We start from the raw sequence: 81,592 nt of genomic DNA on the forward strand, positions 1-81,592 counted from the left end.
TGGCTTTGCGGGACGCCGGATATGATGTCACCGCCGTTGCCAGTTGTTCCGAAGCCATCTCAGCTCTTTCCGGCATCGAAACCGGTATTTTGATCCTTGATCTGAAGATCGGGGAGGAAATGTCCTTGCCAGTGGCGGATTATGCCGCGCTCATGCGCCCCGATATTCCGGTGGTCTACATCACCGGCAGCCGGCTGTTCACCGGCGGCGAACTGTTTGGGCTGAGCCGCAATATCCGGTGGGTGCTGCACAAGCCGGTTAACCTGCCGGACCTTGTAAGCATGGTCGACTATGTAACCGGCCAGAGTGTTACCGCAGAAGCAAGCTGAGCAGGTTCCGGGACCTAGCTGCAGGCAATTGTAAAGATGGCGCCTTTGCCTTGGTCTGCATCGGCTGTGAACTGCCAGTTGTGGCGGCGGCAAATCTCTGCACAAGTCGACAGTCCGATGCCGCTGCCTTCGATTTCACGGTGTGCGCGATGAAACGGCTGGAGGATCAAGAATTTGTCTTTGGGGTCAAAGCCGGTTCCATTGTCCGAAACTGACAGTTCCCAATTGTCCCGCCCTGCGGAAGATTGACTGATTTTGATTTCCAGAGGGCGCCCAGGGTGCCGGTACTTGATTGCGTTGGTCAACAGGTTGGTGAGGACGAGGTGCAGCAGGGTAGGGTCGGCATGCAGCCGGAAACCGCTGCCTGACACGCTGATTTGGCCACCGCAGGCTTGCAGCTCCTGGGCAAGGCCTGCGCAGGCCTCTGATACTGCGTCCTGAATTGAAATGTCCTGAATGTTGATCCGGGCGGACGTTGAAACCGAATGTTCCAAAAGCTCCGTTGTCAGCCGGTCCATCTGGCTGGTGGCCCGGCTCATGTGCTTCAGGAATTCCTGGGCTGTCTCCGGCAGACCGGCGGCATAGTGCTGCGAGAAGTAGTGCAAGGCGCCATTCAGGGTGCTGATCGGTGTTCGCAGATCATGAGAGGCGGCGTGGGCAAAGGCCTCCATCGACAGCAAGGTTTCTTGCAGTTTCAGGTTGGCTTCCTTGGCGCTGCGCAGCTCATCGTTGAGCTTGCTGCGCAGGTCATTCATTTGCCGGAGCGACTCAGCGGTGACTCGCAGCTGATCATGGGTCAGCATGATCAGCCGCTCACCCTTGGCGTCAGACTTTAACAGCGAAACGCGGAAATCCGTTTCTGGCGCCGTGGACGGGCGGATGTTCGCATTCATGGGCAAAGTCGTTGCGCCATGCGCTGTACCTTGCCTGAGCCTTGCAATCACCCGGTCCGGATCCAGCAGGGTCAGGCTGCTGATGCATGTGCCTTGAAGCGCACCGCTGCCGGGTTCGCAACCCGGTGCGAAACTGCGTTCGGCCCTGCGGTTGCACGCAAGAATGCGGCCATTCCAATCGAGGACAAAGGACGCATAGGGAGACCAGAAAAAGGCGTTTCCCAAGACCTCAGCGTCCAGGTTGTTCCCATCCGGCATCAATGCAGTCACCGCCTTGGGGCCGCTTTGTCCGCGGGTGCAGGCTGCAAAATGCGGGCGGACGCGGGATGAGCCTGGTCCGCCTGCATGACCTTGAAAGGTTTAGTGCAACACAACACGTGCGTTTTACTCCGGTTCACGCCGGTAAAGCTGCAGGCCGCCAAAGACATGGGTTATGCGGTCTGCATCGCCGCTCCGGGCTTGTGCAAACAATTCTGCTGCGGCGTAGCTGCCCTCGCTGGTCTGCAGGCGCAGCGGGTAGTGGAACGGCTGTCCCATCGTCAGTACATCCTGCAGCCCGTCCTTGGCAAAATCCCGGTCCTCAGGGTGGATGCGCTCCAGCATCATTTCCACCGAAGGGACGTGCTTTCCCTGAGCATACCCCAGAAGATCGTACATCGGCGGGTTCCAGGACGGCACATTGTTCACCACATCAAAGGAGAAAATGCCAACGGCAAAATGATTTTGCACCGCCGCGCTGCAGCCCAGCATAAGGTCGCGCTCGTCAAACTTTGCCTTGTCCCAGCACACGCCGATCAACTGGATGTTTTCGCCATGGGAATCCTGGAAAACCATCAGGCTGCCCCCGATGTTCAGGGTGTTTCCGCTGTCATCGAAGAAGCGTGCATCAAATTCGAAGGAGCCGCCGTCCTTGAACAGAGGGTCAAGCTGCAACTGCAAGCTTGCACGGTCTTCGGGGTGGGCGCGCGCCAGAATCGTGTCAAGGCTCAGGCCGGCTGCGGTGTCATCCATCCCAGAATGGCATGCACCTCTGGCGAGACGTAGGTATCGTTGGACAGCAGGTTCTGCGTCCAGAACCCGACCCTGGTTACTTTGCTGATCTGCCGGAGGACATCATTGAAAGGTTCGTTGTCGAACCGGGACACGGTGATAGAGATGCCGATGAGCCTTTGGTGCATGTCCAGAACGGGTGACAGGATCAGAGTGTAGTAGTCGCTGCCTGACAGGACGGGAATGCGGCGCGTTTCCTGCAGCCGCTGCACAGTGTTGGCAATCGGCGCGAGTGCCGGGAAGCCATTGGGCAGGTTGCAATGGCTGAGGTGCAGGCCGGTCGGAGGAAGCTCGCCAATGCCAAAAACCTCCTGCGCGACGCGCGACAGCCGCCGGATGATCAGCGCCTGATCCGCCAGCGCAATGGCATAAGGCGAAGAGACCAGCATCGCTTCCAGCTCGGAGGCCAGCGCCTGGCGCTCTGCCGAGCTGATCTGCAATTCCTCGTTGACGGTCAGCAGCTCTTCATTGGTGGATTGCAGTTCCTCGTTGGAGGTTTCCAGTTCTTCATTTGTGGCCTGGAACTCCTCGTTGGTGGACTGCAGCTCCTCGTTTGAGGATTGCAGCTCCTCGTTGGCGGTCTGAAGTTCCTCGATCGTCTGCTGCAGCGCCTCCTGGGTGGAGCGGATTTCCAGCTCCATCCGCTCGACATAGTCCCGCTGTTCCCGGTCGGAAATTTCGCTGAAGTTCAGCTCCTTTTCCTCCTCGAACTTGGAATTGATCGCCAGCAGGCAATGCAGTTCGCCACCCTTGTGGTTGAAGAAGGGGAAGGCCTGCAGCTGAACGCGGTTGCCATTGGGCAAGGAGGCTTTATGCCAGCGCCCGTCCCGCCGTTCTTCGGTACGGGTGGCCACCGCAATCAGGCTGGCGGCCTCGGTGCGCAGCGGGTCGATCAGCATCCTAACGTTCAGCGACGTCGACATGCCGGCCCGGATTTCGCTGTAGACGCTGATATCCCCGAGGATTTCGATAATGTCGCCGTTACGGGTGCAAATAACGCCATTCGGCGCAACTGCCCGGGCAAGCGAAAGGTCGGCCTGCGCAGCCTGATCGGCCGCCGTTTGCGCCGCTGACCGCCGCATGCTCTGCGACCGCAGATAGGAGCTGCCCGGCGTGCTGGGCAATACGGTCAGTTCCCTGGAAATGCCGCGGCGTTTGCCAAAAATCTTATCGGCCCCCTGGCGGGCTTCGAAGTAGATGCCCATTTCGCCCACTGTTTCCGAAGTGCCCAGAAACAGCAGCCCGCCCGAGGCCAGGGAATAGTGCAGGCGGGTCAGCACACGTTCCTGCAGTGCCAGGTTAAAATAGATCAGGACGTTTCGGATGGTGACCAGGTTGAGATTGATAAAGGGCGGGTCCTGGAACACATTGTGCTGCGAAAACAGTGTCACATTTCGAAGCTCCTGGCGGACCGAGATGTCGTTTTCGCCGACGGTGAAGTATTCCTTCAGATATTGGGGCGGAATGTCCTGCGCTGCTGAAATGGGGTAAATCCCCTTTCGCGCAACTTCGATGGCATTCTGGTCGATATCCGTGGCGAAGATTTGAACATTGGTCTTGGTCAGCGCGTGGAGCCCGCCGAGCAGTTCCGCGATAAGGATCGCGATGGAATAAGCCTCTTCGCCGGTCGCACATCCCGCGACCCACACCCGAACGGGGCCCGGGCCGCTGTTTGCCAGCTGTTTTTCCAGCTGTTCATTCAATTTCCGGAACTGTTCAGGATCGCGGAAGAACCGGGTCACCGAAATTAGCAAATCGCGGTGCAGCGCGTCGACTTCGTCCACGTTTGACCTGCAATAATCGACATAGCCGTCGTAGTCTTCGATACCCAGTGCCGTCATCCGCCGGGCAATGCGGCGGTTCAGTGTGTTTTCCTTATAGTTGGCAAAGTCGACCTGGGTGCGGGCTAGAAGGATGCCGAACAGTTCGCTGAGCTTGCTGGGTTCATCCGTTTCGGGGCGCAGCAATGCCAGATCGCGCGGCCGGGTCAGAATTTTCTCGAAATGGTCGCCGATTTGCCCCGGTGTCAGGGTCAGATCGATACAACCGGTTTCAATCGCCGAGGCTGGCATGCCATCATATTTCGCGGAGCTGGGATCCTGGGCGATGGTGATTCCGCCGCATTCACGGATCGCTTGCACGCCATAGCTGCCGTCGCTTCCAGTGCCCGACAGCACGATACCTACACAGTTTTCTCCGCACTCTTGAGCAATGCTCTTGAACAGCCGGTCAGCGGACGGCTTCGGGGATGCCGGGTGCCCTGCGGGGTTGCGCAAGCGCAGCTTGCCGCCCTCAAGCATAACATCAGTATCCGGAGGGGTAATGTAAATGGTTCCCGGTACAGGGTCGGTTTCCCGGCCCAGCTCTTCTACTGGCAGGGAGGTTTCGCGGGCCAGCAAAGATGTCAGCACGCTTTTATGGGTTGGCGACATATGCTGCGCAATCACGTAGATTGCGTTGGCGGATTGCGGAAGGTGTTGCACCAGTTGTGAAAGCGCTTCCAGCCCGCCCGCCGAAGCGGCCACACCGACCACGTGAAGGCCGCTGTCTTCAGCTGAGGCATCCGCGCTATCATTTTCCGGTGAGGCTGCTGACGTTTCGGTGGACATGCGCTTTTCTAAGTCTTCCATGAATATTCAACCGTAATGCAAAGTAGCGGTGCAAAAAATCTTCCTGCACTCGTTGTGCCTGAAAGGCGGCGCTTGCGGCCTATGCGGCAGCGCAAAATTTGTCGATTAGGTTCAGAATCTGGCCGGGTGTCACTGGCTTTGGTGCAAACCCGTTCATGCCCAAGTCCTTGACGATCGTATCATCGTGATAGGCAGCATCAGCAGTCACGGCGATGATAGGCACGCTGCTGGGAGGATCCATCGGAGCTTCCCGGATTTGCTGTGTCGCCTCAATCCCCGACAGCCGCGGCATGTGCAGATCCATCAGCACCAGGCCATACTCGTTCGGCGCGCTGCTGAGCATGTCGATGCTGGCCTGACCGTCTTCGGCAATCTCAACGTCAACCCCAAGCGCCACAATGATCTCTCGCATCATGTATCGCGTGAATTCGTCATTTTCGACGAGCAGGACTTTCCGCGGGTTGTTCATCAGCTGATTCCGTCTGTGCTGCGGCTGCGATCAGAAACAGGGATCCGGTCACGGCATTGTCTCGAGGGTGACCAAGCCGGCTCCTAATCGGTTCCGCAAAGTCAGGTATTTCAGCGGGGTGGCCGGATTTGGGTCCCTTTGGCATCATGGGACTCTTTCAACCTCCGGTCAACGTGTCCGAGCTGGCTGATAATCTTCTTTTGCGAGTTTTTTAGTTTGAGACACACGTCTTGCGGTGCTGACGTGGTAACACCTTCAATCCGCGGCCTTTATCAAGTCAGCAAGGCAATGACAGCGAAGAGGCTGGTGGCGCCGGCAGCACCCAGAACGGCGGGGACGGCCCAGCTTCTGCTGCTGCGTGGCCGTGCACCGTTCTGTGCAGCCTGCGCGATCAGCGCCTGTTCCACCAGTGCAGGCAGACGGGGGCCAAAGCGGGCCATCACCTTGGCGGTGTCCAGCAGGTCGGTAACGACTGCGCGGGGCCCGATGGATTTCTTGATGTAATCCTCGACCACCGGCCGGGCGGCTTCCCAGATGTTGATACGCGGATCCAGCGAGCGGGCAACGCCCTCAACCACCACCATGGTGCGCTGCAAGAGGATCAGCTCGGTGCGGGTTTCCATGCCGAAGCGTTCAGTCACCTCGAACAGGTAGTTCAGCAGCCGGCCCATTGAAATCTGCGAGGCGTCCATGCCGAAGATCGGCTCACCCACCGCGCGCAGGGCGCGGGCGAATTCATCGACGTCACGGTTGGCAGGCACGTAGCCGGCCTCGAAATGCACCTCGGCCACGCGTTTGTAGTCGCGCTTGATGAAGCCGTAGAGAATTTCGGCATAGACCCGGCGGGTATATTCGTCGATGTGGCCCATGATCCCGAAATCATAGGCGATTATATCGCCGTTGCTAGCCACCTTGAGGTTGCCCTGGTGCATGTCGGCGTGGAAGAAACCGTCGCGCAGCGCATGGCGCAGGAACAGCGACAGCACCCGGTTGGCCAGCAGCTTGCGGTCGTGGCCGGCTGCATCCAGCGCCTCATTGTCGCCCAGTGGAATGCCATCGGCCCAGCCCATGGTCATCACCCGGCGCGCCGAATAGCCCCAGCGAATTTCCGGCAGCTGGAAACCTTCGTCTTTGGCGGTATTGGCGGCGAACTCCGAGGCGGCGGCGCTTTCCAGCCGCAGGTCCAGTTCGCCCTGCACCACACCGTCGAAGTGCTCAATCACATCCATCGGCTTCAGGCGGCGGGCGCCGGGGGCGAAGAGGTCCACGATGCGGGCCGCGAAATAGAACGCATCCACATCCTTGTTGAAGGCGCGCTCAATGCCGGGGCGCAGCACCTTGACCGCCACTTCCTCGCCGGTTTCCGCAAGCGTCGCCCGGTGCACCTGGGCGATGGAGGCGGCGGCGATCGGGTCGCTGAAGTCCGAGAATATCTCGGAGACCGGACGGCCCAGCTCCTTTTCCACCTCAGCCAGCGCCTGGGCGCGGGAAAACGGCGGCAGCTTGTCCTGCAGCACGCGCAGCTGGTTGGCCAGATCCTTGCCAACGACATCGGGACGGGTCGAAAGCACCTGTCCGAACTTGATATAGGCAGGCCCCAGCGCGTTCAGTGCGCGGGTTTCGGGCGGCATTGCCGGATCGCCCTTGTAGCCCAGCCATTTGAACGGCCAGCCTAGGGTGCGGGCGAGTATGCGCAGGGGTTTTGGCGCCTCAAACGCCTCCAGCACGGAATGCATGGCGCCGGTGCGTTCGAATGTGGCGCCTGTCCGGATCAGGCGCAGGATATTATGGGGGCCGCGCATGGGTCAGATCTTCCAGCCGGAATGCAGGCAGGCGATGCCCAGCGACAGGTTGCGGTATTTGGCGTTCTCGAACCCCGCCTGTTTCACCATGCCCAGGAAGGTTTCCTGATCCGGGAAGTTGCGGATCGATTCCACCAGATACTGGTAGCTGTCGTAATCATTGGCGATCAGCTGACCCATCCGCGGGATCACGTTGAAGGAATAGAGGTCGTAAAGCTTCTGCAGCCCGTCGTTCGGCAGTTGCGAGAATTCCAGCACCATAAGCCGCCCGCCGGGGCGCAGCACCCGGTAAGCCTCGTTCAGTGCCTCCTGCGGCCGCGTTACATTCCGGATTCCAAAGGAGATGGTATAGACGTCGAAAGTGTTGTCCTTGAACGGCAGCTTCATCGCGTCGCCGGTGACCCAGTCGAGGCTGTCGGCCATCTGCTCTGCTTCGGCGCGCTTGCGGCCTTCCTCCAGCATCGGGCGAGTGAGGTCCAGCACGGTGGAGTGGCCGGAGCCTGCGCGTTTCAGGAAGCGGAAGGAAATGTCGCCGGTGCCGCCCGCCACATCCAAGAGCCGCTGGCCCGGGCGCGGCGCCAGCCAGTCCATCATCGCGTCCTTCCAGACCCGGTGGATGCCCACGCTCATCACATCGTTCATGATGTCGTATTTCGAGGCGACCGAGTTGAAGACCCCCTGCACGCGGCCTGCCTTCTCCTCCTCGCGGACGGTTTCGAACCCGAAATGGGTGGTGTTGTCGCTCGTGTTGCTCATCAGGCTTGCCGTTTGCTGAGTTTCGCCCTTGTTATAAGGCGCTGTGGGGCAGGCACAATGCGGCCCGTTGGTTCAGGAGGGGTGTAATGCCAGAATTGCCCGAGGTCGAGACGGTGAAACGCGGTTTGGCGCCTGCGATGGAGGGCGCAGTGATCGTGAAGGCGCAGGTGAACCGCCCGGATCTGCGCTGGCCGTTTCCGGAGCGGATGGCCGAGCGGCTGACAGGCGCGCGGGTCAATGCCCTCAGGCGGCGGTCGAAATACATTCTGGCTGATCTCGACACAGGCGAGACGCTGCTCATTCACCTCGGCATGTCCGGGCGGATGACGGTGTCAGGCGACCCCTTGGGGCAGTTCGTGCATGAGCATCCCAAAGCCGAGAAGCACGACCATGTGGTCTTGGACATGGACAATGGCGCGCGCATCACCTTCAACGATCCGCGCCGGTTCGGGGCGATGGATCTGCTGGAGACCGCTACCGCCGACTCCCACAAGTTGCTGGCGGTTCTGGGGCCGGAACCGCTGGGCAATGATTTCCACGAGGACCACCTGGTGGCCGCCTTCAAGGGGCGTAACACGCCGGTGAAATCCGCATTACTGGATCAGGGAATCATTGCTGGTCTCGGTAACATCTACGTCTGCGAAGCGCTGTTCCGTGCGGGAATTTCGCCACGCCGCAGGGCCGGGCAGATTGCCGCGCATCGGGTAGCGGCGTTGGTGCCGATCATCCGGAAGGTGCTGCAGGATGCCATCCAAGCGGGCGGTTCATCGCTCAAGGATTTCAGGCAAGCCTCTGGAGAACTTGGGTATTTTCAGCATAGTTTCGATGCCTACGGCCGCGAGGGCGAGGCCTGCCGCCGAGAGGGCTGCGCCGGGTCAATTGCCAGAATCACCCAGTCGGGGCGTTCCACCTTCTACTGTGTAAAGTGCCAAAGATAGCTTGATCAGAGGGACCCTTTTGGTAAGGACTCAGGACTGAACGGAACAACCGAAAGAGAAATCATGGCCTACGAGACGATCAACGTCGATGTGCAGGACCACGTTTGCCTTATCAAGCTGAACCGCCCTGAGGCGATGAACGCTCTCAACAAGGAGCTCATTGGCGAGCTTTGCGATGCTCTGGAAGAGGCCGATGCCAGCGACAAGGTGCGCTGCATTGTCCTGACCGGCTCGGAGAAGGCCTTTGCCGCCGGTGCCGACATCAAGGAGATGTCGGAGCTGAGTTTCACCGAGGTGTTTTCCACCAATCTGTTTGCCGACGCCAATGACCGCATTTCGGCGATCCGCAAGCCGGTGATCGCCGCGGTGGCCGGCTACGCGCTGGGCGGCGGCTGCGAGCTGGCGATGCTGTGCGATTTCATCATCGCTGCCGAGACCGCCAAGTTCGGCCAGCCGGAAATCAACTTGGGTGTCGTAGCTGGCATCGGCGGCACCCAGCGCCTGACCCGGTTCGTGGGCAAGTCCAAGTCGATGGACATGAACCTGACCGGCCGGTTCATGAACGCCGAAGAGGCTGAGCGCGCAGGCTTGGTGTCGCGCGTGGTGCCAGCGAAGAAGCTGATCGAGGAAGCCACAGCGGCAGCACAGAAGATCGCCGAGAAATCGCAGCTGACTGCAATGGCAGTGAAGGAAGCGGTGAACCGCTCCTATGAGCTGCCGCTGAGCGAAGGCATTCTGTTCGAACGCCGCGTGTTTCATTCGATGTTTGCGACCGAAGACCAGAAAGAGGGCATGGCTGCCTTTCTTGAAAAGCGCGAAGCGCAGTTCCGCGACAAGTAAGCGGCACATCAGACACCAGAAAGGCGGGCCGCCCAGCCCGCCTTTTTGCATTTGGGGCCGGCGCCCTTGCAATTCCATGCAGAGTTGGATAGATGCCGCCCTCATACATGCGCGTGCAGCCCGCTTTGGCTAGAATCACACCGGTGAATGATCCGGGGCTGGCTGGCATTGCGTCCGATAGAAACAGAACCCGAAGATAAGGTCAGACACCATGGCAAATTCGCCCCAGGCCAAGAAGCGCGCACGTCAGAACGAGAAGCGCTTTGCCGTCAACAAAGCCCGTCGTTCGCGCATCCGCACCTTCCTGCGTAAAGTTGAAGAAGCCATCGCTTCCGGCGATAAAGAAGCTGCAACCGCAGCTCTGCGCGCGGCTCAGCCCGAGCTGATGCGCGGCGTCACCAAGGGTGTGTATCACAAAAACACCGCTTCCCGGAAAATCTCGCGCCTGTCCGCACGCGTGAAGGCACTGGCCTGAGATTCGCTCCGCTGAGCAGGCTCACGGGCCGTCAAAAAGTTGTCAGGGCGCTGCAGATTGCAGCGCCTTGTTTTTTGGGAAAACCCTTGCCGGGACTCGCTGGGCGCAGGAGATTCTTTGCTGCCAAAGACTGAGTCAACATCATAGTTTCGTTGCCGCTGCCCCCCTCAAATTGCTACCACTGTTTCAGCGATTCACTCGCTGGGGGGACAGGCTGCTCGAGGCGATCTTGACGGGCATCAAGATTGCCAGGTTGCTCGGCACGACGCGCATCTGATGCGCGCTAGTTGCCGGGATCCACTGCTGTATCGTTAAGGGTCAGCAGCCTTGTCTCAATTGTGTGCGATACTGTTCGTGACGGCAAATCCGCCGCTTTTTGCGGCCGTTTTTGCTGTTCAAGGCGAACGTCAAGCCTTCGGGTAATGCGGCCACTGCTGGCCCGCACACGATAACCCTGTGCGTGGATGCCCCCCGGGTGGTTGGGGGTAAGAATAGAACTGGCCCGGCAAATGGGCCGCTGCTTTTTGGGGATGCGTGAGGCGCAGCATGACAGAAGAAAAATGGGGACAGCTCAGAAACCGGCTGTTGAAAACGGTCGGCCAGAACAATTTCACGACCTGGATCGAGCCGCTTGAATTTGACGCCGTGGACGGTGGGGTTGCCGTCTTCAAGGTGCCGACGAATTTCATGGGCAACTATGTCAGCCAAAACTTTGCAGATCTGATTCTGCATGAGCTGACGATGTCCGGGGAACAGGTCCAGCGGCTGGCTTTCCGGGTTGCTGCTAACAGCCCGGTCCGCCCGGCAGAGCCCGCAGCTGGCGCAGAGGCTTATAGCAGCGCCGATGGTGATGTGGCCGTCATGACTGCGCCCGCGGCTTCTTCCGCTGGCAAGGACACCTTGGAAGCGCTGCAAGCTGCACCGCTTGATCCGCGCTTTACCTTCGACAGCTTTGTTGTCGGCAAGCCGAACGAACTGGCCCACGCTGCCGCACGCCGCGTCGGAGAGGGCGGTCCGGTCACTTTCAACCCGCTGGTTCTGTATGGCGGAGTGGGTCTGGGTAAGACCCACCTGATGCACGCCATCGCTTGGGAGCTGAAGGAAAAGAACCCGTCGCTGAACGTGCTGTACCTGTCGGCGGAACAGTTCATGTACCGCTTTGTGCAAGCTCTGCGTGAGCGTAAGATGATGGACTTCAAGCACCTGTTCCGCTCGGTCGATGTGCTGATGGTGGATGACGTTCAGTTCATCGCCGGCAAGGATTCGACCCAGGAAGAATTCTTCCACACCTTCAACGCGCTGGTGGATCAGAACAAGCAGATCATCATCTCGGCCGACCGCGCCCCGGGTGAGATCAAGGATCTGGAAGACCGGGTGAAGTCACGCCTGCAGTGCGGTCTTGTCGTGGACCTGCACCCGACCGATTATGAACTGCGTCTGGGCATCCTGCAGACCAAGGTGCAGCAGCAGCGTGAGACCTACCCCGACCTGCGCATCGCGGATGGTGTGCTGGAATTCCTGGCACACCGGATCTCGACCAATGTGCGCGTGCTTGAAGGCGCCCTGACCCGTCTGTTCGCATTTGCGTCTCTGGTCGGCCGTGAGATCGACATGGACCTAACCCAGGACTGTTTGGCAGACGTGCTGCGCGCCTCCGAGCGCAAGATCACCGTCGAGGAAATCCAGCGCAAGGTCTCCGAGTATTACAACATCCGCATGTCCGATATCATCGGCCCCAAGCGCCTGCGCTCTTATGCGCGCCCGCGTCAGGTGGCGATGTATCTGTGCAAACAGCTGACCAGCCGCTCCCTGCCAGAGATCGGCCGCCGCTTTGGCGGGCGCGACCACACCACCGTGATGCACGGCGTGAAGCGCATCGAGGAGCTGAAGCTGACCGACGGCCAGATCGCCGAGGACGTCGAAATGCTGCGGCGTTCGCTGGAAGCCTGACGCGCAAAAAAGCTAGAACTGCAAACCCCAAATTGCACTGCGGCCCCGGTTTCCGGGGCCGTTTTTTGTTGGCTCAACGGCGGCCGCCAAGACCCATAACAGCGGTGAATGCCCGGTATCACAGAAAACGAAGTTTCATGACGCGGAAAACCGGTCATAACAGCGCCCTGGATGAGGAGCGCGGCATGACTGATCAGACGCCACAGAACTTGGACACGCCCCGCGGGCTGGCCTTCGCCGTCACCGCCTACTTGCTGTGGGGATTTCTGCCGCTCTACATGAAGGCACTGTCGCATATTCCGGCGGCTGAGGTTGTTACCCACCGGGTGATTTGGTCGGTGCCGGTGGCCGGCGCACTGCTGATAGTCCTGCGCCGCACCAAAGATCTGCGCGCTGCGTTGAAAAATACCCGCATGCTCGGCATGGCTTGCATCACCGCGGCGCTGATTTCCGTCAACTGGGGGATCTATGTCTGGTCCATCGCAGCAGGGCGGGCGCTGGATGCCGCGCTTGGCTATTATATCAACCCGTTGTTCAGCATTGCGCTGGGCGCTCTGCTGCTGCGGGAGCCTCTTGGCAAGGCGCAAATGGCCGCCGTGGCGTTGGCCGCGGCGGCGGTGCTGGTGCTGACATTGGAGGCGGGCAGGGTGCCCTGGGTGGCAGTTGGCCTGACCTTGTCCTGGGGGTTTTATGCCTTCTTCAAGAAGTCTCTGCCGATCGGCCCCAACCAGGGCTTCCTGCTTGAGGTGCTGATCCTGCTGGCGCCGGCACTTGGGTATTTCGCATATCTGGCTGCCACGGGCAGCGGCAGCTTTGGTGCCTCTTTGACGGACACTTGGCTGCTCCTGGGCTGCGGTTTGGTGACCGCCGTGCCGCTGATCGTCTATGCCAATGGCGCCAAGCTGGTCAGGCTCTCAACCATGGGAATCCTGCAGTACATTGCGCCGACGATGATCATGCTGGCGGCGGTGCTGCTGTTCGGCGAGGAATTCGGCAGCGCCCGGATGATCGCCTTTCCGATGATCTGGGCGGCGCTGGTGATCTACTCAGTGCCGATGATTCGTCAGATGCGCAAGCGAACAGGCTGAGGGGTTCAATCGGACGGCTGCGCGTCCTCGATAACACCCACAATCGGGCCCATCATGAAACCGGCATCGCTGCGGCCAAGTTCCGGCGCGTGCAGGCGCGAGATATTTCCATCGAAGTAAAGCGCATTGGGCAGCTTCAGATAGTCGCGGAACAGGCTGCCGAACTGGTGAAACGTCACTGCATTGCGCGAGATCGCAAAGACTGCGCGGCTGCCGTCTGCCGAGGTGCCTACACCGTTGCGGATGTAATAGCTGTCTGAATCCGCCAGGAAGCGCGGATGCAGCTCCCCGTCGATCACCAGCATCGGTCCGGACTGGGTAGCATAGGTGCAGGCGGGCGCTCTGTGTTCGAAATCCAGGGTTTCGAACACATCGGCACGGCGTTCACCGATGCATAGTACCCCGTTTGGCAGCAGGCCAAAGTTGCCTGGACCGGCATTGGTCACCAGCCGCATCGCCTCACCGTTTTCATCTACATACAGGCCGACGGGGGAGCGGTCCGTGTGATACATGCCGGCGTTTGTCGCAAAGGCCAGCGTCTTGCCGTCCTTTGCCAGCGCATCCTCCAGCGAGGAGAAGTGTCCGTAGACCTGGTTTTCGCCATCCTTCAGGAACAGCTGAAGCTGTTCCTGTGCGGCGTCGACTTCGCAGATCGAGTACCGGTTGCCCTCATAGGCCACATCGCTGCACTCGACCGCGCCGGCCGCGGGTGCGGTCCATAGCGCCGTCAGCAGAAATGCGGCCTTGCGGATCACTCTTCCACGTCGCGGCGCACCGCGTCCTGACTCAGCATCCGGCGGGTTTCGTCCATCTGGTCGAAGGTCTCATCCAGCCGGAACCGCAGATCCGGGGTGAACTTCAGGCCCAGCTTCTTGCCGACCATGCGGCGCAGCTCGCTCTTGTTGCGGGCCAGAAGTTTCAATACATCCTCCTGCCCTTTGCCGCCCAAGGGCAGCACAAAGGCAGTGGCGATTTTCAGATCGGGTGAGGTGCGTACCTCGCCCACGGTGATCGACATGCGGTTCAGGTCCGGGTCATGCACATCGCCGCGCGCCAGCACTTCAGAGAGCGAGCGGCGGATCAGTTCGCCGACGCGAAGCTGGCGCTGGGAGGGGCCGGGCCCATCGTGGAATTTGTTCTTTGCCATAGTTCCGATCTATGCCGGATCGCAGGCTTTGCCAAGCGCTGCCCGGCGATGTAGGACAAAACCAGCTTGAACAAGGAAATGGGCCAATGACTCACAAACCAGGGATCGTGATTACCGGCGCATCGGGCCGCATGGGGCAGATGCTGATCAAGACGGCGCTGGAAAGCGACAAGGCCACGCTGGCCGGAGCCGTGGAGCGTGAGGGTCACGATTGGGTTGGCCGTGATGTGGGCGAAGCCATGGGCGGGGCGCCGGTTGGAGTTACCGTGACCTCGGATGCGCTGGAGGCGTTTTCCAAGGCGCAGGCGGTGATCGACTTCACAGCGCCTGAGGCAACGCTGGCGTTTTCCAAGCTCGCGGCGCAGGCCCGCGCGGTGCATGTGATCGGCACAACCGGCATGACGGATGAGCAGATCGCCCAGCTGGAACCGGCATCGCGCCACGCGGTGATCGTGCGCGCGGGCAACATGAGCCTGGGGGTGAACCTGCTGGTGCAGTTGACCAAAAAGGTCGCCGCCGCGCTGGACGAAGATTTCGACATTGAGGTGATCGAGGCCCATCACCACCACAAGGTGGATGCGCCTTCCGGCACCGCGCTGATGCTGGGCGAGGCCGCTGCCGAGGGCCGCGGTGTGAAACTGGCGGATGTACGCGACTCCGGCCGCGACGGGATCACTGGTGCCCGCAAACGGGGCGACATCGGCTTCACCGCCATCCGCGGCGGCGACATCGTGGGTGAGCATGACGTGCTGTTTGCCGCAGCGGGTGAGCGGATCGTGCTGCGCCACCTGGCCACCGACCGTGCGATCTTTGCCCGCGGCGCGCTGAAAGCCGCGCTGTGGGGCCAGGACAAGGGCCCTGGCCAGTACGACATGGTGGATGTGCTGGGGCTTTAAAGTCTGAACGGCGGCCCTGATGGGCCGCTGCCCTTAGGGAGCGTTAGAGCTGGCACCCGCGATTTATCAGAAATCGACAGCGATTCCCTTTTTCTCCCAGTCGCCGTAACGTGCCGGATCAGGGCCATCGCGCCCGCCTAGTTCCTTGGGGCGCGGTTCCTCAGCCTCGGCGGCTTTCCGGCGCTCCTCTGCCTCCGCCAGCGCGCGTTGTGCAGCGGGCGGCAGGTCTTTCTTCACAGGCGCAGTGTCGTCGCTCATCGCGGGTTCCTTTATTCTTTGCGCATGATATACGCCCCTGTCCCGCGTGCACAAGGCGCGCCCTAAGGAGTTGCCCCATGTCCGATGCCAACCACGCCCGCCGCACTGCGGTCTACCTGCTGGATCAGGTGCTGGGAGAGGGGCGGCTGCTGGCGGAGTGTTATGCCGCCGGGGCGCTGGAAAAGCTGGCACCGGAAGACCGAGCCCGTGCACAGCGGCTGGCAGCGGCAACCCTGCGCAGCCTGGAACGTGCCGACCGGGTGCTCAAGAAACACCTGAAGAAATCAACTCCGCTCACTGTCATGAATGCCTTGCGGCTGGGGACGGTGGAGCTGTGCTCGGGCGCCGCCGCGCATGGGGTGGTCAATGCCATGGTGGCGATTGTCTCCAAGCACCGCCGCCATGGGCAGCTCAAGGGGCTGGTCAATGCTGTTTTGCGCAAGGTGGCTGACGAAGGTCCGGCGGAATGGGCCAAACTGCGCACGCCGCGCCTGCCGAACTGGATCCGGAAACCCCTGGTGCAGGCCTGGGGCGCTGAGGTAATGCTGGCCATCGAGGCCGCGCATTTTGCCGGCGCGCCGCTGGATATCACCGGCAAACCCGGTGCTGATCTGGTCGAGCTTGGCGGAGAGGTGCTGCCAACCGGTTCTGTCAGACTCGCCAATGCAGGCCAGGTTTCCGCCCTGCCGGGTTATGAGGCTGGCGATTGGTGGGTCCAGGACGCCGCCGCGTCGCTGCCTGCCCGCATTCTGAACGTCCAGTCTGGTGAACGCGTGCTGGAACTATGCGCGGCGCCAGGTGGTAAGACCATGCAAATGGCAGCTGCCGGAGCACAGGTGACGGCTGTTGATGTTTCGGAGAGCCGGGTTGCCCGGCTCAGGGAAAACCTGGAACGCACCGGACTGCAGGCGGAACTGATCGTGGGGGACGCGCTGGCGCAGACCGGCCAGTATGACGCCGTGCTGCTGGACGCGCCTTGCTCTGCGACTGGCACTATCCGCCGCCACCCGGATCTGCCGCAGGCCAAAGACGGCAGCGAATTCGGAGAGCTGATTGAGCTGCAGGCGCAAATGCTGGCCCATGCCTGGACTTTGGTGAAACCCGGCGGGCGGCTGATGTTCTGCACCTGCTCGCTGCTGCCGGACGAAGGCGAATGCCAGGTGGAAGAGGCGCTGGACATGTATCCGGAAATGGCCGCAGACCGTGAGGCGCTGACAGTGCCTGGCGTCAATGCGGACTGGATCACCGAGGAAGGCGGCCTGCGCCTGCGCCCGGATTACTGGCCGGAGCGTGGCGGCATGGACGGTTTCTACATGGCCCTTTTGCGCAAATCCGCGTGACCCCGGGGCGTCTCCGGCATTCGCCGGTGACTTGGCCCGAAGCCCGCGCTATGCTCCCGCCAAAACGCCCTGGCACAATCCGGCGTGAGGCAACAGAGCATGTCCACTTATGACAGAATGGCAGGCCGCGGTACCCGCCTGCTGAACCGGTATTTCGCTTGGCGCGCGCGCAGCCAGCCAGCGGCAACCGGTTTTGTCTCGCAGCCGGAGCCACGTACCATTGGCAGCTTTGCCCGCGGGCGGCAGCTGGTGGCGGGCAATCTGCTGTTTGCCGGCTACCTGGTCGAATCGCCAGACACCGGCCTGTGGGAGGTTGCCGCGCCGGACACGGCCTTTGACGCGGAACGGCACGGGTTTGCCTGGCTCGACGATCTGGCGGCTGTTGGCGATTTCAAGGCCCGGCAAAAGGCGCAGAAATGGGTCTGGGGCTGGATTGAACAGCATGGGCGCGGCGGAGGGCTGGCCTGGCTGCCGGACCTGACCGGGCGGCGGGTGATCCGCTGGATCAACCACGCGCTGTTCCTGCTAAGCGGCAAGGATAAGGACGAGACCGAAGCCTTCTATGGCTCCCTGGCGCAGCAGACATGGTATCTGGCGCAACGCTGGCAAGGGGCTGCGCCCGGGCTGCCGCGGTTTGAGGCGCTGTGCGGGCTGATCTATGCAGGTCTTTCATTGCAAGGCCGCGAGGAGTTGGCCGATCCGGCGGTCAAGGCGCTGGCGGCGGAATGCGAGGCCCAGATCGACGAGCAGGGCGGCTTGCCGACCCGCAACCCGGAAGAACTGCTGGAGGTGTTCACCCTCCTGACCTGGGCGGCGGCGGCGCTGCATGAGGCCGGCCGGATGGTGCCGCCTGCCCATATCGCCGCCATCGAACGGATCGCGCCGACCCTGCGCACGTTGCGCCACAGTGACGGCGGGCTGGCGCGATTCCATGGTGGCGGCCGCGGGCTGGAGGGGCGACTGGATCATGCGCTGGCAGCCAGCCATGTGGCCGAGCGCCATGCAGACGGGCTGGCAATGGGCTTTACCCGGCTGTCGGCGCGGCGGACCTCTGTAATCGTGGATGCCTCGGCGCCGCCCACGGGCAAGGCCTCCTATAATGGCCATGCCTCGACTCTTGCGTTTGAACTGACCTCTGGCCGGAGGCCGCTCGTTGTTAACTGCGGGTCGGGCGAGTCCTTTGGGGTGGAGTGGCGCCGCGCCGGCCGGGCGACGCCCTCGCACAGCACGTTGTGCATCGAAGGCCACTCCAGCGCCAGGCTGGCCGCGCCGCATAAAACCACCGGCCATGAGGAACTGATCGAGGCGCCTGATGATGTGCCGCTTGACCTTGCTGAACTGACCGATGGCTTGCGTTTCCAGGGCGGCCACAACGGCTATGCCGCGCATTTCGGCCTGACCCATGCCCGCACCCTGGATCTATCCTTTGACGGCCGCGCCCTGGCCGGGGAGGACATGCTGCTGGCGCTGGAAGATTCGGCCAAGGCCCGCTTTGACAAGGCCAGCAGCAGCAACCCGGATGGTGGTGTCAGCTTTGATATCCGCCTGCATCTGCACCCTGAAGTCGATGCAACCCTTGACTTGGGCGGCGCAGCAGTATCCATGGCGCTCAAGAGCGGGGAAATCTGGGTGTTCCGGCATGACGGCGCCTGCCATCTGCGGCTGGAGCCAAGCGTTTTCCTGGAAAAGACCCGCTTGAAGCCGCGTGCGGCAAAGCAGATCGTTTTATCCGGGCGGGCGATGGGATATGCCACCCGCGTCCGGTGGACGCTCAGCAAAGCGCAGGAGACTGCCATTGCCGTGCGAGACCTGAACCGGGACGAACCCGAGACGTTTGACTGAGCCTTTAAAAGGACCTGCCCTGCCATGACCAACCTTCACCCCGTACGCCGTGCGTTGCTTTCCGTATCCGACAAGACCGGCCTGATTGAGCTGGGCCAGGCGCTGGCCGCGCGCGGTGTCGAGCTGCTTTCGACCGGCGGTTCCGCCAAGGCGCTGCGTGACGCAGGGCTCGCCGTGAAGGATGTCTCCGAAGTGACCGGCTTCCCGGAAATGATGGACGGCCGGGTCAAGACCCTGCACCCGATGGTGCATGGCGGCCTGCTGGCGCTGCGCGACAACGACACCCATGTTGCCGCGATGAATGAGCATGGCATCGGCGCCATCGACCTGCTGGTCGTTAACCTCTATCCGTTCGAGGCCACTGTGGCTAAAGGCGCAGACTATGACACCTGCATCGAGAACATCGACATCGGCGGCCCGGCGATGATCCGCGCGGCAGCCAAGAACCATGCCTTTGTGAATGTGGTTGTGGATGTCGAGGACTATGAAAAGCTGCTGGGCGACATGGATCAGCACGACGGCGCGACCTGCCCGCGTTTCCGCCGCAAGCTGGCGCAAAAGGCCTATGCCCGTACTGCAGCCTATGACGCGGCTGTGTCCAACTGGCTGGCGGGTGAACTGGAATTGCAAGCGCCCAAGCGCCGCGCCTTTGCCGGCGAGCTTAAGCAGACCCTGCGCTATGGCGAAAACAGCCATCAGGAAGCTGCCTTCTATACTGATGGCTCGAACCGCCCGGGCGTTGCCACCGCCGTGCAGCTGCAGGGCAAGGAGCTGAGCTACAACAATATCAACGATACGGACGCAGCGTATGAGCTGGTGGCGGAATTCGACCCGTCCGAAAGCCCGGCCGTTGCGATCATCAAACACGCCAACCCCTGCGGCGTTGCCAAGGGCGCAACCCTGGCAGAAGCCTATCAGAAGGCTTTCGACTGCGACCGCACTTCCGCTTTCGGCGGCATCGTGGCGCTGAACCAGCCGCTGGACGCGGAGACCGCCGCCAAGATCACCGAGATCTTCACCGAGGTGGTAATTGCTCCGGGCGCGTCGGACGAAGCCAAGGAAATCTTTGCCGCCAAGAAGAACCTGCGCCTGCTGCTGACTGACGGCCTGCCGGATCCGCGCAAGCCCATCGTAGCCTACAAGCAGGTGGCCGGCGGCATGCTGGTGCAGGACAAGGATGTTGGCTATGTCGGCATGGACGATCTGAAGGTGGTGACCGAAAAGGCACCGTCTGACGCCCAGATGCAGGACCTGCTGTTTGCCTGGAAGGTTGCCAAGCACGTCAAATCCAACGCCATCGTTTATGTCAAAGACAACGCAACCGTCGGCGTCGGCGCGGGCCAAATGAGCCGTCTGGACAGCGCCAATGTGGCTGCCGCCAAGGCAGGCCGCATGGCTGCTGAACTGGGCCTCGAGGAAAGCCTCGCCAGGGGCTGTGCGGTGGCATCGGACGCGTTCTTCCCCTTTGCGGACGGTTTGCTGGAAGCGGCGGCTGCGGGCGGTGCCTGCGTGATCCAGCCGGGCGGCTCGATGCGCGATGACGAGGTGATCAAGGCGGCCAACGAAAAAGGCCTCGCCATGGTCTTCACCGGCATGCGCCACTTCCGCCACTAAGCAGAGCGACTGAGTCATGGCAGCACGTTGGATGATCTGGGGCGCAGTCCTCTCCTTCCTGGCGGATCAGGCCAGCAAATACCTGGTGATCCACTGGATGGGGCTGGATCAGCGCCACCGGATTGACGTGCTGCCGCCGTTTCTCAACTTCCGCTACGGTGAGAACACCGGTATCAACTTCGGCCTGTTCGGCGGCGGCGACGAGACCGCCCGCTGGATCCTGATCGGGCTCTCTGTGGTGATCTGCATTGCTCTGGCCGTGTGGTTATTGCGGGGGCAGAGCAAGTCCAGAGGCATGCAGCTGTCAGCCGGCCTTGTGATCGGCGGTGCCTTGGGCAACGTCGCGGACCGGCTGCTTTACGGCTATGTCCTGGATTTCCTCAACACATCCTGCTGCGGCATTCAGAACCCGTTTGTGTTCAATGTTGCGGACATCTTCATTTTTGCGGGCGCAGCGGGGCTAATCTTCTTTGACGGGCGCCGTAAAAAGCCTGCGTAGACCTCGCCAGGCAATTGCGTTAAAAGCGCTGGGAAACAGGCAGGAGTTTGGGGCAATGCGGATCCCGTTCGGAGTGATCGTTCTTGCAGGCGCGCTGGCAGTGTCCGGCTGCGCGCAAAAAGGGCTGCGTGTCCTGCAGAAACCCGGATCCGGCCCCGATGAGTTTTTGATCCTGCCATCCAAGCCTCTGACCGCACCGGACAGTTATGCGGCCCTTCCCGCACCGACCCCCGGTGGCAGTAATCTGACCGACCCAAATCCGAGCGCTGACGCAGTTGCCGCGCTGGGCGGCAAGCCTGGCGCGCTGGTGCCTGCGGCCGGTGTGCCATCCGGTGATGCCGCATTGGTCACCGCTTCCAGCCGGTACGGAGTAGAGGCAGGCGTGCGGGAGACATTGGCCTCGGAAGATGCAAAATTCCGCCACCGCAACCGTAACCTGGGCCGGATCAAGATTGTCCCGGTGGACCGCTACGAGCAGCTGTACCGCAAGCAGAGCATTGATCCCTTCGCAGTCAGCGAACAATTCCGCAAAGCTGGTGCGGCTACGCCCTCTTCGCCGCCTGAAGAAGAGTCCTGAACGCTCACTTTTCCGCCAGCCAATCTTGCATGACGCCAGCGGCGGCGTAGGTTGACAGCAGTCTTTCTGCTGGCAATGGGCGCCGATTTGTGGCTGCATTGACCAAAATGAGCAAAAGAGCAGTAACCGCACCCTGCCGGGCAAGGGCAAACGTGCAAAAATTGGAGGATGCCAGATGATCCCAAGGATCACATTGGCCGCCGCAGCGCTGAGTGCTGCCTTATCCGCCCCGGCACAGGCTGAGGATGAGGCGGTAACCGCGTTTACCTTGGACAATGGCATGGATGTGGTGGTGATCGAGGATCACCGCGCCCCAGTGGTGCAGCAGATGGTCTGGTACCGGGCCGGTTCCGCGGATGAACCGCCAGGCCAGTCCGGTGTCGCCCATTTCCTGGAACACCTACTGTTCAAAGGCACTGACAAGCTGGCACCGGGCGAGCTGTCTGCAACGGTGCGCGCCAACGGCGGCCAGGACAATGCCTTCACCAGCTATGACTACACCGCCTATTTCCAGCGTGTCGCCGCCGACCGGCTGGAGCTGATGATGCAGATGGAGAGCGACCGGATGACCAACCTCCACCTCAACGAGGAGGATATCGTCACCGAACGAGAGGTCATTCTGGAGGAGCGCAACCAGCGCACCGACAACGACCCGGTTGCGCTGTTCCGCGAACAGCTGCAGGCGGTCCAGTATCTCAATCACCGCTACGGCCAGCCGGTGATCGGCTGGCGGCACGAGATGGAAAGTCTCGACATGGAGGACGCGCTGTCCTTCTACCGGACCTACTATGCGCCCAACAACGCCATCCTTGTCGTGTCCGGGGATGTGCAGCCGGACGCGGTGAAGGCGCTGGCAGAGAAATATTATGGCGTGATTCCGGCCAATCCGGATTTGCCCGAACGCTTCCGCAGCCAGGAACCGCCGCAAACCGCTGCCCGTCGTCTGACCTTCGAGGACCCGCGCGTGGCGCAGCCATATGTGCAGCGTTCGTACCTGGCCCCCGAACGTGATAGCGGCGATCAGCAGAAGGCTGCGGCGCTTTACTTGCTGGCGGAACTTCTGGGCGGCGGTAACACATCCTACCTGGCAAATGCGCTGCAATTCGACCAGCAGGTCGCAGTCTACACCGGTGCTTTCTATTCCGGCAGCACGCTGGATGATACGTCTTTCACCCTGCTGATCGTGCCTGCAGAGGGCACGGGCATGGAGGCAGCTGAGGCGGCTCTGGACGCCACTATTGCGCGGTTCCTGGAGGAAGGCGTGGACGAAGCCCAACTGGAGCGGATCAAGCTGCAGCTGCGCGCCGCTGAAATTTATGACCGGGACAATGTGAACGGCATTGCCAACCGCTATGGTCAGGCGCTGAGCATCGGTCTGACGGTGCAGGACGTGCAGGAGTGGCCGAAAATTCTGCAATCGGTCACCGCAGATGAGATCATCGCTGCCGCAAGTGAAGTCCTGCGGCCGGAAACATCGGTGACAGGCTGGATGACACGCAGCCAGGAGGTGACCCAGTGAACCTGCTGAAGCTTGCCGCCGCTGCGCTGTTCGCCTGGTTCCTGGCGCTGCCCGCCTGGGCTGAAATCAAGATCCAGGAAGTGACGTCGCCCGGTGGCATCACTGCGTGGCTGGTAGAGGATCATACGATTCCCTTCTCAGCGCTCGAACTGCGGTTCCGCGGCGGTACCTCCCTGGACGCGCCGGGCAAGCGCGGCGGGGTCTACCTGATGACTGGATTGCTGGAAGAGGGTTCAGGCGATTTGCGCGCGCAAGACTATGCGCGGGCGCTGGAATCCCTGGCCGCCGAATTCAGCTATGACGCGGACAAGGATTCCGTCTCCATCTCTGCCCGCTTCCTGACTGAAAACCGGGATGATGCGATGGAGCTGTTGCGCCAAACGCTTTTTGAGCCGCGGTTTGACCAGGACGCGCTGGACAGGGTGCGGGCGCAGGTGCTGGCCGGGCTGCGCTCTGATGCCAAGAACCCCAACAATATTGCCGGCCTGGCCTTCGCCAAAATGGCTTATGGCGATCACCCGTATGGCAGCGACGGCAAGGGAACGCTGGACTCGGTTGCCGCGCTCAGCCGGCAGGACATTTTCGATGCCTATGAAGCTGTTTTTGCCCGCGACAGGCTCTATGTCAGTGCAGTCGGTGATATCACTGCCGAAGAGCTTGGGACATTGCTGGACGACCTCTTGGGGACGCTGCCGGATAAGGGTGCGCCGATTCCCGGCCCTGCCGACGTGACGATTGAGGGTGGCGTGACCGTAGTTGATTTCGATACCCCGCAATCGGTGGCGTTGTTCGGTCAAAAGGGTATCGAGCGCGAACATCCGGACTTTTTCACCGCTTATGTGATGAACCAGATCCTGGGCGGCGGCTCTTTTGAAACCCGGCTGATGACCGAAGTCCGGGAAAAACGCGGGCTGACCTACGGGGTTTATTCCTATCTGGTGCCGCGCGATCTTGCGGCCGTCTACATGGGCTCGGTGGCCTCTGCCAACGGCAAGATGGCCGAGGCGGTGGAGGTGATCCGCAATGAATGGCGCCGTATGGCAGAGGAAGGCGTTACGGAGAAGGAGCTGAAGGACGCTCAGACTTACCTGACTGGCGCCTACCCGCTGCGGTTCGACGGCAACAGCCGCATCGCCTCCATTCTAGCGGGAATGCAGATGGATGATCTGCCCATCAGCTATGTGGAAACCCGAAATGACCGCATCAATGCTGTCACTCTTGAAGATGTGAAGCGCTTTGCGGCGGAATTTCTGGATCCGGACGGGCTGCACTTCACCATCGCGGGCCGCCCGGAAGGACTGGAAACCACCAACTGACCCGGACCTGGCGCAAGCAACTGCAGCGCCTGTAGCCTGACACAGCGCGTTGCCGCCCATGGCGGCGGGGTGCTGCCGCTTTCTCTTTCATTTTGCCTGAAACTCCTGTATGGGCGGGCCTGTCTGAGACGATGTGCCAGGGCCCCGGCACGCGAAAGAAAGATAGATGGGGCCGGCGGCAATGGGGCCGCCACGCAAACGGGAGACCCGGAGGGCCGGGAGTGCTCCCAATTAGGATACGCTAGATGTTTAACGTCACCAAAAAATCGATGCAGTGGGGCGAAGAGACGCTCACACTGGAAACCGGCAAGGTTGCCCGCCAGGCTGATGGCTCCGTGATTGCCACCCTGGGCGAAACCTCGGTCATGGCCAACGTGACCTTTGCCCGTCAGCAGAAGCCCGGCCAGGACTTCTTCCCGCTGACCGTGCACTACCAGGAAAAATACTATGCTGCGGGCAAGGTGCCCGGCGGCTTCTTCAAGCGCGAAGCGCGCCCGACCGAAAAAGAAACCCTGACCGCGCGCCTGATCGACCGTCCGATCCGCCCGCTGTTCGTCCCCGGCTTCAAGAACGAAGTGCTGGTGATGTGCACCGTGCTGTCGCACGACCTGGTCAACGACCCCGACATGGTTGCAATGATCGCGGCTTCGGCGGCACTGACCCTGTCGGGCGCGCCGTTCATGGGCCCGATCGCAGGCTGCCGCGTTGGTTTCGAGGATGGCGAGTACGTCCTGAACCCGACCGTCGACGACATGCAGGACCTGCGCCTGAACCCGGAACAGCGTCTGGACCTGGTTGTTGCCGGCACCAAAGACGCCGTGATGATGGTGGAATCGGAAGCTTACGAACTGTCCGAAGCAGAAATGCTGGGTGCCGTGAAATTTGCCCACGAGCAGATCCAGCCGGTGATCGACCTGATCATCTCGCTGGCCGAAGAAGCCGCAAACGAGCCGTTCGACTTCACCCCGCCGGATTACTCCGAGCTGTATGAAGCCGTTAAGGCCGCCGGTGAAACCGAGATGCGCGCCGCATTTGCGATCAGCGACAAACAGGAGCGCACCGCCGCTGTTGCCGCTGCCCGCGAGACCATCAAGGGCGCTCTGACCGAAGAGCAACTGGAAGATGCCAATCTGGGTTCCGCGCTGAAAAAGCTGGAAGCCGGCATCCTGCGCGGCGACGTTGTCAAAACCGGCAAACGGATCGACGGCCGCAAGACCGACGAGATCCGGGACATCGTGTCCGAAACCGGCCTGCTGCCGCGGACCCATGGTTCTGCCCTGTTCACCCGCGGTGAAACCCAGGGTCTGGTCGTGACCACTTTGGGCACCGGCGACGACGAGCAGTTCATCGACGCGCTGCACGGCAACTTCAAATCCAACTTCCTGCTGCATTACAACTTCCCGCCGTACTCTGTTGGCGAAGTGGGCCGTGTCGGTTCCCCGGGCCGCCGCGAAATCGGCCACGGCAAGCTGGCATGGCGTGCGCTGCAGGCGGTTCTGCCCGCGGCAACCGACTTCCCCTACACCATCCGCGTTGTCTCCGAGATCACCGAATCGAACGGTTCGTCCTCGATGGCATCGGTCTGCGGCGGTTCGCTGTCGATGATGGACGCAGGTGTTCCGCTGAAGGCACCGGTTGCCGGCGTTGCGATGGGCCTGATCCTGGAAGACGACGGTTCCTACGCGATCCTGTCCGACATTCTGGGTGACGAAGACCACCTGGGCGACATGGACTTCAAAGTGGCAGGCACCGAAAACGGCATCACCTCGCTGCAGATGGACATCAAGGTTGCCGGCATCACGCCCGAGATCATGGAGAAAGCCCTGGCACAAGCCAAAGACGGCCGTATCCACATCCTGGGCGAGATGGCGAAAGCTCTGACCGAAGCGTCCGAGTTCTCGGTCCACGCACCGCGCATCGAAACCATGCAGATCCCGACCGACAAGATCCGCGAAGTGATCGGTTCCGGCGGCAAGGTGATCCGCGAGATCGTCGAAGTGTCCGGCGCCAAGGTCGACATCAACGACGATGGCGTGATCAAGATCGCCAGCCCGAACGGCGAGGCCATCAAGAAGGCTTACGACATGATCTACTCGATCGTGGCAGAGCCGGAAGAAGGCCAGATCTACACCGGCAAGGTCGTGAAGATCGTCGACTTCGGCGCCTTCGTGAACTTCTTCGGCAAGCGCGACGGCCTGGTGCATGTCTCCCAGATCGAAAACCGCCGCCTGAACCATCCGTCAGACGTTCTGAAGGAAGGCCAGGAAGTGAAGGTTAAGCTGCTGGGCTTCGACGACCGCGGCAAGGTCCGCCTGTCGATGAAGATCGTGGATCAGGAAACCGGCGAAGAAATCGCGCCGGAGAAGAAAGAAAAGGCAGAGCAGGACTAATCCCTCTCTGACCACACATAAACAGCCCGGGGCGCGCATAAGCCGTGCCCCGGGCTATTCAATTTCTGCCGGGACGCTCATGGACCAGCCTTTGAATTCCCGAATTTCCATCATCACGGTCACCTATAACTCCTCGGTGATTGTCGAGAATCTGCTGCGCTCCATCCCGTCCGGGATTCCCGTGGTTCTCGTCGACAACGCTTCACGCGACGCGGAGGCAACCCGGATCCTGGCCACAGACCATGGCGCCCGCTTCATTGCCAACTCTGAAAACGCCGGATTTGGCCGCGCCTGCAACCAGGGTGCGGAGCTGGCAGATACCGAATTTCTGTTCTTTGTGAACCCGGATGCTGAGCTTTTCCCGGACACGCTGGAGCACCTGCTGGCTTCTGCTGATGCCCATCCTGAAGCTTCAGCCTTTAACACCCGGATCGTCAAAGGCGACGGTTCGCTGTTCTTCAAACGCCGCAGCAAGCTGATTGCGAAATCGCTTTGGCTAAGCCGCGATGCCGCGAAACAGGATGGAGAGGTGCCCGTTCTGTCCGGCGGTGCTTTGCTGGTGCGCAAGGCGGCATTTAACAAGGTCGGCGGCTTTGACCCCAAGATTTTTCTGTTTCACGAGGACGATGATCTTAGCCTGCGGCTGAAGGCAGAATGCGGCCCGCTTCGGTATGTCTACGGCGCGCAAGTCCGTCACCTGCTGGGCCATTCCACCGAGCGTTCCGCTAAAACTGCAGCGCTCAAGGCCTGGTACATGGGGCAGTCGCGGGTTTATGCCGCCCGCAAGCATGGCCAGCCTTTCGGCTTTCTGCGTGCTCTGGGAGAGGCTGTACTGCAGCTGATCTCGCCGGTTAACCTCCTGTCGGCCCGCAAACGGGCCAAGGCCTGGTATTACTTCCGCGCTATACTCAGCAGCCCCGGACGGGAAAAGGCTGACCAGCTTCCGCCTTGGGCCTAACAGCCAGTGCGCGAGTACCAGGGTCTTTAATAATTAAAGAGGCCAGAGACGATGAAACTGCCCCCGCTTTGGAAAATTACCCGGGAATTGAAGCGCCCGTTTCAACAGCTGCCCAGTCTGCCTGGTCATGTCGGCTCCTTTTTGTTCGGGGCCAGATTTTATGACATGTTTCTCGCTGGCCGGATCAGGCAGACAGATGGTGGTGTTCCAGCGGGATCGCGTGTTGCGATTTACCTGATCTTCCCGCAAGGCGGGCTGCTCGAAAGCCATAAGCTGGCACTCCGGTACCTCCGCGAAAACAACTATGCGCCTCTGGTTGTTTCAAATCTGCCTGTTACGGGCGAGGATGCGGAGTACCTGAAGGCAAACTGCTGGCGCCTGCTGGAGCGACCGAATGTCGGTTATGACTTTGGCGGCTACCGGGACGGTGTTCTGTCGCTTCAAGGCAGCCTGGAAACTCTGGATCGCTTGGTGCTTCTTAACGATTCCAGCTGGTTTCCGTTGCCGGGGTCCCGCAATTGGTTGCAGGATGCCGAGGATCTGGGTGTGGACTACGCAGCAGCTGCGACCAGTTTTGGAATATCTCGGGTGACGCCGGATCAATATGAACAGATACAGTGGGAATTTGATCCTGGATTGCGTCACTTTCACTACGGATCTTATGCGTTGTCCGTTGGACCCAAACTGCTGCGAAGCAAGCGCTACCAGCAATATTGGCAAAAGTATCCCCTGACCAAGAAAAAGAACAAGGTGGTTCGCCGGGGAGAAATTGGTATGACCCGCTTTGCTTTGAAAAACGGATTCTCGCACGGGGCAACCTATGACATTCGCAGTTTGCCAGAGGTTTTGCAGAGCTGCTCAAATGCCGAAATCAACAAGCTGGCCCGCTCGTTGACCTATCTCGATGACGCGGTCAGCCAGGAGTTTCTTACGCGTTCTGTTCCTGGATTGGACGCGGAAAGATCGAAAGAGGAGCGGGAAAAACTTATAAAGCTCATGCTGACAATCGCGGCGCGTATCGGGGTCAGTTATGTTCTGCCAAGCCTGCTTCACAAGAAGCATGGCTTTGCGTTCCTCAAGAAATCTTTGGTATCAGCAGACCAGGAAAACTCCGACAGGGTTTACGATTTTGCCAAGACGCTTGATGGACCTGAAGGCAGGGTGATCTTGAAGGAAATCGAAGATATCAGGCGGCACAAGGGCTTTTGAGTCTGATTGATGCGGCCGCGCCAGCGTGCTGACAAGGCCGCATCCTGGTAGCTTTATTCCGGCGCTTTCACCTTGCGCAGGTAGGGGAAGATGGTCTCGAAGTCGCCGAACTTCGCCTTGGCATCCTCATTCGAAACCGCAGGCGGGATAATCACGTCCTCGCCGGGCACCCAGTTCGCCGGGGTGGCGACGCCCTTGGCCGTCATCTGCAGCCCGTCCAGTGCCCGCAGGATCTCGGCAAAGTTGCGGCCCACGGTCATTGGGTAAGTCATCGAAAGCTTCAGCTGCTTGTCCGGGCCGATAATGAAAACCGAGCGCACGGTGGCGCTGTCGGCAGGGGTGCGGCCATCGGGCAGATAGGCTTCGGCAGGCAGCATGTCGAACGCCTTGGACACCGCCAGCCCGTCGTCGGCAATGATCGGGAAGCCCGGCGCAGCCTTGCCGTATTCCTCGATGTCCTTTTTCCACTTCTTGTGGTCCTCGACACCATCAACCGAAACGCCGATCACCTTGGTGTTGCGCTTGGCCCATTCGTCGCCCAATTGCGCAACCGCTGAGAATTCGGTGGTGCAGACAGGGGTGAAGTCCTTGGGGTGGGAGAACAGAATCGCCCAGCTGTCGCCGATCCAGTCATGGAATGTAATGCTGCCCTGATCCGTTTCCGCGGTAAAATCCGGGACCGTGTCGTTAATGCGCAAACCCATGGCGGTATCTCCTTGTCAGTTAAATATTGAGTCGTCTTGACTGCTACCTAAGTACTCTAACGCAACGATAAAGTAGCCGTGCAAGGAAACCGCAAAATATCTCTGCTCGCCGGGCCGGCAGCTGCCTGGCACGGGTCTTGACAGGGCTTGCAATAATTTGATCAAATTATGCAGCAAAGACCCTTGCTCCCTTCTGGGTGCAGTGACAGAGTGGCCGCAAAACCGGCAAGCCGGTGCCAGGAATACGTCTGAATTGGGAGTTCCCAGATGATCGAAAAACGTGACTTTTACATCAACGGCCAGTGGGTCGCCCCCGCCGCCGCAAATGATTTCGAGGTGATCAACCCCTCGACCGAAGAACCCTGTGCAGTGATTTCGCTGGGTTCTGAAGCCGACACCAACGCCGCGGTGGCCGCTGCCAAGGCGGCGCTGCCAGGCTGGATGGCGACGCCGGTGGAAGAGCGCATCGCGCTGGTCGAGAAGCTGATCGACGTCTATGAGGCCCGTGCCGAGGACCTTGCCCAGGCAATGTCGCTGGAAATGGGCGCGCCGATCGACATGTCGCGCACCTCGCAGGTTGGCGCCGGCAGCTGGCACCTGCGCAACTTTATCGCCGCGGCCAAGGAGTTTCCCTTTGACGCACCGCTGAATGACCGGAGCCCCAACGACCGCATCATTCACGAGGCTGTGGGCGTCTGCGCCCTGATCACGCCTTGGAACTGGCCGATGAATCAGGTGACACTCAAGGTCGGCGCCGCCGCAGTCGCTGGCTGCACCATGGTGCTGAAACCGTCGGAACAAAGCCCGCTCAACGCAATGATCTTTGCAGAGCTGATGGATGAAGCCGGTTTCCCTGCGGGCGTCTTCAACCTGGTGAATGGCGACGGCCCGGGGGTCGGCTCGCAGCTGACCACCCATCCGGATGTGGACATGATTTCCTTCACCGGCTCTACACGCGCAGGCGTCGCCATTACCCAGGCCGCCGCACCGACCCTCAAGAAGGTGGATCTGGAGCTGGGCGGCAAAGGCGCCAACGTGATCTTTGAAGATGCCGATGAAAAGGCCGTGAAGCGCGGCGTGCTGCACATGATGCAGAACACCGGCCAGAGCTGCAACGCGCCCAGCCGGATGCTGGTTCAGAACAGCATTTATGACCGCGTGGTTGCCGAGGCTGCGGAAGTGGCAGCCAAGGTGGAGGTCGGCCCGGCCGATCAGGAAGGCCGCCACATTGGCCCGGTGGTCAATGAACTGCAGTGGAACAAGATCCAGGACCTGATCCAGGCGGGTATCGACGAAGGCGCCAAACTGGTGGCCGGCGGCACCGGCCGTCCGGACGGGCTGAACAAGGGCTTCTACGTGAAGCCGACGGTTTTTGCCGATGTGAACAACCAGATGACCATCGCGCGGGAGGAGATCTTCGGCCCGGTGCTGTCGATCATTCCTTTCGAGACCGAAGAGGAAGCGATCGAGATCTCCAACGACACGCCTTATGGCCTGACAAACTACGTGCAGACCCAGGATGGCGCCCGCGCCAACCGCATGGCCCGTGCGCTGCGGTCCGGCATGGTGGAGATGAACGGCAAGTCCCGCTCGGCAGGCTCGCCCTTTGGCGGCATGAAACAGTCCGGCAAGGGCCGCGAAGGCGGCAAATGGGGCATTGAGGACTTCCTGGAAGTGAAAGCCGTCGGCGGCTGGGCTGCCGAGTAAGCTTAATACGTTCGAAGCAATGGAGAGCCGCCTTCCGAGGCGGCTTTCTTTTTGCGCCATTGTGCGCGACGGGGCGGTGCTCCCGCGCCTTCAGGCCGCCCGGCTGCGCCGGACCGCATTCAGGCTCGGGCGTGGCTCGTGCTGCGCACGGGCAGGGGGCTGCTGAGCGGTGCTTAACCCTCAATGGGTGTTGAGAGTTCTGGTCAGAAATAGGCTCTAAGCAGGCAGATTACTGCAATTCCGGTGCCCATTGTCAGCGGCAGGCTGCGGGTGATCAGCGCCACCATAAAGGCGGCTGTGCCTGCGGTCCATTCCTGCGGTCCGCCCTGCATCAGCAGATAGGTGACCAGCGACAGGATCAGGCAACCCGGCAGCGCCTGCAGCCCGCGCGCCCAGGGGCCGTGATCCGGCAGCCTCCGGCCCAGCAGATAGCCCGACAGACGCACCGCAAAGGTTGCCGTTGCCAAGCCAAGGATCAGGGTCCACGTCTCAGTCATGGCCAAATGCTCCTGCGATGGCCGCACCGCTGACGCCGCCCAGGATCAGTGTCCAGGTGGGATCCAGCGGAGACAGCAAACCTGCAAGCAACACGATGGCAACGGATCCGGCCCATGGCAGCAGCATGGCGTTGCCGCTCCATAAGGAGCGCAAGATGGCGATAAAGGCGGCAGTGAAGGCAAAGTCCATGCCCAAGGCGCGAGGTTCCGGTACGGCCGCCGCGAACCCCGCACCTGCAACCGTGGCCAGAACCCAGACCGCGACCAGCGCCAATCCGCCGCCCACCAGATACCAGTAGCCCGCTATGCTGCCGCGGGCGCGCGTCGCGTGCATCAGCGCCCAGTTCTCATCCGTGGCCAGATGCACACCAAGCAGCACCTGCCACCAGGGGCGCCCGGCCAGTTCATCCCGCAATGAGGCCGTGATCAGCAATAGCCGAAGGTTCAGCGCAAGCCCCGCCAGCAGGGCAGCACCCGCACCGGCGCCTGCCACCAGCCGCTCTACCGCGATGATCTGCGAGGACCCGGCAAAGACGATGGTGCCCATCACACCTGTCTGCAGCCCGCTCATCTGCGCCTGAGCGGCCAAAAGGCCAAAGGCCACGCCATAGACAGCGACGCCGACTGCCAGCGGCAGGATGTCCCGCAACCCGGCCAGCAGCTGGCCGCGGGCAGGGGGCTGAGCAGTTATGTCCTGAACGGTCATTGCAAGGCTCCTCTGGAAAAAGGCGGGATGTTCATTTAAGCCGAACGTGAGGCTTCTTTACCGAACGAACGAATTGTTCGTCAAGGTGAACGATGGGATGAAATAATGAACACATCAGCGCCCCACAAGATGATAGCCGCGGCCATCCAGCGCGAACGCAGCCGCGCGGGAAAGTCGCTGTCGGCACTCGCGGCCGAGGCGGGAATTGCAAAATCGACCCTGTCTCAGCTGGAGGCAGGCAATGGAAACCCCAGTGTAGAGACGCTTTGGGCGTTGGCGGCAGCGCTGGATATCCCGCTAAGCCTGCTGTTTGAAACCGAGGCGCCGGCCACAAAGCTGATCCGCGCAAACGAAGGAGAGGTGCTGGAGTCAGAACAGTCGGACTTTGCCGCGGTCCTGCTGTCGCGCAGCCCGCCGAATGTGCGCCGGGATGTCTACCGCGTGGTGATGCAGCCGGGAGAGATCCGCCGCGCCCAGCCGCATCCGCGCGGCACGGTGGAGCATATGCTGATTTGTTCCGGGCAGATGCGGGCTGGGCCGGAAGGGCAGGAGGAGCAGCTGTGGCCGGGCGATTACTTTACCTATCCGGGGGATCACCACCATACCTACGAGGCGCAGCAAGCGGACACCGTGTTCCTGATGGTGATGGAAGCGCCGTGATCAGGCTCTAAAACAGGGGTTTTACCCGGAATTTCAGCGACTCGCCGCTGTCAGGATGCTTGATCCGCAGCTCCTCTGAATGCAGCATCAGGCGCGGATGCTCCAACGCGGCGCCAGTGGCATAGAGCGGATCGCCTAGGATCGGGTGCCCAAGTGACAGCATATGCACCCGCAGCTGATGCGAACGCCCGGTTTTGGGGGTCAGCCGCACCCGCGTGGCAGCGTCCTCATATTTCATCACCCGCCAGTCGGTGACGGCAGGCTTGCCGGTCTCGTGGCAGACCATTTGTTTGGGCCGGTTCGGCCAGTCGACGATCAGCGGCAGGTCCACGGTGCCGCTGCGCGGCTCCAGCTTGCCCGCAATCCGTGCTACATAGGCCTTCTTCGCGGTGCGCTTTTCAAACTGCATCGACAGGTGCCGCTGCGCATGGGGGGTCAGGCCGAAGACCATCACGCCGGAGGTATCCCTGTCCAGCCGGTGCACCAGCAGGGCCTCAGGGAAGGCTGCCTGGATCCGGGTGATCAGGCAGTCGGACAGATGCTCGCCGCGCCCCGGCACAGACAACAGGCCTGCAGGCTTGTTCACCGCCAGAATTTCGGCGTCATGGTGCAGGATCTCCAGCGGGTCCTGCGGCGGTGTGTATTCGCTTGATACGGCCATGGGCGTTTGCCTACTGCGGAAGCCGGCCAAGGGCAAGCGGCGCCGCGCCGCTTTCCCGCCTGCAGCACCTTTGTTAAATTGACACTGTCCCGGCGATCCGGTAACCGGCGCGCCTCACTGACACATGGGGACGATGCATGGCACGCAAACGCAAAGGGCGCGATATTTCCGGCTGGCTGGTGGTGGACAAGCCCGCGGGGCTGACCTCGACGGCGGTTGTGAACAAGGTGCGCTGGGCGCTGGAGGCCAAGAAGGCCGGCCATGCGGGCACATTGGACCCGGAAGCAACCGGTGTTCTGGCCGTTGCGCTGGGCGAGGCGACCAAGACCGTTCCCTATATCACCGATGCCTTGAAGGCCTATACCTTCACCGTGCGGCTGGGTCAGGCGACCAACACGGATGATGCCGAGGGCGAGGTGATTGCCGAAAGCGCCGAACGTCCCAGCGACGCGCAGATCAAGGAGGCGCTGTTGCCCTTCCTGGGCGAGATCATGCAGGTGCCACCCAAGTTCTCCGCGGTCAAGATCGACGGCCAGCGCGCCTACAAGCTCGCCCGCGATGGTGAGGATGTGGAGATCGAGGCCCGCCCGCTGTGGGTCGAGGAGCTGATCATGCTGGATCGCCCCGATGCGGACCACGTGGTGCTGGAAATGACCTGCGGCAAGGGCGGCTATGTGCGTTCCATCGCCCGGGACCTGGGCGCGGCGCTGGGTTGCCACGGCCACGTTAAGGAACTGCGCCGGATCTGGTCCGGCCCGTTTGATGCGGCTGAGGACGGGATTTCGCTGGAGGAGATCGACCGCCTGGCGCGGACCACGGAACTGGACCAGTACCTTCGTCCGCTGGAGGAAGGGCTGGCTGATCTGCCGGAAGTCAAATGCACCCCCGAAGGGGCGGTGCGGCTGCGTAACGGCAACCCGGGCATGGTGATGCCCAATGATGAGGTTGAATACGGCGATGAGGCCTGGGCGTCGCTCGACGGCCATGCGGTTGCGGTCGGCGTCTACAAATCCGGCAGCCTGCATCCCTCCCGGGTCTTCAACCAGGACGGCAGCGCTGGTTAACAAAGCGTATCTTTTTGGGTCAGCAGCGTTGACCGGATGTTTCGCGCGCGAAACATTTGGGCAGCAAGGCTGACCTAATATCCTTGGGGTATTCTGCGGTCTTGCCTAGGCTGGCCTGGCTGTTCCGTTGTCTCCGAATACGGAGTAATACTCTTGTGCGGTCAGGATGATACTGGCCTGAGCGCCCTCTTCGGCGCTGATCTGGTTACCCGACGCATCACGCCAACGGTCCTCGCTGGTGGAGTAGTCGTCATGGAAAGCAATGCTGACCCCTGACTGATCCCCGGGCAATGATGCGATGGCAATACCGTCCATGGCGATCTGAGTGCTGTCCTGATCCGCGTCGTAACTGACGCTCAGCCCGTCTATGGCATCTTCGAAGCTGTAGCTGGGAATGGACCCGAAGCCAGCAATAACCGGGAAATCGATCCGCAATTGATCTTCCGCCGGATCGAAATCGGTGATTTCCGCCGCCGGAGTTCCGGCCTCATACACATTTGCAAAGGCGTGGAAGGTGTCCGCCCCTGCGCCGCCGGTGGCCGTTGTCCCGGGACCGATCCACAGGCGGTCATCTCCAGTGCCACCGTCGAGGACGTCATCGTTGTCACCCACACGGGTCAGATCGCCCGGAAAATGGTTGTAGGAGTTGTCGTAGAAGACCGTGCTGCTCCCGCTGAACAGCGAGTCATTGCCGTCACCGCCCTTGAGCGTGTCAGCGCCGTCTTCGCCAAAGATCACATCATCGCCTGCGGTGCCGTCCAGTGTGTCACTGCCCGAAGTGCCGCGGATCGCATCCAGGGCAATGGGGGCGCTGAAGCCAAGGTTTTCAAACTGTTCAGTCCGTTCAATGTCTCCATTCCCACGCAGAAAATCCACTTCAAGAACCTCCCCCTCTGCGAGCGAAACGCCTGGCAGGGTCAGGATCGTTTGGTTGTTGAGAGTGTCGATAAAGCGCAGGCCGTTGCCGTCTTCGGTCTCGATCAGCCTTACGTTACCCGAATGATACGGTGTCAGTGCCAGTTGGTCGGTACCCAGTTCAAAATCCTCGACCACCGTTTCACGGCTGCCCTCATCGTCCAGGATGAAGCGGTCCGCGCCTTCGCCGCCGGTGGCAGTATTGCCTGCACCTAGATGCAGTTCATCATCACCGCTGCCGCCCGTCAGCAGATCCTGATCACCGGCATTGCCCGTCAGCGTGTCGTTTCCATCTCCGCCGTTAAGCGTGTCATCCGTTCCAGCGGTGCCGGGCAAATTGGCGGCCTGGGGCTGCGGGTCAGGTTCAACAGGTGTTTCCGGCTCAACAGGTCTTTCCGGTTCAGTTGGTGTTTCCGGTTCAGCCGTTTCTTCACCGGAGTTTTCGGCCCCGTCGAAGCCAATAGCAATGGCAGAGCCTGCAAGTGCAAGAAAAATCAGAAGTTCCATGTCGCCCGGATCATTAAAATCGAATAAAGCCATCGCGGGAAAAGTACGTCCGCGGTTCTGCCAGAGGCTGCAGGAAACGCCCTTGGAATGCAACCTGTGCCGTTCTAAAAACGCCGCCATGATCACCCGCAGCCACACCAAGGGCGACGCGCCCTCCACCGCCGTCTATTCCGATTGCGAAAACTACCGCTACAGCCTAACCCGGGTCTGGGACCCGGCAGGGCAGCGGGTGATGTTTGTGATGCTGAACCCGTCGACCGCAACCGAGGTGCAGAACGATCCCACCATCGAACGCTGCGAGCGCCGCGCCCGGGCGCTGGGATTCGGCGGGTTCCGGGCCACCAACATCTTTGCCTGCCGGGTGACCGACCCGCGGGAGATGCGCAGGCTGGAGGCGCCGGAGGGGCCGGATAACATGGCCGCCATTCTGGAGGGCTTGGCATGGGCGGATATGGTGATCTGCGCCTGGGGCACCCACGGCGCACATCGCGGCCAGGGTGTGCGGGTGGAGGCTGCGTTGCGGGCATCCGGCAAGCCGCTTCATCATCTTGGTCTCAGCAAGGCCGGCCACCCCAAGCACCCGCTCTACATCGCCTACAGTCAGCAACCGCAGCCATGGCTGGCAGGCGCAATCAGCTGAACTCCGTTAACCGGTGTTCTCCTTTTGTTTTGAATGCGCCGCGGCAATGTGAGAGTGTGGGCGCAATTTGGTTTGCGTGTTGGGGTTGAGTGGTGATGTTGTGGCTGGCGAGCATGTTGGGGCTGATGGCAGTGGGCGGAGCGGTTCTGGCGGACACCTCCGCAGAGGAGGAAGAGGGCAGCGGTGCTTCCTCTGGTCCGGAAGCCGAAGATGACGGTTTGGACGGCGGCTACATCGAGCCTAGCGGCGAAGCGGCGGCAGACAGCGGCGGCGGGGATACAGTGTCCGGCGCCAGTAGCAGCGAAACTGTGACCGGCACGGATGGCGGAGACGTGCTGGCGGGCAGCGGCTTGCCTGACAGCATCAGCGGCGGCAGCGGAGAAGATCAGATCGCAGGCTATGGCGGCGACGACTGGCTGGATGGCGGCACGGGCAATGATGTGCTGCATGGCGACGCCGGAGACGACAGCCTGTATGGCGGCTCCGGGAGCGACCTGCTGCATGGCGAGGACGGCGCCGATGCTCTGGACGGCGGCGAGGGGGCTGACAGCCTGAACGGGCATTTTGGAGCAGACAGCCTGTTTGGCGGCAGCGGCAATGATGTGCTGCACGGCGGTCAGGACGGCGACTGGCTGGAGGGCGGCGAAGGGGCGGATTCGCTGCATGGCAATGATGGTGATGATAGCCTGACGGGCGGTGGCGGCGAAGACGTGCTGTTTGGCGGTGCTGGCGATGACGTGGTATCCGGCGCCAGGGATGGCACTGAGCAGGACTTTGTAAACGGCGGCGGCGGCGACGACACGCTGATTGCCGGGGCTGGCGACGTGCTGACCGGCGGCGCAGGCGCGGACCAGTTTACTGCAGGCAGCTGGACCGGCACGGCAGAGGCCGTTCAACTGATGGATTATGATGCTGCAGAGGATCAGCTGGTTCTGGTCTGGGATATTGAGAGCGGCGCGGAACCCTCGGTCGAGGTGCAGCAAAATCCGGGCGCGGAAGATGAGCAGCTGATACTGGTGGATGGGGAACCGGCCCTGCGGGTGTCTGGCGCCGGGGCGCTGACCGCGGCGGATCTGGTGCTGATTGACACGGATTCAGCGGCGGCTGTGGGGATGCTGCCGCAATAGCCAGATGCCTGCATCCCTGCACCAGGCACATAATCTTTGCCTTTGCAGCGGAAACATCATATACGCCCGCATCTGCCGCGATTCTGCGGCGGATTTCTCCACGGGCCTGTGCTGGACGACATCCCGGCCTGAGCCATCCACTCTAACCTTATGAAGGAGACCCCGATGTCGATCACTGCGGAAGAAAAAGCGCGCCTGATGAAAGAATTCGCAACCAAAGAAGGCGACACCGGTTCCCCGGAAGTCCAGGTTGCAATCCTGACCTCGCGCATCAACACCCTGACTGAGCACTTCAAAACCCACAAGAAGGACAACCACGGCCGCCGTGGCCTCCTGAAAATGGTTGCTCAGCGCCGCAAGCTGCTGGACTACACCAAAGGCAAGGATGAGGCCCGTTACCAGGACCTGATCAAGCGTCTGGGCATCCGCCGCTAATCCGCGCTTATCCGGATTTTCTGCGCCCGTTCCGAAAGGAGCGGGCGTTTTCTTTTCTTCTAGAGGCGTCAAGCCGCGAAGTGCTCCCGCGTCCGCTGGCTCCCCGGCGGCGCCGGGCAGCCTTTGGCCATGGGCGTGGCCCGTGCTGCGCACGGGTGGGTGCGGTCCGCCGCAAGGCAGATACTTGCAGACCAGGGAGGGCATGAAAAGAAACGCCGCCCCGGTTGGAGCGGCGTATTGTTTTGCAGGATGCCGAAGGGGCTTACTCGCCGTAAGGAACCCAGATGTTCTTCACCTCAGTGGCTTCCTGCAGGAACCGCTTCGTCTGGTCCTGTGTCCAGTCGGTTGCAGTGCCGTTGTTGACCCAGGTGCGTTTGAGGTTGCCCGCAGACGCGGCCTCGATCCCAGCAGACAGGTCGGAAGACGAGAAACTCCAGACCGCGTCGACATTCAGATGCGACGCCATCGGTTTCGCCAGCTCCGCATGGCTGCCGGTCAGGATGTTGACCACACCGCCGGGCACGTCCGAGGTGTCCAGAACCTGGTAGAAATCGGTTGCCGCCAGCGGGAACGGCTCGGAGGCCGCCAGCACCACCCGGTTGCCCATGGCAATGGCTGGCGCCATCACCGAGACCAGACCCAGCAGCGGCGCCTCATCCGCGCAGAGCGCGCCGATCACGCCCACCGGCTCTTTCATTGCCAGCGCCACGCCGCGGATCGGCACGCCATGCACCTGGCCGTCGTATTTGTCGGCCCAGGCCGCAGCGGAGAACAGGCGCTGGATCGAGGCTTCGACCTCTGCCGTGCCGCCCTTCTTGCCGGTCATCGCGTCGATGCGGGCCGCGAACTCTTCTGCGCGGGCCGAGAGGTTTTCGCCGATGTAATAGAGGATCTGCGCCCGCAAGTGACCGGTGGTCTTGGACCACTTGCCGGCGCCCGCCGCAGCCTCAACCGCGTTGCGCACGTCCTTGCGGTTGGCAAGGCCAACGTGGCCCAGAAGTGCGCCGGACTTGCCGTGGACGGCCTGGCTGTAGCCGCCATCCGGGCGCGCCTGCTTGCCGCCAACATACAGCTTGGCAGTGCGGTCCAGCGGGTCCACGGGGGCGCCATTGCCAGCAAACGCCTCGACTTTGGCCAATTGCTTGGCCTTGGTCCTCGGGCGAGTGTAGGCGGCAAGCCCCTCCCAGCCGCCTTCGCGTCCGAAGCCGCTTTCGCGCACGCCACCGAAACCGGCAGCGGCGTCGAACATGTTGGTGCCGTTGACCCAGACCACGCCCGCCGCCAGCTTCGGCGCCATGTCGAGCGCCAGATTCACGTTCTCGGTCCAGATGGTTGCTGCGAGGCCATAGCGGGTGTTGTTGGCCAGCTCCACCGCCTCTGCCGGGGTGCGGAATGTGCAGGAGACCAGAACTGGGCCAAAGATCTCCTCCTGCATCAGCGGATCGGCGGGGGACAGCCCTTCGATCAGGGTCGGCGGGTAGAAGCAGCCGCCTGCGGGCATCTCGACCTGCGCCTGGTGCATGCTGCCGGCTGTATTGGCCGCAACCATGCTGCTGATGGTGTCGAGCTGCACCGGGTCCACCACGGCGCCCACGTCGATGCATTTATCCAGCGGATTGCCGACACGCAGCCCGTCCATGCGGGCCTTCAGCTTGTTGTGGAAACGCTCCGCGATGCCTTCCTGGACCAGCAGGCGCGAGCCTGCGCAGCAGACCTGGCCCTGGTTGAACCAGATTGCATCCACCAGACCTTCGATGGCGGAATCGATGTCAGCGTCGTCAAACACGATGTAGGGCGACTTGCCGCCCAGCTCCAGCGTCAGCGCCTTGCCGCTGCCTGCAGTGGCTTCGCGGATCCTGCGGCCAACGGAGGTGGAACCGGTGAAGGCGATTTTGTCCACTTCGGCTGCGGTGATCATCTCGCCCACAGCTCCGTCGCCGGTGATGATGTTCACCACACCCTTGGGCAGGCCTGCCTGGCGGCAGATGTCCGCAAACAGCAGCGCAGTCAGCGATGTATATTCCGCAGGCTTCAGCACCACGGTATTGCCCATGGCAATGGCCGGAGCGATCTTCCACGCCAGCATCAGCAGCGGGAAGTTCCACGGAATGATCTGGCCGCAGACACCGAGGGCCTCGGCATCCGGCAATTCGCTGTCCATTAGCTGGGCCATGCCGGCGTGATAGTAGAAATGCCGCTGCGCCAGCGGGATGTCGATGTCGCGGCTCTCACGGATCGGCTTGCCGTTGTCCAGGGTTTCCAGGACCGCAAACAGGCGGGCGTGCTTTTGCAGCAGGCGCGCGATGGCATAAAGATACTTGGCGCGGCCTGCGCCACCCAGACCGGCCCAGCCGCCCTGCGCCTTGCGTGCGGCCGCAACCGCCGCATCCACATCCGCTTGCGTTGCTTGCGTCAGTGTCGCCAGCACTTCGCCGGTGGCTGGATTCTTACTGTCAAAGCCGTCGCCGGGGGCGGTGAACTCACCGTTGATGAAATGGCCGAACCGGCTGCCCTGATCAACCAGCCAGGCCAGTGCCTCGGCAGCGCTTTCGGGGGCGGGACCGTATTCCATGGTGTCGAAAATCTCTTTGATGGTCATCTGTTCAGCCCTCAGCCCATGGAGTGGCGGTAGCCGGCGGAGTATGCCCCGGTGACATAGTGTTCCAGCTGGCGCTCGATATCGCCCAGCAGCGAGGAGGCGCCAAAGCGGAAAAGGTCGGGCTGCAGCCAGCGGTCGCCCAGCTCATCTTTCATCAGCGCCAGATAGACCAGGGAATCCTTGGCCTTGGAAATACCGCCTGCCGGCTTGTAGCCGACGCGGTAGCCGGTGCGGTCGTAATAGTCGCGGATGGCGCGTATCATCACCAGCGACACGGGCAGGGTGGCGTTTACGCTTTCCTTGCCGGTGGAGGTCTTGATGAAATCGGCGCCCGCCATCATGCAGACCAGCGAGGCACGCGCTACGTTGCGCAAGCTGCCCAGCTCGCCGGTAGCCAGGATCGCTTTCACATGGGCGTCGCCGCAGGCCTGGCGGAAGGCTTTCATCTCGTCGTACAGCGCCTGCCAGTTGCCCTGCAGCACATGACGGCGGGTGATCACGATGTCGATCTCCTCGGCGCCGTCCTTGACGCTTTCCTCGATCTCCGCGACCCGCAGATGGAACGGCGACAGGCCGGCCGGGAAGCCGGTGGAAACCGCGGCAACCGGGATGCCGGTGCCTTCCAGCGCCTTGACCGCGGTCGGGATCATGTCGTGGTAGACGCAGACTGCGCCAGTGGTGAGGCCCTCCATTCCCAGCGTGCGCAAAAGTCCCGCGCTGACCGGTTGGCGCGCTTTGGCGCACAGACGGCGCACCCGGCCCTCGGTGTCATCACCGGACAGGGTGGTGAGGTCGATCAGGCTGATCGCCTTCAAGAGCCAGGCGGCCTGGTGGTCCTTCTTGACACTGCGGCGGCCCGGCAGGGTGGCGCAGCGGCGTTCGATGGCCGACGTGTTGGCCTGCACGGCTGCGACCCAGTCCAGGTCCAGCTCCATGCCCGGATTGCGCGGCTCTGCCAGCTGCGGCAGCTGCGCGCTTCGTTCAGCGGTTTGGCTATCCATTGGAATTCCTCGGAAGAGTTCCGTGCGAAAATCGCACGGGTGCGGCATATTGGCAAGCGAGCGGCCTCGCAGACGGGCATGTTTTTTGACTAAATGGACAAAAAATGCAAGGGGCAGGGCCAGTGGCCGCGCGGAATGCTGCTTGGCCAGTGCCGGGTGGCGGCAGTAATCCTCTTTTGCGCTACTGCTGCGGGGCTGCAGTGCATTCCGGTGGCAGAATCGGTCATACATGCTAAATTTAGGGGTATGAGCAGTGCAAAACCCCATATCGGCGAAAATACCGCCTCAAACGTCCGGCCAATCATCCGTCAGCTGGACGATAGCGCCATCAACCGGATTGCCGCGGGCGAGGTGGTGGAACGCCCCGCCTCCGCCGTGAAAGAACTGGTAGAAAACGCCATTGACGCGGGTGCCACCCGCATCACGGTGGAGATTGCAGATGGCGGCAAGACGCTGATCCGGGTAACGGATGACGGCTGCGGCATGACACCGGAGGACCTGCCGCTGGCGCTGAGCCGCCATGCGACATCCAAGATCGACGGCTCTGACCTGCTGAACATCCACACCTTCGGCTTCCGGGGCGAGGCGCTGCCCTCTCTGGGTGCTGTCGGGCGGCTGACCATCACCAGCCGGGCCGAGGGCCATGAGGCGGCGCAGATCCGGGTGTCGGGCGGCAAGCAGGAGCCGGTGAAGCCGGCAGCCTTGCGGGCGGGCACCATTGTTGAGCTGCGCGACCTGTTCTTTGCGACGCCAGCAAGGCTCAAATTCATGCGCACCGACCGGGCCGAGGCGCAGGCGATCGGGGACACGGTAAAGCGTCTGGCGATGGCAGAGCCTTCGGTGGGCTTCACCTTGCGCGATGTCTCCGGTGGTGGAGAGGGCCGGGTCACCTTCCGCGCCGATCCGTTGTCAGGCGACCTGTTCGATGCGCTGCACGGGCGGCTGGCCTCGGTGCTGGGGCGCGAGTTTGCCGAGAACGCGCTGAAGATCGACGCCACCCGCGAGGGTATCCGGCTTTATGGCTATGCGGCGCTGCCGACCTATTCCCGCGGCGCGGCGGTGGCGCAGTTCCTGTTTGTGAACACTCGGCCGGTGAAGGACAAGATGCTAACCGGGGCGCTCAGGGCAGCCTATTTCGATTTCCTCAGCCGTGACCGGCATCCGGCGGCGGCGCTGTTCATTGATTGCGACCCGCAGCTGGTGGACGTGAACGTGCATCCTGCGAAATCCGAAGTCCGGTTCCGCGACCCCGGCCTTGCGCGTGGGCTGATCGTCTCCTCCCTGCGCCATGCACTGGCAGAAGCCGGTCACCGGGCTTCAACCACTGTGGCAGGCGCCACGCTGGGCGCGATGAAGGCGGAGCAGCCCACGGCGAACGGTGCGCCAAGGATCTATCAGATGGACCGGCCCTCTTACGGTGCGCGGACGGCATCCTATGCGGCGCAGCAGCCGGAGAGCTTTGCGCCCGCACCCGCCTACCAGCCGCCGGCGTCTCCGGGCTTTGCAGAGCTGGCTGGCGCCTACAGCGGCCAAGTGACTGAAACCCCGGAGGTCCCGATGGCCCCGGTTCAGCCTGCGGATGCGCCCGAGGCCACCGCGCCCGGGGCCGAGGCTCTGCCGCTGGGTGCGGCGCGCGGCCAGGTGCACGAGAACTACATCATCGCCCAGACCGCCGACGGCATGGTGATTGTCGACCAGCACGCCGCGCATGAGCGGCTGGTCTATGAGAAGCTGAAACGTCAGATGGCGGAGAATGGCGTCGCCGCACAGGCGCTGCTGATCCCGGAGATCGTTGAGCTGAGCGACAATGATTGCGCCTGTCTGCTGGGGGTCGCGGATGAGCTGGCGAAGTTCGGCCTGGGCATCGAGGCCTTTGGCGGCAATGCCATTGCGGTGCGGGAAACCCCGGCGATCCTCGGCGAAGTGAACGCCGAGGCGATTATCAAGGACATCCTTGACGAGCTGTCGGACCAGGGCGAAAGCCAGCTGGTGCAGGCCAAGGTCGAGGCGATCCTGAGTCGGGTGGCCTGCCATGGCTCGATCCGCTCCGGCCGCCGGATGCGGGGCGAGGAGATGAATGCGCTGCTGCGGGAAATGGAGGCAACGCCCCATTCCGGCCAGTGCAACCATGGCCGCCCGACCTATGTGGAATTGAAACTGGCAGATATCGAGCGCCTGTTCGGGCGCACATGAACAAGAACCCCCGTTTAAGGGAGGACGAGCAGTGACACTGGAACAGGCCCAATGGGCGATCTACGCGCTGGCCGGATTGGCCGCGCTTCTGGCGCTGGCGGGGCTGCGGCTGCGCAGCACGGCGCGGCAGCTGGAGCAGGCGAACGCAGATCAGCGCAGCCATATTGCCGGGCTGAAGGCAGAAGCGACCCGGCTGCCGGAATTGACGGACGAGCTGGCCACCCTGCGCCGCGTGCATGAGAATGAGCGCGCTGGCCGCTATCAGGCCGAGGCGCAGGTGCAGGCGCTGAAGGCAGAGCACGCCGCGCGGCTGGAAGAACTGCAGCACATGAACCAGCAGATGGAGCACAAGTTTGCCTCGCTGGCTTCGGGCGTTTTGAAGCAGAACTCCGAAAGCTTCCTGAGCCTGGTCAGCGAACGGTTTCAGGCCCACAGCAAGACAGCGGATGAGGATCTGGCCAAGCGCCACACCGCGATCGAAAATCTGGTGAAGCCGCTGGACCAGAAGCTGGGCCAGTTCGGTGAACGGATCAAGGAGATCGAACAGGCCCGCAATGAGGCCTATGGCGCGATCCAGACTCAGGTGAAGCATCTGGCCGAAGGCCAGGCTGCGCTGGGTGGCGAGACCCGCAAGCTGGTGCAGGCCTTGCGCGCGCCCAAGACCCGCGGCCGCTGGGGCGAGATGCAGCTGCGGCAGGTGTTCGAGATGGCCGGTATGGCTGAGCATGTGGATTACGAGCTGGAAAAAAGCGTCGGCACCGACGAGGGCCTGCGCCGGCCTGATGCGGTGGTGCGCATTCCCGGCGGCAAGAGCATCGTGGTGGACGCGAAGACCCCACTGGAGGCCTATCTGGATGCGCTGGAGGCGGAGACGCCCGACGCTCAGCAGGCGGCACTTGCCCGCCACGCAAACCATGTGAAGACCCATGTGCGGCAGCTGGCCTCCAAGTCCTATCAAAGCGCACTGGGCGAGACGCCGGATTTCGTGGTGATGTTCATCCCCGGCGAAACCTTTGTCTCGGCAGCCGCGGAAGCGGACCCAGGGCTGATCGAATATGCTTTCGAAAACAAAGTTCTGATCGCCACTCCGACCACACTGATGGCTTTGGTCAAATCGATTGCCTACGGCTGGCAGCAGGAGAAGATGGCGGAAAACGCGGTTGAAGTTCAGAAGACCGCCAAGGAGCTTTATGACCGGTTGGCGACTTTCTCCAAGAACCTGGCCTCGGTCGGGCGCTCGCTGTCGTCCTCGGTCAACAACTACAACAAGGCGGTTGGCTCGCTGGAAGCCCGGGTGCTGCCGTCGGCCCGAAGGTTCGAGGCAATGGGTGTAGTAGCCAACGGGGCTGAGCTGGAGGACCCTGGCCAGGTGGAGGTCGAGCCGCGCCAGGTGGCGCTTCTGGCGGAGGAGTAGATGCAGCTGCTGCCGGCGCTGAAGGCTCTGAAGCCGCAGGAAACAGCCCTGTTGCGCGCAGCGGAAGTTGAAGCGGAACGCATCGTTGCGCTTTTGAGGATAGCCGTGGCGCTGGGCCTGATGCTGGCGATGGTGCTGGCCATTGAGGCCGTTCGGGTGATTGAGGAACCGCATTTGCGGCGTCAGGTCGGGCTGGCAACAGCCACCATGTTATCTTACCTGGCGGTGGGCGTGCTGATCTATTGGGCGATCAGCAAACAGTTGTTCAAGCCCTGGATGATCTGGTTGGCGGTATTTGCCGATTGCGCCTTTCTGCTGCTGAACACATTTCTGTCGCTGGTGAATACCGGAGTGCCCGGCGGTGCCCTCTTTGCCATGCCTGCCGTCTGGATGGCCCCTGTCGTGCTGGCCTTTGGCGTCCTCAGGCTGAACCCATTGCGGCTGGCCGTGATGCTGCTGCTGATTGCGGCCGGGTTTGGCTGGATGATCCTGTGGCAGCCGCCGGAAGCTGCACCGGACCTGATAGAAAGGATCAGGCTCACCTTGGACTCGCCGCCCAACTTCATGCGCCTGGTCATGCTGTGCCTGGCAGGCGGTGTTCTGGTGGTGGCTGCGCTGCGGATGCGCGGGCTTTTGCATCGCTCACTCGATGAAGCCCGTCAGAAAGCAAACCTGACGCGCTACCTGCCGGCGCAGCTGGCAGACCGCCTTGCGGGCGGCGGGCTGGCGGAGATGCAGGCAGGCCGGCAGCAAAAGATGGCGATCCTGTTCATCGACATCCGCGGGTTCACCACCTGGTGTGAGGGGCGCGAGCCGCAGGAGGTGAGCCGCCTGATTACGGAGTTCAGGACCCGGGTGGAAGAGGTGTCGGCCCGGACCGGAGGTTTGATCGACAAGTACATCGGCGATGCGGCAATGATCCTGTTCGAAGGCGAACGCGCTGCGGCCCGGGCGCTTGAGTGTGCTGAAGGGCTGGCGGTGCAAATGAATGACTGGCGCCAGGCCCGGGACCAGGCTGGGGACACCGGCTTGGGTGTTGGGATCGGGGTGCATTGGGGGGAGGTGTTCTCGGGTGTGACTGGCACCCCTGAGCGGCTGGAGTATTCCGTTTTTGGTGACACGGTGAACACCGCGGCGCGGCTGGAGCAGCTGACCAAGGCGCAAGGGATGCAGGTGATAGCCTCGGCTGATCTGCTGCAGGAAGCCGGGGTGGAGCCCGCGCGCAGGGGCTGGGTTGCGCTGCCTGGTGAGGTCTTGCGCGGGCGCAGCAAGGGACTCGCGCTCTTCGGAAAGGCGAAAGGGTAGCCGCTGCTCCATTTGCCTCAGATCAAAGACTTAGGTGTTTTGCCTGCGGTTTGATATGCTGAGGCTGCGAACAGAAGGAATGGAGCAATGCTGGAGATCTCGGTCCGCAAGGTGGCACAGGTGGCGATGATGGCCCGGGAACTGGGCCGGGCTGAGGGAGAGCTGCGTGCCTTCATCGACAGGATGAGCGAGGACCAGCAATCGGAACTGGTCGGCATCATGTGGGTCGGCCGCGGCAGTTTCGAACCGGAGGAGCTGGCAGAGGCGATCTATACCGCCCGGCAAGAAGCGACCACTCCGACCGTGGACTATCTGCTTGGCACACCGCATCTCGCTGACAATCTCGAGGCCGGTCTGGAGGCGCTGGGGATCGATGTGAACGATGTCGAGGATGACGTGATCGGCCGCTGAAGCCGCTGCACCGGTTCGCAATGAAAAAGGGCGCCGCAACCGGGCGCCCTTGGTTCTTTCAACCTGCTATCAGGCTTTGCTGTCAACGATTTCGAGGTGTTGGGCCAGCTTGCCGATCGCGGCCATCCACTTTTCAACCAGGGCAGGGTCGCTGGGCGCGGCGTGGACGCCGGCGGCGATCTTGCCGTTCATAGCGGCCTCAATGGCGAAGGACACCGGGTAGGACACCAGACGCGCCATGGCGGTGCCGCGCGCGTCACCCCAGGCGTCCATGACATAGGTCTTGTGCCAGACCTCAGCACCGTCTTTCTCGGCCTTCAGGCCGACACACAGCACCACCCTGTCCGGTTCGCCCTCGTCATAGGCGTTCTCGGCCCAGAACTGGTCCGACATTTCCTTGAGCCGGGCGTCGCCTTCGGTACCGGAGAGGGTCTCGACTTCCTTGAATACATCCGCCCAGGCATCTGCCCAGCCGTTGAGGCGCAGGGTGCCGCGGACAAATTCCTTCACCTTCCAGTCTTCGCCGAATTCGTACTGGCCCATGAAGGGGATCGAGTCGCGGTTCGGGTAGACCTCGAAGCTTTCGGGGGCGGGCAGCGGTGCCTCATAGGAGGAGATCGCATCCCACGGGCGGGCGACATCCAGTTCCTTGAAATCGCGGATCGACTTCGACGGCGAGCGCAGCGCCTTCAGCACGCCAAGCGGCGACCAGCTGAATTTGTAACGGAATGGGTTCGGGGTCTTGGGGATGCCGCCGCAGTAGGAGATGAAGCTGATCTCGTTAGCCGGGTCGAAGGCATCGGAGGCCTTGTAATCCGCGACCAGCGCATGGGCCATCAGATGGTCGATACCCGGATCCAGGCCAACCTCGTTGATCAGGCAGACGCCCGCATCCTTGGCCTTCTGGTCCAGCGCCCGCATTTCCGGCGCGATGTAGGAGGAGGAGACGAAATGCGCGCCGTGCTCGATGGCCAGCTCCGCCAGCGGCACATGCCAGTCGCCGGGCAGCATCGAGACGATGACGTCCTTGGGGCTCAGCATCTGGCCCAGGTTGGCGATGCTGAAGGCGTGAATGTTGGTGGTCAGGTCGCCCACGGCCTCGCGCGCCTTGTCGGTGGTCCGGTTCCAGACCGCCACGTCATGGCCCGCTTCCAGCAGACGGCGCAAGCCGGGGATTGCCGACAGGCCGGTGCCGCACCAGTGAATAGTCATGTGTCAGTCCCTTTCTTGTATTTCAGGATCGCTGCGATGATCGCCAGAACAATGACGATGGTGCAGGCATTGGCAAGAATGATGGGCGCATCGCCCACCAAAAGCCCATAGATCAACCACAGGCTGACGGTTCCGAGAAACATCATGTTTGCGGGCAGCGATAGACCGGCGGTGTCCCGGGTTGCCCAGGCTTTCCAGGCCTGCGGCAGCCAGCAGATGGTGCCGAGGAGGGCCGCCAGAAATCCGATGTATGTCGCGTTCATTGGGGCAAGTGCTCCAGGAATGTGGCCTTGGCCCGGCCCCACACGCCGCTATCCAGATCGGTTAGCGTCAGTAGCGAGGGCAGCAGCTGAGCTGCGTAATCCTGGGAGCTCTCCACCGGCAGCATCGACGGCAGATTGTCGATTGCCATCACGTCGAGCATCGGGTTTTCGGCAACGCGCAGTGCTGGGGCCTCCCAGGTGGTGGCACGGTCATAGACCGGCACCGGGTTGTAATCGCTGTCCGGGTCACAGGCGACATCGCCGATGGCGGTCAGCTTGCGGTCCGCCGTCAGGGCCTCTCGCGGGACAAAGACCGGGGTGCCCGGACGTGCGAAGATGCAGTTCAGAAACAGGTCATGGGCCAGGATCTCCGGGAACGGGCCGCCGCTGGCGGTTTCCGCCATGTCCCATTTGGTGACAGCGACTCCCATCGCCTCGCATAGATCCGCCGCACCGGTGCCAACCCTGCCAAGCGCGCCGATCACGATCGCGGTGGGGCGGTCCATGTTCAGGGCGTCAAGCTCCGCGCCCAAGTCTGCCAGCAAGGCATCCTTGCCGCCGTAGACACCAACCGGGCCGCAGAGTTCTCCGCGCTGCTGCGCGGCCCAGGCTTTCAGCGTCACCGCGGCGCCGGCATAGCCTGCCCAGTAGCCAAAGGCGGCAACCCGGCGGCCGGTCTCGTCGACCAGGTATTCCAGATCATAAAGCGTGCCGCCGCCGGACTTGAACCGCTCCAGCAAAGCCTTGCCGGAGTGCTGGCCCTTGAAGGCATGGCCGAACATGATGTGGCGGTGCGGCAGCGGGGTACCATCCTCGGGCAGCTCTTTCAGACCGAAGATGATCGCGTCCGCAGGCGCCTGCGGCCAGGAGTTCTCCGCCGCAATCTCGCAGCCTGCATCAATGTAGCCCTGCAGCGGGATTGCCCGGACAGAGCTTTCTTCGACCGTGACCTTGATTCCCGCGGCCTGCAGAGCCTTGGCGCCTTCGGGCGTCAGGCCCACCCGGTCTTCGTTGGGGCGCTGCTCGGCCCGTACCCACAGATGCGTCATTGTCATGTCCTTCAAAGCATTCCCTTGGCATAGACCGCGCGCACGGATGGGCGCTGTTCCATTGCCGTCATGAAGTTCTGGATTTTCGGGAAATCCGCGGTGTTCACCCCGTCACCTTCCAGCCAGGTGCAAACTACGTAAAGGTAGCAGTCGGCGAGGCTGACCTCGTCCCCCAGTACAAACGGGCCGCGCAGTCCGGATTGACTGATGTAGCCGCAGGAGGCGGCCATGGTCTGGGGCACCATCTTCTGCATGTCCTTCCAGCTGGTCCGCTCCTTGGCCCAGCGGGCGCCGCGCAAGCGGTGCGCGTGGTTCACATGCATGGTGGAGGCGAGGTAAAACATCACCTCGCGCATCCGTGCCAGCAGAACCGGGTCCTGCGGCCGCAAGCCCGCCTCCGGAGCCATGTCAGCGATGTACTCCAGCAGCGCGCCGGTTTCTGTCAGGATGCCGCCCTCGACCGCCAGCGCAGGCACCCGGCCCTTGGGGTTGATCTGGGCATAGGCCGCACCGGTCTGTTCCTTGGCGGCAAAGTCGATCTTGACCGCCTCATAGTCTATTCCGGCTTCTTCAAGCGCGATGGCGACGGCCACCGAGATGGTATTGGGGGCATAGTAGAGCTGCATGTCGTCCCTCCCGTTTATGTCTCAGAGATGTGTCTGGGCAAAATGCCGGTCCGGCGCTTCCAGATGCGGCACCGCATTGAACAAAACCGGGCTCCAGTGGCCGCCGATGGGGAACAGCCGGTGCATGGAGGTGTTCATCACCGCCAGGGCAATCCGGGCCATGCCTGCGGTGTCCAGCCCCAACGCCTGCCGCATTGCCATGGAGATCAGCCCGCCAGACGTCACCACCAAGGCCGGGCCGTCGCCTACGGCGATCTCTTCCAGCGCCTGCCGGGTGCGGGTTTCGAATTGCGACCAGCTCTCGTAAGGCTCGGCAATTTCGCCGGCTGCCCAGGCGGCGAAGACCTTTGGCAGATGGTCGACAAACCCCTCACGCTCTTCCGGAATGGGCAACCCGTGCTGATCGCGCATCGCCTCGGCAAGGGTGAAATACTCCATCTCGTTCAACCGCGCGTCCTGTACCGGTTCTGCAAAGCCCATTGAGGCTGCGGTCTCGATATGGCGGGTCAGAGTACCGCAATAGACACGCGGATGATGGCTGCCGCTGGCCCGCAGGTGGTCGCCCAGCCAGGCCGCCTGCTGGTGGCCCAGATCGCTGAGCCGGTCATAGCTGGCCTCGTCGCGGGCCTGGGTGTTGGCCTGGCCGTGGCGGATCAGCGTGATGTGGGACATGGGGCAGCGGCTCCGTTGTTACCGGGGGAGTCTTAGGGGAGCTTGCAGGCAGAGGGAAGGGCGGCTTGAAACTGCGTCTGCCAAATTCATTGTAGGCGCGAAAGACATGGCGCAGTGTGCATCTGCCAGATTGGAGATTTGCCATGCCCCTTGATCCTCAGAGATTTCTTGATGACCTGCATAAGCTGCGCAGCTTTGGCGTGTCAGGTGCGGGCAAGGGCGTGGTGCGGCAGGCCTACTCGGACGCCGACATAGCGGCGCGCAAATGGCTGGCGGAACGTATGAAAGACGCCGGTTTAGAGCCGCATTTTGACCCGCTCGGCAACCTTTTCGGATTGGCGGCCGGGAAGAGCCTGCTGCTGGGGTCGCATAGTGACACCCAGCCCGAAGGCGGCTGGCTGGACGGCGCGCTGGGCGTAATTGCCGGGCTTGAGGCTGCCCGCGCAGCCAAGGAGGATGGCGGGCCATCCATTTCCTGCGTCAGCTTCCAGGATGAGGAGGGACGGTTTGGGGTGCTGACCGGCTCTGATGTCTGGACCGGCAAGCTGTCACTGGAAGTGGCGGACGGGTTTGCCGACACTCAGGGCAATACACTTGCGGACATGCGCGGCAGAATGGCGGATCTGGCCGGGGATTTCCTGCCGCATGACAGGTTCACCGGGTTCCTTGAAATGCATATCGAGCAGGGCCCTTATCTGGAGGAAACCGGCCTGGGGATCGGGGTGGTGACGGACATTGTCGGCATCCGGGATATGCGGATCACGTTTGAGGGTCGGCAGAACCATGCAGGCACTACGCCGATGCACCTGCGCCGGGACGCGTTCCAGGCGCTGTCTTCCTTCAATGCGGCTCTAAACAGCCGTTTTTCGAATGTGGTGACACCCGCCACGGTCTGGACCATCGGCCATGTGGCGCTGCACCCCAATGCGTCCTCCGTGGTTCCGGGGCGGGTGGAGTTCTCCATGCAGTGGCGGGATGCAGATGCCGGTCGGCTGGCAAGTATGGAGGGCATCATCAAGGAGACCGCGCGGGAGATTGCTGCGGATCAAGGTGTAAAGGCTGAGCTTGGCCCGGTGATGGGTATAGAACCGGCGGCGATGGATGCACGGTTTCAGGCGGAACTGGCCGAGGCAGCGCAGGCTCTGGCACCCGGCAAGTGGCAGAAGATGCCCTCCGGCGCGCTGCATGATGCGGCCAATCTGGCAACGGTTATGCCTGCTGGGATGCTGTTTGTGCCGTCGATTGGCGGTATCAGTCATGCCTTTGACGAGGATACGGACGAGGAGGACCTGGTGCTGGGGCTGCAAGTTCTGGACCGCGCTGCCCGCGCCCTGGCCGGGTGATCTCCCGCCTGTTCCCGGCCTCCTGTCAGAGGCCCGTCACAGTTTGGCCGGGCGCCGCTGGAGCGGCGCGGGTCAGGCCCGGCCGTAGCCGCGCTTGATCATCCGGTTGCGGTGCCTGTCAGCGGCCAGCGAAGCCTCGCGCAGGTTGGCGTAGATATTGATCACGCTTTGCCCGTTGCCGCCGGCCACGCCCCATTCCCGCAGCACGGAGACTTCGGAGAACAGATTCATCGCCAGCTCAATGCGGTAGAACCGCGACGGGCGCGAGGGGGCTTGGCGGTAGAGCAGACAGGTGGCCATGGGGTGATTCTATGCCAAGTGATTCGCCCGGGCAAGAATCTCTATGCAGTGCCCAGCAGCGTAAGCCCCAGCAGCGCGGAAGACAGCGCCGCCACCGCAAAGGCCAGCGTGCGCAGCACCGGAATGCCGATGGCGTAGACGACATAATGCGCTGCCATGCCGAGGAAGAAGCTGAGGCCCAAGGTGCCGGGCTGATCCTCTGGCGGCAGCACCAGCATCGCCAGAACGGAAAGCGGCGCAAAGGCGGCAAATAGTTCTACCCCAACGATATGCGCCCGGTGCGCGCGCTGCGCCCACAGCGATTGCGGCAGGTCGCTGGGGCCGGGATTGGCCATTGCTCCCATCAGCCCGCGGACCATGACCCGGTCAAGGATATAGGGCAGCCAGGCCAGCGCCACCCAAAGCCCCGAAAGGGCGGTAAAATACTGCAACTGCGTCATCTTTCGCTCCTTTTGTCTATCAACAGGAGCGTAGTGCGGTCTGGGTGCTTTTCTACCTGAGCGGGGTCAGGCCCAGTCGACATCGCCCAAAAAGATATAGCCTGCGCCGTAAATCGTCTTGATCAGCCGCGGGTTCTTAGGATCTTCGCGCAGCTTGGTGCGCAGGCGCGAAATGCGCACGTCCATCGCCCGGTCAAAGCTGTCACCGGCCGCGCCACCCAGCATCTCCTGCATCTGTGCGCGGGAGATCAGCCGTTTGGGGCTGTCCAGGAACAGCCGCAGCACCTCACCTTCGGCATGGGAGAACGGGGTCTCGGAGCCCTCGGAATCCTCCAGCACGTAGCGGTCGAAATGGGCGGTCCAGCCGGCAAACCTTGCGGTGTTGCTGGCGGGCGCTGCGGTTCGCGGGCCAGCACGCAGGCGGGCCCGGACGCGGGCCACGACCTCTGCCGGGTCGAAGGGCTTGGTGATATAATCGTCAGCGCCCAGTTCCAGGCCGGTCACCCGGTCCTGCACCTGCGCCCGGCCGGAAATGATGATGACTGCCGCTCCCTGTTCCAGCGCCAGCCGGTGCACCAGTGCCAGCCCGTCGGTATCGGGCAGCGACAGGTCCACCAGGCAGACGTCCGGCGTCACCCGGTTCAGCGCGGCCTCGAATTCCCGCGCGCGTGCAAAGCTTTGGGTGCGAAAGCCTGCGTCCTCCAGCGTTTCGGTCAGGATCTGCCGGATTTCCGGCTCATCATCCAATATGGTGACCAGGGGCGATGTCATACGGCGGGCTCCGGTTGGATCAGCTCAGAGAGCTGGTGGATGGTGAAAGGTTTGCGCAAAACCGGACCGCATTTCAATGCCTTGCGGAACAGCGGATCGCTGACGGGCAAGGACGTCATCAGGATGCAGGGCAGGCCGGAGCCGTCGAGCCGGACGGCCAAATCAACGCCGGTTGCGCTGCCCTCCAGCATGATATCCGATAGCACCAGCGCGATGTCCGGCAGGTCGGCGGTCAGTGCGCAGGCCTCGTCCACGCTGGCAGCCTCAATCACCGAATAGCCGAGGTCGATCAGCATATCGCGGAAGGCGGCCCGCAGTTCCTCGCTGTCTTCAACCAGCAGCGCCATGCCGCCGCCGGCATCCGGGGCCGGGCGGTATGGCAGGCGCAAGGTGATCGCGGCACCGCTGATGCCGTTGCCAATCCGCATGTCGCCGCCCGCGAGTTTTGCCATGTCATAGACCATCGGCAGGCCTAGGCCGGAGCCCTCGCTGCCCTTGGTGGTGAAGAACGGGTTCAGAGCTTTTTCCAGTGCTTCCGGCGAAAAACCAGGGCCAGTATCGGTGACGGTGATTTCAACCCACGTCTGGCCGACCGAGTGGGCGCTGACCGTGATTTGGCCGGAAGTGCCGCAAGCGTCCCGGGCGTTCAGGATAAGGTTCAACAGCGCGTCCTGCAGCTTGCCCGCGTCCAACAGCAGCGCCTGATCCGGCAGGTTGTCGAGAATGCTGAGCCCCAGTCCTTGCGGCAGCGAAGGTGATGCCAGCACTTTCAGTTCGTCCAGCAGTGCGTGCATATCCGTCGCTTGCGGGCGCAGGGTGCGCTGGCTGGTCATCTCGGCAATCCGGTTCAAAAGCCGCCCGCCACGCCGCGCTGCAGATAGGGTGCCTTGCACCAGATCGCTGGCTTCACCGCCCAGCCCCATCTTCTCCAGCTTGCCCTGCATGCCCAGAATGATGGTTAGAAGGTTGGAGAAATCATGTGCCAGACCGCTGGTCATCTGCGCCGCCATCTCGCGGCGCCGTGCCTGCTGCAGCGCCACGCGGGCCTGGGTTTCCTCGGTCACATCCATCGACAGGATATAGACGCCGCCCTGCTGGTCAGGGGTGAAAGCGACCCTGATGCGGCGGCTGCCGTGGCTTTCGGTGAACTCGAAAACCGGGCTGCCGCCCTTGTAGGCAGCCAGCAGATGCGGCTCGATCCGCTCGAATGCGGCCTCCCCCAATGCATCCGAAATATGCATGCCCAGGATATCCGACGGGCGCCCCGGAAACACTGCACTGAGGCGGCGGTTGGTATAGGTGTAATAACCGTCCGCATCCACATGGGCGATATGGGCAGGCATCATTTCCGTTGTCAGGCGGGTGCGGCCCTCAATTTCCGTCAGCTGGCGCTTGGTCTCTTCCAGTGCGGTGTTGGCGGCCTCAAGCTGCCGGTTGGCGGCGGACAGTTCCTCAGTATGGGTAATCAGTTTCTCCGACAGTTCTTCGGAGCGGGAGCGCAGCAGCTGCTCGGCGCGCTTGGCGCGGGTGATATCCGTATAGACCGTAACCCAGCCGCCCTGCGGCAGCGGCGAGCCTTCGATCGAGATCATCTGCCCGTTGGGCCGCTCGCGTTCCAGGTAATGCGGCACGAAATCCAGCGCCTGCTCAACCCGGCTTTGAACGATCTCCTCAATGTCACTTTCCGGCGCATATTCCCCGGCTTCAGCGAGAAAACGGATTGTCTCGGCAAAGGAGGCACCGGGCTGCACCAGGTGGTCCGGCAGGTTGAACATTTCCTGAAAGCGCCGGTTGCTGACCGACAGCCGCAGGTCGTTATCATAGATCGACAGCGCCTGGGCGATCAGGTTCAGCCCGGCGGTGGTCATTGCGGCGTGTTGTTTGCTTGTCCGGTTCATGGCTCTCCCCGGATCATGGCTAGCACCGGGGCAGGTTCAGGGCAAATTGCCATTCGGCCGCGGGGCTTCCCGGTGCCGCGGCGTTAAAACAGTGATCACGTTATGGTTGTTGAAAGTTTCTGGGTGCCGTTACTAAGCGTAGGCAGGCTGATCAAAAGTTTCATAAATCCACCAGTAGAGCTTGATTCGAAACACTGTCCATTCGTTCGTATCCCGCGCGAATGCGGGCGGACTGTTACCTTGCGCTGCAAGGTTTCGCTCATGCAACCTTACGAAGGCTAGCGTAACAGCCCTTAAAATAAGGCGAAACGGGCTGTTACAATTCGTAAGATTTGGGAAAACATCAGGAAAAAGTTGACGGGCTACTCTACCGCTGTCCCTAATCGGGGCCAGAGCCGCGGGCAGCGGCCAGTCCGGCAGTAACGCCGGAAAGGGAGGAGAGAAAGTTGGCTCAGATGCAGACGGGCGCCCAGGGTATGCAATCCCTGCCGGCGCTGCTTCAACGCAATGCGGCGCAATTCGGGGATGCGCCGGCCTACCGGGAAAAGGAATTCGGCATTTGGCAATGCTGGACCTGGTCCGAAACGGCAAAGGAAATCGAGGCGCTGGCGCTGGGCCTCATCAACCTTGGCGTGAAGGAAGGCGACTTTGTCGCCATCATAGGACGCAACCGTCCCTATCTCTACTGGTCGATGGTTGCCGCTCAAGCGGTGGGCGCTGTGCCGGTGCCGCTCTATCAGGACGCGGTAGCCGAGGAGATGGCCTATGTGCTGGGTCACTGCGGCGCGCGCTTCGTGATCGTTGGCGATCAGGAGCAGGCCGACAAGGTGATCGAGATCCAGGATCAGCTGCACCAGTTCGAGCATATGATCTATCTCGATCCGCGCGGCATGCGGAAATACGACCACACCCAGCTGCACCAGTTCAGCCATATTCAGGATCAGGGCCGCGCCGCCCATGATGAGCTGATCGGTGAGCTGCAGTCGCGGCAGGTCAAGCTGGATTATGACAGCACTTGCGTGATGCTCTATACCTCCGGCACCACCGGCAAGCCCAAGGGCGTGGTGCTGTCGAACCGCAACGTGATCCAAAGCGCCAAGAACTCTTCAGAGTTCGATCATCTGACCCAAGGCGAAAACATACTCTCCTACCTGCCGATGGCCTGGGTGGGCGACTTCATCTTCTCGATCGGCCAGGCCTACTGGTGCGGCTTCTGCGTGAACTGCCCGGAGAGCCAGGACACTATGATGACCGACCTGCGCGAAATCGGGCCGACCTATTTCTTTGCGCCGCCGCGGGTGTTCGAAGGCCAGCTGACCAATGTGATGATCCGGATGGAGGACGCAGGCGCCCTGAAGCGCAAGATGTTCCACCACTTCCTGGCGCACGCCAAGAAAGTCGGCGGCGACATTCTGGACGGCCGCCCTGTGGGCCTGATGGACCGGCTGAAATACGCGCTGGGCAATGTGCTGGTCTATGGCCCGCTGAAGGACACGCTGGGCTATGGCCGCATCCGTGTGGGCTACACCGCCGGCGAGGCGATCGGGCCGGAGATCTTTGATTTCTACCGCTCGCTGGGCATCAACCTGAAACAGCTTTACGGCCAGACCGAGGCCACCGTGTTCATCACCGTCCAGCCGGATGGCGAGGTGCGGGCCGACACCGTTGGCGTGCCGGCGCCGGAGGTCGAGATCAAGATCGACGACAGCGGCGAGATCCACTACCGCTCGCCCGGCACCTTTGTTGAATACTTCAACAACCCGGACTCCACCGCCTCAACCAAGGATGCTGAGGGCTGGGTTGCCACCGGCGATGCGGGCTTCTTCGAGGAAGGCTCCGGCCATCTGCGGATCATCGACCGCGCCAAGGACGTGGGCAAGATGGCCGACGGCAGCATGTTTGCGCCCAAGTATGTGGAAAACAAGCTGAAGTTCTATCCGGACATTCTGGAAGCGGTGCTGTTTGGCAATGGCCGCGACCGCTGTGTGGCTTTCATTAACATCGACCTGACGGCCGTGGGTAACTGGGCGGAACGCAACAATATCGCCTATGCCTCCTATCAGGAGCTGGCAGGTCATCCGAAGGTGCTGGAGACCATCCGGTCGCATGTCACGGCGGTGAATAAGTCAGTGGCGGAGGACCCGATGCTGTCGGGCTGCCAAGTTCACCGCTTTGTGGTGCTGCACAAGGAACTGGATGCCGATGACGGTGAAATGACCCGTACCCGCAAGGTGCGCCGCCGCATCGTGGAAGAGAAGTTCGACGACATCATTACCGCGCTGTACGACGGCTCGGAAAAGGTCTCGACAGTGACGGAAGTGACCTATGAGGACGGCCGCAAGGGCTCCATCAAGGCGACGCTGACAATTGTCGATGCGGACGTGAAGCCTGGGGCGGTTCACAAGGTGGCCGCGGAATGATGCACGTTTCACCGGATAATTTCCCGCCCCGTGCCGGGCAGGCCGGGTCACCCTCAGATCAGGTCGGGGTTGAGGCCGGGATTGTAGGCCGTGTTGACCACCTGCTGGATCTTGAAGGGGGAGCTGAACCCGTGAGTCTGCTCCATGATGGAGGCCAGGCTTTCGGATTGGCTGAGGCCCATCTGCTTGCATTCAAGTGCCATCTTCAGAAGGCAGGAATGCTCAAGTTCGCCGAACATAACGTCGATCTCCTTGCTGCTCGTTTTGAACAAGTATCGCATGGAAATCTTAAAATTTCTATGCGGCAGAAATATGGAGGCCGTTGTTATGCTTGACAATTCCTTAAGCTATGTGACTGACGACGGCCGCACCATCGGCGGTGTGGTGATGGAGATGAAGAACATCACCCTGCGCTTTGGCGGTGTGGTGGCGATCCAGGACATCTCCTTTGACATCCGCGAGGGCGAGATCCGCGCAATCATCGGGCCCAACGGCGCTGGCAAGTCGTCGATGCTTAATGTGATCTCCGGCTTCTATGTGCCGCAGGAAGGCGAAGTGCTGTTCCACGGCAAGAAACGCCCGCCGATGCGCCCCTATGAGGTGGCGCGCCAGGGCATCGCCCGCACCTTCCAGAACATCGCGTTGTTCGAAGGTATGAGCGTTCTGGACAACGTTATGACGGGCCGCCTTAACTATATGAAAACAGGCCTGTTTTCGCAGGCCCTGTGGAAGGGGAAGGCCGAGGCCGAAGAGACCGAGAACCGCGAAGTGGTGGAGCGGATCATCGACTTTCTGGAGATCCAGCACATCCGCAAGACCCCTGTTGCGCGGCTGCCCTACGGCCTGAAGAAACGGGTCGAACTGGCGCGGGCGCTGGCGGCGGAACCGAAGCTTTTGCTGCTGGACGAACCGATGGCCGGCATGAACGTCGAGGAGAAGGAGGACATGTCCCGCTTCATCCTGGATGTGAACGACGAGTTCGGCACCACCATTGCGCTGATTGAGCACGACATGGGCGTTGTGATGGACCTCAGCGACCGGGTCGTGGTGATGGATTACGGCAAGAAAATCGGCGACGGCACCCCGGATGAGGTGCGCAACAACCAGGATGTGATCGACGCCTATCTGGGGGTTAGCCATGACTGAGTTGCACCGCAGCAACACCCGCCTCCGGCAGGGTGACACCCGTACACCCCCTGTGCACCCCCTGTGCACCGCCGCAGTGCAGAATTCCGAGGAGAGCCTCTAATGCCCGAACAACTCGTCTTTGCGATGGAAGTGACGCTCAATGGCCTGATGGCGGGCGTTCTCTATGCGCTGGTCGCGCTGGGGTTTGTCCTGATCTACAAGGCTTCCGGCATCTTCAACTATGCCCAAGGCGTTCTGGCGCTGTTTGCGGCGATGACGCTGGTGGGCATCATGCAGGGGCAGGTGCCGTTTTCGCATCTGATCAATGCGGTCTTTGGTGGCCATGTCACCCACTTCGGATGGAATGTTCCCGGCGTCGTTGCGATTGCCCTGACGGTCGCGGTGATGGTGCTGCTGGCCTGGCTGGTGCAAGTGCTGGTGATGAAGCATCTGGTGGGGCAGGAGCCGATCATCCTGTTCATGGCTACCATCGGGCTGGCCTACTTCCTGGAAGGCGTTGCCGACCTGATGTGGGGCTCCGAGATCAAGACGCTGGACGTCGGTCTGCCGCAGGGCATCAACCTGTGGATCGACGAGACCACCTTCAACATCTTCGGCTACGGTTTCTTTATCGACAATCTGGATATCGTGGCGACGGTGATCGCGGCGCTCTTGGTGGCGGGCCTGGTGGCCTTCAGCCAGTACACCAAGCAGGGCCGGGCGATGCGCGCGGTTGCGGATGACCACCAGGCGGCGCTGTCGGTCGGCATCTCGCTGAACTTCATCTGGGTTCTGGTGTGGTCGGTCGCAGGTTTCGTGGCGCTGGTTGCGGGCATCGTCTGGGGCACTAAGTCCGGCGTGCAGTTCTCACTGTCGCTGATCGCGCTGAAGGCGCTGCCGGTGCTGATGCTGGGCGGCTTCACCTCGATCCCCGGCGCGATTGTTGGCGGCCTGATCATCGGTGTGGGCGAGAAACTGTTCGAATTCGCGGTTGGCCCGCTGGTGGGCGGCGCGACTGAGAACTGGTTTGCCTATGTGCTGGCGCTCTTGTTCCTGGTGTTCCGTCCGCAGGGTCTGTTCGGGGAGAAGATCATTGAACGGGTCTGAGGCTCATATGATCTGCTCCGGGAACACTCAGCCCTCGAGCCGGCGGAAGGCGGCGACAACGATGGCGGCGCAGACCGTGGCGACCAGAGTGAAGGCGATGGTGATGTTGCCGATCAGCTGCCCGGCCACAAAGGTCAGCAGCCCGGCCATCAGCAGCCCGATCAGCACCGTACCCCACGGGCCGGGCGCTGCTTTGGAAGCCTGCCGCCGCGGCGGCTCAAACTCAAAGGGCGGCAGCACGGTTGCGTCTTCCACCGTTTCCAGCAGCCGGCCCTTGGCCTTGGAAAATTCGGCCTCGGATATGTCACCCTTCTTCCGCGCGGCCTCCAGCCGCCGGATTTCCTCGAAAATCACGGTCATTTGTTCCACTCACTCTACCCGCGAACAGGGTTCCACAAAGAAGTGGGCAAAATGTGTCCAAGCCGGGAAATCTGACAAAGTGGTTAACGCCGGGGGTGCGGTATGACCAAGCTGATCGCCGTCATCAACGTGATTGCCTGGGCCGGTTTCTGGGCCTTCGGCTACCTGGCGCTGACGGCGGAAAGCTACAGCGAAACCCAGATGGTGACTGCGGCGCTCTTGGCCTCGGCCGGGCTGATTACCGGCATCATCGCCTATTTGCGGCTGGTGCGCGGCAGCGAGCGCAGCGGCTATGCCAAACCTTCGAACCGGATGACGCGCGATCAGCGCGACGCGGCGCAGGCCCAGTGGGGGCAAATCGAATGAGCGCCGCAGCAACCAGCAACAGTATCCGCGCAGGCAAGAGTGCCAACGCGCAACAGAAAGGGAGCATCTGAGACATGTTCTACCGTGAAGCCGGGGATTTCAAAGTCTCCTATGCCGATGACAGCCAGACGTTTCCGATCAAGTTCGACCGTTACCGGTACTATGTGGTGCTGGCGGTGGCCTTTGGCCTTATCCCCTTCCTGATCAATGACTACTGGGCCAATGCAATCCTGCTGCCCTTCCTGATCTATTCGATCGCGGCGATCGGGCTGAACATCCTGGTCGGCTACTGCGGGCAGGTCAGCCTTGGCACCGGCGGTTTCATGGCGGTGGGCGCCTATGCCTGCTACAAGCTGATGACCGCCTTCCCGGAAGTCAGCATGTTCATCCATGTGATCCTGGCGGGCGGTATCACCGCGTTTGTCTGTGTGCTGTTCGGCCTGCCGTCCCTGCGCATCAAGGGGTTCTACCTGGCGGTGGCGACGCTGGCGGCGCAGTTCTTCCTGGTGTGGCTGTTCAACCGGGTGCCGTGGTTCTACAACTATTCCGCCTCGGGCCAGATCAACGCGCCTGAGCGTGACACCTTTGGCATCATCATCACCGGTCCCAATGCGCCGGCCTGGGCCACCTATCTGTTCTGCCTGATCTTCCTGACGGTCTGCGCGCTGATTGCCCGCAACCTGACCCGCGGCACCGTGGGCCGGACCTGGATGGCGATCCGCGACATGGATATCGCTGCCGAAATCATCGGGGTAAACCCGCTGAAAGCGAAACTGACGGCCTTTGCGGTCTCCGGCTTCTTCATCGGCATCTCCGGCGCGCTGTTCTTTGCGGTCTACCTGGGCGCGGTCGAGGTTGGCGAGGCCTTCGGCATCCAGAAATCGTTCCTGGTGCTGTTCATGGTGATCCTGGGCGGGCTGGGGTCGATCTTCGGATCCTTCGCAGGTGCGGCCTTCCTGGTGCTGCTGCCGGTGATCCTCAAGGTGGTTGGCGTCGATCTTCTGAATTGGCCCACCGATATCGTGGCGCATTTCCAGCTGGTGATTGTGGGGGCGCTGATCATCGTCTTCCTGATCGCGGAACCGCACGGCATGGCGCAGCTGTGGCGCGTTGCCAAGGAGAAACTGAGACTGTGGCCTTTCCCGCACTGATGCGGGCGGCCTCGAGAGCTGGCGGGGAGAAAAGTAAGACCACCCCCGTTTTTGGAAACCATCGGATAAGACCAAAGGGAGGATTTAAGCCGATGAAAAAGACACTGACCACACTGGCGCTGGGCGCCGCGATGGCAGCCGGTCCGGCAATGGCGGACCTGGTGTTCCCGGACCTCAGCTACCGGACCGGGCCTTATGCGGCGGGCGGCATCCCGTTCTCGGACGGCTACAACGACTATTTCACCCTGCTGAATGAGCGCGATGGTGGCATCGGCGGCGTCAAGGCCAAGGTGATCGAATGCGAGACCGGCTATAACACCGAAAAGGGTGTGGAATGCTACGAGTCCACCAAGGGCCAGGGCGCGCTGATCTATCAGCCGCTGTCCACCGGCATCACCTATCAGCTGATCCCCAAAGTGACCGCGGACAACATCCCGCTGCACACTATGGGCTATGGCCGGACCTCGGCTGCCAACGGTGAAGTGTTCAGCCACGTGTTCAACTACCCGGCCAACTACTGGAACGGCGCCTCGGGCGTGGTGAACTACCTGCTGGAATCCAATGGCGGCGACATCAGCGGCAAGAAGATTGCGCTGATCTACCACAATTCCGCCTATGGCAAGGAGCCGATCCGCACCCTGGAAGAGCTGTCCAAGAAGCACGGCTTTGAGCTGATTGCTCTGCCGGTCGACCATCCCGGCCAGGAGCAGAAATCGCAGTGGCTGCAGATCCGCCGTGACCGTCCCGACAACGTCGTGATGTGGGGCTGGGGCGTGATGAACCAGGTGGCGATCCAGGAAGCCGCCAACATCCGCTTTCCGATGGAGAACTTCATCGGCGTGTGGTGGTCCGGTGCCGAGCATGACGTGATGCCGGCAGGCGCCAAGGCCGACGGCTACAAGGCTGTGACCTTCCACAATGTGGGCCGTGACTTCCCAGTGTTTGACGACATCCAGAAGTACGTCGTTGATGCGGGCAAGGCCGCGGGCGCCGGCGATCAGGTGGGCAACGTGCTGTATAACCGCGGCATGTACGCGGCGATGCTGGCAGCAGAGGCCGCCAAGACCGCGCAGGAGATTCACGGCACTGCGGACATCACCGCGGCGATGATGCGCGACGGCATGGAAGCGCTCGTGATCGATGAGGCCAAGATGGAAGCGCTGGGGATGCCGAACTTCGGCCCGACCTTCAACGTCTCCTGCGAAAACCACGGCGGCCCGGGCCTGGTGGGCGTGACCCAGTGGGATGCGGAGAGCAAGACCTGGTCGCTGATCTCGGACTTCAAACCGTCCGACACCGAAGTGATCGGCAAGCTGATCGAAGAAGACTCCGCCGCCTACGCGTCTGAGAACAACATCGAGCCCGGCTGCAGCTAAGGGCTCTGTCCGGCCCTGCCTTGGCGGGGCCGGGAAGAAACGGTGCGGCGGGGAGCCGCCGCGCCACGCAAACAGGGTCCCGGAGAAGAACCGGGACAGGTATGAGGACACGCTTTGATGCTGGATGCAGCGAACACCGCCGCCGATACTTCCGATGTGCAGGCCGAGACCCTGCTGGAGGTCAACAATATCGAGGTGATCTACAATCACGTGATCCTCGTCCTGAAGGGCGTGAGCCTGAATGTGCCCAAGGGCGGCATCACGGCGCTGCTGGGCGGCAACGGGGCCGGCAAGACCACGACGCTGAAGGCAATCTCAAACCTGCTGCATTCGGAACGCGGCGAAGTCACCAAAGGTTCAATCAAGTACCGCGGTGCGCATGTGCATGAGCAGGACCCGGCGGAACTGGTGAAAAAGGGCGTCATCCAGGTAATGGAAGGCCGCCACTGCTTTGAGCACCTGACGGTGGAGGAAAACCTGCTGACCGGCGCCTATACCCGCCGTGACAGCGGTGCCGACATTCAGAAAGACCTGGAGATGGTCTATCACTATTTCCCGCGCCTGAAGGAGCGCCGCAAGTCGCAAGCTGGGTATACCTCGGGTGGCGAGCAGCAGATGGTGGCGATGGGCCGCGCGCTGATGTCGCGGCCGGAGACAATCCTGCTGGACGAACCCTCGATGGGGCTGGCGCCGCAGCTGGTGGAGCAGATTTTCGAGATCGTGAAGTCGATCAACGAACAGGAAGGCGTGACCTTCCTGCTGGCAGAGCAAAACACCAACGTCGCTCTGCGTTATGCCCATTACGGATACATCCTGGAATCCGGCCGGGTGGTGATGGACGGGCCTGCAGCAGAGCTGCGGGAGAACCCGGACGTGAAGGAATTCTACCTCGGCATGTCGGACGAAGGGCGCAAGAGCTTCCGCGACGTGCGGTCCTACCGCCGCCGCAAGAGGTGGCTGAGCTGATGCGGGGAGATGATGTGATGAGCTTTTTTGATACGCTTGAAACCCGCAGCGAAGATGAACGCGCCGCCGGTCTGTCCCAGGCGCTGCCGGAACAAATCGCACGCGCCAATTCCGCCCCCGGCTACGCCAGCCTGCTGGACGGGGTGGAGCCCGCAGCCGTGACCTCGGCGGAGGCGCTGGCCGCGCTGCCGGTGCTGCGCAAATCCGAACTGAGCCGCGCACAGGCGGCGCATCCGCCCTTTGGCGGCTTCACCGTCAAGCCCGCAACCGGCTTTGCCCATATCTTCCAGAGTCCGGGCCCGATCTATGAGCCGGGCGGCGTGGATGGCGACTGGTGGCGCATGGGACGGTTCCTGCATGCAGCTGGCATCGGCCAGGGCGATGTGGTGCAGAACTGTTTCGGCTATCATCTGACGCCTGCCGGCATGATCTTTGAAAACGGTGCGCGGGCGGTTGGCGCCGCGGTGCTGCCGGCCGGAACCGGCCAGACCGAGCTGCAGGTGACGGCGGCGCATGATGTAGGTGCCACCGCCTATGCAGGGACGCCGGATTACCTGAAGGTGATCCTGGACAAGGCCGATGCCATGGGCGTGGAGCTGATGTTCTCCAAGGCCGCAGTGGGGGGCGGTGCGCTGTTCCCCAGCTTGCGCCAGGAGTACCTCGACCGCGGGATTTCCTGCCTGCAGTGCTATGCCACTGCCGATCTGGGCAATATCGCCTATGAAAGCCCGGCAATGGAGGGGATGATTGTCGACGAGCATGTGATCGTCGAGATCGTCACCCCCGGCACCGGCAACCCGGTGGCGGCGGGTGAGGTCGGCGAGGTTGTGGTGACAACGCTTAATCCCGATTACCCGCTGATCCGCTTTGCCACTGGTGATCTGTCGGCGGTGATGCCGGGTGTCTCGCCCTGCGGCCGCACCAACATGCGGATCAAGGGCTGGATGGGCCGGGCAGATCAGACCACCAAGATCAAGGGCATGTTCGTGCGCCCGGAGCAGGTGGCTGCGCTGGTTGAGAAGCATGACGAGATCGTCAAGGCGCGGGTGATTGCCAGCCGCGACGGCGAGATGGATGCGATGACTGTGCAGATCGAAGCCAAGGGCGGCGACGAGGCGGTCTTTGCCCGGTCGGTGATCGAGGTTCTGAAGCTCAAGGGCAAGGTCGAAGTGGTGGCGCCGGATGCGCTGCCCAAGGACGGTCTGGTGATTGAGGATCAGCGGACCTACGACTGAGACCGTCATGGAAGCAGTTGATGCGGGCGCCGTTATCCGGCGCCCGTTTGCTGTTTTGGAAGGGCCGGTCCGTGCCGCGCTTTCGGCTGGAATTTCTGACTGGAATAGTCGAAATAGGGCGGTGAGACCTATCAGCTGGACCCAGACTGCCGCACATGACCGCTGCCAATGATCCCATAGAATACGCGCCGCACGGGCGCCGCCGCGGCGGCAGAACCGGGGGCAGTGTCTTTGCTGTGCTGGCCTGGGCGGTGGCGCTGTCCTGCCTGCTGCCGATGGTGGCAGTGGCGCTGGCGGCGGCCTTTGGCGGCACGGAGACGATCAGCCACCTGGCCGGGACTGTGCTGCCGGGCTATTCGCTGACGACGCTGGCGCTGGTGGCGCTGGTGGCGCTTGGCACCTTTGCAATCGGCACAGGCGCCGCCTGGCTGGTGACGATGACCCGGTTCCCCGGTGCCCGGCTGCTGGAAGTCGCGCTGGTGCTGCCGCTGGCCTTTCCGGCCTATGTTCTGGCCTATGCCTATACCCATATCCTGGATCATCCCGGCATTGTGCAGTCCACGTTGCGCGAGGTGACCGGCTGGGGGCCGCGGGACTACTGGTTCCCGGAGATCCGTTCCACCGGCGGGGCGGCGGCGATGCTGGTGCTGGTGCTTTACCCCTATGTCTACTTGCTGGCGCGGGCGGCCTTCATGCAGCAGAGCGCAGGCGCCTTTCTGGCGGCGCGGGCGCTTGGCAAGAATTCCTGGCAAGCGTTCTGGCTGGTCAGCCTGCCGATGGCGCGGCCGGCCATTGCCTCGGGCGTTTTGCTGGCGGTGATGGAGACCATCGCGGACTTTGGCACGGTCAGTTATTTCGGGGTGCAGACCTTTGCCACCGGCATCTACACCAGCTGGTTCTCGCTGGGCGACCGCGGCGGCGCGGCGCAGCTGGCACTGTGCCTGCTGGGGTTTGCGCTGACGCTGGCGGTGGTGGAGCGGGCGACGCGCGGGCGGGCGAAATACCATCACGCGGGCAAGCATCACAGCCAGATGGCGCCAGCCGAGCTGGGCGGCATCAAGGCGGCGATTGCCGTGTTCTTTTGCGCCGTGCCGGTGGTGCTGGGCTTCCTGCTGCCGGTGGCGGTGCTGTTCGCGATGAGTTTTGACTCCGAACAAAACCTGTTCAGCCGCCGTTACATCGATTTCACAACCAATTCGATCACCCTGGCCACGGCGGCGGCGGTGCTGACCGTGGCGGCGGCGGTTTGCCTGGGCTTTTACCAGCGGCTGCGGCCCGGGCGGCTGTCCGCGACCGCGGCCTATTTCGCTCGGCTGGGATATGCGGTGCCGGGCGGGGTGATTGCGGTGGGGCTGATCGTGCCTTTCGCCGCCTTTGACAACGCGCTGGACGCCTGGATGCGCGAAGCCTTCGGGATCCGTACCGGGCTTTTGGTGACAGGTTCAATCTGGCTGCTGGTGGCGGCTTATGGGGTACGGTTCATGGCGGCGGCGCTTGGCGCCTATGAGGGCGGCCAGGCGACGATGCATTCGAACATGGATGCCGCGGCGCGGTCGCTGGGGCAGGGGCCGATGGGGATGCTGCGGCGGGTGCATCTGCCGATCCTGACACCCAGCCTGCTGACGGCGCTGCTGATTGTCTTTGTCGATGTGATGAAGGAGCTGCCGGCAACGCTGATCATGCGGCCGTTCAATTTCGACACGCTGGCGGTGCAGGCGCACCGGCTGGCCGCGGATGAGCGGCTGGAAGGTGCGGCAGTGCCGTCGCTGGTGATCATGGCGGTGGGGCTGCTGCCGGTGATCCTGATCTGCCGCCAGGTTGGACGGCGGCGGTAGGCGCAAGAATTTTGGAAAATTCTTGCCAGGAAAATTCGAATTTTCCTGGCGCGTCTCTGCAAAGGGGACGGCTTATGCCGCCCACCAGGCCTCGATTTCGTCGCGGGTAATCCGGTCTGCCGGGCCGAGGCCGACCAGCAGCGTCTCCTCCGCCTCGCAGCGTTTGGCCTCCACATGGCGGCCCACGACGTGCAGCTCATAGGCGCCGCCGGTGGTCAGCACGAAACCTTTCATCCGGTAAAACCCGGCTGGCCGCTCTGCCAGTTTGTCCCCCAGCGTGCGGCGGTCCAGAACGGTGCTGCTGCGGTGCTGCCAGGTGGTATAGGAGGGGTGCGCCGCGACCGCGCGGCCCTTGGGCAGCGGCACCACGTCAAACAGAAGTTCTGCCACCGGAGAGGTGTTGAGCACGGTGGGGGTGCGGGCGCCGGCCTTGGCCAGAAGTGCTGAAAGCTCTGCATTCAGGTCATCGCATTTGGTAGCGATCACCAGATCGGCCGTGCGGATCTGCTGTTCTGCCTGCGGGGCTACCAGCGGATCGTTCAGCAGGGTCGCGGCGTTTTCCGCATCCACCAGGGAGACGATGCCGCCGTAGCTGAGGCCGGATTCATTCAGGACGGAATTGGCGATGGCAACGGGATCGGAGATACCGCTGGCCTCGATCACCAGGTGGTCGGGCTGTTCCGGGCGGTTGAGTACGGTGCGCAGCGCCAGAGACAGGTCATCCCCCATGGTGCAGCAGACGCAGCCGTCGGTCAGGGCGATCTTGCCGCCTTCAGTGTCCTGGATCAGGGCGTCATCAATGTTGACCGCGCCGAAGTCATTGACGATCACGGCCAGTTTCAACCCGTGATCCTCTGCCAGGAGGCGGTTGATCAGCGTTGTCTTGCCCGCGCCCAGATAGCCGCTGATAATCGTTACTGGCAACCGGTTCATAGGCTCTGTTCCTCCAGAGCGCGGCGTGCTCCCGACTGCATGTTTCCCCCCTAATTTCAAGATGCGCGAACCTATAGGCATGTGGTGGTGGCGGGTCTAGGAAAAGCTGGGATTGCTTCGAACTTTCGCCAAACTGGCGGCTGCTGTGCCATTTGGGAAACGTACAGGCAAAAAAAGCGCGGCCAGAGCCGCGCTTTTCCAGTTTCTTTGAAGGCTGGCGTTACTTCCAGCCGACGTCGTTGAAGATCTTCTGTGCCTCGGGCAGGTTCTTGGCGACCTCGGATAGGTTCACGTCATCCGGCTTGAAGTGGCCAAGCGCCGCAATCGAGGGGGCCAGGCCGACGCCGGACACGGCCGGGTATTCGTCATTGCCGGCGGAGAAATACGCCTGAGCGGAATCGCTGGAAAGGTATTCCAGGAACTTGATGGCGTTCTCCTTGTTCGGAGCATGTACGGCCACGCCACCGCCCGACAGGTTCATATGTGCGCCTTCCGCGTTCTGGGAGGGGAACAGCCAGCCGATCTGATCGCGGTTTTCGGAGATGCCCTTGACGTCTTTGCGGATCGAGCGGGCAAAGTAATAGCTGTTTGCAACGGCAATATCGCATTCGCCGGAGATGATGCCGCGCATCTGGTCCGTGTCGCCGCCCTGCGGATCGCGGGCCATGTTGGCGACCACGCCCTCGGCCCAGCCGCGGGCTTTTTCAGCGCCGTGGTGGGTCACGATCGAGGCCAGCAGGGTCTGGTTGTAGGTGTTCTTGGACGACCGGATGCAAACCTTGCCTTTGTAGGCAGGGTCGGCCAGATCCAAATAGGTCTGCGGCGGGTTTGCCACCTCATTCTTGTCGTAGAAAATGATGCGCGCGCGCTGGCTGAAGCCGAACCATTGGTTGTCCTGATCCTGCAGGTAGGCGGGGACGCGGGCTTCCAGCACGTCGCTGTCGATGCTTTGCAGGACACCCGCCTCCTTGGCGCGGGTCAGGCGCGAGGTGTCGACGGTTATCAGGATGTCAGCAGGCGAGTTTTCGCCTTCGGCATTCATCCGGGCAATCAGCTCATCGGCGTTGCCTTCGATGCGGTTGATGGTGATGCCGGTGGCCTCTTCGAAGTTCGAATAGAGCTGCTCGTCGGTGTCATAGTGGCGCGAGGAGTAGATGTTCAGCTCGCCCTCGGCAGCAGCGGCGGTGGCAACAGCTGCGCTCAGCGCGCCGGCCATAACGGTTGTGGCTTTCAGCATTGGATGTCCCGTTCTTGGTTAGATCAGTTTTCCGACTGAAACAGTCGATTAAAGCATCTGGCGGCAGATGCAATGAATTTCCGACTGAAACAGTCAGAAAGTCGCAATCAGCTGTTGCCTTGCCAGGCCCGGAACGCGCTCTGTCTTTGCATCGCTTGTCCGGACTGACCCCCCAAACGCAAAAAAACCGCATCGGATGATGCGGTTTTCTGCATGTCGCTGTGGTGGATCTTAGCCCTGGCGCGCTTTGAACTTGCGCTGGGTCTTGTTGATCACGTACACGCGGCCTTTACGGCGCACAACCCGGCAATCGCGGTGCCGGTTCTTCAGCGAACGGAGCGAGTTCTTGACCTTCATGGTCTCTCTCCTTGTCTGCGGCGCGAACCAGCGCCTGGGTTAGCGGGTGCTTGGGCCGGAGCCGAAGCAGTGAATTGAATGGTGGGCGATACAAGGATCGAACTTGTGACCCCTTCGATGTCAACGAAGTGCTCTACCGCTGAGCTAATCGCCCACTCTGGCCTGCGCTGCGTTCCTGCCCCTTAGAAGTGAAAGGGGCGCGGGGTGCCGCGCCGGTGAGGGGGTCTATAAATAGAGTCGCCGGCGTGCGCAAGAGCTTTTGACCGCAGAAATTTCCGCGATATGCTGTTTCTTGCACAAGAAGCACCGGAGCAAGGATGCCTGATACAGCGTTTTCCGTGATTTCCCCGCAGAAACTGGCCTCGGCAGTGGTTTTTGCCTCTCCGCACAGCGGCGCGGACTATTCCGATTCCTTTCTGTCACAGTCGATTCTGGGGCGGAAAGAGATCCGCAGCTCAGAAGATGCCTTTGTGGACCAGCTGTTCCGGGCAGCGCCGGAGTTTGGGGCGCCGCTGCTGCGGGCCCTGAAGCCAAGGGCCTATCTGGATCTGAACCGCGCGCCGGATGAGCTGGACCCGGCGGTGATCGAAGGGGTGCAGCGGCGCGGCCAGAATCCGCGGGTGGCCTCTGGGCTTGGGGTGATTCCGCGGGTGGTGGCCAATGGCCGGGCGATCTACAGCGGCAAGCTGCCGCGGGCGGAGGCGGAGCGGCGGATCAAGGACTGCTGGCATCCATACCACAAGGCGCTGAAGGGGCTGCTGGATCAGTCGCACCGGCAGTTCGGGCAGGCGATTCTGGTGGATTGCCATTCGATGCCGCATGAAGCGGTGGAGGCGATGGCGCCGCAAGGAACGGGCAGGCCGGAGATCGTGCTGGGCGACCGGTTCGGGGCAGCCGCGGACAGCAGAGTTGTTGACCGGATTGAGGCGGCTTTTGCCGCAGCCGGGCTGAAGGTGGCGCGCAACACGCCCTTTGCCGGTGCCTATATTGCCCAGACCTATGGCCGCCCTTCGCGGCGCCAGCATGCGGTGCAGATTGAGATCGACCGGGCGCTTTATATGGACGAGGCCAATATCCGGCCCAATGCAAATTTCGATGCGCTGCAGCAACTGCTGCGCCAAGTGGTGGCCGAAATTGCGGCAATCGGGCGGGAGGAGCTGCCGCTGGCAGCGGAGTAGCTGCGTCACCTTCAGCGCAGGGCGCGGCCTTTCAGAATGATGCTGTCGCCGAATCTCTTGCGGATGGCATCCGTGGCGCGTTCGGCCTCTGCCCGTTTGCCCGCATTCGGGTCCAAGAGGTCGCCGGTTTCATCAGCGTGCGATTCGGGAACCAGGTCTGATATCCCGCAGCCCAGTAGCCGGTAGGGGCCTTCGTCGCCGACCTGATCCAGCAGGCCGCGGGCGGTGCGGTAGATGCGGTCTGCAATCTGGGTCGGGCTGCGCAGGGTCACGCGCCGGGTCAGTGCCGAATGGTTGGCGCGTTTCAGCTTGAGCGTCACCACCCGGCCCGCCAGCTCCCGCGCCTTGGCCCGGTCCGACACTTTCTCAGCCAGCCGCCACAGGTGGCCGTCGAGCACCTCCAGACTGGCGGTATCCTCAAAGAAGGTGGTCTCATTGGAGATCGACTTGATCGGCTCATGCGCCGAGACCCGGCGCCGGTCCTGGCCGCGGGCCAGATGCCAGAGCCGGTCGCCCATGGAACCGAAGCGGACGTGCAGGGCCTCGCGGTCCCAGCGCAAGAGGTCGGAGAAGGTGCGGATGCCGGCCTTGTCCAGGCTTTCCTGGGCGGCAGGGCCGATGCCCCAGATCAGCCGCACCGGTTTTTCACGCAGGAAATCACCCGTCTCGGCCTTGCCGATCACCGAAAAGCCGCGCGGCTTGTCGAGGTCGGAGGCAACCTTGGCCAGGAACTTGTTGTGGGAAAGGCCGATGGAGCCGGTCACGCCCAGTTCATCCTTCATGCGCTTGACCAGCCGGGCCAGCATCACTGCGGGCGGCGCGCCGTGCAGCTTTTCGGTGCCGGTGAGGTCCATGAAGGCCTCGTCCAGCGACAGCGGCTCCACGTCCGGGGTCAGTTCGTTCATCATCTTGCGAATCTCGCGGCTGACCTCGACGTAGACGCTCATCCGCGGCTTGATCACCATGGCGTCAGGGCAGAGCTTCAGCGCCTGGAACATCGGCATGGCAGAGCGCACGCCTCGGATACGGGCGACATAGCAGGCGGTGGAAACCACGCCGCGCTTGCCGCCGCCGATGATCACCGGCTTGGTGGCGAGCTCCGGATTGTCGCGTTTTTCGACGCTGGCATAGAAGGCGTCGCAATCCATGTGGGCGATGGTGAGGGCAAACAGCTCCGCATGAGCCTTGATCCGCGGGCTGCCGCAATGGGGGCAGCGCCGGGCAGGGGCGATCTGGCTGAGGCAGTCTCGGCAAAGGGCGTGCATGGGTATGGCGGGCTGTGGTCTTGGATGGGCAAGTTTAACTTGCGGCGGAAGGCTTGTCTTTAGCGCGGCCGGTTGCCAAGTGACAGATCATGACAACAGCAGGCGAAGATTTTGCCGGCGCAAAGCTGGCGGTGTTTCTGGGGCAGGATCTGCTGGTCATCCAGCGCGATGACAAGCCGGATATTCCCTATCCCGGGCATTGGGATCTGCCGGGCGGGGGGCGTGAGTCGGGTGAAAGCCCGGCAGCCTGCGCGCTGCGCGAGACCTATGAAGAGGTGGGGTTGGTGCTGAAGCCTGATCTGCTGATCTGGTCCAGAGCGTACCAGCGGCCGCACGGGCGGGTCTGGTTTTTTGCTGCGCATTTGCCCGCTGCGGCGGTTGCGCAGATCCGGTTCGGCAATGAGGGGCAAGGCTGGGCTCTGATGGCGCCGGAGGCCTATTGCACGCATCCATTGGCAGTACCGCATTTTGCAGAGCGGCTGCGGGAGTATCTTGCGGTGCGGCCAGTGTGACTGCGGCTGAAAAGAAAGATCCCCCGCTGGTGTGCGGGGGGAAAGGTGACGGGTCTCAGGAAGAAAAGCCCGTCTGGGGAGTGTCTCAATATGAGAATCTCCCACATGGCGCTGTTTCGCAAAGTTTGCGGGCCTGAGCATTGGCTGCGGGTTTGGCGGGTGTGCTTTTTGAGGCACAGGACGATTTGGCGCAGAAATAGCCCTGACTGCGGGTTTCGTCAGCGAAAAGAGCAACTTGACGTTACGTCACCGGCGGGCGGTAAGGCGCCTGGCCGGGAAATGGTGCACCTGCCGCACATTTTTCTTTCTGCCTAATTTTTAGGCAATCTGATGGGAGGAGAGCTTGCAGCAAGGCGATACACCCGTTGCTGCCTGTGCCGGAAGCGGTATGGCTTGTTACGCTTTTACGCCTGCCAGCTCCGCCAGGATGGCTTCGGCTGCGGCGCGCGGGCTGTCCGCTTTCCAGATCGGACGGCCCACCACGATATGGTCAGCGCCGTCTGCAATGGCGCTGGCCGGGGTGGCGACGCGCTTCTGGTCGCCCAGGTCCGCACCGGCCGGGCGCACGCCTGGGGTGACGATCAGCTTGCCTTCAGCCTCGGGCAGGGCGCGGATCAGGGCGGCCTCCTGCGGGCTGGCGATGACGCCGTCGGCGCCCGCGGCAAAGGCATTGCCTGCGCGTTCCAGCACCAGGTCCTGCACTGCGCCGTCCTTGATCAGCGCCCCGTCCAGGTCCTGACGGTCGAGCGAGGTCAGGATGGTGACGGCGAGGATCTTGAGGTCCTTGCCGGCCGCGCCTTCCTTGGCCGCGCGCACCACATAGGGGTCGCCATGCACGGTGAGGAAGTCGAGGTCGAACTGCGCCAAGCCCCGCACTGCGCTTTCCACGGTGGCGCCGATGTCGAACAGTTTCATGTCGAGGAAGATGCGCTTGCCGTGCTCCTGCTTGAGCTCATTGGCCAGCGCCAGGCCGCCGCCGGTGAGCATGCCAAGGCCGATTTTGTAGAAGGAGACCGCATCGCCGAGCTGTTCGGCGAGTTTCAGACCGTCCAGCGCATTGGGGACATCCATGGCAACAATCAGGCGGTCGTCGGCGCGCGGGGCTTGGGTCATGGCGGGGTCCTTTGGTGGCGGTTCGGCGTGAAACTGGCGTTTCATACGCAAGGGGCGGCGGTTCGGCAAGGCGCAGCGGGGTGCTCCCGCAACTGAAGCTGTCCCGGCGGGACAGATTACAGTTTTGGGCATGGCGCCGCGCTGGTGCGCGGCGCGGCTGCGCCTGGGGGGGGCGTCCGGGTATAAAGTTGACGCAGGTCAGGGATTTGCTCACCTTTTCCGGCGAGTATGGGTTGAAGCGGCAGGATCGCTTCCCAAATTGAACCTTGAGGCCCGGACCGGGGCGTGCCGCCTAGCGGGCGCTGCCAAGAACAGGGCGCTTGATAAAGGAGAGCAAGATGGACTTGAACAAGTTCACGGAGCGTGCACGGGGGGTCGTGCAGGCAGCGCAGACCATTGCAATGCGCGAGGGGCACCAGCGGCTGGTGCCGGAGCATATTCTGAAAGCATTGATGGATGACGATCAGGGGCTGGCGAGCAACCTGATTTCCCGCGCGGGCGGTGCGCCTGCCCGTGTCGTGGAGGCGGTGGAGGCCGCCGTTGCCAAGCTGCCCAAGGTGAGCGGTGACGCGGCCCAGATCTATCTGGACGGGCAGACCGCCAAGGTGCTGGATGAGGCCGCAAAGATTGCCGAGAAGGCGGGCGACAGTTTTGTGCCGGTCGAGCGTCTTCTGATGGCGCTGTGCATGGTGAAGTCCAAGGCGAAGGACGCGCTGGAGGCTGGTGCGGTCTCCGCGCAAAAGCTGAATGAAGCCATCAACGATATCCGCAAGGGGCGCACGGCTGACTCGGCAACAGCTGAGGAAGGCTATGACGCGCTGAAGAAATACGCCCGCGACCTGACTGAGGCGGCGCGCGAGGGCAAGATCGACCCGATCATCGGACGCGACGAGGAAATCCGCCGCTCGATGCAGGTGCTGTCTCGCCGGACCAAGAACAATCCCGTCCTGATCGGTGAGCCGGGCGTGGGTAAGACCGCAATTGCCGAGGGCATGGCGCTGCGCATCATCAACGGCGATGTGCCGGAGAGCTTGCGCGACAAGAAACTGCTGTCGCTGGACATGGGGGCGCTGATTGCCGGTGCGAAATACCGCGGCGAATTCGAGGAGCGGCTGAAGGCGGTGCTGACCGAGGTCACTGAGGCTGCGGGCGAGATCATCCTGTTCATCGACGAGATGCACACGCTGGTCGGTGCCGGTAAATCCGACGGTGCGATGGATGCGGCCAACCTGATCAAGCCGGCTTTGGCGCGCGGGGAGTTGCATTGCGTTGGTGCGACCACGTTGGATGAATACCGCAAGTATGTGGAGAAGGACGCGGCGCTGGCCCGCCGGTTCCAGCCGGTGATGGTGACGGAGCCGACGGTGGAGGACACCGTCTCGATCCTGCGTGGCATCAAGGAAAAGTATGAGCTGCACCACGGTGTGCGCATTGCCGATGCGGCGCTGGTGGCGGCGGCAACGCTGTCGAACCGTTATATCACCGACCGCTTCCTGCCGGACAAGGCAATCGACCTGATGGATGAGGCGGCCAGCCGCTTGCGTATGCAGGTGGACAGCAAACCGGAGGAGCTGGATGCGCTGGACCGGCAGATCCTGCAGATGCAGATCGAGGAAGAAGCGCTGAAGCTGGAAGACGATGCCGCCTCCAGGGACCGGCTGGAAAGGCTGCAGAAGGAACTTGCTGAGCTGCAGGAGCAGTCCGCCGAGATGACCGCGCAGTGGCAGTCGGAGCGGGACAAGCTGGCTTCTGCCCGTGACCTGAAGGAGCAGCTGGACCGGGCCCGCGCGGAACTGGACATTGCCAAGCGGGAAGGCAACCTCGCCAAGGCGGGGGAGCTGTCTTATGGCGTCATTCCGGGGCTGGAGAAGCAGCTGGCGGATGCCGAGAGGAAGGAAGAGCAGGGGCTGATGGTCGAGGAGGCCGTGCGGCCCGAGCAGATCGCAGCTGTTGTCGAGCGCTGGACCGGTATCCCGACCTCCAAGATGCTGGAGGGCGAGCGCGAGAAACTGTTGCGCATGGAAGATGAGCTCCACCGCCGGGTGATCGGCCAAAACGCGGCTGTAACCGCGGTGGCCAATGCGGTGCGCCGGGCGCGGGCAGGTCTGAATGACGAGAACCGGCCGCTGGGCTCTTTCCTGTTCCTTGGGCCCACCGGTGTCGGCAAGACGGAGCTGACCAAGGCGGTGGCGGGCTTCCTGTTCGACGATGAGCACGCGATGGTGCGGATCGACATGTCGGAGTTCATGGAGAAGCATTCGGTGGCCCGCCTGATCGGCGCGCCTCCGGGCTATGTCGGCTATGACGAGGGCGGGGTGCTGACCGAGGCCGTGCGCCGCCGCCCCTATCAGGTGGTGCTGTTCGATGAGGTCGAAAAGGCGCATCCGGATGTGTTCAACGTGCTGCTGCAGGTGCTGGATGACGGCGTTCTGACCGACGGCCAGGGCCGCACCGTGGACTTCAAGCAGACGCTGATCGTGCTGACCTCCAACCTTGGGGCGCAGGCCCTGAGCCAGCTGCCGGAGGGCGCCGATGCCTCTGACGCGCGGCGTGACGTGATGGATGCAGTCCGGGCGCATTTCCGCCCGGAGTTCCTGAACCGTCTGGACGAGACGATCATCTTCGACCGTCTGGCACGGGGTGACATGGACGGCATTGTCGAGATCCAGCTGGCACGTCTGCTGAAACGCCTGGCAGGGCGCAAGATCGCGCTGGAGTTGGACGAGGCGGCCAAGACATGGCTGGCGGATGAGGGCTATGACCCGGTGTTCGGCGCCCGGCCTTTGAAGCGGGTGATCCAGCGCGCCTTGCAGAACCCGCTGGCAGAGGCCCTGTTGGCGGGAGAGATCAAGGACGGCGATACCGTTCCGGTCTCGGCCGGCAGCGAGGGGTTGATCATCGGCGACCGGCTGGGGACGTCGGACCGGCCCAAGCCGGATGATGCCGTGGTGCATTGAAGGGGTGAGAATGAAGAAGGCCCGCCCCAAATTGGCGGGCCTTTGAATTGCCAAGAGGTGCGTTACAGCTCCAGGCGCTGCGCACCGGTGTGGGAGCGCTCGCCGGCGAGAACCAGGCAATAGCCCTCACCTTCCAGTACCAGTTGGCTGAAGGACGACTGGTTCCGGCGCAGTTCCTGCAGATACCCTGCGGTGCTGGACTTGCGGAGTTTCACGAAACGGAACCGCACTTCTGCCGGAGCTGCCGCTGAAGCAAATGATGGAAGCGTGCCAACTGCCACAGCCGTTGCAACGGTGCTGGCCATGAAATCACGGCGCGAAATGCCGGCGCAGGTTCCTGCCACTAGATTACCAGCCTCTTGAAGTACTGCACCTTTGGAGGCGCAGTCATGAAGGAGACAAGCTGGTTCATGACGCCGTTTTCGGAAATTGCCTGGATGTAGCTGGCATGATGCGCTTTGGAGAGCCACTCTTCGGCAATCAGCAGGCTGCGTGTTTCCTCGTCATAATAGACAGTGACTGACAGGGCGCCGTCAAAGCCGCGCACTGCCGGCAATCGTTCCGCCAGGAAGGGTTCCAGTTTTTCGAACTGTCCTTCGGCCACTTCCATCTCAAGCGTTACCCAAATGCTCATCGGGGTCTCCTTTTCTCATTGGATGACCCGTTCTTTGCCTGCAGTGCCCAGCCGCCGCTAACGCGATCCGATCAAGGATATTGCAATCGGATCAGAAACCTTCATTAGTTTGCGGTATGTGTAAAAAGCTGCTTGCCGCGGCCTGCACGGAACAACCTGTGGAACAGTCGCGTGACCCGCACACAGAACAAGCTGATTGTTATTCCTGAGGCTTTGGCGGCCTTTTCCTTTACCAGGGAAATCCTGTCGAGCAGGCATGGCCGGCTGTTGCATAAGGTTTTGCACGCAGATCTGCGGGACTTGGAATTTGTCTGCAGCGAAATCTGTATTTGCTACTTGCTGAAGGGGCGTGAGCGTTTTTTTGACACTGGCGGAGCCTGCACTGAAATCCAAGCAGGCGAACTTGTCATCATTCCACCGAATGTTCGTTTGCAGTCTGATTTCCGCAGCCATGATGGCCCGTTGGAAGCTATGATGATCTTTCTGTCCCCGGCGCTGGTCAGCGATGTGCTGCCACGATTGGGCGGCGGGCAGGCAGCTGAACAGGCAGGTCTGGCAACCGTTCCAGCGAGTCAAAGCCTGGCAGCCTTCATGAGCGGCATCGTGCAGGTCTACGACAGCTTGCAGGTGGATGCCGATCTGGCGCGCCTGAAACTGGTTGAACTGATCATGCTGCTTGCCTTGCTGCATGACCGCAGCAAGCTGGCCAGTACGCTCGCGGGAAGTTTGGGCACGCAGCACCATCGCTCGGTTGCTCATGTCGCCCGAGCTTACCTGGATCATGATTTGCGCACCGCGGACCTGGCGGCGCTGTCCGGGCGCTCAGTTCCAACTTTCAACCGGGAGTTCCGGCGGATCTTCGGTGCGTCCCCCGCAAAATGGCGCAAGCAACGCCGGCTGGATCAGGCAAGGAAGATGCTGGAAAGCACCGACGATGCGATTACCAGTATTGGTCTGGCGGCGGGGTACGAAAGCACATCCAATTTTATCAGCGCCTTCAAGAAGGAATACGGGCTGACGCCTGGCCAGTTCCGGGCGGCAGCCTTGGCGGCAGGTCTCTAGCTGCGCTGAAGGCGGCTTAACCAGCCGCGGCCTCCTTGGCCATCTTGCGCTCATACTTACGTCGCAGAACTTTTAACCTCGGTTCCCAGTTGTACCGCGGGTCTTCGGTGGTCTCTGACCAGTAAAGCTTGCCGCCATAGCGCCAGGGGTCGAGCACGATGCCCTCGTAAATACCGTCGCCCTTGGCCGCGATCACCGCGGTGGAATGGTCGATGCGGAACTCATTCTTCGGCTCGGCAATGGCGCGCAGCATCGATAGCGTCTGGAAATTCTCCTGGTTGAGACGCGCCTGCATGTCCTCGGCGTAATGCACGCAGATGCCGCGCTCCTTGACGCCGCTGTTCACCAGCGTGTTGTGGATGATCGGCGAGGTGGTGACATTGTACTGCTCTGCCAGCCGGGCAGAGTGGCTGTAAGCGATCTCCGCCGCGCGGCGGGCCTCATCTGCATCCACCTGCGGATCCAGAGACTGGATGGCGAGGGACAGGGCCTCGACATCGGTCCTGGTGGCCGTGGGGGCGCTGGCGCAGCCTGTCAGGACGGCGGCGGCAAGCATCATCAGCGGTGCAATTAGGGATTTCATCTTAGTCTGCCCGGAGCGGTTTTGATTTCCAGCCAGCATAGTTAAACCGTGCACCGGGTGCAGCGGGGAAATGTCCGGCCACAGCGCATTTTCCGGCCTTTGGGCGCTGGGCCGCTTCACATTTGCGTCAGCAGGGGCGCCCTGGGCCGGATTTTCTTTGATACTGGCAGGGCTTCCAACGTTACAAATCTCTCGCGCAGTCGTGACGGGATATGTTTTGGGTTTTGCGCCCGGGACCGTTACCTCAGGAGAGACCCGCAATATCAGGAGACGCAGATGGCGCGCCGCTGGACCAATGACTTGACCCTTGCCGATGCAACCCCGGAGGCAGATTTCTGGAACCGCCGCCGGATCATGGCCGGGCTGGCAGGTGCCGGGCTGGCCGCAGCGCTGGGCGGCCGTGCGCAGGCGGAAGAGGCGCTTGAGCCAAACAGCTGGGAAGAGGTGACCAGCTACTGCAATTTCTATGAGTTCGGCACCGGCAAGAGTGATCCCGCGGCCTATGCCGGCCGGATGACCACCCAGCCTTGGAGCGTGAAGATCGACGGGCTGGTGGATCGCCCGGGCGACTATTCCCTTGAGCAGATCCTGGGGGAATTGACGCTGGAGGAGCGCATCTACCGCTTTCGCTGCGTTGAGGCCTGGTCGATGGTGGTGCCTTGGCAGGGATTTGAGCTGGCCGATCTCTTGAATATGGCAGGCGTGCAGGAGGGGGCCAAGTACGTTGCCTTTGAAACCCTCTACCGCCCATCGGAGATGCCCGGTACGGCTTATAAGGTGCTGGACTGGCCTTACCGCGAAGGCCTGCGCCTGGATGAGGCGATGCACCCGCTGTCGATCATGGCGACCGGGATCTTCGGTAAGCCGCTGCCCAACCAGAACGGCGCGCCGCTGCGGCTGGTGGTGCCGTGGAAATACGGCTTCAAGTCGATCAAGTCTGTGGTGCGGATCACCCTGACGGATCAGGAGCCCCCCACCAGCTGGAACATGGCCAACCCGCGCGAATACGGTTTCTACAGTAATGTGAACCCCAACGTGTCGCATCCGCGCTGGAGCCAGGCCAGCGAGCGCCGCATCGGCGGCGGTCTGTTTGCCAAGCGCCAGCCGACACTGATGTATAACGGGTACGAGGAAGAGGTTGCGTCGATGTACAAAGGCATGGACCTGGCCGAATACTTCTAATGGGGGGGCGACAACGGATGGGATCACTGAATCAGCTTCTGCGCCGCCTGCCTGTCTGGGCAGTTTACCTGCTCGGGGCGCTACCCGCGCCTTGGCTGTTTTACCAAGGGCTCACTGGCGGGCTGGGGGTAGAGCCGATCAAGGCGCTGGAACATGAATACGGGGAACTGGCGCTGCAGCTGATGATCCTGACGCTGGCGGTCTCGCCGCTGCGGCGGCTGGCCGGGCTGAACCTGATGAAGTTCCGCCGCGCAATTGGGCTTTTGTGCTTCTTCTATGTGCTGTGCCACCTGCTGGTCTGGCTGGTGCTGGATGTGCAGATCCTGGGGCAGATCATCGCGGATATTGCGAAACGGCCCTATATCACCATCGGCATGGCGGCGTTTGTCCTGATGCTGCCGCTGGCGCTCAGTTCGAATAACCTGTCCGTGCGGGCGCTGGGCCGGACCTGGACGCGGCTGCACCGGCTGACTTATGCGGCTGCGCTGCTAGGGGGCCTGCACTTTGTGATGCTGTCGAAAGGGTTTCAGATCGAGCCGCTGATCTACCTCGGGCTGACCCTGCTTCTCTTGGCCCTGCGCTTGCCAGTGCTGAAGCGGTCCAAACATCCGGAATCATCCGGAACGCCCAGCCGGACCTAGTCCGGAGAATCTGGTCCCGGGGTCCGGGAGGCGGCCCTCCCTGGCGGCGGTTTTGCTTCCGAGTCGCAGTTGTTTTCATTGGTTCCTGG

General features: G+C 62.1%; 78 protein-coding genes and 1 tRNA gene (1 of these 79 cut by a window edge). 43 read left to right on the forward strand and 36 right to left on the reverse strand.

From position 1 onward, the window contains the following. Nucleotides 1–329: the 3' portion of a response regulator gene (locus RA24_RS17605; RefSeq protein ID WP_019295153.1), read on the forward strand. Its footprint begins 58 nt before the window's first position; 329 of the gene's 387 nt are visible here — the last part of the coding sequence; the start codon falls outside the window, past its left edge; the stop codon is at nt 327–329. Nucleotides 330–343: 14 nt separating this feature from the next. Here the strand turns inward: RA24_RS17605 and RA24_RS17610 are convergent, their stop codons facing one another. From RA24_RS17610 to ubiE, 6 genes are all read right to left on the reverse strand, one after another. Continuing rightward, the gene (locus tag RA24_RS17610; RefSeq protein ID WP_241480970.1) at nt 344–1,222 is read right to left on the reverse strand and encodes a sensor histidine kinase; all 879 of its coding nucleotides are present in this window, start codon (nt 1,220–1,222) and stop codon (nt 344–346) included. Nucleotides 1,223–1,606: 384 nt separating this feature from the next. After that, nucleotides 1,607–2,233, reverse strand: a complete 627-nt coding sequence (locus tag RA24_RS22830) for a PAS domain-containing protein (protein ID WP_039193251.1) — start codon at nt 2,231–2,233, stop codon at nt 1,607–1,609. Beyond that, nucleotides 2,209–4,902 carry a chemotaxis protein CheB gene (locus tag RA24_RS17620; protein ID WP_241480971.1) on the reverse strand — a complete coding sequence of 898 codons (2,694 nt, stop codon included), beginning with the start codon at nt 4,900–4,902 and terminating at the stop codon, nt 2,209–2,211. Before RA24_RS17620 ends, RA24_RS22830 begins: the two co-directional genes overlap by 25 nt. Before the next feature lie 79 nt (nt 4,903–4,981). Then, nucleotides 4,982–5,371, reverse strand: coding sequence for a response regulator (locus tag RA24_RS17625; protein ID WP_019295149.1), 390 nt, complete (start codon nt 5,369–5,371; stop codon nt 4,982–4,984). 272 nt (nt 5,372–5,643) lie between these two features. Continuing rightward, entirely contained in the window at nt 5,644–7,173 is a 1,530-nt protein-coding gene (ubiB, locus tag RA24_RS17630) for a 2-polyprenylphenol 6-hydroxylase (protein ID WP_039147703.1), read from the reverse strand. Between the two features lie 3 nt (nt 7,174–7,176). Continuing rightward, nucleotides 7,177–7,929, reverse strand: coding sequence for a bifunctional demethylmenaquinone methyltransferase/2-methoxy-6-polyprenyl-1,4-benzoquinol methylase UbiE (gene ubiE, locus RA24_RS17635; protein ID WP_039147704.1), 753 nt, complete (start codon nt 7,927–7,929; stop codon nt 7,177–7,179). 86 nt (nt 7,930–8,015) lie between these two features. On the opposite strand from ubiE, the gene mutM reads away from it, so the two are divergent. The 5 genes from mutM (at nt 8,016) to rarD (ending at nt 13,220) form a co-directional block, all read left to right on the forward strand. Beyond that, complete coding sequence (mutM, locus tag RA24_RS17640) at nt 8,016–8,867, forward strand: bifunctional DNA-formamidopyrimidine glycosylase/DNA-(apurinic or apyrimidinic site) lyase (protein ID WP_039193253.1); 852 nt, start codon at nt 8,016–8,018, stop codon at nt 8,865–8,867. A gap of 63 nt (nt 8,868–8,930) precedes the next feature. After that, complete coding sequence (locus tag RA24_RS17645; protein ID WP_019295145.1) at nt 8,931–9,707, forward strand: enoyl-CoA hydratase; 777 nt, start codon at nt 8,931–8,933, stop codon at nt 9,705–9,707. A 211-nt stretch (nt 9,708–9,918) separates the two neighbouring features. Next, nucleotides 9,919–10,182: a 30S ribosomal protein S20 gene (rpsT, locus tag RA24_RS17650; protein ID WP_019295144.1), complete on the forward strand. Its 264-nt coding sequence runs from the start codon at nt 9,919–9,921 to the stop codon at nt 10,180–10,182. A 546-nt stretch (nt 10,183–10,728) separates the two neighbouring features. Further along, the gene (gene dnaA, locus RA24_RS17660; protein ID WP_019295142.1) at nt 10,729–12,132 is read left to right on the forward strand and encodes a chromosomal replication initiator protein DnaA; all 1,404 of its coding nucleotides are present in this window, start codon (nt 10,729–10,731) and stop codon (nt 12,130–12,132) included. 185 nt (nt 12,133–12,317) lie between these two features. After that, entirely contained in the window at nt 12,318–13,220 is a 903-nt protein-coding gene (gene rarD / locus RA24_RS17665; protein WP_039147831.1) for an EamA family transporter RarD, read from the forward strand. A gap of 5 nt (nt 13,221–13,225) precedes the next feature. Here the strand turns inward: rarD and RA24_RS17670 are convergent, their stop codons facing one another. Next, on the reverse strand, nt 13,226–13,975 hold the full coding sequence (locus RA24_RS17670; protein ID WP_019295140.1) for a phosphodiester glycosidase family protein: 750 nt from the start codon (nt 13,973–13,975) through the stop codon (nt 13,226–13,228). Continuing rightward, nucleotides 13,972–14,367: a 30S ribosome-binding factor RbfA gene (gene rbfA, locus RA24_RS17675; RefSeq protein ID WP_019295139.1), complete on the reverse strand. Its 396-nt coding sequence runs from the start codon at nt 14,365–14,367 to the stop codon at nt 13,972–13,974. The genes RA24_RS17670 and rbfA overlap by 4 nt, the downstream gene beginning before the upstream one ends. An 86-nt stretch (nt 14,368–14,453) precedes the next feature. Between rbfA and dapB the strand changes: the two genes are divergently transcribed. Continuing rightward, nucleotides 14,454–15,263 (forward strand): 4-hydroxy-tetrahydrodipicolinate reductase, encoded by an 810-nt coding sequence (gene dapB / locus RA24_RS17680; protein WP_039193255.1) that lies wholly within the window; start codon nt 14,454–14,456, stop codon nt 15,261–15,263. Between the two features lie 66 nt (nt 15,264–15,329). Here dapB and RA24_RS17685 read toward each other — a convergent pair whose 3' ends face one another. Further along, entirely contained in the window at nt 15,330–15,521 is a 192-nt protein-coding gene (locus tag RA24_RS17685; protein WP_019295137.1) for a DUF1674 domain-containing protein, read from the reverse strand. 77 nt (nt 15,522–15,598) lie between these two features. Here RA24_RS17685 and RA24_RS17690 point away from each other — a divergent pair, with 77 nt between their 5' ends. The 10 genes from RA24_RS17690 to RA24_RS17735 all read left to right on the forward strand — a co-directional run bounded on the left by RA24_RS17690 (nt 15,599) and on the right by RA24_RS17735 (nt 28,785). Next, a complete protein-coding gene (locus RA24_RS17690; protein ID WP_039193256.1) occupies nt 15,599–16,861 on the forward strand; it encodes an RsmB/NOP family class I SAM-dependent RNA methyltransferase in 1,263 nt (420 codons plus the stop codon). Nucleotides 16,862–16,960: 99 nt separating this feature from the next. Next, nucleotides 16,961–18,703, forward strand: coding sequence for a heparinase II/III family protein (locus RA24_RS17695; RefSeq protein ID WP_039193258.1), 1,743 nt, complete (start codon nt 16,961–16,963; stop codon nt 18,701–18,703). A 24-nt stretch (nt 18,704–18,727) separates the two neighbouring features. After that, nucleotides 18,728–20,317: a bifunctional phosphoribosylaminoimidazolecarboxamide formyltransferase/IMP cyclohydrolase gene (gene purH / locus RA24_RS17700; RefSeq protein WP_039193260.1), complete on the forward strand. Its 1,590-nt coding sequence runs from the start codon at nt 18,728–18,730 to the stop codon at nt 20,315–20,317. A 16-nt stretch (nt 20,318–20,333) separates the two neighbouring features. Further along, nucleotides 20,334–20,816 carry a signal peptidase II gene (lspA, locus tag RA24_RS17705; protein ID WP_039193262.1) on the forward strand — a complete coding sequence of 161 codons (483 nt, stop codon included), beginning with the start codon at nt 20,334–20,336 and terminating at the stop codon, nt 20,814–20,816. Nucleotides 20,817–20,871: 55 nt separating this feature from the next. Then, nucleotides 20,872–21,393, forward strand: coding sequence for a DUF3035 domain-containing protein (locus RA24_RS17710; protein WP_019295132.1), 522 nt, complete (start codon nt 20,872–20,874; stop codon nt 21,391–21,393). Between the two features lie 175 nt (nt 21,394–21,568). After that, nucleotides 21,569–22,912, forward strand: a complete 1,344-nt coding sequence (locus RA24_RS17715) for a M16 family metallopeptidase (RefSeq protein ID WP_039193264.1) — start codon at nt 21,569–21,571, stop codon at nt 22,910–22,912. Beyond that, the gene (locus tag RA24_RS17720) at nt 22,909–24,228 is read left to right on the forward strand and encodes a M16 family metallopeptidase (RefSeq protein ID WP_039193266.1); all 1,320 of its coding nucleotides are present in this window, start codon (nt 22,909–22,911) and stop codon (nt 24,226–24,228) included. Before RA24_RS17715 ends, RA24_RS17720 begins: the two co-directional genes overlap by 4 nt. A 245-nt stretch (nt 24,229–24,473) precedes the next feature. Next, nucleotides 24,474–26,618, forward strand: coding sequence for a polyribonucleotide nucleotidyltransferase (pnp, locus tag RA24_RS17725; RefSeq protein ID WP_039172234.1), 2,145 nt, complete (start codon nt 24,474–24,476; stop codon nt 26,616–26,618). A gap of 79 nt (nt 26,619–26,697) precedes the next feature. Beyond that, a complete protein-coding gene (locus tag RA24_RS17730; protein ID WP_039147716.1) occupies nt 26,698–27,576 on the forward strand; it encodes a glycosyltransferase family 2 protein in 879 nt (292 codons plus the stop codon). Between the two features lie 51 nt (nt 27,577–27,627). Then, nucleotides 27,628–28,785, forward strand: coding sequence for a rhamnan synthesis F family protein (locus tag RA24_RS17735; RefSeq protein ID WP_039193267.1), 1,158 nt, complete (start codon nt 27,628–27,630; stop codon nt 28,783–28,785). Nucleotides 28,786–28,838: 53 nt separating this feature from the next. On the opposite strand, the gene RA24_RS17740 is transcribed toward RA24_RS17735, so the two are convergent. Continuing rightward, complete coding sequence (locus tag RA24_RS17740; protein ID WP_019295126.1) at nt 28,839–29,489, reverse strand: peroxiredoxin; 651 nt, start codon at nt 29,487–29,489, stop codon at nt 28,839–28,841. 267 nt (nt 29,490–29,756) lie between these two features. On the opposite strand from RA24_RS17740, the gene RA24_RS17745 reads away from it, so the two are divergent. Further along, on the forward strand, nt 29,757–31,196 hold the full coding sequence (locus RA24_RS17745) for an aldehyde dehydrogenase family protein (RefSeq protein ID WP_019295125.1): 1,440 nt from the start codon (nt 29,757–29,759) through the stop codon (nt 31,194–31,196). Between the two features lie 203 nt (nt 31,197–31,399). On the opposite strand, the gene RA24_RS17750 is transcribed toward RA24_RS17745, so the two are convergent. Together RA24_RS17750 and RA24_RS17755 are read right to left on the reverse strand one after the other, a co-directional pair. Then, nucleotides 31,400–31,693: an AzlD family protein gene (locus RA24_RS17750; RefSeq protein ID WP_039193269.1), complete on the reverse strand. Its 294-nt coding sequence runs from the start codon at nt 31,691–31,693 to the stop codon at nt 31,400–31,402. Continuing rightward, complete coding sequence (locus tag RA24_RS17755) at nt 31,686–32,399, reverse strand: AzlC family ABC transporter permease (protein ID WP_019295123.1); 714 nt, start codon at nt 32,397–32,399, stop codon at nt 31,686–31,688. The genes RA24_RS17750 and RA24_RS17755 overlap by 8 nt, the downstream gene beginning before the upstream one ends. 105 nt (nt 32,400–32,504) lie before the next feature. Here RA24_RS17755 and RA24_RS17760 point away from each other — a divergent pair, with 105 nt between their 5' ends. After that, on the forward strand, nt 32,505–33,059 hold the full coding sequence (locus RA24_RS17760; RefSeq protein ID WP_039193271.1) for a helix-turn-helix domain-containing protein: 555 nt from the start codon (nt 32,505–32,507) through the stop codon (nt 33,057–33,059). A 7-nt stretch (nt 33,060–33,066) separates the two neighbouring features. Here the strand turns inward: RA24_RS17760 and RA24_RS17765 are convergent, their stop codons facing one another. After that, the gene (locus RA24_RS17765; protein WP_039172246.1) at nt 33,067–33,720 is read right to left on the reverse strand and encodes an RluA family pseudouridine synthase; all 654 of its coding nucleotides are present in this window, start codon (nt 33,718–33,720) and stop codon (nt 33,067–33,069) included. Nucleotides 33,721–33,857: 137 nt separating this feature from the next. Between RA24_RS17765 and truB the strand changes: the two genes are divergently transcribed. Then, on the forward strand, nt 33,858–34,784 hold the full coding sequence (gene truB / locus RA24_RS17770) for a tRNA pseudouridine(55) synthase TruB (protein ID WP_039193272.1): 927 nt from the start codon (nt 33,858–33,860) through the stop codon (nt 34,782–34,784). A 105-nt stretch (nt 34,785–34,889) separates the two neighbouring features. Here the strand turns inward: truB and RA24_RS22935 are convergent, their stop codons facing one another. Beyond that, the gene (locus RA24_RS22935) at nt 34,890–36,344 is read right to left on the reverse strand and encodes a hypothetical protein (protein WP_152612865.1); all 1,455 of its coding nucleotides are present in this window, start codon (nt 36,342–36,344) and stop codon (nt 34,890–34,892) included. On the opposite strand from RA24_RS22935, the gene RA24_RS17780 reads away from it, so the two are divergent. The 3 genes from RA24_RS17780 to rpsO all read left to right on the forward strand — a co-directional run bounded on the left by RA24_RS17780 (nt 36,325) and on the right by rpsO (nt 38,408). Next, nucleotides 36,325–36,846, forward strand: coding sequence for a DUF1643 domain-containing protein (locus RA24_RS17780; RefSeq protein ID WP_039147729.1), 522 nt, complete (start codon nt 36,325–36,327; stop codon nt 36,844–36,846). The two genes, RA24_RS22935 and RA24_RS17780, sit on opposite strands and share 20 nt — an antisense overlap. Nucleotides 36,847–36,971: 125 nt before the next feature. Next, nucleotides 36,972–37,973 (forward strand): calcium-binding protein, encoded by a 1,002-nt coding sequence (locus RA24_RS17785; protein ID WP_241480972.1) that lies wholly within the window; start codon nt 36,972–36,974, stop codon nt 37,971–37,973. A 165-nt stretch (nt 37,974–38,138) separates the two neighbouring features. Then, entirely contained in the window at nt 38,139–38,408 is a 270-nt protein-coding gene (gene rpsO / locus RA24_RS17790) for a 30S ribosomal protein S15 (RefSeq protein ID WP_019295116.1), read from the forward strand. A 262-nt stretch (nt 38,409–38,670) separates the two neighbouring features. Here the strand turns inward: rpsO and RA24_RS17795 are convergent, their stop codons facing one another. Then, on the reverse strand, nt 38,671–41,007 hold the full coding sequence (locus RA24_RS17795) for an aldehyde dehydrogenase family protein (RefSeq protein WP_039193278.1): 2,337 nt from the start codon (nt 41,005–41,007) through the stop codon (nt 38,671–38,673). Between the two features lie 11 nt (nt 41,008–41,018). Then, on the reverse strand, nt 41,019–42,008 hold the full coding sequence (deoC, locus tag RA24_RS17800) for a deoxyribose-phosphate aldolase (protein WP_039193279.1): 990 nt from the start codon (nt 42,006–42,008) through the stop codon (nt 41,019–41,021). 246 nt (nt 42,009–42,254) lie between these two features. Between deoC and mutL the strand changes: the two genes are divergently transcribed. The 4 genes from mutL (at nt 42,255) to RA24_RS17820 (ending at nt 47,331) form a co-directional block, all read left to right on the forward strand. Continuing rightward, nucleotides 42,255–44,201 carry a DNA mismatch repair endonuclease MutL gene (mutL, locus tag RA24_RS17805; protein ID WP_039193281.1) on the forward strand — a complete coding sequence of 649 codons (1,947 nt, stop codon included), beginning with the start codon at nt 42,255–42,257 and terminating at the stop codon, nt 44,199–44,201. Between the two features lie 31 nt (nt 44,202–44,232). Continuing rightward, entirely contained in the window at nt 44,233–45,615 is a 1,383-nt protein-coding gene (gene rmuC, locus RA24_RS17810; protein WP_019295112.1) for a DNA recombination protein RmuC, read from the forward strand. Then, entirely contained in the window at nt 45,616–46,920 is a 1,305-nt protein-coding gene (locus RA24_RS17815) for an adenylate/guanylate cyclase domain-containing protein (RefSeq protein ID WP_052269626.1), read from the forward strand. Nucleotides 46,921–47,007: 87 nt separating this feature from the next. Beyond that, nucleotides 47,008–47,331 carry a DUF3775 domain-containing protein gene (locus RA24_RS17820; RefSeq protein WP_039193284.1) on the forward strand — a complete coding sequence of 108 codons (324 nt, stop codon included), beginning with the start codon at nt 47,008–47,010 and terminating at the stop codon, nt 47,329–47,331. Nucleotides 47,332–47,400: 69 nt separating this feature from the next. On the opposite strand, the gene RA24_RS17825 is transcribed toward RA24_RS17820, so the two are convergent. Genes RA24_RS17825 through RA24_RS17845 form a run of 5 tightly spaced genes read right to left on the reverse strand, consistent with a single transcriptional unit; the run spans nt 47,401 to nt 51,153 of the window. Then, entirely contained in the window at nt 47,401–48,543 is a 1,143-nt protein-coding gene (locus RA24_RS17825; RefSeq protein ID WP_039147739.1) for a saccharopine dehydrogenase family protein, read from the reverse strand. Next, nucleotides 48,540–48,806 (reverse strand): SemiSWEET family sugar transporter, encoded by a 267-nt coding sequence (locus tag RA24_RS17830; protein ID WP_039147740.1) that lies wholly within the window; start codon nt 48,804–48,806, stop codon nt 48,540–48,542. The genes RA24_RS17825 and RA24_RS17830 overlap by 4 nt, the downstream gene beginning before the upstream one ends. Beyond that, a complete protein-coding gene (locus RA24_RS17835; RefSeq protein WP_019295107.1) occupies nt 48,803–49,855 on the reverse strand; it encodes a saccharopine dehydrogenase in 1,053 nt (350 codons plus the stop codon). The genes RA24_RS17830 and RA24_RS17835 overlap by 4 nt, the downstream gene beginning before the upstream one ends. A gap of 11 nt (nt 49,856–49,866) precedes the next feature. Then, a complete protein-coding gene (locus tag RA24_RS17840) occupies nt 49,867–50,481 on the reverse strand; it encodes a glutathione S-transferase family protein (RefSeq protein ID WP_019295106.1) in 615 nt (204 codons plus the stop codon). A gap of 21 nt (nt 50,482–50,502) precedes the next feature. Continuing rightward, complete coding sequence (locus tag RA24_RS17845) at nt 50,503–51,153, reverse strand: histidine phosphatase family protein (RefSeq protein WP_019295105.1); 651 nt, start codon at nt 51,151–51,153, stop codon at nt 50,503–50,505. Nucleotides 51,154–51,296: 143 nt separating this feature from the next. Here RA24_RS17845 and RA24_RS17850 point away from each other — a divergent pair, with 143 nt between their 5' ends. After that, nucleotides 51,297–52,496, forward strand: coding sequence for a hydantoinase/carbamoylase family amidase (locus RA24_RS17850; protein WP_039193286.1), 1,200 nt, complete (start codon nt 51,297–51,299; stop codon nt 52,494–52,496). A 72-nt stretch (nt 52,497–52,568) separates the two neighbouring features. On the opposite strand, the gene RA24_RS17855 is transcribed toward RA24_RS17850, so the two are convergent. From RA24_RS17855 to RA24_RS17870, 4 genes are all read right to left on the reverse strand, one after another. Then, a complete protein-coding gene (locus RA24_RS17855; RefSeq protein WP_019295103.1) occupies nt 52,569–52,796 on the reverse strand; it encodes a WGR domain-containing protein in 228 nt (75 codons plus the stop codon). A gap of 41 nt (nt 52,797–52,837) precedes the next feature. Continuing rightward, the gene (locus tag RA24_RS17860; protein WP_019295102.1) at nt 52,838–53,236 is read right to left on the reverse strand and encodes an MAPEG family protein; all 399 of its coding nucleotides are present in this window, start codon (nt 53,234–53,236) and stop codon (nt 52,838–52,840) included. A 66-nt stretch (nt 53,237–53,302) separates the two neighbouring features. Continuing rightward, nucleotides 53,303–54,007: a response regulator transcription factor gene (locus RA24_RS17865; RefSeq protein WP_019295101.1), complete on the reverse strand. Its 705-nt coding sequence runs from the start codon at nt 54,005–54,007 to the stop codon at nt 53,303–53,305. Continuing rightward, nucleotides 54,004–55,905: a hybrid sensor histidine kinase/response regulator gene (locus RA24_RS17870; RefSeq protein WP_039172278.1), complete on the reverse strand. Its 1,902-nt coding sequence runs from the start codon at nt 55,903–55,905 to the stop codon at nt 54,004–54,006. Before RA24_RS17870 ends, RA24_RS17865 begins: the two co-directional genes overlap by 4 nt. Before the next feature lie 455 nt (nt 55,906–56,360). On the opposite strand from RA24_RS17870, the gene RA24_RS17875 reads away from it, so the two are divergent. Continuing rightward, nucleotides 56,361–58,325 (forward strand): AMP-binding protein, encoded by a 1,965-nt coding sequence (locus tag RA24_RS17875; protein WP_039193287.1) that lies wholly within the window; start codon nt 56,361–56,363, stop codon nt 58,323–58,325. A gap of 53 nt (nt 58,326–58,378) precedes the next feature. Here RA24_RS17875 and RA24_RS17880 read toward each other — a convergent pair whose 3' ends face one another. Continuing rightward, complete coding sequence (locus RA24_RS17880; protein ID WP_241480973.1) at nt 58,379–58,597, reverse strand: hypothetical protein; 219 nt, start codon at nt 58,595–58,597, stop codon at nt 58,379–58,381. A gap of 55 nt (nt 58,598–58,652) precedes the next feature. Here RA24_RS17880 and RA24_RS17885 point away from each other — a divergent pair, with 55 nt between their 5' ends. Both RA24_RS17885 and RA24_RS17890 read left to right on the forward strand, forming a co-directional pair. Next, a complete protein-coding gene (locus tag RA24_RS17885; RefSeq protein WP_029204703.1) occupies nt 58,653–59,471 on the forward strand; it encodes an ABC transporter ATP-binding protein in 819 nt (272 codons plus the stop codon). Nucleotides 59,472–59,573: 102 nt separating this feature from the next. Next, nucleotides 59,574–60,560, forward strand: a complete 987-nt coding sequence (locus RA24_RS17890; protein ID WP_019295096.1) for a branched-chain amino acid ABC transporter permease — start codon at nt 59,574–59,576, stop codon at nt 60,558–60,560. 27 nt (nt 60,561–60,587) lie between these two features. Here the strand turns inward: RA24_RS17890 and RA24_RS17895 are convergent, their stop codons facing one another. After that, on the reverse strand, nt 60,588–60,920 hold the full coding sequence (locus RA24_RS17895) for an SHOCT domain-containing protein (RefSeq protein ID WP_039193290.1): 333 nt from the start codon (nt 60,918–60,920) through the stop codon (nt 60,588–60,590). Nucleotides 60,921–61,022: 102 nt separating this feature from the next. Here RA24_RS17895 and RA24_RS17900 point away from each other — a divergent pair, with 102 nt between their 5' ends. The 6 genes from RA24_RS17900 to RA24_RS17925 all read left to right on the forward strand — a co-directional run bounded on the left by RA24_RS17900 (nt 61,023) and on the right by RA24_RS17925 (nt 67,849). After that, nucleotides 61,023–61,286, forward strand: a complete 264-nt coding sequence (locus RA24_RS17900) for a hypothetical protein (protein ID WP_019295094.1) — start codon at nt 61,023–61,025, stop codon at nt 61,284–61,286. Nucleotides 61,287–61,360: 74 nt separating this feature from the next. Continuing rightward, entirely contained in the window at nt 61,361–62,437 is a 1,077-nt protein-coding gene (locus RA24_RS17905; protein ID WP_019295093.1) for a branched-chain amino acid ABC transporter permease, read from the forward strand. Between the two features lie 92 nt (nt 62,438–62,529). After that, nucleotides 62,530–63,813 carry an ABC transporter substrate-binding protein gene (locus tag RA24_RS17910; protein WP_019295092.1) on the forward strand — a complete coding sequence of 428 codons (1,284 nt, stop codon included), beginning with the start codon at nt 62,530–62,532 and terminating at the stop codon, nt 63,811–63,813. Nucleotides 63,814–63,930: 117 nt separating this feature from the next. After that, nucleotides 63,931–64,779 (forward strand): ABC transporter ATP-binding protein, encoded by an 849-nt coding sequence (locus tag RA24_RS17915; protein ID WP_019295091.1) that lies wholly within the window; start codon nt 63,931–63,933, stop codon nt 64,777–64,779. Nucleotides 64,780–64,796: 17 nt separating this feature from the next. Continuing rightward, nucleotides 64,797–66,014: a phenylacetate--CoA ligase family protein gene (locus RA24_RS17920; protein ID WP_039193316.1), complete on the forward strand. Its 1,218-nt coding sequence runs from the start codon at nt 64,797–64,799 to the stop codon at nt 66,012–66,014. Nucleotides 66,015–66,169: 155 nt separating this feature from the next. Next, on the forward strand, nt 66,170–67,849 hold the full coding sequence (locus RA24_RS17925) for an ABC transporter permease (protein ID WP_039172282.1): 1,680 nt from the start codon (nt 66,170–66,172) through the stop codon (nt 67,847–67,849). A gap of 72 nt (nt 67,850–67,921) precedes the next feature. Here the strand turns inward: RA24_RS17925 and RA24_RS17930 are convergent, their stop codons facing one another. The 4 genes from RA24_RS17930 to RA24_RS17945 form a co-directional block, all read right to left on the reverse strand. Continuing rightward, the gene (locus RA24_RS17930; protein ID WP_039193292.1) at nt 67,922–68,782 is read right to left on the reverse strand and encodes a CobW family GTP-binding protein; all 861 of its coding nucleotides are present in this window, start codon (nt 68,780–68,782) and stop codon (nt 67,922–67,924) included. Between the two features lie 220 nt (nt 68,783–69,002). Then, nucleotides 69,003–70,019 (reverse strand): Fe(3+) ABC transporter substrate-binding protein, encoded by a 1,017-nt coding sequence (locus RA24_RS17935; RefSeq protein WP_039193294.1) that lies wholly within the window; start codon nt 70,017–70,019, stop codon nt 69,003–69,005. 231 nt (nt 70,020–70,250) lie between these two features. Next, the gene (gene ykgO / locus RA24_RS17940) at nt 70,251–70,376 is read right to left on the reverse strand and encodes a type B 50S ribosomal protein L36 (protein WP_005648635.1); all 126 of its coding nucleotides are present in this window, start codon (nt 70,374–70,376) and stop codon (nt 70,251–70,253) included. A gap of 79 nt (nt 70,377–70,455) precedes the next feature. Beyond that, nucleotides 70,456–70,530 (reverse strand) — tRNA-Val (locus RA24_RS17945). Nucleotides 70,531–70,693: 163 nt separating this feature from the next. On the opposite strand from RA24_RS17945, the gene RA24_RS17950 reads away from it, so the two are divergent. Next, on the forward strand, nt 70,694–71,554 hold the full coding sequence (locus tag RA24_RS17950) for an N-formylglutamate amidohydrolase (protein ID WP_039172286.1): 861 nt from the start codon (nt 70,694–70,696) through the stop codon (nt 71,552–71,554). Nucleotides 71,555–71,565: 11 nt separating this feature from the next. Here RA24_RS17950 and RA24_RS17955 read toward each other — a convergent pair whose 3' ends face one another. Continuing rightward, nucleotides 71,566–72,819: a DNA polymerase IV gene (locus tag RA24_RS17955; RefSeq protein WP_039193296.1), complete on the reverse strand. Its 1,254-nt coding sequence runs from the start codon at nt 72,817–72,819 to the stop codon at nt 71,566–71,568. An 89-nt stretch (nt 72,820–72,908) separates the two neighbouring features. Between RA24_RS17955 and RA24_RS17960 the strand changes: the two genes are divergently transcribed. Then, on the forward strand, nt 72,909–73,331 hold the full coding sequence (locus tag RA24_RS17960) for an NUDIX hydrolase (protein WP_039193298.1): 423 nt from the start codon (nt 72,909–72,911) through the stop codon (nt 73,329–73,331). Nucleotides 73,332–73,727: 396 nt separating this feature from the next. On the opposite strand, the gene pyrF is transcribed toward RA24_RS17960, so the two are convergent. Next, on the reverse strand, nt 73,728–74,444 hold the full coding sequence (gene pyrF, locus RA24_RS17965) for an orotidine-5'-phosphate decarboxylase (RefSeq protein ID WP_029204701.1): 717 nt from the start codon (nt 74,442–74,444) through the stop codon (nt 73,728–73,730). 338 nt (nt 74,445–74,782) lie between these two features. Between pyrF and clpB the strand changes: the two genes are divergently transcribed. Next, nucleotides 74,783–77,401 (forward strand): ATP-dependent chaperone ClpB, encoded by a 2,619-nt coding sequence (gene clpB / locus RA24_RS17970; protein ID WP_039193302.1) that lies wholly within the window; start codon nt 74,783–74,785, stop codon nt 77,399–77,401. Between the two features lie 62 nt (nt 77,402–77,463). Here clpB and RA24_RS22675 read toward each other — a convergent pair whose 3' ends face one another. Both RA24_RS22675 and RA24_RS17980 read right to left on the reverse strand, forming a co-directional pair. Further along, nucleotides 77,464–77,616, reverse strand: coding sequence for a hypothetical protein (locus RA24_RS22675; protein ID WP_206540666.1), 153 nt, complete (start codon nt 77,614–77,616; stop codon nt 77,464–77,466). A 128-nt stretch (nt 77,617–77,744) separates the two neighbouring features. Further along, on the reverse strand, nt 77,745–78,035 hold the full coding sequence (locus RA24_RS17980) for an antibiotic biosynthesis monooxygenase (RefSeq protein ID WP_019295080.1): 291 nt from the start codon (nt 78,033–78,035) through the stop codon (nt 77,745–77,747). Nucleotides 78,036–78,206: 171 nt separating this feature from the next. On the opposite strand from RA24_RS17980, the gene RA24_RS17985 reads away from it, so the two are divergent. Continuing rightward, nucleotides 78,207–79,097 carry a helix-turn-helix domain-containing protein gene (locus RA24_RS17985; protein WP_039193306.1) on the forward strand — a complete coding sequence of 297 codons (891 nt, stop codon included), beginning with the start codon at nt 78,207–78,209 and terminating at the stop codon, nt 79,095–79,097. A 16-nt stretch (nt 79,098–79,113) separates the two neighbouring features. On the opposite strand, the gene RA24_RS17990 is transcribed toward RA24_RS17985, so the two are convergent. Further along, nucleotides 79,114–79,680 carry a hypothetical protein gene (locus RA24_RS17990; RefSeq protein ID WP_019295078.1) on the reverse strand — a complete coding sequence of 189 codons (567 nt, stop codon included), beginning with the start codon at nt 79,678–79,680 and terminating at the stop codon, nt 79,114–79,116. Between the two features lie 276 nt (nt 79,681–79,956). Here RA24_RS17990 and msrP point away from each other — a divergent pair, with 276 nt between their 5' ends. Next, a complete protein-coding gene (gene msrP, locus RA24_RS17995) occupies nt 79,957–80,862 on the forward strand; it encodes a protein-methionine-sulfoxide reductase catalytic subunit MsrP (RefSeq protein WP_039147770.1) in 906 nt (301 codons plus the stop codon). A 17-nt stretch (nt 80,863–80,879) separates the two neighbouring features. Continuing rightward, the gene (gene msrQ / locus RA24_RS18000) at nt 80,880–81,503 is read left to right on the forward strand and encodes a protein-methionine-sulfoxide reductase heme-binding subunit MsrQ (RefSeq protein ID WP_019295076.1); all 624 of its coding nucleotides are present in this window, start codon (nt 80,880–80,882) and stop codon (nt 81,501–81,503) included. Nucleotides 81,504–81,592: the final 89 nt, after the last annotated feature.

Source organism: Leisingera sp. ANG-M6, assembly GCF_000813905.1.
Lineage (GTDB): Bacteria > Pseudomonadota > Alphaproteobacteria > Rhodobacterales > Rhodobacteraceae > Leisingera.

What these genes read in the sequence shown, in the direction of transcription:
- dnaA (WP_019295142.1), top strand. Translation starts at nt 10,729, where the DNA reads ATGACAGAAGAAAAATGGGGACAGCTCAGAAACCGGCTGTTGAAAACG.
- RA24_RS17710 (WP_019295132.1), top strand. Translation starts at nt 20,872, where the DNA reads ATGCGGATCCCGTTCGGAGTGATCGTTCTTGCAGGCGCGCTGGCAGTG.
- RA24_RS17875 (WP_039193287.1), top strand. Translation starts at nt 56,361, where the DNA reads ATGCAGACGGGCGCCCAGGGTATGCAATCCCTGCCGGCGCTGCTTCAA.
- RA24_RS17840 (WP_019295106.1), bottom strand. Translation starts at nt 50,481, where the DNA reads ATGCAGCTCTACTATGCCCCCAATACCATCTCGGTGGCCGTCGCCATC.
- RA24_RS17980 (WP_019295080.1), bottom strand. Translation starts at nt 78,035, where the DNA reads ATGAGCATTTGGGTAACGCTTGAGATGGAAGTGGCCGAAGGACAGTTC.
- rpsO (WP_019295116.1), top strand. Translation starts at nt 38,139, where the DNA reads ATGTCGATCACTGCGGAAGAAAAAGCGCGCCTGATGAAAGAATTCGCA.
- ubiB (WP_039147703.1), bottom strand. Translation starts at nt 7,173, where the DNA reads ATGCGCGGCCCCCATAATATCCTGCGCCTGATCCGGACAGGCGCCACA.
- rarD (WP_039147831.1), top strand. Translation starts at nt 12,318, where the DNA reads ATGACTGATCAGACGCCACAGAACTTGGACACGCCCCGCGGGCTGGCC.
- RA24_RS17860 (WP_019295102.1), bottom strand. Translation starts at nt 53,236, where the DNA reads ATGACGCAGTTGCAGTATTTTACCGCCCTTTCGGGGCTTTGGGTGGCG.
- RA24_RS17925 (WP_039172282.1), top strand. Translation starts at nt 66,170, where the DNA reads ATGACCGCTGCCAATGATCCCATAGAATACGCGCCGCACGGGCGCCGC.
- RA24_RS17785 (WP_241480972.1), top strand. Translation starts at nt 36,972, where the DNA reads ATGGCAGTGGGCGGAGCGGTTCTGGCGGACACCTCCGCAGAGGAGGAA.
- rbfA (WP_019295139.1), bottom strand. Translation starts at nt 14,367, where the DNA reads ATGGCAAAGAACAAATTCCACGATGGGCCCGGCCCCTCCCAGCGCCAG.
- RA24_RS17920 (WP_039193316.1), top strand. Translation starts at nt 64,797, where the DNA reads ATGAGCTTTTTTGATACGCTTGAAACCCGCAGCGAAGATGAACGCGCC.
- ykgO (WP_005648635.1), bottom strand. Translation starts at nt 70,376, where the DNA reads ATGAAGGTCAAGAACTCGCTCCGTTCGCTGAAGAACCGGCACCGCGAT.
- RA24_RS17820 (WP_039193284.1), top strand. Translation starts at nt 47,008, where the DNA reads ATGCTGGAGATCTCGGTCCGCAAGGTGGCACAGGTGGCGATGATGGCC.
- RA24_RS17990 (WP_019295078.1), bottom strand. Translation starts at nt 79,680, where the DNA reads ATGAAATCCCTAATTGCACCGCTGATGATGCTTGCCGCCGCCGTCCTG.
- RA24_RS17955 (WP_039193296.1), bottom strand. Translation starts at nt 72,819, where the DNA reads ATGCACGCCCTTTGCCGAGACTGCCTCAGCCAGATCGCCCCTGCCCGG.
- RA24_RS17930 (WP_039193292.1), bottom strand. Translation starts at nt 68,782, where the DNA reads ATGAACCGGTTGCCAGTAACGATTATCAGCGGCTATCTGGGCGCGGGC.
- purH (WP_039193260.1), top strand. Translation starts at nt 18,728, where the DNA reads ATGACCAACCTTCACCCCGTACGCCGTGCGTTGCTTTCCGTATCCGAC.
- mutM (WP_039193253.1), top strand. Translation starts at nt 8,016, where the DNA reads ATGCCAGAATTGCCCGAGGTCGAGACGGTGAAACGCGGTTTGGCGCCT.
- RA24_RS17900 (WP_019295094.1), top strand. Translation starts at nt 61,023, where the DNA reads ATGACCAAGCTGATCGCCGTCATCAACGTGATTGCCTGGGCCGGTTTC.
- RA24_RS17755 (WP_019295123.1), bottom strand. Translation starts at nt 32,399, where the DNA reads ATGACCGTTCAGGACATAACTGCTCAGCCCCCTGCCCGCGGCCAGCTG.
- RA24_RS22830 (WP_039193251.1), bottom strand. Translation starts at nt 2,233, where the DNA reads ATGGATGACACCGCAGCCGGCCTGAGCCTTGACACGATTCTGGCGCGC.
- RA24_RS17815 (WP_052269626.1), top strand. Translation starts at nt 45,616, where the DNA reads ATGCAGCTGCTGCCGGCGCTGAAGGCTCTGAAGCCGCAGGAAACAGCC.
- RA24_RS17740 (WP_019295126.1), bottom strand. Translation starts at nt 29,489, where the DNA reads ATGGGTTTGCGCATTAACGACACGGTCCCGGATTTTACCGCGGAAACG.
- msrP (WP_039147770.1), top strand. Translation starts at nt 79,957, where the DNA reads ATGGCGCGCCGCTGGACCAATGACTTGACCCTTGCCGATGCAACCCCG.
- RA24_RS17690 (WP_039193256.1), top strand. Translation starts at nt 15,599, where the DNA reads ATGTCCGATGCCAACCACGCCCGCCGCACTGCGGTCTACCTGCTGGAT.
- RA24_RS17845 (WP_019295105.1), bottom strand. Translation starts at nt 51,153, where the DNA reads ATGTCCCACATCACGCTGATCCGCCACGGCCAGGCCAACACCCAGGCC.
- RA24_RS17950 (WP_039172286.1), top strand. Translation starts at nt 70,694, where the DNA reads ATGCCTGATACAGCGTTTTCCGTGATTTCCCCGCAGAAACTGGCCTCG.
- RA24_RS17915 (WP_019295091.1), top strand. Translation starts at nt 63,931, where the DNA reads ATGCTGGATGCAGCGAACACCGCCGCCGATACTTCCGATGTGCAGGCC.
- RA24_RS17735 (WP_039193267.1), top strand. Translation starts at nt 27,628, where the DNA reads ATGAAACTGCCCCCGCTTTGGAAAATTACCCGGGAATTGAAGCGCCCG.
- pnp (WP_039172234.1), top strand. Translation starts at nt 24,474, where the DNA reads ATGTTTAACGTCACCAAAAAATCGATGCAGTGGGGCGAAGAGACGCTC.
- deoC (WP_039193279.1), bottom strand. Translation starts at nt 42,008, where the DNA reads ATGGATAGCCAAACCGCTGAACGAAGCGCGCAGCTGCCGCAGCTGGCA.
- rpsT (WP_019295144.1), top strand. Translation starts at nt 9,919, where the DNA reads ATGGCAAATTCGCCCCAGGCCAAGAAGCGCGCACGTCAGAACGAGAAG.
- RA24_RS17960 (WP_039193298.1), top strand. Translation starts at nt 72,909, where the DNA reads ATGACAACAGCAGGCGAAGATTTTGCCGGCGCAAAGCTGGCGGTGTTT.
- RA24_RS17750 (WP_039193269.1), bottom strand. Translation starts at nt 31,693, where the DNA reads ATGACTGAGACGTGGACCCTGATCCTTGGCTTGGCAACGGCAACCTTT.
- RA24_RS17825 (WP_039147739.1), bottom strand. Translation starts at nt 48,543, where the DNA reads ATGACTATTCACTGGTGCGGCACCGGCCTGTCGGCAATCCCCGGCTTG.
- RA24_RS17935 (WP_039193294.1), bottom strand. Translation starts at nt 70,019, where the DNA reads ATGCTGAAAGCCACAACCGTTATGGCCGGCGCGCTGAGCGCAGCTGTT.
- RA24_RS17745 (WP_019295125.1), top strand. Translation starts at nt 29,757, where the DNA reads ATGATCGAAAAACGTGACTTTTACATCAACGGCCAGTGGGTCGCCCCC.
- RA24_RS17685 (WP_019295137.1), bottom strand. Translation starts at nt 15,521, where the DNA reads ATGAGCGACGACACTGCGCCTGTGAAGAAAGACCTGCCGCCCGCTGCA.
- RA24_RS17795 (WP_039193278.1), bottom strand. Translation starts at nt 41,007, where the DNA reads ATGACCATCAAAGAGATTTTCGACACCATGGAATACGGTCCCGCCCCC.
- clpB (WP_039193302.1), top strand. Translation starts at nt 74,783, where the DNA reads ATGGACTTGAACAAGTTCACGGAGCGTGCACGGGGGGTCGTGCAGGCA.
- RA24_RS17715 (WP_039193264.1), top strand. Translation starts at nt 21,569, where the DNA reads ATGATCCCAAGGATCACATTGGCCGCCGCAGCGCTGAGTGCTGCCTTA.
- RA24_RS17910 (WP_019295092.1), top strand. Translation starts at nt 62,530, where the DNA reads ATGAAAAAGACACTGACCACACTGGCGCTGGGCGCCGCGATGGCAGCC.
- truB (WP_039193272.1), top strand. Translation starts at nt 33,858, where the DNA reads ATGGCACGCAAACGCAAAGGGCGCGATATTTCCGGCTGGCTGGTGGTG.
- RA24_RS17625 (WP_019295149.1), bottom strand. Translation starts at nt 5,371, where the DNA reads ATGAACAACCCGCGGAAAGTCCTGCTCGTCGAAAATGACGAATTCACG.
- RA24_RS17610 (WP_241480970.1), bottom strand. Translation starts at nt 1,222, where the DNA reads ATGAATGCGAACATCCGCCCGTCCACGGCGCCAGAAACGGATTTCCGC.
- RA24_RS17620 (WP_241480971.1), bottom strand. Translation starts at nt 4,902, where the DNA reads ATGGAAGACTTAGAAAAGCGCATGTCCACCGAAACGTCAGCAGCCTCA.
- RA24_RS17645 (WP_019295145.1), top strand. Translation starts at nt 8,931, where the DNA reads ATGGCCTACGAGACGATCAACGTCGATGTGCAGGACCACGTTTGCCTT.
- lspA (WP_039193262.1), top strand. Translation starts at nt 20,334, where the DNA reads ATGGCAGCACGTTGGATGATCTGGGGCGCAGTCCTCTCCTTCCTGGCG.
- RA24_RS17730 (WP_039147716.1), top strand. Translation starts at nt 26,698, where the DNA reads ATGGACCAGCCTTTGAATTCCCGAATTTCCATCATCACGGTCACCTAT.
- RA24_RS17830 (WP_039147740.1), bottom strand. Translation starts at nt 48,806, where the DNA reads ATGAACGCGACATACATCGGATTTCTGGCGGCCCTCCTCGGCACCATC.
- msrQ (WP_019295076.1), top strand. Translation starts at nt 80,880, where the DNA reads ATGGGATCACTGAATCAGCTTCTGCGCCGCCTGCCTGTCTGGGCAGTT.
- RA24_RS17855 (WP_019295103.1), bottom strand. Translation starts at nt 52,796, where the DNA reads ATGGCCACCTGTCTGCTCTACCGCCAAGCCCCCTCGCGCCCGTCGCGG.
- RA24_RS17835 (WP_019295107.1), bottom strand. Translation starts at nt 49,855, where the DNA reads ATGACGCATCTGTGGGTACGGGCCGAGCAGCGCCCCAACGAAGACCGG.
- pyrF (WP_029204701.1), bottom strand. Translation starts at nt 74,444, where the DNA reads ATGACCCAAGCCCCGCGCGCCGACGACCGCCTGATTGTTGCCATGGAT.
- mutL (WP_039193281.1), top strand. Translation starts at nt 42,255, where the DNA reads ATGAGCAGTGCAAAACCCCATATCGGCGAAAATACCGCCTCAAACGTC.
- RA24_RS17905 (WP_019295093.1), top strand. Translation starts at nt 61,361, where the DNA reads ATGTTCTACCGTGAAGCCGGGGATTTCAAAGTCTCCTATGCCGATGAC.
- RA24_RS17865 (WP_019295101.1), bottom strand. Translation starts at nt 54,007, where the DNA reads ATGACATCGCCCCTGGTCACCATATTGGATGATGAGCCGGAAATCCGG.
- RA24_RS17870 (WP_039172278.1), bottom strand. Translation starts at nt 55,905, where the DNA reads ATGAACCGGACAAGCAAACAACACGCCGCAATGACCACCGCCGGGCTG.
- RA24_RS17885 (WP_029204703.1), top strand. Translation starts at nt 58,653, where the DNA reads ATGCTTGACAATTCCTTAAGCTATGTGACTGACGACGGCCGCACCATC.
- RA24_RS17760 (WP_039193271.1), top strand. Translation starts at nt 32,505, where the DNA reads ATGAACACATCAGCGCCCCACAAGATGATAGCCGCGGCCATCCAGCGC.
- ubiE (WP_039147704.1), bottom strand. Translation starts at nt 7,929, where the DNA reads ATGAGCAACACGAGCGACAACACCACCCATTTCGGGTTCGAAACCGTC.
- RA24_RS17890 (WP_019295096.1), top strand. Translation starts at nt 59,574, where the DNA reads ATGCCCGAACAACTCGTCTTTGCGATGGAAGTGACGCTCAATGGCCTG.
- RA24_RS17895 (WP_039193290.1), bottom strand. Translation starts at nt 60,920, where the DNA reads ATGACCGTGATTTTCGAGGAAATCCGGCGGCTGGAGGCCGCGCGGAAG.
- RA24_RS17850 (WP_039193286.1), top strand. Translation starts at nt 51,297, where the DNA reads ATGCCCCTTGATCCTCAGAGATTTCTTGATGACCTGCATAAGCTGCGC.
- dapB (WP_039193255.1), top strand. Translation starts at nt 14,454, where the DNA reads ATGACTCACAAACCAGGGATCGTGATTACCGGCGCATCGGGCCGCATG.
- RA24_RS17765 (WP_039172246.1), bottom strand. Translation starts at nt 33,720, where the DNA reads ATGGCCGTATCAAGCGAATACACACCGCCGCAGGACCCGCTGGAGATC.
- RA24_RS17780 (WP_039147729.1), top strand. Translation starts at nt 36,325, where the DNA reads ATGATCACCCGCAGCCACACCAAGGGCGACGCGCCCTCCACCGCCGTC.
- RA24_RS17695 (WP_039193258.1), top strand. Translation starts at nt 16,961, where the DNA reads ATGTCCACTTATGACAGAATGGCAGGCCGCGGTACCCGCCTGCTGAAC.